The sequence below is a fragment of the Mesorhizobium sp. WSM4844 genome, assembly GCF_055811775.1.
The window spans coordinates 175,477-289,184 of record NZ_JBVVQB010000001.1; the positions used below are offsets into that span (position 1 = coordinate 175,477).

The 113,708-nt window shown below is 60.6% G+C and carries 101 protein-coding genes and 3 pseudogenes; 66 read left to right on the plus strand and 38 right to left on the minus strand.

Features of this window, described 5'->3' with window-relative positions:
* Positions 1–150 precede the first annotated feature (150 nt).
* The 8 genes from AC0L2A_RS00805 to AC0L2A_RS00840 are packed head-to-tail and all read left to right on the plus strand — an operon-like array spanning position 151 to position 10,431.
* Entirely contained in the window at positions 151–1,692 is a 1,542-nt protein-coding gene (locus tag AC0L2A_RS00805; RefSeq protein WP_473607146.1) for a sugar ABC transporter ATP-binding protein, read from the plus strand.
* A 19-nt stretch (positions 1,693–1,711) separates the two neighbouring features.
* Positions 1,712–2,701 carry an ABC transporter permease gene (locus AC0L2A_RS00810; protein WP_473607147.1) on the plus strand — a complete coding sequence of 330 codons (990 nt, stop codon included), beginning with the start codon at positions 1,712–1,714 and terminating at the stop codon, positions 2,699–2,701.
* A gap of 28 nt (positions 2,702–2,729) precedes the next feature.
* Complete coding sequence (locus AC0L2A_RS00815) at positions 2,730–3,710, plus strand: sugar-binding transcriptional regulator (RefSeq protein WP_128167893.1); 981 nt, start codon at positions 2,730–2,732, stop codon at positions 3,708–3,710.
* Complete coding sequence (locus AC0L2A_RS00820; protein WP_473607148.1) at positions 3,707–4,702, plus strand: aldo/keto reductase; 996 nt, start codon at positions 3,707–3,709, stop codon at positions 4,700–4,702. Before AC0L2A_RS00815 ends, AC0L2A_RS00820 begins: the two co-directional genes overlap by 4 nt.
* A gap of 18 nt (positions 4,703–4,720) precedes the next feature.
* A complete protein-coding gene (locus tag AC0L2A_RS00825) occupies positions 4,721–6,457 on the plus strand; it encodes a glycerol-3-phosphate dehydrogenase/oxidase (RefSeq protein ID WP_473607149.1) in 1,737 nt (578 codons plus the stop codon).
* Positions 6,430–7,272, plus strand: a complete 843-nt coding sequence (locus AC0L2A_RS00830; protein WP_473607150.1) for a class I fructose-bisphosphate aldolase — start codon at positions 6,430–6,432, stop codon at positions 7,270–7,272. Before AC0L2A_RS00825 ends, AC0L2A_RS00830 begins: the two co-directional genes overlap by 28 nt.
* 25 nt (positions 7,273–7,297) lie before the next feature.
* On the plus strand, positions 7,298–8,812 hold the full coding sequence (locus AC0L2A_RS00835) for an FGGY-family carbohydrate kinase (protein WP_473607151.1): 1,515 nt from the start codon (positions 7,298–7,300) through the stop codon (positions 8,810–8,812).
* On the plus strand, positions 8,776–10,431 hold the full coding sequence (locus tag AC0L2A_RS00840) for a GMC family oxidoreductase (RefSeq protein WP_473607152.1): 1,656 nt from the start codon (positions 8,776–8,778) through the stop codon (positions 10,429–10,431). The genes AC0L2A_RS00835 and AC0L2A_RS00840 overlap by 37 nt, the downstream gene beginning before the upstream one ends.
* 114 nt (positions 10,432–10,545) lie before the next feature.
* Here AC0L2A_RS00840 and AC0L2A_RS00845 read toward each other — a convergent pair whose 3' ends face one another.
* The 3 genes from AC0L2A_RS00845 to AC0L2A_RS00855 all read right to left on the minus strand — a co-directional run bounded on the left by AC0L2A_RS00845 (position 10,546) and on the right by AC0L2A_RS00855 (position 13,149).
* Positions 10,546–11,859: a type II toxin-antitoxin system HipA family toxin gene (locus AC0L2A_RS00845; protein WP_473607153.1), complete on the minus strand. Its 1,314-nt coding sequence runs from the start codon at positions 11,857–11,859 to the stop codon at positions 10,546–10,548.
* Entirely contained in the window at positions 11,859–12,113 is a 255-nt protein-coding gene (locus AC0L2A_RS00850) for a helix-turn-helix domain-containing protein (protein ID WP_091589911.1), read from the minus strand. Before AC0L2A_RS00850 ends, AC0L2A_RS00845 begins: the two co-directional genes overlap by 1 nt.
* 247 nt (positions 12,114–12,360) lie before the next feature.
* Positions 12,361–13,149, minus strand: coding sequence for a class I SAM-dependent methyltransferase (locus AC0L2A_RS00855; protein WP_473607154.1), 789 nt, complete (start codon positions 13,147–13,149; stop codon positions 12,361–12,363).
* Between the two features lie 113 nt (positions 13,150–13,262).
* On the opposite strand from AC0L2A_RS00855, the gene AC0L2A_RS00860 reads away from it, so the two are divergent.
* The 4 genes from AC0L2A_RS00860 (at position 13,263) to AC0L2A_RS00875 (ending at position 16,994) form a co-directional block, all read left to right on the plus strand.
* Positions 13,263–14,393 (plus strand): ABC transporter substrate-binding protein, encoded by a 1,131-nt coding sequence (locus AC0L2A_RS00860; RefSeq protein ID WP_473607155.1) that lies wholly within the window; start codon positions 13,263–13,265, stop codon positions 14,391–14,393.
* On the plus strand, positions 14,383–15,450 hold the full coding sequence (locus tag AC0L2A_RS00865; RefSeq protein WP_473607156.1) for a FecCD family ABC transporter permease: 1,068 nt from the start codon (positions 14,383–14,385) through the stop codon (positions 15,448–15,450). Before AC0L2A_RS00860 ends, AC0L2A_RS00865 begins: the two co-directional genes overlap by 11 nt.
* Positions 15,444–16,229 (plus strand): ABC transporter ATP-binding protein, encoded by a 786-nt coding sequence (locus tag AC0L2A_RS00870; protein WP_287341641.1) that lies wholly within the window; start codon positions 15,444–15,446, stop codon positions 16,227–16,229. Before AC0L2A_RS00865 ends, AC0L2A_RS00870 begins: the two co-directional genes overlap by 7 nt.
* A 510-nt stretch (positions 16,230–16,739) precedes the next feature.
* A complete protein-coding gene (locus tag AC0L2A_RS00875) occupies positions 16,740–16,994 on the plus strand; it encodes a hypothetical protein (protein ID WP_473607157.1) in 255 nt (84 codons plus the stop codon).
* A gap of 135 nt (positions 16,995–17,129) precedes the next feature.
* Here the strand turns inward: AC0L2A_RS00875 and AC0L2A_RS00880 are convergent, their stop codons facing one another.
* On the minus strand, positions 17,130–18,074 hold the full coding sequence (locus tag AC0L2A_RS00880) for a lipid kinase (RefSeq protein WP_473607310.1): 945 nt from the start codon (positions 18,072–18,074) through the stop codon (positions 17,130–17,132).
* A 152-nt stretch (positions 18,075–18,226) separates the two neighbouring features.
* On the opposite strand from AC0L2A_RS00880, the gene AC0L2A_RS00885 reads away from it, so the two are divergent.
* The 12 genes and pseudogenes from AC0L2A_RS00885 to AC0L2A_RS00940 all read left to right on the plus strand — a co-directional run bounded on the left by AC0L2A_RS00885 (position 18,227) and on the right by AC0L2A_RS00940 (position 29,769).
* Positions 18,227–18,460, plus strand: a complete 234-nt coding sequence (locus AC0L2A_RS00885) for an AbrB/MazE/SpoVT family DNA-binding domain-containing protein (RefSeq protein ID WP_027156398.1) — start codon at positions 18,227–18,229, stop codon at positions 18,458–18,460.
* Positions 18,457–18,612, plus strand: a pseudogene (locus AC0L2A_RS00890) (DNA-binding protein); the annotation flags it as partial. The gene AC0L2A_RS00885 and the pseudogene AC0L2A_RS00890, both read left to right, overlap by 4 nt.
* Before the next feature lie 160 nt (positions 18,613–18,772).
* Positions 18,773–19,855 (plus strand): P-loop NTPase family protein, encoded by a 1,083-nt coding sequence (locus AC0L2A_RS00895; RefSeq protein WP_473607158.1) that lies wholly within the window; start codon positions 18,773–18,775, stop codon positions 19,853–19,855.
* The gene (locus AC0L2A_RS00900; protein ID WP_473607159.1) at positions 19,834–21,411 is read left to right on the plus strand and encodes an ABC transporter transmembrane domain-containing protein; all 1,578 of its coding nucleotides are present in this window, start codon (positions 19,834–19,836) and stop codon (positions 21,409–21,411) included. Before AC0L2A_RS00895 ends, AC0L2A_RS00900 begins: the two co-directional genes overlap by 22 nt.
* 291 nt (positions 21,412–21,702) lie before the next feature.
* Complete coding sequence (locus tag AC0L2A_RS00905; protein WP_473607311.1) at positions 21,703–23,547, plus strand: TRAP transporter large permease subunit; 1,845 nt, start codon at positions 21,703–21,705, stop codon at positions 23,545–23,547.
* A gap of 29 nt (positions 23,548–23,576) precedes the next feature.
* Positions 23,577–24,593 carry a TRAP transporter substrate-binding protein gene (locus AC0L2A_RS00910; protein WP_473607160.1) on the plus strand — a complete coding sequence of 339 codons (1,017 nt, stop codon included), beginning with the start codon at positions 23,577–23,579 and terminating at the stop codon, positions 24,591–24,593.
* 80 nt (positions 24,594–24,673) lie between these two features.
* Positions 24,674–25,477: an SDR family NAD(P)-dependent oxidoreductase gene (locus AC0L2A_RS00915; protein WP_473607312.1), complete on the plus strand. Its 804-nt coding sequence runs from the start codon at positions 24,674–24,676 to the stop codon at positions 25,475–25,477.
* A 2-nt stretch (positions 25,478–25,479) separates the two neighbouring features.
* Complete coding sequence (locus AC0L2A_RS00920) at positions 25,480–26,337, plus strand: IclR family transcriptional regulator (RefSeq protein WP_473607161.1); 858 nt, start codon at positions 25,480–25,482, stop codon at positions 26,335–26,337.
* Positions 26,334–26,510 carry a hypothetical protein gene (locus AC0L2A_RS00925; protein ID WP_473607162.1) on the plus strand — a complete coding sequence of 59 codons (177 nt, stop codon included), beginning with the start codon at positions 26,334–26,336 and terminating at the stop codon, positions 26,508–26,510. Before AC0L2A_RS00920 ends, AC0L2A_RS00925 begins: the two co-directional genes overlap by 4 nt.
* Positions 26,510–28,135, plus strand: a complete 1,626-nt coding sequence (locus AC0L2A_RS00930; protein WP_473607163.1) for an acyl-CoA synthetase — start codon at positions 26,510–26,512, stop codon at positions 28,133–28,135. The genes AC0L2A_RS00925 and AC0L2A_RS00930 overlap by 1 nt, the downstream gene beginning before the upstream one ends.
* Before the next feature lie 10 nt (positions 28,136–28,145).
* The gene (locus tag AC0L2A_RS00935) at positions 28,146–28,904 is read left to right on the plus strand and encodes an SDR family NAD(P)-dependent oxidoreductase (RefSeq protein ID WP_473607164.1); all 759 of its coding nucleotides are present in this window, start codon (positions 28,146–28,148) and stop codon (positions 28,902–28,904) included.
* Between the two features lie 10 nt (positions 28,905–28,914).
* Positions 28,915–29,769, plus strand: a complete 855-nt coding sequence (locus tag AC0L2A_RS00940) for a PCC domain-containing protein (protein WP_473607165.1) — start codon at positions 28,915–28,917, stop codon at positions 29,767–29,769.
* A gap of 95 nt (positions 29,770–29,864) precedes the next feature.
* Here AC0L2A_RS00940 and AC0L2A_RS00945 read toward each other — a convergent pair whose 3' ends face one another.
* The 5 genes from AC0L2A_RS00945 to AC0L2A_RS00965 all read right to left on the minus strand — a co-directional run bounded on the left by AC0L2A_RS00945 (position 29,865) and on the right by AC0L2A_RS00965 (position 34,540).
* Positions 29,865–30,848, minus strand: coding sequence for a branched-chain amino acid ABC transporter permease (locus AC0L2A_RS00945; protein WP_473607166.1), 984 nt, complete (start codon positions 30,846–30,848; stop codon positions 29,865–29,867).
* Positions 30,848–31,735: a branched-chain amino acid ABC transporter permease gene (locus AC0L2A_RS00950; protein WP_027156409.1), complete on the minus strand. Its 888-nt coding sequence runs from the start codon at positions 31,733–31,735 to the stop codon at positions 30,848–30,850. The genes AC0L2A_RS00945 and AC0L2A_RS00950 overlap by 1 nt, the downstream gene beginning before the upstream one ends.
* A gap of 69 nt (positions 31,736–31,804) precedes the next feature.
* Entirely contained in the window at positions 31,805–32,992 is a 1,188-nt protein-coding gene (locus AC0L2A_RS00955; RefSeq protein WP_413468402.1) for an ABC transporter substrate-binding protein, read from the minus strand.
* 53 nt (positions 32,993–33,045) lie between these two features.
* Positions 33,046–33,792 (minus strand): ABC transporter ATP-binding protein, encoded by a 747-nt coding sequence (locus AC0L2A_RS00960; protein ID WP_473607167.1) that lies wholly within the window; start codon positions 33,790–33,792, stop codon positions 33,046–33,048.
* Positions 33,785–34,540, minus strand: coding sequence for an ABC transporter ATP-binding protein (locus AC0L2A_RS00965; protein ID WP_023799662.1), 756 nt, complete (start codon positions 34,538–34,540; stop codon positions 33,785–33,787). Before AC0L2A_RS00965 ends, AC0L2A_RS00960 begins: the two co-directional genes overlap by 8 nt.
* Positions 34,541–34,944: 404 nt before the next feature.
* Between AC0L2A_RS00965 and AC0L2A_RS00970 the strand changes: the two genes are divergently transcribed.
* Positions 34,945–37,113 carry an amylo-alpha-1,6-glucosidase gene (locus AC0L2A_RS00970; protein ID WP_473607168.1) on the plus strand — a complete coding sequence of 723 codons (2,169 nt, stop codon included), beginning with the start codon at positions 34,945–34,947 and terminating at the stop codon, positions 37,111–37,113.
* Positions 37,114–37,392: 279 nt separating this feature from the next.
* On the opposite strand, the gene AC0L2A_RS00975 is transcribed toward AC0L2A_RS00970, so the two are convergent.
* Genes AC0L2A_RS00975 through AC0L2A_RS00990 form a run of 4 tightly spaced genes read right to left on the minus strand, consistent with a single transcriptional unit; the run spans position 37,393 to position 39,540 of the window.
* On the minus strand, positions 37,393–37,566 hold the full coding sequence (locus AC0L2A_RS00975) for a hypothetical protein (RefSeq protein WP_167366274.1): 174 nt from the start codon (positions 37,564–37,566) through the stop codon (positions 37,393–37,395).
* 32 nt (positions 37,567–37,598) lie between these two features.
* Entirely contained in the window at positions 37,599–38,726 is a 1,128-nt protein-coding gene (locus tag AC0L2A_RS00980; protein WP_473607169.1) for a WD40 repeat domain-containing protein, read from the minus strand.
* A gap of 14 nt (positions 38,727–38,740) precedes the next feature.
* Positions 38,741–39,067: a hypothetical protein gene (locus AC0L2A_RS00985; RefSeq protein WP_473533805.1), complete on the minus strand. Its 327-nt coding sequence runs from the start codon at positions 39,065–39,067 to the stop codon at positions 38,741–38,743.
* The gene (locus tag AC0L2A_RS00990; RefSeq protein WP_473607170.1) at positions 39,064–39,540 is read right to left on the minus strand and encodes a hypothetical protein; all 477 of its coding nucleotides are present in this window, start codon (positions 39,538–39,540) and stop codon (positions 39,064–39,066) included. Before AC0L2A_RS00990 ends, AC0L2A_RS00985 begins: the two co-directional genes overlap by 4 nt.
* Positions 39,541–40,103: 563 nt before the next feature.
* Here AC0L2A_RS00990 and AC0L2A_RS00995 point away from each other — a divergent pair.
* From AC0L2A_RS00995 to AC0L2A_RS01030, 8 genes are all read left to right on the plus strand, one after another.
* Positions 40,104–41,777 (plus strand): aromatic/alkene/methane monooxygenase hydroxylase/oxygenase subunit alpha, encoded by a 1,674-nt coding sequence (locus AC0L2A_RS00995; protein WP_023799652.1) that lies wholly within the window; start codon positions 40,104–40,106, stop codon positions 41,775–41,777.
* Positions 41,778–41,831: 54 nt separating this feature from the next.
* Positions 41,832–42,893: a 2Fe-2S iron-sulfur cluster-binding protein gene (locus tag AC0L2A_RS01000; protein WP_473509461.1), complete on the plus strand. Its 1,062-nt coding sequence runs from the start codon at positions 41,832–41,834 to the stop codon at positions 42,891–42,893.
* Between the two features lie 50 nt (positions 42,894–42,943).
* Positions 42,944–44,002 carry an aromatic/alkene monooxygenase hydroxylase subunit beta gene (locus AC0L2A_RS01005; protein WP_023799650.1) on the plus strand — a complete coding sequence of 353 codons (1,059 nt, stop codon included), beginning with the start codon at positions 42,944–42,946 and terminating at the stop codon, positions 44,000–44,002.
* Positions 44,003–44,019: 17 nt separating this feature from the next.
* Positions 44,020–44,391, plus strand: coding sequence for an MmoB/DmpM family protein (locus AC0L2A_RS01010; protein WP_023799649.1), 372 nt, complete (start codon positions 44,020–44,022; stop codon positions 44,389–44,391).
* Between the two features lie 73 nt (positions 44,392–44,464).
* Positions 44,465–45,487, plus strand: coding sequence for an amidohydrolase family protein (locus AC0L2A_RS01015; protein ID WP_473607171.1), 1,023 nt, complete (start codon positions 44,465–44,467; stop codon positions 45,485–45,487).
* A gap of 5 nt (positions 45,488–45,492) precedes the next feature.
* Positions 45,493–46,293: an iron-sulfur cluster assembly protein gene (locus AC0L2A_RS01020; protein ID WP_473607172.1), complete on the plus strand. Its 801-nt coding sequence runs from the start codon at positions 45,493–45,495 to the stop codon at positions 46,291–46,293.
* Between the two features lie 77 nt (positions 46,294–46,370).
* Positions 46,371–48,002: a chaperonin GroEL gene (gene groEL / locus AC0L2A_RS01025; protein WP_473607173.1), complete on the plus strand. Its 1,632-nt coding sequence runs from the start codon at positions 46,371–46,373 to the stop codon at positions 48,000–48,002.
* 38 nt (positions 48,003–48,040) lie between these two features.
* Positions 48,041–49,084 (plus strand): NAD(P)-dependent alcohol dehydrogenase, encoded by a 1,044-nt coding sequence (locus tag AC0L2A_RS01030; RefSeq protein WP_473607174.1) that lies wholly within the window; start codon positions 48,041–48,043, stop codon positions 49,082–49,084.
* Between the two features lie 186 nt (positions 49,085–49,270).
* On the opposite strand, the gene AC0L2A_RS01035 is transcribed toward AC0L2A_RS01030, so the two are convergent.
* From AC0L2A_RS01035 to AC0L2A_RS01045, 3 genes are all read right to left on the minus strand, one after another.
* Positions 49,271–51,271 carry a sigma-54-dependent Fis family transcriptional regulator gene (locus AC0L2A_RS01035; RefSeq protein ID WP_473607175.1) on the minus strand — a complete coding sequence of 667 codons (2,001 nt, stop codon included), beginning with the start codon at positions 51,269–51,271 and terminating at the stop codon, positions 49,271–49,273.
* Between the two features lie 153 nt (positions 51,272–51,424).
* A complete protein-coding gene (locus AC0L2A_RS01040) occupies positions 51,425–51,898 on the minus strand; it encodes a hypothetical protein (RefSeq protein ID WP_473607176.1) in 474 nt (157 codons plus the stop codon).
* A 267-nt stretch (positions 51,899–52,165) separates the two neighbouring features.
* On the minus strand, positions 52,166–52,816 hold the full coding sequence (locus tag AC0L2A_RS01045) for a GntR family transcriptional regulator (RefSeq protein ID WP_027156426.1): 651 nt from the start codon (positions 52,814–52,816) through the stop codon (positions 52,166–52,168).
* Positions 52,817–53,014: 198 nt separating this feature from the next.
* Here AC0L2A_RS01045 and AC0L2A_RS01050 point away from each other — a divergent pair, with 198 nt between their 5' ends.
* From AC0L2A_RS01050 to AC0L2A_RS01060, 3 genes are all read left to right on the plus strand, one after another.
* Positions 53,015–54,409: a malonyl-CoA decarboxylase gene (locus AC0L2A_RS01050; RefSeq protein ID WP_128245231.1), complete on the plus strand. Its 1,395-nt coding sequence runs from the start codon at positions 53,015–53,017 to the stop codon at positions 54,407–54,409.
* A gap of 22 nt (positions 54,410–54,431) precedes the next feature.
* Entirely contained in the window at positions 54,432–55,952 is a 1,521-nt protein-coding gene (locus AC0L2A_RS01055) for a malonate--CoA ligase (RefSeq protein WP_473607177.1), read from the plus strand.
* 225 nt (positions 55,953–56,177) lie between these two features.
* Positions 56,178–57,527 carry an SLC13 family permease gene (locus AC0L2A_RS01060; protein ID WP_091589963.1) on the plus strand — a complete coding sequence of 450 codons (1,350 nt, stop codon included), beginning with the start codon at positions 56,178–56,180 and terminating at the stop codon, positions 57,525–57,527.
* A gap of 176 nt (positions 57,528–57,703) precedes the next feature.
* Here the strand turns inward: AC0L2A_RS01060 and hutC are convergent, their stop codons facing one another.
* The 8 genes from hutC to AC0L2A_RS01100 all read right to left on the minus strand — a co-directional run bounded on the left by hutC (position 57,704) and on the right by AC0L2A_RS01100 (position 65,870).
* Entirely contained in the window at positions 57,704–58,438 is a 735-nt protein-coding gene (hutC, locus tag AC0L2A_RS01065; RefSeq protein ID WP_023799637.1) for a histidine utilization repressor, read from the minus strand.
* A complete protein-coding gene (locus tag AC0L2A_RS01070) occupies positions 58,435–59,457 on the minus strand; it encodes a zinc-dependent alcohol dehydrogenase (protein WP_473607178.1) in 1,023 nt (340 codons plus the stop codon). Before AC0L2A_RS01070 ends, hutC begins: the two co-directional genes overlap by 4 nt.
* 6 nt (positions 59,458–59,463) lie before the next feature.
* The gene (gene hisD, locus AC0L2A_RS01075) at positions 59,464–60,786 is read right to left on the minus strand and encodes a histidinol dehydrogenase (protein WP_473607179.1); all 1,323 of its coding nucleotides are present in this window, start codon (positions 60,784–60,786) and stop codon (positions 59,464–59,466) included.
* A 35-nt stretch (positions 60,787–60,821) separates the two neighbouring features.
* Positions 60,822–61,622, minus strand: a complete 801-nt coding sequence (locus tag AC0L2A_RS01080) for an ABC transporter permease (RefSeq protein WP_473607180.1) — start codon at positions 61,620–61,622, stop codon at positions 60,822–60,824.
* Positions 61,619–62,563 (minus strand): ABC transporter permease, encoded by a 945-nt coding sequence (locus AC0L2A_RS01085; RefSeq protein WP_027156433.1) that lies wholly within the window; start codon positions 62,561–62,563, stop codon positions 61,619–61,621. Before AC0L2A_RS01085 ends, AC0L2A_RS01080 begins: the two co-directional genes overlap by 4 nt.
* Positions 62,564–62,692: 129 nt before the next feature.
* On the minus strand, positions 62,693–63,799 hold the full coding sequence (locus AC0L2A_RS01090) for an ABC transporter substrate-binding protein (RefSeq protein ID WP_473509484.1): 1,107 nt from the start codon (positions 63,797–63,799) through the stop codon (positions 62,693–62,695).
* Positions 63,800–63,834: 35 nt separating this feature from the next.
* Complete coding sequence (locus AC0L2A_RS01095; protein ID WP_473607181.1) at positions 63,835–64,980, minus strand: ABC transporter ATP-binding protein; 1,146 nt, start codon at positions 64,978–64,980, stop codon at positions 63,835–63,837.
* A 116-nt stretch (positions 64,981–65,096) separates the two neighbouring features.
* Positions 65,097–65,870: an SDR family NAD(P)-dependent oxidoreductase gene (locus AC0L2A_RS01100; protein ID WP_473607182.1), complete on the minus strand. Its 774-nt coding sequence runs from the start codon at positions 65,868–65,870 to the stop codon at positions 65,097–65,099.
* Between the two features lie 235 nt (positions 65,871–66,105).
* Between AC0L2A_RS01100 and AC0L2A_RS01105 the strand changes: the two genes are divergently transcribed.
* Positions 66,106–66,354, plus strand: a complete 249-nt coding sequence (locus tag AC0L2A_RS01105; protein ID WP_473607183.1) for a plasmid stabilization protein — start codon at positions 66,106–66,108, stop codon at positions 66,352–66,354.
* 212 nt (positions 66,355–66,566) lie between these two features.
* On the opposite strand, the gene AC0L2A_RS01110 is transcribed toward AC0L2A_RS01105, so the two are convergent.
* Positions 66,567–66,809 carry a hypothetical protein gene (locus AC0L2A_RS01110; protein WP_128172150.1) on the minus strand — a complete coding sequence of 81 codons (243 nt, stop codon included), beginning with the start codon at positions 66,807–66,809 and terminating at the stop codon, positions 66,567–66,569.
* 581 nt (positions 66,810–67,390) lie between these two features.
* Between AC0L2A_RS01110 and AC0L2A_RS01115 the strand changes: the two genes are divergently transcribed.
* Both AC0L2A_RS01115 and AC0L2A_RS01120 read left to right on the plus strand, forming a co-directional pair.
* Positions 67,391–67,963, plus strand: coding sequence for a transglutaminase-like cysteine peptidase (locus AC0L2A_RS01115; protein WP_473607184.1), 573 nt, complete (start codon positions 67,391–67,393; stop codon positions 67,961–67,963).
* Between the two features lie 301 nt (positions 67,964–68,264).
* Positions 68,265–69,002, plus strand: coding sequence for a TylF/MycF/NovP-related O-methyltransferase (locus tag AC0L2A_RS01120; protein ID WP_036264615.1), 738 nt, complete (start codon positions 68,265–68,267; stop codon positions 69,000–69,002).
* Between the two features lie 151 nt (positions 69,003–69,153).
* On the opposite strand, the gene AC0L2A_RS01125 is transcribed toward AC0L2A_RS01120, so the two are convergent.
* Positions 69,154–69,681, minus strand: a complete 528-nt coding sequence (locus AC0L2A_RS01125) for a class I SAM-dependent methyltransferase (protein ID WP_473475393.1) — start codon at positions 69,679–69,681, stop codon at positions 69,154–69,156.
* A gap of 173 nt (positions 69,682–69,854) precedes the next feature.
* Entirely contained in the window at positions 69,855–70,787 is a 933-nt protein-coding gene (locus AC0L2A_RS01130; protein WP_473533787.1) for a GSCFA domain-containing protein, read from the minus strand.
* Positions 70,788–71,205: 418 nt separating this feature from the next.
* Here AC0L2A_RS01130 and AC0L2A_RS01135 point away from each other — a divergent pair, with 418 nt between their 5' ends.
* From AC0L2A_RS01135 to AC0L2A_RS01165, 7 genes are all read left to right on the plus strand, one after another.
* Positions 71,206–71,853, plus strand: coding sequence for an FkbM family methyltransferase (locus AC0L2A_RS01135; RefSeq protein WP_473607313.1), 648 nt, complete (start codon positions 71,206–71,208; stop codon positions 71,851–71,853).
* 161 nt (positions 71,854–72,014) lie between these two features.
* Positions 72,015–72,995: a glycosyltransferase family 2 protein gene (locus AC0L2A_RS01140; protein ID WP_473607185.1), complete on the plus strand. Its 981-nt coding sequence runs from the start codon at positions 72,015–72,017 to the stop codon at positions 72,993–72,995.
* A 308-nt stretch (positions 72,996–73,303) separates the two neighbouring features.
* Positions 73,304–75,109, plus strand: coding sequence for an ABC transporter ATP-binding protein (locus AC0L2A_RS01145; RefSeq protein ID WP_473607186.1), 1,806 nt, complete (start codon positions 73,304–73,306; stop codon positions 75,107–75,109).
* Positions 75,110–75,115: 6 nt separating this feature from the next.
* Positions 75,116–76,294, plus strand: a complete 1,179-nt coding sequence (locus tag AC0L2A_RS01150; protein WP_473607187.1) for a glycosyltransferase family 9 protein — start codon at positions 75,116–75,118, stop codon at positions 76,292–76,294.
* Between the two features lie 8 nt (positions 76,295–76,302).
* Positions 76,303–77,487: a glycosyltransferase family 9 protein gene (locus AC0L2A_RS01155; RefSeq protein WP_023799619.1), complete on the plus strand. Its 1,185-nt coding sequence runs from the start codon at positions 76,303–76,305 to the stop codon at positions 77,485–77,487.
* On the plus strand, positions 77,477–78,649 hold the full coding sequence (locus AC0L2A_RS01160; RefSeq protein WP_473607188.1) for a glycosyltransferase family 9 protein: 1,173 nt from the start codon (positions 77,477–77,479) through the stop codon (positions 78,647–78,649). The genes AC0L2A_RS01155 and AC0L2A_RS01160 overlap by 11 nt, the downstream gene beginning before the upstream one ends.
* A gap of 153 nt (positions 78,650–78,802) precedes the next feature.
* Positions 78,803–79,876, plus strand: coding sequence for a hypothetical protein (locus tag AC0L2A_RS01165; RefSeq protein WP_473607189.1), 1,074 nt, complete (start codon positions 78,803–78,805; stop codon positions 79,874–79,876).
* 366 nt (positions 79,877–80,242) lie between these two features.
* Here the strand turns inward: AC0L2A_RS01165 and AC0L2A_RS01170 are convergent, their stop codons facing one another.
* Entirely contained in the window at positions 80,243–80,485 is a 243-nt protein-coding gene (locus AC0L2A_RS01170; RefSeq protein WP_473607327.1) for a hypothetical protein, read from the minus strand.
* Here AC0L2A_RS01170 and AC0L2A_RS01175 point away from each other — a divergent pair.
* Positions 80,459–80,956 carry a sulfotransferase family protein gene (locus tag AC0L2A_RS01175; protein WP_473607315.1) on the plus strand — a complete coding sequence of 166 codons (498 nt, stop codon included), beginning with the start codon at positions 80,459–80,461 and terminating at the stop codon, positions 80,954–80,956. The genes AC0L2A_RS01170 and AC0L2A_RS01175 overlap by 27 nt on opposite strands.
* 18 nt (positions 80,957–80,974) lie before the next feature.
* Here the strand turns inward: AC0L2A_RS01175 and AC0L2A_RS01180 are convergent, their stop codons facing one another.
* Positions 80,975–81,892: a sulfotransferase family protein gene (locus AC0L2A_RS01180; RefSeq protein ID WP_473607190.1), complete on the minus strand. Its 918-nt coding sequence runs from the start codon at positions 81,890–81,892 to the stop codon at positions 80,975–80,977.
* A 174-nt stretch (positions 81,893–82,066) separates the two neighbouring features.
* Between AC0L2A_RS01180 and AC0L2A_RS01185 the strand changes: the two genes are divergently transcribed.
* From AC0L2A_RS01185 to AC0L2A_RS01215, 7 genes are all read left to right on the plus strand, one after another.
* On the plus strand, positions 82,067–83,236 hold the full coding sequence (locus tag AC0L2A_RS01185; protein WP_473607191.1) for a glycosyltransferase family 4 protein: 1,170 nt from the start codon (positions 82,067–82,069) through the stop codon (positions 83,234–83,236).
* Between the two features lie 107 nt (positions 83,237–83,343).
* Positions 83,344–84,159 (plus strand): glycosyltransferase family 2 protein, encoded by an 816-nt coding sequence (locus AC0L2A_RS01190; protein ID WP_287327493.1) that lies wholly within the window; start codon positions 83,344–83,346, stop codon positions 84,157–84,159.
* A gap of 78 nt (positions 84,160–84,237) precedes the next feature.
* Positions 84,238–84,969: a glycosyltransferase gene (locus AC0L2A_RS01195; RefSeq protein ID WP_091589996.1), complete on the plus strand. Its 732-nt coding sequence runs from the start codon at positions 84,238–84,240 to the stop codon at positions 84,967–84,969.
* Positions 84,970–86,413: 1,444 nt separating this feature from the next.
* Entirely contained in the window at positions 86,414–87,133 is a 720-nt protein-coding gene (locus AC0L2A_RS01200; RefSeq protein WP_473607192.1) for a Crp/Fnr family transcriptional regulator, read from the plus strand.
* 411 nt (positions 87,134–87,544) lie between these two features.
* On the plus strand, positions 87,545–88,315 hold the full coding sequence (locus AC0L2A_RS01205) for a response regulator transcription factor (protein WP_473509512.1): 771 nt from the start codon (positions 87,545–87,547) through the stop codon (positions 88,313–88,315).
* Between the two features lie 59 nt (positions 88,316–88,374).
* Positions 88,375–90,315, plus strand: a complete 1,941-nt coding sequence (locus AC0L2A_RS01210; RefSeq protein ID WP_473607316.1) for a GNVR domain-containing protein — start codon at positions 88,375–88,377, stop codon at positions 90,313–90,315.
* Between the two features lie 637 nt (positions 90,316–90,952).
* Positions 90,953–91,615 (plus strand): sugar transferase, encoded by a 663-nt coding sequence (locus AC0L2A_RS01215; protein ID WP_473607193.1) that lies wholly within the window; start codon positions 90,953–90,955, stop codon positions 91,613–91,615.
* 86 nt (positions 91,616–91,701) lie between these two features.
* Here the strand turns inward: AC0L2A_RS01215 and AC0L2A_RS01220 are convergent, their stop codons facing one another.
* Positions 91,702–91,944, minus strand: a complete 243-nt coding sequence (locus AC0L2A_RS01220; protein WP_287209806.1) for a hypothetical protein — start codon at positions 91,942–91,944, stop codon at positions 91,702–91,704.
* Between the two features lie 439 nt (positions 91,945–92,383).
* The gene (locus tag AC0L2A_RS01225) at positions 92,384–92,602 is read right to left on the minus strand and encodes a hypothetical protein (RefSeq protein WP_091590003.1); all 219 of its coding nucleotides are present in this window, start codon (positions 92,600–92,602) and stop codon (positions 92,384–92,386) included.
* A gap of 278 nt (positions 92,603–92,880) precedes the next feature.
* Here AC0L2A_RS01225 and AC0L2A_RS01230 point away from each other — a divergent pair, with 278 nt between their 5' ends.
* The gene (locus tag AC0L2A_RS01230) at positions 92,881–94,617 is read left to right on the plus strand and encodes an FG-GAP repeat domain-containing protein (RefSeq protein WP_473607194.1); all 1,737 of its coding nucleotides are present in this window, start codon (positions 92,881–92,883) and stop codon (positions 94,615–94,617) included.
* A 35-nt stretch (positions 94,618–94,652) separates the two neighbouring features.
* Positions 94,653–94,979, plus strand: coding sequence for a hypothetical protein (locus AC0L2A_RS01235; RefSeq protein WP_473607195.1), 327 nt, complete (start codon positions 94,653–94,655; stop codon positions 94,977–94,979).
* Here the strand turns inward: AC0L2A_RS01235 and AC0L2A_RS01240 are convergent.
* Entirely contained in the window at positions 94,965–96,662 is a 1,698-nt protein-coding gene (locus tag AC0L2A_RS01240; RefSeq protein ID WP_473607196.1) for a glycosyltransferase family 39 protein, read from the minus strand. The two genes, AC0L2A_RS01235 and AC0L2A_RS01240, sit on opposite strands and share 15 nt — an antisense overlap.
* A 381-nt stretch (positions 96,663–97,043) precedes the next feature.
* On the opposite strand from AC0L2A_RS01240, the gene AC0L2A_RS01245 reads away from it, so the two are divergent.
* The 5 genes from AC0L2A_RS01245 to AC0L2A_RS01265 all read left to right on the plus strand — a co-directional run bounded on the left by AC0L2A_RS01245 (position 97,044) and on the right by AC0L2A_RS01265 (position 102,661).
* Positions 97,044–98,519: a UbiA family prenyltransferase gene (locus AC0L2A_RS01245; RefSeq protein ID WP_473607197.1), complete on the plus strand. Its 1,476-nt coding sequence runs from the start codon at positions 97,044–97,046 to the stop codon at positions 98,517–98,519.
* A 23-nt stretch (positions 98,520–98,542) separates the two neighbouring features.
* Positions 98,543–98,968 (plus strand): GtrA family protein, encoded by a 426-nt coding sequence (locus tag AC0L2A_RS01250; RefSeq protein ID WP_091590011.1) that lies wholly within the window; start codon positions 98,543–98,545, stop codon positions 98,966–98,968.
* Between the two features lie 68 nt (positions 98,969–99,036).
* The gene (locus AC0L2A_RS01255) at positions 99,037–100,281 is read left to right on the plus strand and encodes an FAD-binding oxidoreductase (RefSeq protein ID WP_236473090.1); all 1,245 of its coding nucleotides are present in this window, start codon (positions 99,037–99,039) and stop codon (positions 100,279–100,281) included.
* A complete protein-coding gene (locus AC0L2A_RS01260) occupies positions 100,278–101,024 on the plus strand; it encodes an SDR family oxidoreductase (protein WP_091590014.1) in 747 nt (248 codons plus the stop codon). The genes AC0L2A_RS01255 and AC0L2A_RS01260 overlap by 4 nt, the downstream gene beginning before the upstream one ends.
* Before the next feature lie 224 nt (positions 101,025–101,248).
* Entirely contained in the window at positions 101,249–102,661 is a 1,413-nt protein-coding gene (locus AC0L2A_RS01265; protein WP_473607198.1) for a hypothetical protein, read from the plus strand.
* A gap of 204 nt (positions 102,662–102,865) precedes the next feature.
* Here the strand turns inward: AC0L2A_RS01265 and AC0L2A_RS01270 are convergent, their stop codons facing one another.
* The 3 genes and pseudogenes from AC0L2A_RS01270 to AC0L2A_RS01280 all read right to left on the minus strand — a co-directional run.
* Positions 102,866–103,456, minus strand: a complete 591-nt coding sequence (locus AC0L2A_RS01270) for a flavodoxin family protein (RefSeq protein ID WP_006334414.1) — start codon at positions 103,454–103,456, stop codon at positions 102,866–102,868.
* Between the two features lie 212 nt (positions 103,457–103,668).
* On the minus strand, positions 103,669–103,995 hold the full coding sequence (locus AC0L2A_RS01275; RefSeq protein WP_473607199.1) for an ATP-binding protein: 327 nt from the start codon (positions 103,993–103,995) through the stop codon (positions 103,669–103,671).
* Between the two features lie 37 nt (positions 103,996–104,032).
* A pseudogene (locus AC0L2A_RS01280) lies at positions 104,033–104,861 on the minus strand (Mu transposase domain-containing protein); the annotation flags it as partial.
* A gap of 12 nt (positions 104,862–104,873) precedes the next feature.
* Here AC0L2A_RS01280 and AC0L2A_RS01285 point away from each other — a divergent pair.
* Positions 104,874–105,378: pseudogene (locus AC0L2A_RS01285) on the plus strand (IS3 family transposase); the annotation flags it as partial.
* A gap of 140 nt (positions 105,379–105,518) precedes the next feature.
* On the opposite strand, the gene AC0L2A_RS01290 reads toward AC0L2A_RS01285, so the two are convergent.
* Both AC0L2A_RS01290 and AC0L2A_RS01295 read right to left on the minus strand, forming a co-directional pair.
* Positions 105,519–106,715 (minus strand): acyltransferase family protein, encoded by a 1,197-nt coding sequence (locus AC0L2A_RS01290; protein WP_167366278.1) that lies wholly within the window; start codon positions 106,713–106,715, stop codon positions 105,519–105,521.
* Between the two features lie 121 nt (positions 106,716–106,836).
* On the minus strand, positions 106,837–108,273 hold the full coding sequence (locus AC0L2A_RS01295) for a polysaccharide biosynthesis/export family protein (protein ID WP_473607200.1): 1,437 nt from the start codon (positions 108,271–108,273) through the stop codon (positions 106,837–106,839).
* A gap of 465 nt (positions 108,274–108,738) precedes the next feature.
* On the opposite strand from AC0L2A_RS01295, the gene AC0L2A_RS01300 reads away from it, so the two are divergent.
* The 4 genes from AC0L2A_RS01300 to AC0L2A_RS01315 all read left to right on the plus strand — a co-directional run bounded on the left by AC0L2A_RS01300 (position 108,739) and on the right by AC0L2A_RS01315 (position 113,241).
* A complete protein-coding gene (locus AC0L2A_RS01300; RefSeq protein WP_473607317.1) occupies positions 108,739–110,022 on the plus strand; it encodes a glycosyltransferase in 1,284 nt (427 codons plus the stop codon).
* 233 nt (positions 110,023–110,255) lie between these two features.
* The gene (locus AC0L2A_RS01305) at positions 110,256–111,239 is read left to right on the plus strand and encodes a class I SAM-dependent methyltransferase (protein ID WP_287209819.1); all 984 of its coding nucleotides are present in this window, start codon (positions 110,256–110,258) and stop codon (positions 111,237–111,239) included.
* Between the two features lie 24 nt (positions 111,240–111,263).
* Complete coding sequence (locus tag AC0L2A_RS01310; protein ID WP_473584070.1) at positions 111,264–112,223, plus strand: glycosyltransferase family 2 protein; 960 nt, start codon at positions 111,264–111,266, stop codon at positions 112,221–112,223.
* Positions 112,224–112,251: 28 nt separating this feature from the next.
* Entirely contained in the window at positions 112,252–113,241 is a 990-nt protein-coding gene (locus tag AC0L2A_RS01315) for a DUF707 domain-containing protein (protein WP_473607201.1), read from the plus strand.
* Here the strand turns inward: AC0L2A_RS01315 and AC0L2A_RS01320 are convergent.
* A complete protein-coding gene (locus AC0L2A_RS01320; protein WP_473509736.1) occupies positions 113,228–113,476 on the minus strand; it encodes a hypothetical protein in 249 nt (82 codons plus the stop codon). The two genes, AC0L2A_RS01315 and AC0L2A_RS01320, sit on opposite strands and share 14 nt — an antisense overlap.
* Positions 113,477–113,708: the final 232 nt, after the last annotated feature.

A 113,708-nucleotide genomic window follows, 5' to 3' on the forward strand; every position in this document is an offset into this window, starting at 1 on the left:
CGCCTCAGCCGCGGGGGCGCACTATTTGTGTGTTTTTCGCCTGCCGCGCGTGGGGTGGGGGGGTTGGGTGTGGGGGGGGGGGGGGGGGGGGGGGCCGCCCCCCCCTCGACCCGGGCCATATCATCAATTTCAACGCTGAAGGGGGACGGAGTGACTGCCGCCGCCATTCTTGAAATCCGCGACATCTCGAAATCGTTCGGCGCCATCAAAGCGCTGACCGGGGTCGATTTCACGCTGCAGCGCGGCGAAATTCATGCGCTGTGCGGCGAGAACGGTGCGGGCAAGTCCACGCTGATGAATATCATCGCCGGCATTGTGCAACCCGACGAAGGCGCCATTCGTCTCGAAGGCAAGAACGTCACCATCACATCGCCATCCGCCGCGCAGCGGCTTGGCATAGGCCTCGTCCATCAGGAAATCGCGCTCTGCCAGGATGCCACGGTGGCCGAGAATATCCTCATGGCGGCCGTCAACAATCGGCGCGCGCCGCTGATGAATTTTCGCCGGCTCTACGCCGATGCGCAGAAGATAATGGACCTGCTGGCACCGATCCCGGTCGAGACGCCAGTCGCCGATCTTTCTATTTCCAACCAGCAACTTGTGGAAATCGCCAAGGCGCTGACACTCGAATGCCGGGTGCTGATGCTCGACGAGCCGACGGCCGCGCTGACCGAGACCGAGGCGCAGCGCCTTTTCGCAATCGTCCGCGATCTCAAGGCGCGCGGAATTTCAATCATCTACATCAGCCATCGCATGGCGGAGATCTTCAGCCTGTGCGACCGCGTCACGGTGTTTCGTGACGGCAGATACGTAGCGACCGATTCTATCGCTTCGGTCACTCCCAATGATGTCGTGCGCAAGATGGTCGGGCGCGAAATCACGCAGCTCTATCCGCAAAAGCTCTCGCCTGAACGGCGTACCGACCGCCCTGTGCTGTCGGTCGAAAATCTCTCCTATCGGCAGGGTTCCGCTGGCGTCAGTTTCACGCTTCGAGCAGGCGAAATTCTTGGCGTTGGCGGGTTGATTGGCGCCGGTCGCAGCGAGATGGTCCAGACCGTTTGCGGCTTGCGCCCGAAAGTGTCGGGATCGGTCGAACTCAATGGCGAGCCGGTCAGCATCAGGACCTACAGCGATGCGGTGCGCGCAGGCCTCGTCTACCTCTCGGAGGACCGCAAGGCGTCGGGCCTGTTCCTCGACCTGTCGGTTGCATCCAATATCTCCGCGCTCGACCTTCGGAAGCTGACCACGCCGCTTGGGCTTCTCGATCGCCGCGCCGAGGCAAAGCAAGCCACCGACCTGGTCGTGCGCCACGGTGTGCGCATGGGCGGCATCGAGACACAGGTGTCGACGCTCAGCGGTGGCAACCAGCAGAAAGTCGCCATCGCCAGGCTTCTGTCGGTCGGCCCCAAAGTGGTCATTCTGGACGAACCCACACGCGGGGTCGATGTCGGCGCCAAAGTGGAAATTCATCGCCTGCTGCGCGATCTCGCCGAGCGGGGCGTCGGCGTCATCGTGATTTCATCCGAGCTTCCGGAATTGATCGGACTGAGCGACCGGGTGCTTGTCATACACGAAGGTGCCATCGTCGGCGAACTGGGGGCTGACGAATTGACCGAAGAGGCAATCATGCTGCTGGCTTCGGGTCTCCGGCAGCAACGATCAAACGCAAGGCAGGTTCAGAATGTCGCTTAGACAGACCGGAGGAACCCTCATGGACGCTGAAGTCAAGGCGAGCGCCCCCGGGCTTGGCGGGCGCAACTGGCTGCGTCTTGGGTCGATGCGCGAGGCGGGGCTGATCGCTATCATGCTGGCGCTGTGCATCGCCATGACATTCGCTTCGCCGCATTTCCTGACTTGGGGAAATTTCCGCGCCATGCTGATGAGCTTCTCCATTGAAGGCATCGTCGTGGTCGGCATGACGATACTCCTCATTGTCGGCGGCATCGACCTTTCCGTCGGGTCGGTGGTCTGCTTCTCCATGGTCGTGTCAGGCGCTCTGTTCCTGATGGGTCTGGACCCGTGGACCGCGAGCCTCATCGGCATAGGCGCCAGCGCGCTGATCGGCGCGGTGATGGGCTTCTTCGTGACCGTTATCGGGCTCAATCACTTCATCACATCGCTGGCGGCGATGGTGATCGTGCGCGGTCTCTGTCTTGTCATCACCAAGGGAACCCCGCTGTCGCTGTTCACCCTGCCGCCCGGGTTCAAGGCGATCGGCCAGGGCAGCTTCGGCAATGTGCCTTATGTCATCGTCATCTTTGTTGTGGTCGTGGCCATATTCGATTTTCTGCTTCGGCGTGCCACGGCCTTCCGCAAGGTCTTTTATACCGGCAGCAACGAGAAGGCGGCCCAATTTTCAGGCATCAAGACCAAGCAGGTCAAATTCTGGGTCACGGTTCTCTGCTCCACCCTCGCGGGCTTTGCCGGCATCATCTATATGTCACGCTTTGGCGCTGCGACCCCGACCTTCGGCGCTGGCATGGAGCTCAACATCATCGCCGCGGCGGTGATTGGCGGAGCATCGCTCAATGGCGGCTCGGGCACCATCTTCGGCGCCATACTGGGCATGGCGCTGCTCTCGGTCGTCACAAGCTCGCTGATCCTGCTCGACGTTTCCGTCTATTGGCAGGACATGATCAAGGGATGCATCCTGCTCGCGGCGGTATCGATCGACCACTTCCTGCACCGCAGGAAGTCCTGAGCAGCAGCGCGAGAGTTGAGCATCCATCATGTCACCACCCAATTCGCGGGACGACGTCACGATCGTCCGCCAGATGTATCAGGCGCTTGTGCTTCATTACATGGAAGCCAAGACGCAGGCGGAAATCGCCAAGGAGCTCGGCATCTCGCATGCGACCGTCAACCGCCTCATCAAGCGCGGTCATCAACTCGGGCTTGTCGAGATCAAGATCAAGTCGCCGGTCGAGCAACTGATCGACATCGAGGCGCGACTTGTCGCGATCGGTGGACTCCAAAGGGCCGTCGTCGTCCCCTCCGTTTCGGACAATCCGCAGACTGCGCTTCAGCGTGTCGGTGAGGCCGCAGCCAGGCTGGTGCTCGAGACGATCAAGGACGGCGACACGATTTCCATTACCGGGGGCAAGGGGGTGAGTGCCGTCGTCGCCGGCCTCAAGCCGAGCCGCAGCTACGACGTCGAGGTAGTTCCCGCGACCGGCCTGGTCCAGGGCAAGCATTACACCGACGTCAATCATGTCGCGTCTCTGATGGCCGACAAGCTCGGCGGGCGCGCCTATCAGATTCACGCGCCGCTGTTTGCCGACAGCCCGGCCCAACGTGACATGCTGATGGGCGTCCGGGCGGTTTCGGACGTCTTCAACAAGGCGCGCGAAGCAACGCTTGCGGTCGTCGGCATCGGCTCCATCCTGGCCGACGATTCGAGCTACTACGATCTGCACCCATCCTCGAGCGCCGACCGGCTGGCCATCGAGCGCTCGGGCGCGGCGGGCGAACTGCTCGCCCATCTCATAGACGGCGACGGCAAGCTCGCCGACTACAGCCTCAACCGCTCACTGGTCTCGCTGACGCTCGAGGAATTCGCGACCATTCCGCAGTCGATCGGGGTCGCAAGCGGCGCCAGCAAGGTGGTCCCGATCCTCAGTGCCATGCGCGGCTCTCACCTCGACACTCTCGTCACCGACGAAACCACCGGCTTGAAGATCCTCGAGCTCGCCGAAGGAAATGCTGCATGAATACTCGACAAATCACCCGCTCAATCGGCAAGTCCGGCGTTGTAGCTTCGGCGGTGGGCCTAGGCACCTGGGCCATCGGCGGCTGGATGTGGGGTGGCACGGATGAAGCAGAATCGATCGCCGCCATCCAGGCGTCCTTCGATGCCGGCGTTTCGCTGATCGACACCGCGCCGGCTTACGGTCTTGGCCGCAGCGAAGAGATCGTCGGCAAGGCCATCAAGGGCCGGCGCGACCGCGCGGTCATCGCCAGCAAATGCGGCCTCAACTGGCATTCGAAAAAGGGCAACCACTTCTTCGATCAGGATGGAACGCCGGTGAACCGATATCTGGGCGCCGACGGCATCGCTTATGAAGTGGAACAGAGCCTGCGGCGGCTCGGCACCGACTATATCGATCTCTACATCACCCACTGGCAGGACCCGACGACACCCATTGCCGAAACAATGGAAGCGCTCGAACGCCTCAAATCCGCTGGCAAAATCCGCGCCATCGGCGCCAGCAATCTCAATGCTGCCGAGCTGCAGCAGTATGTCGCCGCTGGCCAGCTCGACGCGATCCAGGAAAGATATTCGATGCTGGATCGCGACATCGAGCAGACATTGCTGCCGATCGCGCGCCAGCATCAAGTTGCAGCACTCAGTTATTCGTCGCTTGCACTCGGCCTGCTCTCGGGCGCCATCGATCCGGCGCGTGAGTTCAGCGGCGACGACCAGCGCAAAGACAATCCGCGCTTCTCTCAGGCTAACCGGCGCAAGGTAGCCGCGTTGAAACATGCCCTGGCCCCGGTCGCTGAGATCCACCAGGCAAGCATGGCGCAGATCGTCATCGCCTGGACGCTGGCGCAACCCGGCATCACCTTCGCGTTGTGTGGAGCGCGAAAGGCCACGCAGGCGCTCGACAACGCCAGGGCAGGGGAGATTTTACTGAGCGCGGCGGAACTGGGGACGATCGATGCGGCGGTGGCCGGGCATCTCGTAGCGATAGACGCGTGATCGAAAGCGCGTCCTGAGATGAATCGCATCCAGACGATCGCCGGCTTGCGCGGGAACCCCGATGTTGACGTCCTCGTGATAGGCGGCGGCATCAACGGCATCAGCGTGTTTCGCGAGCTCGCTTTGCAGGGCGTCGATGTCCTGCTCGCCGAAAAGGGCGATTATTGCTGCGGCGCCAGCGCAGCCCTCTCGCGCATGGTTCATGGCGGCTTGCGCTACCTTGAAAACGGCGAGTTCAAGCTGGTCCGCGAATCCCTGCTCGAACGCGATCGGCTATTGAAGAACGCGCCGCATTGCGTTGCGCCATTGCCAACCACAGTGCCTATCTTCGACCTGTTCTCAGGTATCGCAAATGGCGCATTCCGCTTCCTTGGGCTAAGCCGTCGTCCGGGTCGGCGTGGCGCATTGGTCATCAAGACCGGCCTGGCGATGTATGACTTCTTCACCGCCGCACGGCGTATCGTCCCGACGCACAAGTTCAGGAGCCGTGCTGAAACACTCAAGGTCTGGCCTGCAATCAATCCTGCTATCCGCAATTCGGCGACATACTATGACGCCTGGGTCAGCCACCCCGAGCGGCTGGGTACCGAGATGCTGCGCGACACCATGAACGAAAGGCCATCGGCTCGAGCGCTCAACTATGCATGCGTATCGCTCGGTGACGCGGGCCTTGCGCTTAACGACGGACTGTCTGGCGAAACAGTTGCCGTGAAGCCGCGGCTCGTCGTCAACGCCACAGGCGGCTGGATCGACCTGACCAATTCGGCTATCGGAGCCGTTGCGCCCAAGTTTATGGGTGGCACCAAAGGATCGCATCTGATCGTCGATAATCGCGAGCTTCACGACGCGCTCGACGGCCACATGATCTATTACGAGAACGAGGACGGCCGGATCTGCATCCTGTTCCCCTATCTCGGCAATGTGCTGGTCGGCTCGACGGATATCCGTGCCGACGATCCCGACCAAGCGCGCTGCGAGGGCGACGAGCGGCAATACATCCGGCAGTCCGTGTCCTTCGTGTTTCCCGGGATCGAGATCACTGATACCGACATCGTCTTTCAGTTCACCGGGGTGAGGCCGCTACCGATAAGCCGGGATAGTTTTACCGGGCGCATTCCCCGCGATCATTTCTGCGAGCTCATCGAGGGCGCCGGTATGGTGCCGCCGACGCTGTGCATGATCGGCGGGAAATGGACAACCTTCCGGTCGTTCGGCGAACTGGCAGCGGATATCGTGCTCGAGCGATTGTGCCGACAGCGCATCGTCGGCACCGAAAACATGCCGATCGGCGGCGGCCGGCATTTTCCCATGGCCCCCGAAAAATGGTGCGCAGAACGCGCGGCGGCGCATGGCCTGTCGCTTGACCGCATGCGCAGCCTGTTCGAGCGCTACGGCACCGTGGCGGATGCCGTCGCCGCTTTTTTGGCAGCGGGACAGGACGAGCTCTTGCCTGGCAGCCACTACTCGGTCCGGGAGATTCAGTATCTCATCGCCAATGAATATGTCGAGCAGTTGGAGGACCTGCTGCTCCGCCGCACGACAATCGCCATCACCGGTGCTCTCTCTTGCGACCTTCTCGACGCAGTTCTCGATATTCTCGCTGTCGAAAAGAGCTGGGACGCTGCGCGCAAGGCATTCGAGCGCACCGATTTCCTCGCCCTGCTGCAGCGCCAGCACGGCGTCGATCTCGACCAGCTATCGCAAAAAGACCAAGGAAGGAGCGCCGAATGCGCATCAACAAGAAAGTCCGCATGAACCGGCTGTTCGGCGGGGCGCGCTGTCTCGACGTCGCAATCGACCATGGCGTATGCAACGAGCCGTCGTTCCTGGAAGGGCTGGAGGATATGGCTGGCGTCGTCGCCCAGCTGGTCGCCGCGGGGCCGGACGCCATTCAGATGAATTATGGCCAGGCCGATTTGCTGCAGACCCTGCCCGGCAAGGACAAGCCGGCATTGGTCATGCGCATAGACATGGGTAATCCATACAACAAAACCCGCCATCGCTCGATGTGGGCCGTCCTGCAGAACGAAGCCGAGCCGCTGATCGGCGCGCTGGAGATGGACGCGGCCTGCGTGGTCGTCAATTTATTCATGCTGCCCGACGAGCCGGACCTGTTTCGGCAATGCGTCCACAACATTGCCAGGGTTCGCGCCGACTGTGAAAGATATGGCTTGCCACTGATGATCGAGCCTCTGGCAATGCTGCCCAATTCGGAGCGCGGAGGATACATGGTCGACGGCGACCCCGAAAAGATCGTCACCCTGACCCGGCTCGCCAGCGAGATGGGCGCCGACATCATCAAGGCGGATCCGACGACCGATCCGAACGACTTCCACCGGGTGGTGGCTGCGGCACGCTGTCCTGTCCTTGTGCGCGGTGGGGGCAGGGAGGATTTGCGCGCCGTCTTCGACAAGTCGGCGGCGCTGATGGCACAAGGCGCGGCAGGCATGGTCTATGGCCGCAACATATACCAGCATTCCAACCCTCGCGCCGTCGTGAGGGGACTGATGGCGATCATCCATGAGAATGCCGACGGTGCGGCCGCCTGGGAGCTCTACCAGCAACAATAATCTTTGCAGCTTGGGAGGAGCTTCAATGCAGCGATACATTCTTGGTCTTGATGCGGGCAATACCGTCATCAAGGCCATCATCTTCGACACCGCAGGTCGCGAACTCGCACTTGCCGCTCGCGACGGCCGCTCCTGCATGCCAGAGCCCGGCCATGTCGAGCGGGACCTCGGCGAATTGTGGCGCAACGCCGTCGAGGTCATCCGCCAGTGCCTCGACCAGTCGGGCATCGACCCCCGCGAGATCGCGGTGATCGGCTGCGCCGGCCACGGCAACGGGCTCTATGCGCTGGACCGCGGCGGCGACCCGCTGCTCGGCATCCAGTCGCTCGACACGCGCGGCGTCGGCATCGTCAGCGAATGGGCGGCCGCAGGCGTTGGCGACCGGACCTATATCCACTGCCTGCAACGGCCCTGGGCGGCGCAGACGCCGACTCTGCTGGCGTGGCTCAAGCGCCATGATCCGGCACTTTTTGCCAAAATAGGCACCGTCTTCCTGTGCAAGGATTTTATCGTCAACCGCCTCACCGGCGCGCGCTCGACCGAGACCTCGGATATGTCGGGCTGCGGGCTTTTGCACATGCCCGGCCGGCGCTACGAGCGAGAGTTGCTGGCCGCCTATGGTCTCGACGATTGCATGGAACTGCTGCCGAACGTGCTGGAAGCCTCCGCCATCGCCGGCCATGTCACGCGCGATGTCGCCGCTGCCACCGGCCTTCTTGCGGGCACGCCTGTGGTGGCGGGCCTGTTCGACGTCGTCGCCAGCGCCATCGGTTCGGGCGTCACCAGCACCGGCGCCGCCTCGATCATTGCCGGCACCTGGAGCATCAACCAGGTTATCACCCAAGAGCCGATCCGCGATCCGTCTATCTTCATGCTGTCGACCTTCGATCCGCTGCGCTATCTCGCCATCGAATCGAGCGCCACTTCGGCCGCAAATCTCGAGTGGATCGTGCGTGAGTTCTTCGAGCATGCGCCGCCGGCAGGCGCATCGCCATTCGAGATCTGCAGCGAGCTTGTTGCTTCCGTCGATCCCGCGGGAGACATGCCGATCTACCACCCATTCCTTTACGGCTCGCAGCAGAATGGCAAGGCGCGTGCCGGTTTCTACGGCATCGCCGGCTGGCACACGCGGGCTCATATGCTGCGCGCACTGTTCGAGGGCGTCGTCTTCGAGCACCGGCGCCATGTCGAGACGTTGCGTCGAGCGGGAGCCGTTGTCAGCCAGGCGGTTCTTTCGGGCGGCGGCTCGCGCAGCGCCGTTTGGCCGCAGATATTCGCAGATGTGCTGGACGTGCCGGTGACCGTGGCGCGCAGCCGTGAGACAGGTGCGCTGGGAGCTGCGATTGCAGCCGGGACAGGCGTCGGCTTGTTTGCCGACTTCTCTGCGGGCGCCGCCGCGATGACCGCGCCCGACCGCTGCTACCAGCCCAATTGCGCGATCGCACCGGTCTATGAGCGGCGCTATCGTCTCTATGGTGAGATCAACAAGGCCATGGGTCCGCTATGGGACAGGATGGCAAGCGAACGGACGTCCAATTGACACAGACCGCTGCCGATTTTGGACAGTACGACTTCATCATCGTCGGCGCGGGTTCAGCCGGCTGCGTGCTGGCCAACAGACTGTCGGCCAATCCAGGCATGCGCGTGCTGCTTCTGGAAGCCGGCGGCAGCGATCGCTATCATTGGGTCAACATTCCCATCGGCTATCTCTACTGCATGGGCAACCCGCGCACCGATTGGCTGATGAAGACCGAGCCGGAGCCCGGGCTGAACGGTCGTGCGCTCAACTATCCGCGCGGCAAGCTTCTGGGCGGCTGCTCGTCGATCAACGGCATGATCTACATGCGTGGCCAGGCGGCCGACTATGATGGCTGGCGGCAAGCCGGGAATCTCGGTTGGGGCTGGGATGACGTGCTTCCGTATTTCCGCAAGTCCGAGGACCATTTTGGTGGCGCCAACGACCTTCACGGCGCCGGTGGCGAATGGCGCGTCGAGCGCCAGCGCCTGTCGTGGCCAATCCTGGATGCCTTCCGCGATGCTGCCGAGGAACTCGGCATCCCCCGGACCGAGGATTTCAACGGCGGGACCATCGAAGGGTCGGGCTATTTCGAGGTCAACCAGAGGAAAGGCGTGCGCTGGAATACCTCGAAGGCGTTCCTGCGCAGCGTCCTGCGACGGCCGAATTTGCGCGTCGTCACCGGCGCCGAGGCCGAGACGCTGGATTTCGACGGGGCTTGCGTCACCGGCGTCGTCTTCCGCATGGGCGGCCAACTGCATCGTGCACGGGCAGGCGAGACGATCCTTGCCGCCGGCGCGATCAATTCGCCGAAGCTGCTCGAGCTTTCCGGCGTCGGCCGACCCGACGTGCTTGGCGCAGCAGGAATCCCGGTTCGCCACGCGCTGGAAGGCGTCGGCGAGAACTTGCAGGATCATCTGCAGATCCGCACGGTCTTCAAGGTCGCCAACGCCTCGACGCTAAACCAGCGCTACCACAATATGTTCAGCCTTGCGGCCATGGGCGTCGAATATGCTATCCGTCGCAGCGGACCGCTGTCGATGGCGCCGAGCCAGCTTGGTATCTTCGCCAGGAGCGACCCACGCCTGGAGACGCCAGATCTCGAATACCATGTCCAGCCGTTGAGCACTGACCGGCTGGGCGAGCCGCTGCATCGCTTCCCCGCGGTCACGGTTTCGGTCTGCAATCTCAGACCGGAAAGCCGCGGCACCGTCCACATGGAGGCGTCCGATCCGCAGGCGGCTCCGAAGATCCGGCCGAACTATTTGTCTACCGAGGGAGACAGGACCGTGGCTGTGGCATCGCTCCGCCACGTCCGCCGCTTGATGAAGGCGCGCGCCATTGCCCGTTACGCGCCTGAGGAAATGCTGCCCGGCGCACATTATGAGAGCGACGAAGAACTCGTCCGCAAGGCCGGCGATATCGGCACGACGATTTTCCACCCGGTCGGCACCTGCAAGATGGGCGCAGGCTCGACGGCAGTGGTCGACGGCCGGCTGCGGGTGCACGGCATTTCTGGCCTGCGCGTCGTCGACGCTTCGATCATGCCGACGATCGTTTCCGGCAACACCAACTCTCCAGTGGTGATGATCGCGGAGAAGGCATCGGAAATGATCCTGCAGGACGCCAGCCACGAAAAATAACACTCGGTGGCGCATCTGAGCTGACGCGACCGGCCTGTCGTGCCTCCTGTGAGGCGACAGAAGGCTTCAGCCGAAGCAGGCTGGTAGGAAGGTCGGTCCTGCCAACGCATGGCGTCAGGATTTCACATCGGCGAGAAGGCGGGCTCTGTCGGCAATGGCGGTCACCACCGATTTGACGAGCGGGTCCGGGAAGCTTTTGGGGAGTTTGTCGACAACCGCTGCGGCCGCGCGTTCTGCATTTGCCGCCAGATCGTCGCATAACGACAGCATTGCCGGTTTTCCAACGCCGGCAAGGTCGGCCGTCTGCAGGAAATGGCGCGGTACAACTTCGTGCAAGGCGTAGTGGTTGCTCTTGCCGACAGACATTGCGAGCTTGAATTTCTTTCGTGGGATTTGGTGCAAATCCAGGCTCGGCTGTGCGCTCAACACATCATAGAGGGGCGCCATGCGGTAGCCACCGCCGGGCGACAGAAAAATGCTGAAGTTCTTGGCGTGTCCGTCCGTTGCACCCAGCAGCCAGAAAATTATGCTGGCCCGCATAAATGTCAGGATATCAGCGTCTGGCGTATCGCTGCCTTTGAGCAGGTTGATGATCTCGCGCATGCCCGGCCCACCTTCTGATTGGTATTTTCTGGTCGGCGGCACGGAGAGGGCCTGACAGCAATCCTCCTGCGGCTGGCGCAGCAAGCGTTCGTCTCTTGTCCAGATGCGGTCGAAGCGCTCGACGATCAACGTTCGCCGTTTACCGAAATCAGCGATCTCGACGCGGGCGACGGGAACGCCCATTCCCTCCACCAGCTTGAGGCACAGATATTCGTTTTCGACGCTGTTCGACAGGTCGATGCCGTTCGGCAGGCGGCCGATCTGCGGTTTGAGAATATGGGTGGTGGCTGTCGTGCCGATCGGTTTGAACCATTGACCGTCTTTGCGCAGCAGCGCCGTTTTCTCCTGGACGCCGGCAATCGAGATACGGAAATCTTCGTCTTCGCCCATGCCGAGCGGAGTGGAAGCGAGATTTTTGACGATGTCGGCGATCTCGGCGTCGGTCACCGGCTTGCCGTTGACTTCTCCGGCGAGGCCGGCATCGACGCCGTCCGGCAGGAACTGGAGTGCGCCGACGCAGTCATGGCCAAGTGCGGCTAGCATGCTGTAGGCATCGGTACCGGCTGCGCCGACTCTTTCAGCAACGCGCTTGCGGATATCGCTGCTGTCCGGAAGCAAGTTGTCGAAGACGTTGATGACCGGCTCGCCGATGTAGCGGTCCTCCCGCAGCGGCAGCGATAGAGATACAGGGAAGGTGCCGCGGAATGCCAGCCACTCGTCGGCATATTTGAAATCGACCGCGCCTGTCGCCTCACGCCGCATGACGCCGACAAGGCGGCCGTTCAGGAAAACGTTGAGCGGAGCGTGGGCGCGCGGGCGTCCCATCAGAACAGGTCCTCGATGTCGGCGGCGCTGCCCTTGGTGCGTGGTCGGATGACGAGTTCCAAGTCGAGCGCCGAGAGCGCAGCCATCAGCGTCCGCAGCTGGACCGCGGGCTCTCCGGCTTCGAGGCGTGACACTGTCCCCTGGCGCAGGTGAATGCGATCACCCAGTCCGCCTTGGGTAAGGCCGGCCTGTTTGCGGACGCGGCGTAAAATGGCGCCGAGTTGTTTTTCTGTTCGGGCGATTTGCTCGGTCATGGAGCACCTCCAATAAACAATATACGCGAAGACGTATAGATCGGCAATATACGTGATTGCGTATATTTCGATTTTATACGCATCCTCGACTAAAAGAAAAAAAGGCGCGAACGCGTATAATGGATCGACTTTGGTGGCGCGTCGGACATCGTCGTCGAGCGCGGCACCGCTCCGTTCGCGGGGAGAGCGACGGCGGCGGTGGCAGTTAAGGTGGCATGGAACGACCGATGCGGCAACGCCGAGTCGTTTACTGCGGCTTTGTCGCGCAGATCGCGAAGCGATGTTGAGTAGCGCGTTCGAGCGCCTTGGGCCAACTCATCCGTCGAGCCTGGGCGCGATGGATCGCGCCCAGTTTCCAGTCCACGACCGGCTGCTCGAACCCGGCTTCGGCCAGCAGGCGAACTATCTCTTCCGCCCGTGCTCCGCCTGAGAAATAGACACGGGCAAGAATGTTCTGGTGACGTCTGGCCATGGCGGCGCCGTCATCGTCCGAGACCTGGGACTTGCCGGCCGTGAGCTTCTCCCAAAGTTCCCGCATACGCGTCGCCCAGTTGCGGCTGACAAAATCGCCGTCGATGACCAGCAGCCTGCCGCCGGGCTTCAGCAGCGAGAACCATTCGGCAAAGGCCGCCTTCGGATCCAGCAGCGTCCAGACCAGGTGACGGGTGACGATGACATCGTAGCTCGCCCTGTCCTCGAGCGTCCGTTCGGCATCCCTCACGATGAAGCGGATATCGGCGCCGCGTTTTTGTGCCTTGGCGCGCGCCTTGGCAAGCATGGCTTCCGACCAGTCGAGGCCTGTCACCACAAAGCCCAGATCGTGCATCAGATGCGAAATGACGCCAGTCCCGCAAGCGAGATCCAGAGACGCCCGCCCGGCGCCTGGCCCAATGTGCCTAGTTATGACCGCGTGCCAGGCGGCACGCTCCTGCTCGGAAAAAATCTCGTGGCCGACCTGCAGGTCGAATGTCTCGGCGCGGTCGGACCAATAGTCCCGAATCTCGTCGCGCAGCGAATAGTTTGCGTGAGCCGTCATTGCCCGAAACGCACTCCCCAAAGCGGCTACATTGGAATTGCTCTAAAAGAAAATTCTTGATTATACAATTCATGTTTCTTAAGCGGGGCCGGCAACTGAATTGCGAGAGCCCAATGATTTTGAAATCGATATTTGCGGCCGCGGTCGCGCTCGCGGCCTTGGTGCCGCTTACCCCAGGCGCGCGCGCCGAGACCGTCACCGACATTGCCGGCCGCAAGGTCGAGGTGAAGACGCCGGTCGAGAAGGTCATCCTCGGCGAAGGCCGGCAGATCTACCTGATCGCCGCGCTCGATACCGACAACCCTTTCAAGCGCATCGTTGGCTGGCGCGAGGACTTCTCCCAGGCCGATCCGGACAATTACGCCGTCTATCTGGAAAAATTCCCGTTGATGGCGGCGATACCGACCTTCGGCGGTTTCAAGGACGGCACCTTCGACATCGAGCAGGCCATCGCACTTGACCCGGACGTGATGATCATGAACATCGAGTCCAAGCAGGCAACCGAGGACGCGCAATACATCGAGAAGCTCGCCGCCGTCGGCATTCCGGTGGTCTATGTCGATTTCCGCGAGCAACCCTTCACCAACACCGAGCCGAGCATGCGCCTGATCGGCAAGCTGCTTGGCCAAGAACAGCGGGCCGAGGCGTTCATCGCCTACCGCGCGGCCCAGATCGCGCGCGTCACCGATGTGATCGCAGAGAAGAATCCCAAGCGCCCGACCGTGTTCATCGATCGCGCCGGGGGCTATTCCGATGATTGCTGCATGAGCTTCGGCAACGACAATTTTGGCAAGTTCGTCGACATGGCCGGCGGGGCTAATATCGCGGCCGACCTGATCCCGGGCACGTTTGGCACGCTCAATCCCGAACAGATCATCGCCAGCGATCCCGACCAGGTGATTGTGACGGGCGGCAATTGGGAGGCCTATGTGCCGGGCGGCAAATGGGTCGGCGTCGGTCCCGGCGCCGACGAAGCGGCGGCACTGAAGAAACTCAAGGGCCTGACCGAGCGGCCCGCGCTAACCGGCATCAAGGCGGTGGAGAACGGGCAGGTCCACGCCATCTGGCACCAGTTCTACAACAGCCCCTATCAGTTCGTCGCCATACAGCAGATGGCCAAATGGCTGCATCCCGACCTGTTCGCCGATCTCGACGCCGAGGCCACCTTCAAGGAGTTGCACGAGAAGTTCCTGCCGGTCGGGTACAGGCCTGGCCATTGGGTCTCACTCTCCGATGAGCAGTGAACCGGCCGCACTGTCAGCCAAACAAGGGCGCGGGCTCTACCGCGCCCTTGTCCTGCGCAAGCAGCTGATCCTGGCGGGGCTCGCCCTGGCGCTGCTGCTGAGCCTCTGCATCGACCTCGCGCTCGGGCCCGCAAGCTATAGCCTCGACCAGGTGGTGCTCGGCCTGGTTTCTCCCGGCAGTGTGCCGCTTCAGGTGCGCGTCGTGTTGTGGGACATCCGGCTTCCCATCGCGCTCATGGCAGTAGTCGTCGGCGCAGCACTGTCGGTCGCCGGTGCGCAGATGCAGACCATCCTCAACAATCCGCTCGCCAGCCCGTTCACGCTCGGCATTTCGGCGGCGGCCAGCTTTGGCGCAGCACTCGCGCTCGCCTTCGGCGTCGCGATGATCCCGGCCGCGATCGAATATATCGTGCCGCTGAACGCCTTCGTGGTGGCGATGCTGACCGCGCTCGTCATCCACCTTCTGAGCCTCAAGCGCGGCGTGACGGTCGAAACCATCGTGCTTCTCGGCATCGCGCTCGTATTCACCTTCAATGCGCTGCTGTCGCTCGTCCAGTATCTTTCCTCCGAGCAGGCGCTCGCCGCGGTCGTGTTCTGGACGATGGGAAGCCTCACCAAAGCCACCTGGCCCAAGCTCATCATTACCAGCCTCATCCTACTCGCAACACTTCCGATATTCGTGCGCCGCGCCTGGGCGCTGACGGCGCTGCGGCTAGGCGAAGACAAGGCCGCGAGCTTTGGCGTCAAGGTCGCACGCCTCAGGCTCGAAACCATGATGATGGTGAGCCTCCTTGCTGCCATTCCCGTCGCCTTCGTCGGCACGATCGGCTTCATCGGGCTTGTCGGTCCGCACATCGCCCGCATGCTGATCGGAGAAGATCAGCGCTTCTTCCTGCCCGCCTCGGCGCTTTCGGGGGCGCTCATCCTTTCGGCGAGTTCGGTTGCCAGCAAGTCGCTCGTTCCAGGCACGATCTTCCCGATCGGCATCGTCACCTCGCTTATCGGCATTCCCTTCTTCATCTCGCTGATCCTCTCGAATGTGAGGCGCTCATGGTAACGATCAGGCTCGATGGTCTCGGAGCCTTCCACGGGGCGCGGCTCGTCCTTTCGGATGTTTCAACTCCCATTTTCCGGGGTGGCGAGGTTGTCGCCGTGATCGGACCCAACGCAGCGGGCAAGTCGACGCTGTTCAAGCGCATCGCAGGACTTCTGAAGGGCCCGGGACGCGTCTGCCTCGAGGGCGCGGTCAAGGGGCCGGACGGCATCTGCTATATGCCGCAGGATACGGCAGCCAACGCGGTGCTGACCGTCTATGAATCGATTCTGCTCGCCCGCAAGCAGGGCTCGGCATGGTCGGTCAGCGACGGCGACCTCGCACTCATAGACGGCATCCTGGCCGCGCTCAGCATTTCGGATCTTGCCTTTCGCAACGTCGGAGAATTGAGCGGCGGGCAAAGGCAGGTGGTAAGCATCGCCCAGACCCTGGCTCGCGAACCTGAAATCCTGCTGATGGACGAGCCGACGTCCGCGCTTGACCTGCACCGGCAGGTCGAGGTGCTGACCTTTATGCGCGGGCTTGCGCGCAAGCACGGGATTGCGGTGCTGATCGCAATTCACGACCTCAATCAGGCCCTGCGCTTCGCCGACAAATGCATCGTCATCGCCGAGGGGCGGATGGTCGCCTGCGGCACGCCGGAAGATGTCGTTACGCCGGCGCTATTGCGTGATGTGTACCGCGTCGAGGCGAGGATCGAGCGCTGCTCGCGGGGCATCGGTCATGTCATGGTGGACGGCGTTGCCGCCGAAACGGCAGCGACTGCATCGATAGCAGCTTAGAGCGTCTGTGGTCGAAAGCCAAAAGCCTGGAAAATAGATCAAAATTCTAGCGTAAATAATTGAATTAAAAATATTTTCAGACGCCAAGGCGGTTACTTTGGCGACGAATGGAAGCGTTCGCTTTCGACCGCTGCACGTCCCTCGACGAGCTGCTGTTCTACGAGACATCTTGGGTAGACAGAGGTCGTGAAAACGCGCGATAAGGTTAGCCTGCGCTAGATTCAGAGATGGCCGGGGCACCAGATGATGGCACGCCGAATGTGCAACGCAATGCTTGGCTTCGCGGCGCTTGCCATAACCGCGTGCCAATCGGCTCCTGAAACGCCGCGACCCACTCTCGAACCTGCGTTAGGACCTGGACCCATTCCTGCCCAAACCGCCTCGGATCCTGCCGCTGTTCCTTCCGGCTCGGCAATTATTGATCAATCCGTGGCGGTCACTCCCCCTGCCAAGACCGTCCCGACAAAATATGCTGCTTTTTCGGGCCTATGGGCCGGACGATTGGAGGGGATGTATGACGCCAAACTTGCTGTTCAGACGATTTCTTCCAATGGCAAGGTGACGGTCACCTATGCGTGGGGAACTCTGGGCGACAACCATCCGGGAGAGGCCGCCGGCGTTGGAAGAATTGTGGGGACTGCGTTGAAGCTCGAGCGCCTGCCGAGTGGCGCAGACGTCAGTTTTGTCATGCGGCCCGACAGAACCCTGGCGGGAACCGTCAGGCTTGCCGGTCAGACCTACACGGGCGCGTTCGTCAAGCAATGATCGAAGACATGCCCGGAAGGCTATGTTGCTGTTGCCAGATCAGCCCGCGTCCTTCTTCCAGAGCGCCGACTCCTGATCGAGAGATGACCGCGGGCGATTGGGTTTGTTCGACGCGCGCTTGATTTGATCGCCAGTCTAGCCGCTGTTTGCGCTGACCGCGTCACCGAGCACCTTTGTGCGGGCCTGTATGCGCGCGGCGACAGGCGCGAACACCGAAATTGCCTTTGGGTGGACCTTGAAATGCGCCGGGGTCGAGGTGACGATCTCACCGTCAGTGTTCACCGGCATCGGCCTTTTCGTCTCGATGTCGAACTCGACGCATCTGGCCGTGCGAACCTCGCTCCAGGCGCCGTGCGTGCCGGAGCGGAACGAGCGCAACAAGAGCGCCATCTTCCAGAGATTCGTCATTTCCAGGCTGTAAAGGTCGAGATGGCCGTCATCGATCTCCGCTGTCTCCTCGACGACGTTGCCGCCGCCATAGTGGCGGCCGTTGCCGACCGCTATCTGGTAGGTCTCGACTTCGGTCGTTGCGCCCTTTTCGGTAATCCTTGCTTCAAAGTGGCGGGCCTTGGTCAACACTTTCATGGCCGCCAAGGCATAGCCAAACCTGCCGAAACGCTTCTTCAGCGCCGGATCCAGCCCCTGGGCAAGATCGGTGCTGAGGCCGATGCTCGCGACGTTGAAGAAAGCGTGGCCATTGACGGTCCCGATATCGATCAGACGTCGTCCGCCCTCTACTATCACGTCAGCCGCCTTCCCAAGATCCAACGGTATCTCGAGGGTACGCGCCAGATCGTTCGCCGTCCCCATCGGAATGATGCCCATCGGCAGCCCGCTTTCCATGACCGCGACCGCCGCCGAGGACACCGAGCCATCGCCGCCGCACACGATCACAAGATCGGCCCTATGGCGAAGGCGCACGATGTCGCGTGCTATCTCGGGCAGTGCCTCAAATGTCTCGACGCTGACGCGGAGCCCTCCGGCTTCCAGCCGCTCGACGACCGGTGCGAGAGATTCCTGCCCGCGTCGTGCTTTTGGATTGATGAGTAGAAGTGCGCGTCTGTTCGTAATGTCATTCATGCGGCGTAGATAGGGTGCGTGGCTGCGGATTACGACGTCGACAGGCGCGCCCGGGGAAACAAGCCACAAAATCACGGCTTCGGCAGCCGCTTGTGAGGTTGAAATTCGGTCCACATAATAATACCGAAAATGGGCACTACCAAGGTGCGGACATGACCAACACAGTCACAGCCAAAGGACAGGTGACCATCCCGAAGCCGGTCCGGGACCTGCTCGGAATCGTTCCGGGCAGCAAGGTTGATTTCCGCCGCACCGATGACGGCAATGTGGTGATTGTGCGTAGTGACAAGAAGCAGCCCGCGAGCCGCTTCGCGAAATTGCGCGGCCATGCCGGCAAGGGACTCGACACCGACGCGATCATGGCACTGACGCGTGGCGACGCGTGACGCTGGTCGACACCAACGTTTTGCTCGATCCTGTAACGGACGATGCGAACTGGGCGGATTGGTCGATCGACCGGCTTGAGGCGGCAAGCCTCAATGGGCCGTTGCTGATCAACGATGAGGTCTATGCCGAACTTGCCGTCCGCTATGACCGCACGCCTGTTTCTCGTCCGCTGCTTCGCGCGGCGTGTGCGTAGGCCCCTCGGCTTGGGTCTACGCCATCATGGCGAAAAGAATCGCAACACCGAGAATAATCCTGGTTCGACCGCGTTCTCCCCCAGGTAACAGCGCCCCTTGGTGATCGGAGAGACCACAATGGAAATTCTTGACTGCGAACGCATCGCGAAGGCCAAGCGGGCTTTCACGACCCGCCGAATTCCCACTGAGCGCATGCGGATGTTGCTTGCGCCTCCCGCCGAACCGAAGGCAGGGGACCTGGTGCTCGCGCGGATCGAAGCGCTCGGACACCACAAGTCGGTCGAACTGCCCTCGGGACGCAAGGCGGCACTTGCCGCGACGGACGAAGTCGTCCTGGCCTACGGCAACCGCTACGCCCCTGATCAGTTCGAGGCGATCGTGCCGGCAGATCTCGGACCGTGCCATATGGTGGCGGCAGGCGGAGTGGCATCGCGGGCGTTGGCATGGCACGACAAGACCATGTCTCCGACTGCGATCGTGCCGCTCGGCCTCGTCACCAACTCATGCGGCCGCGTTCTGAACGTTGCAGACTTTGCGGTCGCGCCGCAGCCGGCGCGGCTCACCCAGCCGACAATCGTTGTCTTCGGAACGTCGATGAATTCGGGCAAGACGACAACAGCTGCAAGCCTCGTGCGTGGTTTGACCAGGGCAGGTTTCGCAGTTGGTGCGGCAAAGGTGACCGGAACCGGAGCCGGCAATGATCTCTGGTCGATGATGGATGCCGGAGCATGCGCCGCTCTTGATTTTACTGATGCCGGCTTTGCCACGACCTATCTTGCCCCAATCGATGCCATCGTCGAGGGCGCGCAGCATTTGCTGCATTCTCTTGCCGCCACCGGGGCGGAGATCGCGGTTCTGGAGGTCGCGGATGGGCTATTCCAGTCCGAGACGGCCGCGCTGGCAAAGTCCCCGAAATTCCGCGAGCTGACCGGCGGCGTGCTGTTTGCCGCAGGCGATGCGATGGGGGCGGTGGCGGGCTGCGAAAGGCTGCGCGAGCTTGGATACGACGTGCTCGGGCTCAGCGGGCTCCTGACCTGCTCGCCGCTGGCGCGCCGGGAAGCAGGCGCTGCCAACGTCCCAGTCTATGGCGTCAAGGAACTCACCGATCCGGCGACCGCGGCAAGCATAGTCTCAGGGGTATTGAACCCGCGCCTGATGGTGATCGCTGGAGGTGCACAATGCCTCTACCAGGAATCCTGATCGGCACGCGACTGGTCGCCCTTGCGGTTCTTGTCGCCATCGGCTTTGCCAAGGCCGCCACGTCGCTCGCTCTTGTCGCCATCGTCGGTGCGGCGGTTTCCGGGGAACCGCAGCCGCTCGGGCAGGGCAGGCTGATCGTGGCCAGCCTTTCGCTCGGCATCGCGCTCTTCGCACTCGGGGTGATGCAGCGCCGACAGGGGGCAGCTTTTGCACTGGACTATGTGCGCGAGGTCCGCAGACTGCTGGTCGAGCAACTCTTCGCGTTGCCGCCTGGCGCCGGCCGGACCGGTCTCGGCCTGGTAATGACCCGCCTCGTCACCGACCTCTCCGCCATCAGATCCTGGCTGGCCGACGGCGTGGCTTCCCTCTTTGTTGCGGGTCCTTCCGTCGTTCTCATCGTGGTTGGCGCCTTCTGGCTTGCCCCGGGGGTTGCGCCGCTCCTGCTTTGCGGCGTTCTTGCCTGGTCGATCGTCTGTCTTGTTGCCCTGCCGTTTCTTCACCGGGCCATCCGCGAAAGCCGGCGGAGGCGGGGACGGCTTGCCGGCCGTCTCGGCGACATCGTTGCCGCCCGGGCGGCGTTTGCCCATTTCGGCAAAAGCGGAACGTCCACACGCAAGATCGACCGGATGTCGGAAGCGCTCAACATGTGGCTCGTCCGCCGGGCGGGGTGGTCGGGGGCTGCGCGCGCGTCCAGCGACTTCGTCATGCCCGTGATCGTCGTCATCCTCGTGGCCTATGCGTTTTCGGGCCGCCCGGCGATGCTGGTTGGCGATCTCAGCACGCTATTGCTCCTCGCCGGACTGACGGTTGGCCAGCTTTCCGACCTCGCTCGCGCCGCCGACTATCGGCTTGCCTATGTCGAGTCCCGCCGCCGGATTGCCTCCATCCTGGCAAGGCCGGTGCTTGCGGATCCTGTGAATCCAGTTCCCCTGCCGCGCTCGACGTCAGGCCGGCGGCTGCGCATCGAATTTCATTGCCGAAACGGCACGCCGTCAAAAGTGCTGGATGCCGCGCCCGGCGCCTCGATCCTGCTTGGCGGTGATACGCCTGAAGCACGCAGCGCGCTTTTTTCCAGCATCGCAGGTTTTGAGGAAAACAGCGGCCTGGCGATTTTCCTCGATGACATTCCTGTCGACAAGATTTCGCAGCGCGACCGGCGCCGGGCAATCACCCTTTTGTCGCCGGCGATCCCGTTGGTGCGGGCTACAATGGTCGACAATATAGCCCTGGGAGCGCCCTCAGCGACCCCGCAGGAAGAGATAATCGCCACGGCCTCGCTGTGCGGCCTGGCAGTCGATGGACCGCCAGACAGCGGCCAGAGACTGGAGCCCCCTCAAATCAGTGCCATGCAGGCCGCCCGGATCCGTGCCGCACGAGCGCTGGTTCGATCAGCAGCCGTGCTCCTTATCGACGACATCGATGTCTGCAAGGACCGGGACTTGCTTGCGGCCGTTCTTGCACACGCGCGTGCCGCGCAAACGACAGTGATCGTCTCGTGCGAAGCAGCCACTGTGGGCATGGAATTCGATGATACCTGGCTTCTCGATTGCGAGTGATCGGGAGATTGCCTCGGCGCTGCCACATGCCTTGTTGCAACCACAAATAGTCGCGACTAGCGACATCGATCCACAATATGGATCGCATTTTCGCCGCAAGTCGCTGATATATGGCCGATTGCATGGCAAAAATCGCTTATGCGAAATAACTGGTCCATGATATAGACCTGTATGCGAAAATCTGGAATGAGCGGGAGGAGATCGCTTCGTTCCCGATTTCGGCGTGAGCAGGCGTTGTTGCCTGGTCCGAGCGGAGGAGCTTGAAGCATGGCAGCCGCCAGCAACAACACGATGATCGTCGATACGCCGGCCGAGGTGCTGGATGCGCGGCCAGGGTCGCGGCTGATGTGGCCGGTCGAGGCGGTGGCCTCGATCCTGCTCGTCTTCGTCATCGGTCTGCTGCTCGCCGGCGTCATCTCGCGCTACGTGCTATCGCTGCCGATCGTCTGGATCGATGAGGCCGCCTCCATCTCCTTTCTCTGGCTCGCCATGCTCGGCTCGGCGATCGCCATCGACCGCAACGAGCATCTGCGTCTTACCATCTTCCTCAACCTGATCCCCGAGCGCGGCCGCAACTTCGTGGACGCCCTCGCTTTGCTCGTCGTGGCGACGGTGCTGCTCGCGCTGATCGTGCCGGCAAGCCAGTATGTACAGGAAGAGTGGTACGTCACCTCGGCGGCGCTCAACATTCCGATGAGCTTCCGCGCCTCGGCAATTGTCGCCGGGCTGGCATTGATGTCGGTTATCGCCGTGGGCCACGCGATCCGCGCAGCGACGCTCGCCAACCTGGCCGCCGCTGTCGCAGTGATTGCCGCACTGGCCGTGTTCGGCTGGCTGCTTTCGCCATTGTTCCTCACGCTTGGCTACGCCAACATCGTCATCTTTCTCGTCGGCGTGGTGGCGGTCTGCCTTCTGCTCGGCGTGCCGATCGCTTTCTGTTTCGGCGTCGGCACGATCGCCTTCATCGCCTTCAGCACGCACGTGCCGATGATCGTGCTTGTCGGCCGCATCGACGAGGGGATGTCGAGCCTCATCCTGCTGTCGGTGCCGATCTTCGTTCTGCTCGGTTGTGTGCTCGACGCGACAGGCATGGGCAAGGCGATCGTCGAGTTCATGGCGTCGCTGTTCGGCCATGTGAAGGCCGGCATGTCCTACGTGCTGCTGGGCTCGATGTTCCTCGTCTCGGGCATTTCCGGTTCGAAGGTTTCCGACATGGCGACTGTCGCTCCGGCACTTTTCCCCGAAATGAAGCGTCGCGGCCACAAGCCCAAGGAGATGATCGCGTTGCTCGCAACCGGCGCTGCGATGGCCGATACGGTGCCGCCGTCGATCGTGCTGATTGTGCTCGGCTCGGTCGCCGGCGTTTCGATCGCCGCGCTTTTCACCAGCGGCTTCGTCATCGCCGTGGTTCTGTTGCTCGTCCTTGCGGTGCTCGCTCGCTGGAAGGCTTCGGGCGAAAGCATGGAAGGCGTACATCGCGCTCCGTTCTCGCTCGTCTGGAAGACGCTGCTCGTCTCCGCCCCCGCACTGGTGCTTCCCTTCCTGATCCGCGGCGCCGTCGGCGGCGGCGTCGCCACCGCCACCGAGGTTTCCACAATCGCCGTGCTCTATGCGCTGGTCATCGGCGCCTTGTTTTATGGCGGCATCGGCGCGAAGAAATTCTACGCCATGCTGGTCGAGACGGCGGCGCTGTCCGGCGCCATCCTGCTCATTCTCGGCACCGCCTCGGCAATGGCCTGGGCGCTGACGCAAACCGGCTTCGCCAACCAACTGGCCATCTACATGACCGACCTGCCGGGAGGCTGGTTCTCCTTCATGCTCGTCACCATCGCCGTCTTCATGGTTCTCGGCTGCGTCCTTGAAGGTCTGCCAGCGATCGTTCTGATGGCGCCGATCATGTTTCCGATCGCCGCTCGGCTGGGCATCAACGACGTGCACTATTCGATGGTCGTCGTGACGGCGATGAACATCGGGCTCATGGCCCCGCCTATCGGCATCGGCTTCTACATCGCCTGCAAGATCGGCGACGTCTCGCCCGACGAGGCCATGAGCGCCATCTGGCCCTACCTCGGTGCGTTGCTTGCCGGCCTGTTGCTGATCGCCGCCGTCCCGGCGCTGTCGGTAGCCTATCTCTAGCCACTCGGATTCAACCAGGAGGAAACACGATGACCATCACCCGCCGCAGCTTGATGATTGGCGCAGCCGCATCCATCCCGCTCGTGAGCACCATCCGCTACGCCGGGGCGCAGGCGGCGGAGTTCAACTACAAATACGCCAACAACCTGCCGCTCACCCACCCGATGAACCTGCGCGCGCAGGAATCCGTCGAGAAAATCCGCGAGGAGACCGGCGGCCGCGTCGCCATCCAGATATTCCCCAGCAACCAGCTCGGCGCCGACACCGACATGCTGAGCCAGGTTCGCTCGGGCGGCGTCGAATTCTTCACGCTGTCGCCGCTGATCCTTTCCACGCTCGTCGCCAATGCCTCGATCAGCGGCATCGGCTTTGCCTTCTCGAACTACGACGCGGTGTGGGCGGCGTTGGATGGCGACCTCGGCAAATATGTGCGCGGCGAGATCGAGAAATCGAACCTGGTCGTCATGGAGAAGATCTGGGACAACGGCTTTCGCCAGATCACCAGTTCCGTCGGCCCGATCGAGACGCCCGCGAACCTCGAAGGCTTCAAGATTCGCGTCCCGGTCAGCCCGCTCTGGACCTCGATGTTCACCGCCTTCAAGTCGGCGCCGGCCAGCATCAACTTCGCCGAAGTGTATTCGGCGCTGCAGACGAAGATCGTCGACGGGCAGGAAAACCCGTTCGCCATCATCTCCACGGCCAAGCTCTACGAGGTGCAGCAGTTCTGCTCGGTCACCAACCACATGTGGGACGGCTTCTGGTTCCTCGCCAACAAGCGGGCCTGGGAGGCGATGCCGCAGGACATGCGCGAGATCGTCGCCAGGAACCTCAACGAGGCCGGCGTGAAGGAGCGCGAGGACGTCGCCAAGCTCAATGCCACGCTTGAGCAGGAGCTCGCCGCCAAGGGCATGAAGATCAACCATCCGGATGCGGCCCCGTTCCGGCAGACGCTGAAGGACGCCGGCTTCTACTCCGAGTGGAAGGGCAAGTACGGCGACGAAGCCTGGGCCATCCTGGAAAAGGCTGTTGGCGCCAGCCTGACCTGAGCGCAGGGCAGTTCCCGGGCGGGCAGGGCATGTGGCTCAACCGCCCGATAACAGCCGCGATTTTTGTAAGGAATTCGATGGTGGTCGACCGGCTCAGGGGAAAATCCGCAATCGTCTTTGGCGCCGGGTCGTCCGGACCCGGCTGGGGCAACGGCAAGGCAGCCGCGGTCGCCTTCGCGCGCGAAGGCGCGCGCGTCGCCTGCGTCGATCTCGCTGCGGCGGCCGCCGCTGAAACCGCTGAAATCATCCGCGACGAAGGCAACCAGGCGATCGCGTTGTCGGCCGACGTGACCAATCTGGCCTCAGTCGAACTGGCAGCAGCGGCGGCAATGGAGGCGTTCGGCGCCATCGACATCCTGCACAACAACGTCGGCGTGACCCATATGGGCGGTCCCGTTGAACTCGATGAGGACGCGTTCCAGGCCGCCCTCGATCTCAATATCGGACCGGTCTACCGCACCGCCAAGGCGGTGTTGCCGCATATGCTCAAGGGCGGCGGCGGTGCGATCGTCAATATCTCGTCACTCGCCGCGATACGCTACGTCGGTTATCCTTATTTCGCCTATTATGCGGCCAAGGCCGCGGTGAACCAGGCCACCGTGGCCCTGGCCATGCAATATGCCCGGCAAGGTATTCGCGCCAACTGCGTCATGCCGGGCCTGATCGATACGCCGATGATCTACAAGCAGATTTCCGGCCAGTATGGTTCGGCCGACGAGATGGTGGCCGCCCGCAACGCCATGGTGCCGATGGGGCGGATGGGAACAGCGTGGGACGTCGCTGCGGCGGCCGTGTTTCTTGCCTCCGAGGAAGCGCGTTTCGTCACCGGCGTTTGCCTGCCTGTCGACGGCGGCCAAAGCTGCGCCGTCTGCGAGCTCCGCTGACCATGGACATCGCACTGCCCCCAGAACGCGATCAGACCGGCTCGCAGAGCGTCGACCGGGCGCTCAGCCTTCTTTCGATGGTCGGCCGGCACGCCGACCGCGGCGTTTCGCTCTCCGATATCGTCGAGGAGAGTGGGCTGAACAAGCCGACAACGCGCCGCCTGCTGCTGGCGCTGATGCGCGCGGGAATGATCGAGCAGGACGAGACGACGCGGCGCTATTATCTCGGCGAGGAGGCCTACGTGCTGGGCAGCCTCGCCTCGCGACGTTTCGGCCTGCTTCAGGTCTCGATGGAAAGCCTGCTGCGCCTTTCCAGAAAGACCGAGGATGCCAGCTTCCTCTCAGTTCGCCGCGACACATACTCGGTCTGCCTCTATCGCGAGGAAGGCACATACCCGGTCAGGACTCACGCGCTGCAGGCCGGCTTCGAGCACCCACTGGGCGTTGGCGCCGGCTCGCTCGCCATGCTCGCTGCACTCCCCGACGAGGAAGTGGAAGCGGTGCTGGCGGCCAATGACGCGGTGCTCAAATCCGACTACCCAATGCTCCCGGTCGAGCAGATCCGGCGCGACGTCGAAACGACGCGCGCCAACGGCTATTCGCTCAATCCCGGCCGGATCGTCACCAATTCCTGGGGCGTCGGGGTTGTGCTTCGCAGCGCCGACGCGCGGCCAGTCGGCGCACTGTCGATCGCGGCGATCGACAGCCGGATGCAGCCGGCAAGACAGGTCGAGCTCGTCGGATATCTCATGCAGGAGGCAAGGCGCGTCGAGGAACGGCTTGCCCAGATGTTCGCCTCGCGCGCGCATGTGCGCGAGCACCCCACTTTAAAGCCGCGCACCAGGAGGTTGTCACAATGACGAAGGCTCACACCGACGGACGGGCGCATTCCGCGTTAGGAAAGTCGGAATTGGAAAACACCGGGCAGTTGATGGCGGCGGCAGCGGCGCCCACGCTTGCTCATGCCGGTGTCGAGCCCGGCGACGTCGCCGCCATCTTCGTCTACGTGTCGTCGCTGGAGCGCGCGAAGTGATGACCATGGCTGCAGGCGGCGTGACGCCTCCCTCCACGCGCGTCATGAACCTCTCGCATTTTTTGACCCAGGCGGCACGCCGCAACCCGCACGACATCGGCTTCGTCTGGCGCGAGCGGCAGTGGACATGGCGCGAGATGGAAGCGCGCGTCAACGCGATGGCCGCTGCACTCCGCGACGCGTTCGGCGTGACAAAGGGCGACCGTATCCTGATCCAGTCGGCCAATTGCAACCAGATGTTCGAATCAATGTTCGCCTGCTTCCGGCTCGGGGCCGTCTGGGTGCCGGCGAACTACCGCCAGTCGCCGGACGAAGTCGCCTACCTCGCCAAGGCGAGCGGCGCGCGTGGCCTGATCTGCGGCGCGGTCTTCCCGGCTCATGCTGCTGCCTGCCGGGAAACAGCCCCCGGGATCGACTTCGTCCTGTCGATCGGCGCGGCCGAATTCGGCGATGACTACGACGCCGTCGCCGCCCGTTTTGCCGGCCGGACCGTTGCCAGCGTCGCCGTCGATCGCGACGATCCCTGCTGGTTCTTCTTCACCTCCGGCACGACCGGCCGGCCAAAGGCCGCCGTGCTCACGCATGGCCAGATGGGCTTTGTCATCACCAATCATTTGTGCGACCTGATGCCCGCCACGACGCGCGACGACGCCTCGATCGTGGTGGCGCCGCTGTCGCATGGGGCCGGCATTCACCAACTCGTGCAGGTGGCGCACGGCGCCAAGTCTATCCTGCTGCCAACCGACAAGCTCGACGTGCCGACGGTCTGGGCGCTGGTCGAAGAATGGCGGGTGACCAACGCCTTCACCGTGCCGACCATCCTCAAGATGCTGGTCGAGGACGACAGCGTCGACCGGTTCGACCATTCCTCGTTGCGCTATGTCATTTATGCCGGTGCGCCGATGTACCGCGCCGACCAGAAGCGGGCGCTCGAGAAACTGGGGCCGGTTCTGGTCCAGTATTTTGGCCTGGGGGAAGTCACGGGCAATATCACTGTGCAGCCTCCTTCTGATCATTCCGTCGAGGATGGCCCGCAAGCGCGCATCGGAACCTGCGGTTTCGAGCGCACAGCCATGCAGGTCGAGATCCAGGACGACGCCGGCAATGCCGTCTCGCCCGGCGAAACCGGCGAAATCTGCGTGATCGGGCCGGCAGTCTTCGCCGGCTATTACGACAACCCGCAAGCCAACGCCGCAGCGTTCCGCAACGGCTGGTTCCGCACCGGCGATCTCGGCCACATGGCCGAGGACGGCTTCGTCTACATCACCGGCCGCTCGTCCGACATGTATATCTCAGGCGGCTCCAACATCTATCCGCGCGAGATCGAGGAGAAGATCCTGCTCCATCCCGACATCAGCGAAGCCGCCGTTCTCGGCATTTCCGATCCCGTCTGGGGCGAGGTCGGCGTCGCGGTTTGCGTCGCACGCGCCGGCGTTGTGCGCGAAACGATCGCGATCGAGCGCTGGCTGGAAGGCAAGCTCGCCCGCTACAAGATGCCCAAGCGCTTCGTGTGGTGGGAGACGATGCCCAAATCGGCCTATGGCAAGATCGCCAAGAAGTTAATTCGCGAAGAGCTGGAGCGCCGCGGCGAGTTGGGACCGTCCGAGCCGAAGCTCCCGGCATGAGGAGCAGGCGATGAACAGCAGCCACCAAAGCCGCGCCGTGGCGATCACCGGCGGCGCATCGGGCATCGGCCTTGAGACGGCGCGCCTGCTGACCGAGCGCGGCTTCGAGGTCTTCCTCCTCGACCTCGCCGCGCCAGCGCTGGGTTCGGCCTGCACGGATCTCGGCCTGCGCGAGGAACGCGGCATCGTCTGCAACGTGGTCGACGAAGCGGCTGTCGACGAGGCCATCGGCCGGATCACCGCCGCGCACAGCCTCGCCGCGGTCGTGAACTGCGCCGGCATAGCGATGGACCGGCCGTCGGTCGAGACCAGCGTCGAGGATTTCCGCCGCATTGTCGACGTGAACCTCACCGGAACGTTCATCGTCTCGCGGGCTGCGGCGCGCTACTGGCTTGAACGGAAGCTGCCGGGAGCGATTGTCAATATCACCTCTGTTTCTGGACTTTGCGGCAACAAGGGCCGCAGCGCCTACGGCGCATCGAAGGGCGGCCAGAATCTGCTCACGCTCGTCATGGCCAATGAGCTCGGCGTCGATGGCATCCGCGTCAACGCCGTCGCACCCGGGCCGATCGAAACGCCGCTGACGCAGGCCGTCCACACCGAGGACGTCCGCCGGCAGTGGTTGGATCGCGTGCCGCAGCGCCGCTACGGCACGCCGCGCGAGATCGCGGGAGCGGTGGCTTTCCTGATTTCAGACGAGGCCAGCTACATCAACGGCCAGATTCTCGCCGTCGATGGCGGCTTCATCCATGCCGGCCTTGTGGCCTGAGATGGCTCCGATGCGCAGCATCCGCCATCCCGGTCCGATCGCGTCGGAACGTTTCGCAGCGATGCCCTGCGCCGCAGAGCCGCTGACGCTGCGGCTTGAAGCCGGCAGCACGATCAATGACGCCGTGGCGCAGGCCCTCGCGGTCGCCGGGTTCAGCAGCGGATATATCCGCCTGCGCAACGCGCGGGTTGACCCAATGCGCTACGTCGTCCCCGCCGCCTCTCCCGATGGCACGCACGCCGCGTGGTACAGCGATACATTCGCACCGGAAGGCATAACGGTCATCGAGGATGCGGGCCTCGTCGCCGGCCGGCGCGACGAGCGGGCATTTTTTCATTGCCATGGCATCTGGCGCACCCCCGACGGCGTGCGCCGCATGGGCCATCTCCTGCCGCTCGACTCGCACCTGGCGGAGCCGGTTGAGGTCACCGCCTGGGGTATCGAGGGCGCGCTGTTCGACGTGCGCGACGACGCCGAGACGAATTTTCGCCTTTTCGCGCCGATCGGGGCTCCGCTCCTGGGTGAGCGCCGCGGCCGCCGCGCCGCCATCTGCACGGTAAGGCCCAACGAGGATATCGGCCAGGCGATCGAAGCCCTTTGCCGACGGCACGGCTTTGACCACGCCTCGATCCAGGGCATCGGCAGCCTGGTCGGCGCGGATTTCGACGACGGCTCGGCGGTCTCCTCCTATGCGACGGAAGTTCTCGTCACGAACGGCGCCGTGCGCTCCGGTCGTTGCACGCTCGACATCGCGCTGGTCGGCATGGACGGTGTGATATCAGCAGGTCGCCTTCGCCGCGACGCTAACCCCGTCTGCGTGACATTCGAACTGCTGGTTGTCGCATCCGATGAGAAATCTGCATAGTTGAGGATGCTGACCACGCTGTGTGCCGTGTCGCTGCGGCCCCACTTGGTCGACCGTGGATCAGGATCATCCGAAATTTAGGTTTCACGACCCGGTCAGAGCGGTTTTCGGATCCATTTTGCCACGACGCCAACGATGCCTTCCCGGAACGACAGCACCGCGACAACGAAGATGATGCCCTGGCCGATCGTGACCCAGTCGCCGAATGTCGCGAGGTAGTTCTGCATCGTGACGATGACTGCCGCGCCGACGATCGGTCCGAACACCGTGCCCATGCCGCCCAACAGCGTCATCAGCACGACTTCGCCGGACATCGTCCAGTAGACGTCGGTAAGCGACGCCAACTGGAACACGATGGCCTTGGTTGCGCCGGCGACGCCGGCGAGCGTGGCCGACAGCACGAATACGGCGAGCTTGTAGCGGTTGACCCGATAGCCCAGCGAGATCGCGCGCGGCTCGTTCTCGCGGATCGCCTTCAACACCTGGCCAAACGGCGAATGGATGATCCGATAGATCAGCAATATGCCGGCGAAGAAGATGGCGAGCACGAAGAAATAGAGAACTTCGCTCGAACGCAGGTCGATCAGCCCGAACAGATGGCCGCGCGGCACGGCCTGGATGCCGTCCTCGCCGCCGGTAAACGCCGCCTGCAGCGAGAAGAAATAGATCATCTGCGCAAAAGCCAGCGTCACCATGGCGAAATAGATGCCGTGGCGGCGAATGGCGAGGGAGCCGATGGCGAGACCGAGCACGGCTGCCACCAGCGTGCCCGCGATAATGGCAAGTTCAGGCGTCAGGCCCCACACCTTTGCCGCATGGGCCGAGACGTAGCTCGCCATGCCGAAATAGGCTGCGTGGCCGAAGGACAGGAGACCGCCAAAGCCGAGCAACAGGTTGAAGGCGCAGGCAAACAGCGCGAAGCACAGCACCTTCATGACAAAGATCGGATAGAGCAGAAATGGCGCGGCGATGAGGAAGACGAACAGCGCGGCGAAGATTGCAAGGTGATGACGGGGCATGCCCGCGGCGCCGACGGACGTTATGGCCGCCATAGCGATCGGGTTGGTGTCGGTTGTCATCACACACTCCGTCCAAACAGACCCGCGGGCTTGACCAGCAGCACGAGCGCCATGATGACAAAGATCACCACCGCCGAGCCTTCCGGATAGAATACGCGGGTCAAGCCCTCGATCAGCCCAAGCCCGAAGCCGGTGAGGATCGAGCCCAGTATCGAGCCCATGCCGCCGATGACGACGACGGCAAAGACGACAATGATCAGGTCTGCCCCCATGTTCGGATTGACAGCATATATCGGCGCGGCGAGCACGCCGGCGAAACCCGCGAGTGCGACGCCGAAACCATAGGTGAGTGTGACCAGCAGCGGCACGTTGATGCCGAACGCGCCGACCATGGTCGGGTTCTCGGTCGCAGCCCTGAGATAGGCGCCAAGCCGGGTCTTTTCGATGATGAACCAGGTCGCGAGGCACACGATGAGGGAAGCCACGATCACCCAGGCGCGCGAATTGGGCAGGTACATGAAGCCAAGATTGTACCCGCCGTTCAGAAGCGGCGGCGGCGGGTACGGCAAGCCGGATACGCCGAAAAACTGGCGGAAGAAGCCGACGATGATCAGTGCCAGGCCAAATGTGAGAAGCAGCCCGTAGAGATGGTCGAGGTGATAGAGCCGTCGGATCAGGACGCGCTCAAGCACGATGCCGGTGACGCCGACAATCGGCGGGACGATGAACACAGCCCACCAGTAACCGACGCCAAGATAGTTGAGCAGCATCCAGGCGCCGAAGGCGCCCAGCATGTACTGGGCGCCATGCGTGAAATTGATGATGTTCAGGAGACCGAAGATGACCGCCAGCCCGAGGCTCAGAACCGCATAGAAGGAGCCATTGATCAGCCCGAGCAGCAATTGCCCGAACAGGACCTGAGGCGGAATTCCAAGCAGTTCGAACATGGTCGCTCCAGCTGACTTATCGACAAAACGACGCGCCGAGCTGTTCGGCGCATCGTTGGCGAGGCTCGCTTACTTGACGAGCGAACAGCCGCCTTCGGCGAGCGGGCGGAACGCCTTGTCGGCCGGAATGGTGGCCACCGTCTCGAAATAGTCCCATGGAGCCTTCGATTGGTCCGGCTTCTTGACGCGGAACAGATACATGTCGTGCAGCTTGCGCCCGTCGGCGCGGATGGTGCCCTTGCCGAACAGCGGATCCTCGGTCGGCATTTCCTTCATTTTGGCCATCACCTTGGCCGCATCCTTGTCGCCGACGGCCTCGACGGCCTTAAGGTAATGCAGGACAGAAGCGTAGACTCCGGCCTCGATCATCGAAGGCTTTTGTCCGGCATTCCGCTCCTGGAAACGGGCAGAGAACTCCCGCGTTTGATCGTTCTTGTCCCAGTAGAACGCGCTGGTGAGCACGAGGCCTTGCGCCACTTCGAGGCCAAGCGCATGCACGTCGTTGATGAACATCAGCAGGGCGGCGAGCGCCTGGCCGCCCTGGGTGATGCCAAATTCCGACGCCTGCTTGACCGCGTTGATCGTGTCGCCGCCGGCATTGGCGAGGCCGACGACCTTGGCGCCCGACCCTTGCGCCTGCAGCAGGAAGGACGAAAAATCCTGGCCGGGGAAAGGATGACGGACGGCGCCGAGAACCTTGCCGCCCGATGCTTCGACGACCGCCGTCGTATCGCGCTCGAGCGCGTGGCCGAAGGCGTAGTCGGCTGTGACGAAGAACCAGCTATCGCCGCCCTGTGCGACCATGGCCGAGCCCGTGCCGTTGGCAAGCGCCCAGGTGTCGTAGGTCCAGTGGACGGTGTTGGGCGAACAGGCTTTGCCGGTGAGGTCGGACGAGGCCGGACCCGAGGCGAGGAAGATCTTGTTCTTCTCCTTGGTGATCTCGTTGACGGCGAGCGCCACCGACGAGGTTGGCACATCGGCGATTACATCGACATTTTCGGTGTCGTACCACTGGCGGGCGATGTTCGAGCCGACGTCCGGCTTGTTCTGGTGGTCGGCGGAGACGATCGACACATTGATGCCCTTGTCCGTCGCCTTGAAGTCTTCGACCGCCATCTGGGCCGCGATGACCGAGCCTTCGCCAGCGATGTCTGCATAGATGCCGGAACGGTCATTCAGAACGCCGATCTTGACATCTGTGGCATAGGCCGCGCCGGCCATCAGCAGGCTCGCCGTCGAAGCCAGGACAAATCCCATTTTTTTCATCGCTACTTCCCTCCGATTGCGGCGCAACGCGCCGTTGATGATGTCTAGACGCCGAGATAGGCGTGCAGCTTGTCGATGTTGGCGTCGAGTTCGTGGTTGGGGATGGTGTCGATCACGCGCCCCTGTTCCACCACGTAGTGACGGTCCGCGACCAACGCGGCGAAATGAAAATTCTGTTCGACGAGCACGATCGTGAATCCCTCGTCCTTGAGCCGGGCAATAGTGCGGCCGATCTGCTGCACGATGACCGGCGCAAGCCCTTCGGTCGGCTCGTCGAGCAGCAAGAGCTTGGCGCCCGTCCGCAAGATCCGGCCGATGGCGAGCATCTGCTGTTCGCCGCCCGAGAGCTTGGTGCCTTGGCTCGAAAGCCGTTCCTTCAGGTTCGGGAAGAGCTCGAAAATCTGCTCGACGGTGAGCCCACCGGGCCGCACCTGCGGCGGCAGCATCAAATTCTCCTCGACAGAGAGGCTGGAAAAGATCGCCCGTTCCTCGGGGCAGTAGGCGATGCCCATCTGTGCGATCAACCGCGACGGCAGCTTGATCGTTTCCCGACCTTCATAGGTGATCGAGCCCGAGCGCCTGGAAAGAATTCCCATGATCGCCTTCAGCGTCGTCGTCTTGCCGGCGCCATTGCGGCCGAGCAGCGTCACCACTTCACCTTCGCCAACCTCGAAACTGACGCCGTGAAGCACATGGCTCTCGCCGTACCAGCCCTGCAGGCCATCGACGCGAAGCAGGGGTCTCGTCGAGGGGCCAGCAGCCGGCCTGCTTGCAAGTTCAACCTCAGGCATGTCCGGCCCCGATATAGGCTTCGATAACGCGCGGATCCTTGGAAACCGCAGCATAGTCGCCTTCGGCGAGGACTTTGCCGCGAGCGAGCACAGTGATGCGGTTCGACAGCGAGGCGACGACCGACAGATTGTGCTCAACCATCAAAATGGTGCGGTTCTTGGAGATGCGCCGGATCAGCGCCGAGATGCGCTCGATGTCTTCCTGCGCCATGCCGGCCATGGGCTCGTCGAGAAGCAGCATTTCAGGGTTCAGCGCCAGCGTCGTCGCGATTTCAAGCGCGCGCTTGCGGCCGTAGGACAGATCGCTGGCGCGGATGTCTGAAAACGCGGTCAGGCCGACATCGGCGAGAAGCGCCGCACCCTCGCCATCGAACTTGGAGAGCACTTTTTCGGAGCGCCAGAAATCGAAACTGTCGCCGCGCCGGCGCTGCAGCGCGATGCGGACATTCTCGAGTGCCGTCATGTGCGGAAACACCGCCGATATCTGAAAGGAGCGCACAAGGCCCAGCCGCGCGATGTCGGCCGGCTGCATCCTGGTGATGTCGCGGCCTTGGTAGCGGATCGCGCCGCGCGTTGGCTGGAGGAATTTGGTCAGCAGGTTGAAGAGGGTCGTCTTGCCTGCGCCGTTGGGGCCGATCAGCGCGTGGACCGATCCTCGCTCCACCGTCAGGTTGACATTGTTGACAGCGACAAAGCCCCCAAATTCCTTAGTCAATCCCGCTGCTTCGAGGATCGCTCCGGAACTCATGCGCGAAAGCCTTCGCCCATCATCGGCGTGAAAACGTGGAAACGGCTGCGAGGCTGCCCGCCCCCAGGGTGACTTCCATGGTTCCTCCCGTGGCTTTCCCGCCCCGCAACAAACGACCTAATGCACATCGCGTCAAGGCGGCAATTTTTCAGATGCGTCGGTTCGACAAACTTTTGAAGAGCGGTTCACGGTCGAGCGCATGTGCAGCGATTGCTTGGCGATCTATCGTTCGCTCTCGGAGGGCATAACGAAAGCACTTGGCTCTCGAAACAGGCGCGCTAAAAACACCGCAATAATGACTATATCTAGCTAACGGAGCAGGGAGATGGCTCGGCTGCCTGGCGTTAGCCGGCAGGGATCAGCGCCTGAGCCACTTGGCCGCTTCTGAACAGGAGAGGTTGACCATGACCAGTCAACTGGAAGACCGCAAGCTTGATCCAGCCGTGGCGCTCCCGGCGATCGACGAGATGGCGCCGCGCGAGCCGCATCGGCAATTTGCGCTGAAGCACGAGGACTGCTTCGTCGTCTCAGACAGCTACGGCGACATACGCGGCACCGGCGACGGGCTCTTCCGCGACGACACGCGTGTGCTGTCGCGCTTCCGTCTGTTCATTGGCGGCCGGATGCCGTCGCTGCTCGGCGCCTCGCTGTCGCAAGACAACATCCTGTTTACCGCCAATCTCACCAATCTGGCCACTATCGGGCCGAATGGCAGCGAAGCGTTGCCGGGCGTCGTCCACATCGACCGGACGCGGTTCATCTGGCAGGACCGCATGTTCGAACGCATCACCTTCACCAACTACTCCGCGCGCGAGGTGGTCCTGCCGGTTCGGCTCGACTTCGACGCCGATTTCCGTGACATGTTCGAGGTGCGCGGCACCACACGCAGCCGCCGCGGTCGCGCCCATGACGCGCTGGTCGGCGCGGCGAGCGTCACCTTCCGGTATGAAGGCCTCGACAATGTGGCCCGTCAATCGGTCATCGCATTCTCGTTCAAGCCCGATCAACTGCATCCCAACCACGCCGATTTCCTCATTCGCGTGGCAAGGCGTGACAGCAGGGCACTGTACCTGGAGGTCGGTCACAGCGAAGCTGTCCCCTCCAGTGATCGCTTCCGCGCGGCCGCCGCGCGCGCCCGCTTTGCCATGCGCTCAAAGCGCCGGCAGGGCGCCACCGTGTTCAGCTCTGGCCGCGTGTTCAATGACTGGCTGACACGCACGCGCGCCGACATCGCGCTGCTGACGACGGATCTGGAGACGGGGCCATACCCCTATGCCGGCATCCCGTGGTTTTCGACGGCTTTCGGCCGCGATGGCGTCATTTCCGCCTTGCAGATGCTCTGGCTCAATCCCGAGCTTGCCCGTGGGGTACTGGCCTATCTTGCCCACTATCAGTCGACCGACACCTCTGTGTTCGATGATGCCGAACCTGGCAAGATCATGCATGAGACCCGCAAGGGAGAAATGGCGGTGCTGCGTGAGCTACCGTTCGGCCGCTACTATGGCGGCGTCGACACCACGCCACTCTATGTCTACCTGGCTTCGTCCTACGCCGAACGCACAGGAGACGAGGCGTTTGTCGATCGCATGTGGGACTCGCTGGGCGCTGCCACCGCGTGGATGGAAGAGGTCGGAGCCCGCAATGGGGAAGGCTTTGTCACCTACAACAGGGCGGCCGACACGGGTCTGTTCAACCAAGGCTGGAAGGACAGTTCCGATGCCGTCTTCCATGCCGACGGCACCATCCCCAAAGGGCCGATCGCATTGGTCGAGGTGCAAGGTTATGCCTTCGCCGCATATCGAGGGATGGCGGCGCTAGCCGTCAGGCGCGGCGACGACGCCAAGGCGGCGCACTGGAGCGCCCTGGCAGAGAGGATCCGTCAGGCGGTCGAGACGCATTTCTGGATGCCGGACCGCGATTTCTATGCTTTGGCGATCGACGGGGAAGGCAAGCAATGCGCGGTCCGCACGTCCAACGCCGGTCACCTGCTTTATGTCGGGCTGCCGTCGGCGGAACGGGCGCAGGCACTTGCCAGCCAGTTGCTCTCTGCTCATCTTCATAGTGGCTGGGGCGTTCGCACACTGGCCGACGACGAGATCCCGTTCAACCCGATGTCATATCATAATGGCTCGATCTGGCCGCACGACACCGCGCTCTGCGCCTCCGGGCTCGCCCGCTATCACGAACGCGACAGCGTCGTGAAGCTGATGAGCGGTATGTTCGAGGCGGCGGTCCGTTTCAACATGCGGCTGCCAGAGCTGTTCTGCGGCTTTACGCGTGCGGCCAGCGATTCACCGGTGGCCTACCCGGTCGCCTGCCTGCCGCAAGCCTGGTCGGCTGGCTCCGCTTTCATGATGCTGCAGGCCTGTCTCGGCATCCGGGTTGACGGCTGGAAGCGCGAGATCACCGTCGAACGCCCGCGGCTGCCGATCGGCATCGACAACATCGTTATCCGCCACCTGGCCATCGGCGAGGCGAAAGTCGATCTCATCTTCGAGCGCATTGGCGACCGTGTTGCGTGTTATCTCGACCACCGCCATGAGGGTCTGGTGCCTCTGGTGGTGCGCTCATAACGCAGGCCGGCTCCCCATGCGCTCCGTGATGGACACTGCCATCAATGACTACGGCGCAACTGAAACCTGCGCCGATCGCCAGCGCACCGACTGTAGGGTGGTACCTGCGGCATCTGCGAGCGCTGGATTGAGTTGCGCCTGGGTGAGCCCTCGAACAGGGTAAGTCGCAATCTGAAGGAATGGCATACACAGCCAGCCCAGCGCAAAACCTGTACGGCGAATCCGCCTGAAAGCTCCTTCGGAGCTTTGGCTTTTCGAGCGCATTGATTGGTCGTGAGTTTAGTTGGTCTTCAACTGGCCGACGCGGTTTTCGGCAATCCAGCGGGCGGCAAGCACCAATGCGCCCATACTGAAATCCTTGCCGTGTTTGGCCACCATTTCTTCCGACAGCTTGGCGAGCCGTTCGAAAAACTCGTCCTTGCTCTCGTCCTCGGGGGTGGGTTCGGTTTGCATTTTGTGCTCCTTTTGCATGCGGCCTGCCTTTGCTATTTGAACATCTGTGCGGGAAAGGTGACGATCGCGGCGGTGCCGTCGGCTGAGCCCACTGCCAGGTGGCGTCCGTCGCCGGACCAGGCAAGCGCGGTTACCGCGCTGCCCAGCGGCCTGACGAGGAGTTCGTCTCGCGCGCCGATCTGGGCGATGGTGATCCGGCCGTTGGCATAGCCGGCCGCAATCAGTTTTTTCTCCGGGTGCGCAGCCACTGTCTCGACCGGAACCAGCCCGGCTCGGCCAGTCTCCAGCGCGCCCGAGGTGTCGCCGTCAAGTGGCGGAGCGGTCATCGACCAGCCGGCGATCCGGAAGGCGCCCGACGCAAACAGCGCATGCTCCGGCCGGCTCCAGCACAGTGTCCTGACCGGCGATGGAAACCCCTCGACGATGCCGTAGCGATCATCGGTCATGCTGACCAGGGCAAAGCCGCCTGTTTCGAGCCGACAGGCCAGCCATGTGCCATCGCCACTCCAGCGAATCGACACCGGGCGCGCCGAAAAAGACACCTCGCGTATCGGGGTAGCGTCGCCGTCGACCGCCCAGATCGACAATCCGTCGCCTAGGCCATGGGCGAGGCGCCTTCCGCCTGGCGAAAAGGCAAGCGCACCCGTGGACGGTGTCGCATCGTGTCGCAGTCGTACTGCATCGCCTTGGCCGCGTGCCAGGAAGACATCCTGGCCGTTGCTGACGGCTGTGATGGCCGTCCGGGGGTTGTGGTCGACGGCGACGACCGGCCCGTCGATCTTGACCAGCGTGTCCATCACATTGCCGTCCGCGGCCAGATGCACCGCTTCGCCAGCCGCCGTTCCAACGAGGAAGCCGAAGGAAAAATAGCTGGCGAGCGGGACGTCTCCATCCCCCAATGCAGCGGTGGCGATCAATGGTGCCGGTGGCTTCTCCCGCGGGCGGATCGTCGTCTGGCCGAGATCGCCGCTCACCCTGATCCGCGATTCCGGCGGCTCCTGGTCCGCGACTGCGGCTATGGCGACCGTTCCGTCGACGCTGGTGTATGCGACAGCCGAGCCATCGGCGCTGAAGCGCAGGTCGGCGATCGCCGACGGGCGACGCCAGCTTCGCGCCAGCAGGTCGAACAAGGTCAGGTTCTGTATCGCGTGCTGGTTCATGACCATTCCCTTCGTCAGTTACCCACCGTCGCCGCGAGGCTGCGGTCGACGTCCTCGACGTCGGCTTCCGCGGCGGCGATGCATTGCTCGCACCTCGCGCCTTCCTGCATGACCGCCGCGGCTCTCTCCTCCGCCTCATGCAAATCCTGCACCAGTTGCGCGCTGGCGCCGCTCCTGCCGATTTCGAGTTCCAGGCGCAGCACATCCATCTCGATACCGGCGCGTATCTGATTGAGCCGCAGCGCCTCGGCAGTCAGCGCGGAGACGTTGGCGACAAGATCGAGCCGGCGGGCGAGCAACATGTCACGCCTGGTAGTTTGCCCCATCGGATCCTCCATCATTTTTCGGTCCCAGCCGTCGGTCCGGGTAGTTTTTCGAAAGCCGACAGCAATTTGGGCAATGTGCCGGCCTGCGACTGGAACTGTTTTTCGGCCGTTTCGATGTGGCTCTTGAGCTGATCCCAGATGTCGACGCGGATCATCGATGTCGTATCGCCGGTAAGGCGCTCGATCTCCTCGACGCGGAACTGCCGCGACAGCGAAACGCCGGAAAACACGAAGTCGCGCAACAGGATCGCATGGTTCTCGATGAACAGATGGATCATCGGATGCGTTTCCGTGGTGACGCCGCCGGCGGCAAGCTCGGCCCGGATGAAGTCCTGGAAGTGGCTCTGGAGGCGATGTTGGCTCTCGCCCATGAAGCGCATGACAAAGACCAGGTCACTGGGCATCAGCCTGACAAGATCGCCTGTGACGCCGTCAGCCTGGCTGGACATTGGCTCGGGCTGCCTCCGGCTGTCTTTGTCGTTCGCCACGGTTTTTCTCCAGTGCGAGGCCCGTCAGTGAGCCATCGCCCTCAAATAGTAGAGAAAGGAGAAGAATAAAATAGATGATGCGTGTTTTTCAAATTTGCTGCGAATGCTAACTTGATATATCGCAATTGCGAATAGATATTAAATATTACATGCGTACGTTACAACTGTAAAAGAACGTTACAGTTGCCGTTCCTCTTCATGTGCCGAAAGGGCGGCGATTTGTTTTTAGCGTCAGGCACGGGCGCCATTTTCAAATTGGCACGGCGCTTGCTTTATACATTTCCATAAGAAGCCCATCGCGCTTTTGACGCGGTGCCAAAAGAACGAAGGAACGGAGGAAGCAGGTCACGTCGCTTCGATACGCCCATCGCATATGCGGTTGGCGCCGCGGTCCCTGCCAGACGCCTCGAGAACCTTTGCCACGATCCACTTGAATGGCCGGACCATGAGTCGCGCCTGAATGCGCAACCCTTTGTCGTGCCGTTCGCACTCTCACTAGCGGTGCCGTGCGCCGCTCCATGCCGGGGGTCAAGGGACCTGCGGCTCAAACCTGGTGGAGGCTTATGACCATGACGTCTCTGACGCTCAACAAAATTACCTCGCAACGCGGAATTTCCGTCGGCGAGGCAACCAAGAAGATTGCCGATCTCGGCTGGAATCCTTCCTACGTCCAGGAAGCGATGACGTTTCCGACGGACTATAAGATCAACAAGACGCCGCGCGACCCGATGAAACAGGTCCTGCGGTCCTACTTCCCGATGCAGGAAGAGAAGGACAACCGGGTTTACGGCGCGCTGGATGCGGCATTGCGCGGCGACATGTTCCGCAATGTGGAACCGCGCTGGGTCGAGTGGATGAAACTCTTTCTGGCGATCATTCCCTTCCCGGAAATCTCGGCTGCCCGCTCGATGGCGATGGTCGCCCGTATCGCTCCTGGCGAGGAACTCAGGACCGGCTTCACGATGCAGATGATCGACGAGTTCCGGCACTCGACGATCCAGATGAACCTGAAGAAATGGTACATGGAGAACTACATCGATCCGGCTGGCTTCGACATCACCGAGGAAGCCTTCGGAAAATGCTACGCCACGACCATCGGCCGGCAGTTCGCTGAAGGCTTCATCACCGGCGACACCATGACTGCCGCCTGCATGTACCTGACCGTGGTGGCCGAAACCGCCTTTACCAACACGCTCTTTGTCGCCATGCCTTCGGAAGCCGCCCGCAACGGTGACTATGCGCTGCCGACCGTCTTCCTGTCGGTGCAGTCCGACGAGAGCCGGCATATCGGTAATGGCCACTCACTGCTGATGGCGGCGCTCAAGGAGCCGGAAAATCACCTCTTGCTCGAGCGCGACCTGCGCTATGCCTTCTGGCAGAACCACGCGATCGTCGATGCGGCCATCGGCACCTTCATCGAATACGGCACCACCAACCGCGACAAGAACAAGGAGTCTTACGCGGAAATGTGGCACCGCTGGATCTATGAGGATTACTACCGCACCTACATGCTGCCGCTCGAGAAATACGGCATCAAGGTCCATCACGACGACGTCCAGGCGGCCTGGGAACGCATCACCAAGAAGAACTATGTCCACAAGGTCGGACAGTTCTTCGCGGTCGGCTGGCCGGTCAACTTCTGGCGCATCGAAGCCCAGACCGACAAGGACTTCGAGTGGTTCGAGCACAAATATCCGGGCTGGTACGCCGAATTCGGCGACTTCTGGAAATGGTACGCCAAGCTCAGCCACAAGGGCGAGAAGGTACTGCTGTTCAACAGCGACGTCGGCTACGTCTATCCACATCGCTGTTGGTCCTGCCTTGTTCCCTGCCTGATCCGCGAGGATATGGTGGTCGGCGAGATCGACGGCCAGTTGCACACCTTCGCCCACGAACTCGACAAGTGGACTGCCACCGTGGCGTTCGCCGACGAATATCAGGGCCGTCCGACACCCGCGATGGGCCGCTTCAGCGGCAAGCGCGAATGGGAGACGCTCTATGACGGCTGGGATCTGGCCGATGCCATCAAGGACCTGAACTTCGTCCGCTCCGACGGCAAGACGCTGGTCCCGCAGCCGCATATGCGTTTCGCCGACAAGGAGATGTGGACGCTGGACGACGTGCGAGGCAACAAGCTCGGGTCGCCGCTCAACGCGCTGCGTGCCATGTCACCCGCGGACCGTGAGAAGCACCTGGCGGAATACCGGGCCGGCTTCACGATCACCCCCTGCAACTGATCAGGCCAAAGGGGGGCGGGTTCGTCCCGCCCCTTCCTTTCACTGGAGGTCCGTATGTCGGAAACCCACACGGTCAGGCTCAGCCCGGTCGGCGTCGAATTTGATGTCGAAAATGGCGAAACGGTACTCAACGCCGCTTTCCGCCAGGGCATCGCCCTGCCGCACGGCTGCAAGGAAGGGCAATGCTCGGCCTGCAAGAGCGTGTTGCTCGAAGGCGAAGTCGACATGCTGAAATACTCGACTTTCGCGCTGAACGACATGGAGAAGGAGAGCGGCCACGTCCTTTTGTGCCGCTGCATCGCCTACTCCGATCTGGAAGTCGAGCTTCTCAACTACGACGAGGAGATTTTGGCGAAAGCGATCGCCGTGAAGACGTTCAACGGCCGGATTGCTCTGATCGAGCACCTGACCCACGACATTCGCGGCATCGAGATCGAACTCGGCTCGCCGATAAAGTTCTGGGCGGGGCAATATGTCGACATCACGGTTACCACGGAAAAAGGGGAGACGATTACGCGCTCGTTCTCCATGGCAAATACGCCGGACCAAACCGAAAAACTCTGCTTCATCATCAAAAAATACCCTGAGGGAAAGTTCTCTGGAGAACTCGATTCCGGAGGAATCAAGGTTGGAGCTGAAGTCACCGTCGTCGGACCCTACGGAACCTGTTTCCGTCGGGAAGAACGGCAAGGACCCCTAGTCCTGGTCGGCGCCGGCTCGGGCATGTCGCCGATCTGGTCGATCCTCAACGACCATCTGAAGAGCGGCGAGAAACGTCCGGTCTATTTCTTCTACGGTGCCAGGACCCGCAACGACCTGTTCTATCTCGACAGGATCGCCGAGCTGATCGGCCAGCATTCGGATGTCACTTTCATTCCCGTGCTGTCGCACGCGACTGAGGACGCCGAATGGGAAGGCGAACGCGGTTTCGTACACCAGAGTGTCGACGCCAAGCTCAAGCAACTTGCGGTCGACGGGCAGGGCGATGTCCATGCCTGTGGCCCGCCACCGATGATTGATGCGCTTCAGCCGGTTTTATTCATGAACGGGTTCGAGACGGAGCGGATCTTCTTCGACAAGTTCACCACATCGACAGGTGCTACGCCGACCCACTGAGGGGACGGCCACGCAACTGCAACCACAACTGCAACAAGGGAGTGAAGACTATGCCAGCTATCTCGAGTTCAGTCGGATCCGGAGCCGCCGGCGCGGCGATCTTTGCCGATTCCGACAGCCGGAAGTACCGGTATTTCGACCCGAAGGGCCAGCGCGCCACGCACTACGAAGACATGACGGTCGACGTACAGCCTGACCCGGAGCGTTACCTGATCCAGGACTGGATCATCTCCTTTGCCGACGGCAAGGGCGCTTATGTCAAGCAGAACACTGCTGCGCAGAGCTCCAACTGGCATGCCTTTCGCGCCCCCGATCAGGAGTGGGAACGCACGCACTACCAGCGCCAGTCGAAAATCGAGACGATGGTGCAGAGCGTCATCAACAACGCCCGCAAGTCGGGGGCGCCCAAGACCTTCGACAAGGCCTGGGTCAAGATTCTGCAGACGCAGCTCGGCGCCTGGAAGCACTCCGAATTCGGGCTCGGCACCTCGCTGATGCAGGCGCAGCGTTACGGCTACACCCAGATGATCAACAACGCGACGCTGACCAACTCGTCCTACAAGCTGCGGCTTGCCCAGGACATCACGCTCTACCTTGCCGAGATCGGCATGGACCTTCCCGGCTGGGACGACGAACTTGGCAAGAAGGCCTGGCTCGAGGACAACAACTGGCAAGGTACCCGCGAGGCGGTCGAAACCATCATGGGCGCGACCGACTATCTCGAACAGTATTTCGCCATCAACATCGTCTTCGAGCCGCTGGTCGGGGAGGCATTCCGCTCAGGCTTCCTGATGCAGATCGCTGCCGCCAACCACGACTTCATAACGCCTGCGGTGATCTCGGCAGCCGAGGCCGACTACGAACGCAACCTCGCCAACACGATCGACCTCATGCACATGCTCGCCAACGACGAGAAGCACGGCGCGGCGAACAAGAAGCTCTTCCAGGGCTGGGTCGAGAAACACGGCGCGCTCGCCGACAAGGCAGCCACCGGCCTGCAGCCGATCTGGTCGATGCCGCATTCCAAGCCGGTCGCCTTTGCGGATGTCCGTGCCAAATCCGAGGAACGGATTGGTCAGATACTCCGCGAACTTGGCCTCAAGCGCTGACACAGGGAGAAACCGTCATGTCAACTGCAGCACGCGACGCATCGCAATCCAACATCTTCAGGGCGATGAAGGACATCACCTTCGAACAGACGATTTCGCATCAGTGCGGCGTCACCATGAACGACTCGGTGGAAGCCAGGGCCATCGCTGAATTCATGGGCCTGAAGCCGAACGTAACCGTAACCTACCAACCGGCGATGATCCGGATCGATGGCACCGGCAAGCTGATCTTCAAGATGGATGAAATCAGCGAATATCTCGGCCGCGAGATGACGGCGGAGACCTTCGAGGTCAACAGCTCCACCCACTACGGGCGGATGGTGCGCATCGACGACAACACCGTGATCTTGTTCGGCAACATGGACGAGATGTTCGAATACATCGAATAGCCGGCAAAAAATCAGGCGTGCCGCCTGATTGCGGCACGCCGAACCGATCAACAGGCATCTTGCGGAGGAAAGAATGTTTAGGACACCGGCAGGTAAGGACATTTTCGTGGTCGACGGCCACACCCATTTCTGGGACGGCAGCCCGGAGAACCAGAAGAATATTCACGGCAAGCAGTTCATCGATTGCTTCTACGCCTATCACACGGGGATGAGTCCCAAGGACCAGCTGTGGGAGAAGAGCAAGTTCGAGAAATACAGTGCCGACGATCTCTATCGCGACCTGTTCATTGACGGTCCAGACGATATGGCGATCGTCCAGTCGACCTATCTCAAGGACTTCTACAAGAACGGCTTCAACACGATCGAACGCAACGCCGAGGTGGCCAAGCGTTATCCGGAGCGTTTCATCGTCAACGGCGCCTTCGATCCGCGCGACGGTGAGAAGGCGCTTGAGTACATCCATTTCCTCAAGGAGACCTACGACGTCAAGGGCGTGAAGATGTACACGGCCGAATGGAACGGCGCCTCCAAGGGCTGGAAGCTCACCGATCCCGATGCCTACAAATGCTTCGAACTCTGCGACAAGCTCGGCATCAGGAACATCCACGTCCACAAGGGCCCGACGATCCTGCCGCTCAGCAAGGATGCGTTCGACGTGCATGACGTCGATCATGCGGCGACGGATTTCCAGGGCCTCAACTGGATCATCGAGCATTGCGGCCTGCCGCGTCTTGACGATTTCTGCTGGATCGCGACGCAGGAAACCAACGTCTATGGCGGGCTTGCGGTGGCGCTGCCCTTCATCCATGCTCGCCCGCGCTATTTCGGCGAGGTCATCGCCGAACTGTTGTTCTGGATCGGGCCGGAGAAAATCCTGTTCGGTTCCGACTACGCGATCTGGACGCCACGCTGGCTGGTCGAGAAATTCTGGGCCTACCAGATCCCCGACGACATCGCCGCAGAACGCGGCGTGCAGCTGACCGACGAGATCAAGGAGAAGATCCTCGGTCTTAATGCCGCGCGTCTCTACGACATCGACATCGCAGCCAAGAAGAAGGCGCTCGCCAGTTCGCCCTTCAGCATCGCGGCGGAGTAGGGGCCATGGCAACCGCCGCCAGCGTTTCCGGCAACCGCGAGAAGGAGCTCTGGCGGTGCCTTGGTGAGGTCAATGACCCCGAGCTCGACGAACCGATTACCGAGATGGGCTTCGTCGAGCGAGCCGTGATGACGGGCGATGGCAGCGTGGAGATAGATTTCCGCCTGCCGACCTACTGGTGCTCGCCCAACTTCGCGTTCCTGATGCTGGACGGCGTCCGCAAGGCGCTCGACCAACTCTCATGGTCGCCGGCCTATCGCGTCGAGCTGCACGACCACATGTTCGCGGAAGAGGTCAATCGCGGCATGGCAGCCGGCAAGACTTTCGGCGATATTTTCGCTGAACTTGCCGAGGATCAGGATCTCGGCGCCTTGCGCGAAACGTTCAGGATGAAGGCATTCAAGCGGCGCCAGGAGGCCGTTTTGCGGGGCCTTCGGCAGCATGGTCTGACGGATCGGGAAATCCTCGGCATGGACCTGCCGGCATACGACGTCGCGCGGCTCGAGGCGGGCGAAGCGGCCAAACAGAAGCCGAGATACCGGGCGGCTCTGATCGAGCGTTTTCCCGGCCGCCGGGCGGATGATCCTGTCTTCGTGACCTGGGAAGGGCAACGCATACCGACTGCCGCACTCGGCGCCCATCTCGCTGAACTGCGCGGTGTGCGCGTCAATATGGAGTTCAACGGCGCGCTTTGCCGTGGGCTCAAGCAGACCAGATACAAGGAACTGGATGTGGTCGACGGCGAACCGACACTGGTCGATTTCATCATGGATCGCGTGCCGGCACGAGCCACGCCGACCGCCTGAAGCAGAGCCGAAAACAACGGCCTCCCTCGCACGAGGCCCCTAACCAACAACCCGCCCGTAAGGCGGAAGGAGGAATCATGCCCAAAATAATGCTTCACAACTCCGACGCCCGCCGCGCTCTCGCCCGTGGCGTCTTTCGGCTGGCCGCTGCCGTCGAGCCGACGCTCGGCCCCAAAGGCATGAACGCCATGATCGATCGGCCGATCGGCACGCCGATGGTGACCCGTGACGGCGTCAGCATCGCCTCCGAGATCGAATTGCACGACCGTTTCGAAAACATGGGCGCGCAGGTCGTTCGCGAAGTGTCGATGCAAACCAACGAGGTCGCCGGCGACGGCACCACGACTGCCATCGTGCTCGCCAACGCTCTCATCCAGGGCGGTGTGGAGGCGAATGAACGCGGCGTGAAATCCGTCGATCTGTGCAAGGGCATCGACCTTGCCGTGGCGGCGGTGGTGGCGGCGCTCAAGGCTTCGGCCAAGCCGGCTAAGGGCAACGGCATTCTCGCCTCGGTCGCCAACATCGCGGCGACCAATCCCAAGCTTGGCGCGCTGGTGGCGGAAGCCCATCAGCGCGTGGGTGCCGAAGGTGTCATCACCACGGACTTCAGCGTCACCACCGAGACCACGCTCGATGTGGTCGAGGGCATGTCCTTCGACCGCGGCTATCTCTCTCATCACATGGTGACTGACCAGGAGAAGATGGAGGCTGTTCTCGAACGGCCCTACATCCTGATGACCGATCTCAAGATCAAGGAACCCGGGCAGCTCGATGCGGCTCGCCGCATTGCCGCCGAGGATGGTCGGCCGCTGCTGATCGTGTCCGAGGAAATGTCGCCGGAAGTCGTGGTGACGCTGCTCGGCAAGCAGGGACCTGGAAAATACCTCGTTGTCCATCCGCCGGAATATGGCCATTGGCGCAAGGCGATGATGGAGGATCTGGCGATCATCACCGGCGGCAAGGTGATCGCGCGCGACCTCGGCGGTCGGCTGGAGGACATCACCGCCGACGATCTCGGAACGGCTGACCGGGTGAAGACCAGTTCGTCCTACACCTCGATCATCCGCGGCGGCGGCGACCACGCGGCAATCGCGTCGCGTCGCGCTCAGGTGCAGCGGCAGTATGAAGCTTCGCCGCCGAATATCGATCAGGACAAGCTGCGCGAACGCCTGGCCAAGCTTTCTGGCGGCACCGCGATTCTCTATGCCGGCGGTGTCACGCCGGTCGAGCAAAAGCGAACCATTCAGCTCATCGAGGATTCGCTGAATGCGGTGCGCGCCGCATCCGAAGAAGGCGTGGTCGCCGGAGGTGGCTCGGCGCTTGCCCAGATCGCGCCGCTGCTCGACAAGGTGGCGGCAGACGTCGACGGCGATGTCGCCGAAGGCGTGCGGCTGGTGCGATCGGTGCTGTCGCGGCCGCTCTGGCGCATAGCCGTCAATGCCGGCGCCGATCCCGAAGCGGTCGTGGCGGAAGTCACGCGCATCAACGGCGGCTACGGCTACAACGCGTCTGCCGGCAGCTACCAGAACATGTTCGAGGCAGGGATCATTGATCCGGTCCGCGTCACCTACACAGCGCTCGCCAACGCAGCTTCGGTGGCGACGCTGATCCTGACCACCGAAACGCTGATCGGCCATCTCGCCGAGGACGAGGACCCGACGGCCGGACCGGCTCGCGGTGGTGGCTCTGAAAAGCTCGGCCGCGCCTGAAGCAATCCGAACAATCTCGACGTTGAAAGGATACGACGATGAAAGCTGCCAGACTTTACGAATACGACCCGCATATGAACGTCCAGCTCAGGGTCGAGGAGGTCAAGGCGCCGACCATTACCGCTCCCGACGATGTCATAGTGCGGGTAGGTGCTGCCGGCCTCTGCCGCACCGACCTCCACATCATCGAGGGTGTGTGGAAGCCGACCATGGATCCAGAGGGGACGCTGCTGCCTTACATCATGGGCCATGAAAATGCAGGCTGGGTCGAGGAGGTCGGCAGCGGCGTCAGGTCGGTCAAGCGCGGTGACGCCGTGATCTGCCACCCCTTCCGCTCATGCGGCATCTGCCTCAACTGCCGGCATGGCGAGGACATGTACTGCGACAACGGCCAGTTTCCCGGTCTTGGCATGAATGGCGGTTTCGCCGAGTATTTCATTGCCGGCGAGCGTTCGCTGATCAAGCTGAACGCCAATGTCACGCCGATCGAAGTGGCGCCGTTGGCCGACGCCGGCATCACTGCCTATCGCGCCGCCAAGCGGGCGGCCAAGCTGCTAAGACCAGGGAGCTATTGTGTGCTGCTCGGCATAGGCGGGCTCGGCCATATCGCGCTGCAATCGCTGCACGCGATCTCGGGTTGCCGCATCATCGCCGTCGATCGCGAACCGGCGGCGCGTGTGCTGGCCAAGGATCTCGGCGCCGATTTCGTCCTCGACGGCGGGCCGAATGTCGTCGAGGAGGTCAGCCAGATCACCGGCGGCGGCGCCCATGTGGTCATCGATTTCGTCGGCGAACTCGGCGTCGAGAACATCTGCTGGAAGATGGTGCGCAAGGGCGGGCAACTGTTCGTCGTCGGCTATGGCGGCAACATCAACGTGCCGACCGCGCATCTCGTCATCGAGGAGATCAACATCGGCGGCAGCCTGGTCGGCAATTTCACCGAGCTTGTCGAACTGATGGAGCTCAACGCCGACGGCAAGGTGAAGATGCACTACACCGAATACAACCTTGCCAGCATCAACACCGCGCTCGACGATTTCAAGAACCGTCGGTTCACCGGCCGCGGCGTCATCGTGCCCTGAAATATATGGACCGGATTTCGCGCGGGCGGGTGCGGTGTCCGGTCACATCTAGGGGAGAGAAAGGGTCCAGGCGTCATATCCAAGTTCGGCGCTGCTGTGGTGATTTCGCTGACCGTTGGCATGGCTTTCCCCAGCCAGTGGCGCGAATGCCGCGGAGCGCTTTTGTGCCGGTGACGGGTTCTGATCCTAGAGGAAACCGCGCCGGATGTCGTATTGGTCGAGTTTGCGATAGAGCGTCGGCCGGGAAATGCCGAGCCGCCGCGCGACCCGACTGAGATTGCCGCCCTCGGCTGCCAATGCGTTCTTCATCGCCTGGCGTTCCGCCTCGACGAGTGTGCCTCCAGGCGACTCGGCCGACAGGATCTTGCCATCATCGGACGTGGCGCTGGGCGCCGCGATTTCACCGGGGAGATCGTGGAGCCCGATATCTCGGCCCCGCGCCAGGACATGCAACCGCCCGATGAGGTTCTTCAGTTCGCGTACATTGCCCGGCCATTGATAGGCGAGCAGGGCATCGAGCGCTTCTCGCGAAAATTCCAGCGGGTCCTCGCCCGCTGCGGTGGCGATCTGCCGGTTGAAATGTTCGACCAGCAGCAGCACATCCTCGCCACGCTCGCGCAGCGGTGGAACAGTGATCGAAACCGCGCCAATTCGATAGTAGAGATCGCGGCGGAATCGGCCTGCGGCAATTTCGTGCTTGAGATCGCGATTGGTCGAGGCGACCAGGCGCACATCCACCGGGCGGCCCCGGCTGTCGCCAATGCGGTTGACCACGCGCTCTTCCAGGACACGCAGTAGGAACGGCTGGATCTCGAGCGGCAATTCGCCGATCTCGTCGAGACTGAGGACGCCGCCATGGGCGAGCTCGAAAACCCCCGGTTTGCCTTCACGCGAGGCGCCGGTAAAGGCGCCGGCGACATGGCCGAACAACTCGCTGCCGAACAGGTCCCTGGTGATCGCCCCGCAATTCATGGCGATGAACGGGTCGTTCGCCGTGCGCCGGCTGCCGGCATGGACAAGCCGCGCAAACAGCTCTTTCCCGACCCCTGTTTCACCCTCGACCAACAGCGATGTTACGCTGCTCGACCGGGCGACGCGGCAGGCGACGTCGATGGCGGCATGCAGCGCTTCGCTTTCGCCGACGATCATGGCGACAGCATCCTGAAGATGCTTGTTCACTTCCCGCTGGACCACCGCCGCACTGGAGACTGCCGGCACGGAGGGGAACACCAGCGCCGCGCCGCGGAGGTCGCCATCGAGCTTGAGCGGGGTGATATGGCAGGATCGCAGATGGGCCGGCAGCGCCCTGGCAAGGTCGGCTTCGGAGCCGGAGGACGGAAGGTTCATCAGCCAGCGGCCACGGCCTGGCTCCATCGGGCCGTCCATCATCTCAGTGGCCTCGCCATCAGGCACATTGTTGCAGAAGATGGCACGACCGCGGTGGTCGACGATTACCAGCCCGTCCTTTCGGCGGTAGCCGGGAGCCGATGAAATGAAAGCTTCGAGCAGGCGCGTGCGCTGTTCCTGCTGCTGTTCGGCCAATGCCTTTTCGATCTGCCGGGCTGTCGCGGCGACGAGCGCGGTGTTGTGCGGCCTGAAGATCGGCGAATAGCCTGACAGGTCGACCACACCGATGATCTTGCCGTCCAGCGGGTCGCGAATCGGCGCGCCGGCGCAGGTCCAGGATTTGATGCCGGCACAGAAATGCTCGGCCGCATGCACGAAAGTCGGCTCGCCGGTCCACAGCGCCGTACCGATGCCGTTCGTCCCGACGGCATCCTCGTTCCATTTGCCACCGATGGCAAGGTGGATATCCATGCCGTCATGCAGCGTCTTCTTGTCGCCGATGGCGTCGATCAGCACGCCGTCGCTGTCGGCCAGAACCAGCATCGCGCCGGTCCCGTCCAGTAACTGGCCAAGCGAGGCGAACGACCGCCGCGCCGCCGAAAGCAGTTCTGCGTTGGCCCGGGTAAGATATTCGATTGCGTCGCGATCACTGCTCAGCGGTGCTTCAATGCCTTGAGCGTTGATGCCGCCGGTGACACTGCGGTACCAGGAATCGTGAATGAGGGAGCGGACGTGGCTTGGGTGGACTGGATCGCCGGCGCATTTGGGCTCGTCAGCCAGAAAACTTTCCCAGGCGCGCATGGTGGCACGCTCGTCATAGTCGATGTTGCTCAGAGCCATTTGGCCGGCGGCCAGCGACCTACGCGCCGGAAGGGCATCGATCTTCATTTGATTGGGGGCTATCTCGCGTTTCATTCAGTCATCACAGAACCTTTGAGGTATGCCATTTCTGTATGCTGTCGCGTTCGTAGGAAGCACGCCCATGCCTGTCGCTCAGTCGATGCCGAGTTTCGCGCCGATGTCGGCGGCAAGCTGCTCTTCGGTGTAGGTGGTGGCGAGGCGGGATCCGTCCAACTCGGCAAGCGCTTCGGCGACGGTTTCGTCGACCGGCGAGAAGAAGCCATTCTGCTTCGTCGCCAGAACGAAGATCTGGTCCCCGCCGCGGTTTCGGATATCGCCGATGTGATGAAGTTGACGGCCGGTGTTCCGATCCTTCGAAATGACGCGGCCGTTCATGGTGACTTGGATGGACGGCTTGGCCTCGGCAACCGGTGCCGCGCCGCCTCCAACATGGATGATGAGACCTTCCGCCTTTGGTTGCTGTCGTGGCTTCCTGGAAGCTGAATAGCCGCCACCGCTGATCTGGTCGGCAAGGCGGACGATGGTCGAGCGGTTCTGCTCGATCAGTCTTTTGACTTGTGCGTCCTCGCGCCGCGGGCCATCCCGCTTGGAGATAATCTCGACCATGAATCCTCCCAGATTCGCTCCGCGTCGCCGTTTCTAAGGCTCAATTCTTCTTTTGCGGTGAACCCTACACCGCCTCGGCGAAGTTCGCCATTCATATCAAGATAGCGCCAAAATTTGCTTTGCTGGTAGCAGGCGGCTGCTACACGGGATTTCAGATAATCGGAACGCCCGCTTGCTCAGATGCACGCCCGCTGCCATGCCGGCCTCGGCATGCGGCTTGGCTTCATTGAGGCGGCGGTGAAGGCGAGAGGCTCGACTTGCGACGGACTATCTGCTCGCCATCGTCGCTACAAGATCGCTGAAACGCTCGCCCTGGATGCTGACATGCTGGCGCAGGAGCGTGCGCGCCTGCTCCGCGTCGCCGGCGAGGATTGCTTCCACGATCGCGCCATGCTCGGCGAACGACGTGGCAACGCGGTTGCGTACGCGCAGTTGGAGACGCCTGTAGGGCTGCAGACGGCGATGCAGTGCGACGCACTGCTCGGCCAGAAAACCGCTGTGGCTGGCAGTGTAGATAGCTTTGTGAAAGCGTTCGTTATCGTAATAATAGGCGTCGCTGTCGCCGGCCGAAGACGAACGCTCGCAATCTGCATGCGCGGCCAGGATGGTTGTGCGATCGGCATCGGTGAACCGTCTCGCGGCCAACGAACCGGCCAAGCCTTCAAGTTCCGCCATCACCTCGAACATTTCGAAAATGCGGTGCGGTCCCGGATCGATCACCACGGCACCCCGGCGCGGCCGGATCTCCACCAGCCCGATTGCGTTCAACTGCATCAGCGCCTCGCGCACCGGCGTCCTCGAGACGCCGAAGCGTGTTGCCAATTGCACCTCGTCCAGTCGTGCACCGGGGGCGAAGTCGTTCGAGATTATGCCGTTTTCAATCTCGTCACGTAGGCGCTGAACGACATTCTCCGACATTTTCTGGGCCTTCCAATGCAGAATGATAAATCTTGTATGCAAGAACGTTGACTTTGCGTACAGGAACGTTTAAGAACAATACCACAAAAGGCAAGTCGCACACAAATGGGTGGACGCATCCGAGCACCGGCACGCGTCGAGGCCGCGCGGCGGGTCTGCTTGCGCCGATTTCGATTTTTTGCCAGGAGGGACTCCGACATGGCAGGCATCTCGTTCTTTAGCGATATGGTGCAAAGCATTACCGATCGCGGCCGCAGGCTGGTTGCGGCAGGGGCGCGCAGCGAACCGGTCCAAGCCGAGACGAATATCGAAACACTCTGCGACATGCTGTTGTCGAGCCGGGGCGAGGCCTCGGGCATGGCATTGGCCGCCGAGGTCCTTCAGCGCTGGGCCCAACTGGACGCGGCCGGTCAGCAAGACTTCGTGCGTATGCTGCACGAACAGTTCGGCCCAGACATCGCCAAGCTTGACAAAGCCATCGAGCGCTACCGCAGCGACAGGAGCTCGGACGCCGTCATCGAACTGCACCAGGCCGCCGAGCCGCGTCGCCAGGAACTGGTGCGCAGACTTAACCTGGCCCCCAAAGGCACGGCAAGGCTGGTAGAGATGCGCGAGCGCCTATTGGCCATGAAGGATGCGACGGAACCGTTTCGCGCTGTCGATGCCGACTTCGCCCACCTGTTCGGCTCATGGTTCAACCGCGGTTTTCTGACCCTGCGTCCGATCGACTGGTCCACGCCAGCTGACATCCTGGAGAAGATCATCAGATACGAGGCGGTGCATGAAATCGCCGGCTGGGAGGAGCTGCGGCGGAGGCTAGCTCCAGCCGACCGCAGATGCTTTGCGTTCTTCCACCCGCGTCTCGCAGACGATCCGCTGATCTTCGTCGAGGTTGCGCTGACCAGGGCGATTCCCTCTGCCATCGCTGATGTGCTCGATGTAAACCGTTCGCCGATCACGGCCCAGGACGCCACCACCGCTGTCTTCTATTCTATCTCCAACTGCCAGGACGGACTGCGTGGCATCTCTTTCGGGAATTTTCTGATCAAGCAGGTGGTGGAGGATCTGCGCCGCGACCTGCCTGGCTTGAAGACCTTCGTGACGCTGTCGCCGGTTCCGGGTTTCGCTGGCTGGCTGGCAAGACTGCGCAAGGCGGCCGATGCCAGCCTCGATGATCGGACCCTCAAGACGCTCGAGCTGCTGGACGATCCGGGCTGGGCGGACAATCCGCAGAAGGCACAGGCCGTTGAAGCGGTGCTTCTCCCGCTCGCCGCACGCTATTTCATTAGGGAACGGGCCACCGGCAGACGGCCGGTCGATCCTGTGGCGCGTTTTCATTTGGGCAACGGCGCTCGCCTTGAACGGCTGAACTTTCTGGCCGATCGCTCCGCCAAGGCGATGCGGCAGTCCCACGGCTTGATGGTCAACTACTTTTACAAGTTGGACGACATCGAGGCGAACCACGAAGCCTTGGCGCAGCATGGCGAAATAGCCGCTTCGCCGGAGGTGAGAAAACTGGCGGCAACCGCTTCGACCGACACCGATATCGCGGCCCCGGTTCGTCGACGCCGCACCGAAATGCAGAAAACCTAATAAGCAGATTGGGAGGAGTTCAATGAGCAATCATCTGTTCGACGCCATGCGAGCATCCGCCAAGTCAGGCGAGTCAATTTTCATCGAGACCATTGATGGTCAGCGTTGGACCTATGCAGATGCGCTGCGGCTCTCCGGACAGATCGCCAGCGCAATTGATGTGCTCGGCGTTCGCCCGGGCGACCGCGTCGCGGTCCAGGTGGACAAGAGCCCGCAGGCTCTGATGCTCTATCTCGCATGCGTGCGCTGCGGGGCGATCTATCTGCCGCTGAATACCGCCTATACGCTGACTGAACTCGACTATTTTATCGGTGACGCCGAACCGCGGCTCGTCATCGTCTCCTCGAAGTCGCGAACTGATGTCGAGAGGATCGCGCACGGCTACGGCGCGATTGTCGAAACGCTCGATGCGGACGGCGCCGGGTCGCTCATGGAGTTGGCCCGGGACGAGTCTGATGATTTTCTCGACGCGGCGCGCGCGCCTGACGATCTCGCCGCGATCCTGTACACATCTGGAACCACCGGCCGTTCCAAGGGCGCAATGCTGACGCACGACAATCTTTTGTCCAATGCAATAGCACTGCGCGAATGCTGGCAGGTGACGGCAGCCGACCGGCTGATCCACGCGCTGCCGATTTTTCACACGCATGGGCTCTTCGTGGCGACCAATGTCACGCTCATCGCCGGCGCCTCGATGTTTCTGCTGCCAAAGTTCGATCCGGAGGAAATCCTTTCTCTGATGCCGCGGGCGACGCTGATGATGGGCGTGCCAACCTTCTATGTCCGGTTGCTGCAGCATGAGGGCCTGAACCGGGAGACGGTCGCCAACATCAGGCTGTTCATCTCCGGCTCGGCGCCGTTGCTCGCTGAAACCCACGCCGCATTCAAGCAGCGCACCGGTCACGCCATTCTCGAACGCTACGGCATGACCGAAACCAACATGAACACCTCAAACCCCTATGACGGCGAGCGAAGGGCAGGGACAGTAGGTTTCCCACTCCCGGGCGTGTCGGTGAGGGTCACCGATCCGGCCACCGGCGAGACGCTCGGACCAGGCAAAACCGGCATGATCGAGATCAAGGGCCCGAACGTTTTCCGGGGTTATTGGCGGATGCCTGAAAAGACCGAGGCGGAGTTCACCAAGGACGGCTATTTCATCAGCGGCGACCTCGGCAAGATCGATGAGGCGGGCTATCTCCACATCGTCGGCCGCGACAAGGACCTGGTGATCTCCGGCGGCTACAACATCTACCCGAAGGAGGTCGAGGGTGAGATCGATCAACTCGACGGCGTCGCCGAGAGCGCGGTCATCGGCATTGCACATCCGGATTTCGGCGAGGGGGTGACGGCCATCGTGGTGCTCAAGCCCGGTGCCACAATGGACGAAAAAGCGGTGCTCAAAGCGCTGCGCGACCGCCTCGCGCGTTACAAGCAGCCGAAACGGGTGATCTTCGCCGAGGACCTTCCGCGCAACACGATGGGAAAGGTGCAGAAGAACCTTTTGCGCGACCGGTTCAGCAATCTTTATATGCCCGCCTCCTAGAGCATGATGCCGAAAAGTGTGAAGCGGTTTTCGGACGACATCATGCTCTATCTCTTTGATTTAGAACCGGATTCAGATTTCAGGTCGACTTGACCTGAAATCATCCGGCTCTAGGAGGCGCTGACGACCCTGCGTTGGGGCTTGGGAGCGAGACCAAAGCAGGCTGATCTACCACCGATGGAAATGAGAACGGGCGCCTGAAGGCGTTTCCCGAGGGAGGAAGCTATGAACATCCAGATTCTGTCGATCGCGCTGCTGGTCGGCATGTTCGTGATCGCCACCATGCAGCCGATCAATATGGGCGCACTCGCCTTCGCATGCGCCTTTCTGGTCGGCTCGCTCGTCATGGCTATGAAGCCGGCGGAAATATTTGCTGGCTTCCCGAGCGACCTCTTCCTGACACTGGTCGGCATTACCTACCTGTTCGCCATCGCCCAGATCAACGGCACTATCGATTGGCTGGTCGAGGGCGCGGTCAAACTGGTGCGCGGACATGTGGCGTGGATTCCCTGGGTCATGTTCCTGGTCGCGGCCGTCATCACCGGCTTCGGTGCGCTCGGACCTGCGGCGGTCGCCATCCTGGCCCCGGTGGCGCTGGGTTTTGCGTTCCAGTACCGCATCAATCCGGTCATGATGGGATTGATGGTTATTCACGGTGCACAGGCGGGCGGCTTTTCGCCGATCAGCGTCTATGGCGGCATCACCAACCAGATCGTCGAAAAGGCGGGGTTGCCGTTCGCGCCGACATCACTGTTTCTCTCCAGCTTCTTCTTCAACCTGGCCATCGCCGTCCTCGTATTCTTCGTCTTCGGCGGCTCGAAGGTGCTGCGTAAGTATTCGGTCGCGTCGGGACCGCTGCCTGACCTCCACCCCGAAGGCGTCACGCAGTCAATCGTCGGCCACGGCGGCACGCCGGCTACTCCGATCAGCCATCACGTCTTTGAGGAGCAGACAAAAAATGTGTCGGCGCTTTCCGGCCTGACTACGGAAAGGCTGACGACATTAGTCGGCCTAACCGCGCTCGCGGTCGGCGCACTCGTCTTCAAGTTCAATGTCGGCCTGGTGGCGATCACCGTCGCGGTCGCGCTCGCGCTCCTCTCGCCGAAGACCCAAAAGGCAGCGATCGACAAGGTCAGCTGGTCGACGGTGCTCCTGATCGCCGGCATCATCACCTATGTCGGCGTCATGGAGAAGATCGGCACGATAGACTACGTCGCCCAAGGCATTTCAAGCCTGGGCATGCCGCTACTGGTTGCACTCCTCCTCTGCTTCACCGGCGCCATTGTATCGGCATTCGCCTCGTCCACGGCATTGCTGGGAGCCATCATTCCACTGGCCGTGCCCTTCCTCCTGCAGGGACAGATCAGTGCCATAGGTGTGGTTGCGGCGATCGCGATCTCCACCACCATCGTCGACACCAGCCCGTTTTCGACCAACGGTGCGCTGGTCGTCGCCAATGCCCGGGAAGCAGAGCGCGAGGGCGTGCTGAAGACGTTGCTGATCTACAGCGCGCTTATCGCCATCATCGGCCCTGTCATCGCCTGGCTGGTTTTCGTGGTCCCCGGTTTGGTTTGAACGGTCGGCCAATCAGTCTGGCCGCTCCGGTGCAATTTGACCGGCGGCCAGACTTGACCCGAAATGATCTGATCGGCGTTAACAAGAAAAACGGCGGCGCAGGCGGAGCTGATTGCCTATCAAGGCAGCCGTTTGGCCGACAGCGCCGCCCGCCCTGCCTGGCGGGCTGTCGCTGCTCATGCGGCGGGTGAGGGCGCGTAGCGGCTGCCCAGCGAATAGCGGCTGCCGACATAGGTGAGCTTGTTGACGGTGGCGACCGCCGCGCCCGACCAGGTCCGCCGATGCAGGAGCAGGCAGGGGTCGCCGGGTCGGATCTTCAAATGGCGGGCCGCCATCTCTTCTGCGGCGACGGCCGAGATCACATGCTCCACTTCCGTCAGCGGCGTCGCCCGCTGCAGGTAGTCGTAGGTGGTGGTCGCCACGAAATCTTGCCGATGGTAGTCCGGTGCGAGCGCCGGATTGACAAAGCGCTCCTCGAGCTGGACCGGCACATCGTCTTCGAAATGCACGATGATCGAATGGGCGACCGGTCTGCGGCGCGTGAACTCGAAGGCGACGACGAGGTCCAGCGCCGGGTTGCGGATCTTCTCGAGGACGATGACCTCGGCCCTGTGGCGTGCGCCGCGCGCGGCGATCTCGCCGGCGATGTTCCTGATTTCGATGAGGGCCGATTGCGGTTTCGGCGGCGCCACAAAGGTGCCTACGCCTTGGATGCGCAGCAGGTGGCCTTCCGAGGTCAGTTCCCTCAGCGCCCGGTGCACCGTCATCCTCGAGACGCCGAGCGTGCTGACCAGCTCGTTTTCGGAAGGCAGCCTGCGGTCCTTCGGCCAGTTGCCGCTGCCGATGTTGCCGAGCACGTAGTCCTTGACCTTTTCGTAGAGCGGCCCGGCGGTTTCGGTAAGCCTGATCATCGTCCGCTCTCCATTCGGACGATGGTCTTCAACCCGTCGCTCGCGCCGTCGATCAGGCGCTGGTAGGCGGCAGGAATTTCGCCGATCGCGATCTCGTCGGACACGAAGCGCGACAGCGCGGGCGCGAGATCGCCAAGCATCGAGACGGCCGGCGCAAGCTCGTCGGCGAAGGCGTGGCAGCCGACAAGCGCGATCTCGCGCTCGACCAGCAAGTTGGGGTCGAGGTCGAGGCGGCCATGCGAAATGCCGACCAGCGCCAGCGTGCCGCCGCCGGCCAAGACATCGAGCAGCCGCGCCATCACCGCCACGCTGCCCGTCGCGTCGATGGCATGGCGTAGATCGGGGGCATGGCGCAGATTGGGATCACAGGGCAGGGCGTCCAGGTCGACGACGGTCGCGCCGCTCACCTCGGCCACAAGATCCGCACGCGCTGCATTGCGGTCGGCGACGAGCACCGGTCTCTCGCTGCGCCGCGACAGGAGCAGCGCCGCCAGCCCGCCGATCGGGCCGCAACCAGCGATAAGCACCGGCGCCCCGGCCGGCGCCGACAGCCGCCGCACTGCGTGCAGGGCGACCGCCAGCGGCTCCGCCATGGCGGCGATTGCGGGATCGAGCGCCGGGTCATGGCGCAGGAGCAGCCGCGCCGGCAGCTGCGTCTTTTCCGCGAAGCCGCCGTCGCAGACCTCGCCTACAAAGCCCAGTGTGGCACAGACATTATGCCGGCCGGCGCGGCAAGCAGGACATTCGCCGCACCAGAAGCGCGAATCGGCCACAACCCGGTCTCCGAGCGCAAACTGGGACACGCCGGCCCCCACGGCAGTCACCTCGCCGGCAAACTCATGTCCAACGACGCTCGGCGCGCGGCTGATCCACTGACCGGTGCGGAAGTTGTGGAGATCGGAGCCGCAAATGCCGGCGGCCGTCACCTTGAGTCGCACCCAGCCAGGCGCTGGTTCGCCGGGAGATGGCACGTCCTCAACCCGCAAATCACCCGCCGCATGGAGTCTGGCCGCCTTCATCCTCCGCTACCGCGCCAGATATCGGTCGCGCACGCTGGAGACGGCGTGTTCATGCGAGGAGAAGCCTTCATAGCGGGCAAGTGTGCGGGCATGGCGCGCGAATTCCGGATAGGCCGCGGCCGTCACGTAGCCGATCGAAGAGCGCTTGACGAAATCCGTGACCGAGAGCGGTCCACAAGTACGCGCCCAGCGACTGGTCGGCAGCACGGCGTTGGGGCCCAGCCCGAAATTGCCGATCGAGACCGGCGTGTGCGGTCCCATCAGGATCTCGGCAGCTTCGGTGATGTGGCCAAGATGCGCGAAGGGATCGGTGGAGAGGATCTCCAGGTGCTCCGGTGCGTAGTCGTTGATGAAGCGGTAGCTCTCCTCGATCGAGGCCGTCAGCACGATGCCGCCACAGGCGCCGGTCAGCACCGCGGTGGAGAACGCGACCCGTTGCTCGCTCATGCGCGCCCAGTGCTCCGGCAGCGCGGCCAGTGCCTCCTCCGCCACGCGGCGGCTGTGGGTCACCAGATAGGCAGACGAGTCCGGTCCGTGCTCCGCCTCGATGAGGAGGTCGAGCGCGGCCAGCCCGCCATGCACGCTGTCGTCGGCGAGGATGATCGCTTCAGACGGGCCGGCGGGAAGGCCAGGATCGATGACGCCGGCAAGCAGCCGCTTGGCCGCAACCACCCAAGGGCTGCCCGGACCGACGATCTTGAGCGCGGCCTTGATCGTCTCTGTGCCGTAGGCGACCGCGGCCACCGCCTGCGCGCCGCCGCATTTGTAGACCGTTTCGACGCCGGCGAGGCGCGCCGCAACCAGCGTCGCTGCGTCCACCGAACCATCGGGCGCCGGCGGCGTGACGATGGCAAGCTCCGGGACGCCCGCCACCACTGCGGGCACTGCGGTCATCATTGTCACCGAAGGGAACGCCCCTTTGCCGCGCGGGACATAGAGCGCCACCGAGCGGATCGGCGTGAAGCGGTCGCCGGCAAAGGCGCCGGGCCGCATTTCCTTGAGCCACATCGCTTCCGGTTTCTGCTCTTCGTGGAAATGCCGGATGTTGTCGATGCCGAAGCGAATGGCGGCGATCACGTCCTCGTCGACCATGCCGAAGGCGGCGTCGAACTCGGTGGGGCTGACCTTCAGTCGCGTGGCATCGAGATCTGCCTTGTCAAAGTCGCGGGCGAAGCGAACGAGCGCGGCGTCGCCTTCTGTTCGGACCGCCTCGATGATCGGTGCGGCCTTCTCCATAAAGCCAGAGAGATCGGTCTCTGAGCGCCGCATCAATGCCGAACGAGCGGCGGCGTCGAGTTGGCTCAAATCGTGGAATGATACGTTTGGCATAGGATTTCCTTTGCGGCCCGACGAGCCGGCTTTCCTCATTTCGATTTCAGGAAGATGTCGAGCCCGACCAGCCTGTCGAGCAGGAAAACGGCGACGGCCGAGCAGGCGATGAAGACCACGGAGATCGCGGCGAGATCCGGCGTGATGATCGAGCGGATGGAGTTGTAGATCAGCACCGGCAGCGTCACGATTCGCGCATCCACGAGCAGCAGGCTGACCAGGAATTCGTTGAGCGCAAGAATGAACATCAGCAGCGAGCCGGTGATCACCCCCGGCATGACCGCCGGCAAGGTGACGGAGAAGAACACCTGGAGCGGCGGCGCGCCGCAATTGGCGGCGGCCAGTTCAAGGTCCGGGTCAAGCCCGGTGGCGCTCGCCGTCACCGCCCAGATCATGAAGGGCAGGTTGATAACGCAGCAGGCGATGCCGACCGGCCAGAGCTGGCCGAGAATGCCGGCGTTGCCGAAGATCAGCATGAGGCCGATGCCCGATCCGATCAGCGGGATGGTGAATGGCAGCAGCAGATAAATCTGGATCGTCTTCTCAAAACGCACCGCATATTTCGCCAGCGCGATGCCGGCCAGCGTGCCCACTGGAATGGCAACGATCGTACAGACCGTCGCGACCTGGAGCGTGCGCATGAAAGCATTGCGCAGGTCGGAGGCCTGCGAAATACGCGCGTACCACCGCAGCGACAGTCCATCCGGCGGAAACGTGATGATGTTGCCGTCGGTAAAGGAAGCGCCGAGCACCACGATCGTCGGCGCCGAAAGGGTCACCAGGGCGATCGTCACCAGGGTCCACAGGACAATCGATTTGCTGCGCGAGCCGCTCACGCCCGCGACCTCCCCATGGCGAGCGTTCCGGCTCCAAACAGCGCGAACACCAAGCCGACAAGGATTGACCCGAGCGCGACCAGCATAAGCGCCAGCATCGCGCCGAGACCCTGGTCGGAGGTGCGGAAGAACTGGTCGTAGATGGCGTTGGCGATGAAATCCTGCGAGCCGCCGCCAAGGATCGCGGGGACTGCGAAATCGGTGAGCGAAAGCGTCAGCACCACCACGCCGGCGCCGACGAAGCCTGGACGAGCGAGTGGCAGCACGACGTGGATGAACGTGCGAACCCAGTTCGCGCCGAGCGATCCAGCGGCTGCCTCCAGCTCTTCGGGAATGGCGGTGAGCGCCGGCGCCAGCATCAGTACGGCAAACGGCAGCATGTACTGGACGAGGCCGAACAGCACGGCGGGGTAGTTATAGATGAGCCGCATCGGGGCCACCCCGACAAGGCCGAGCGCCTCGTTCACCATGCCCTGGTTGCCGAGGATGATCAGCCAGCCATAGGCACGCACCACCTGGCCGATGAAGAACGGCAGGAACAGCGCGATCAGCAGGAATTTGCGCAATCCTGGCGAACGCGTGCGCACCATCAGATAGGCGTAGGGAAAGGCGAAGACGAGCGTCACCGCGGTGACGATCAGGGCGGCAACGAGGCTGCGCTGCGCGACGACCAGGAACAGTGGCTCGGTCAGCGCGCGGCGGAAATTGGCGATGGAATAGTCGTCGGAGAACTGGAAGGTGGTGGTGTCGAGCGTGCGCAGGCTGGCATCCGCGATCTGGATGAGACCAAGCACGAGCAGCCCGACAAGCAGCACCGCCGGAAGCAGCATCAGATAGGGCGTAGCGCGCCTGAACCGCGCCGGCCAGATAGCGGCGGCAACGCCTTCCAACGCATCCATGATGCGCCATGTCAGGGGATAGGCTGTCCTGGCTGCCCGCATGAAAAATCCGTATCCGACGTCGTGAAGGAACCGGTGCCGCGCTAGAGCAATTCCAGGAAAAGTGTATAGCGGTTTTCCGTCCGGAATTGCGTAAAAACAAAGAGTTAGCGCAGCACCGGCCGACCGGCGTCAGCCCTGCATGATCGCCTTGAACTTGGAAAACCACTCGCTCTCGTTCTCGACCTGGATCTTCGACGAGATGCGGATAAGGCGCTGGAAATCCGCTTCAGTGGTCGGATAGGACGGATCGCCCACCAGATCCTTGGGCGGGGTGAGGCCCGGCACCACGCCCGGCAAGCCAAGCCCGTCCAGCCAGATCTGCTGGGCTTCCTTGGTCAAGGCGTGATTGATGTACTGCTTGGCCCAGTAGAGTTCGTTTTCCGGCAGGCCCTTGGGGATCCACAGACCGTCAGTGTCAAATTTTGCACCCTCTTCCGGCACCACCCATTCGATTTTGACGCCGTTCTTGCGCGCCTCCCGGGCGTTGGTCGAGATGGTGCAGGCGGCGTCGATCTCGCCGTTCTGGAACCAGGTGGTGAAGTCGGGATCTTCGCCCAGCAGCGGCTGCTGTGCCTTCATCTTGGTGATGAAATCCCATGCCGGCTGCATGTTGCCGGGAATGTCCTCCAGCTTACCACCACCGGCGACCTGGGCCGGGAAATGGAAGCCGATGCCGTCATTGTAGAAGGCAAGCCGACCCTTGAACTTCGGGTCGAGCAGATCTTTCCAGGACTTGGGCGGTCCGTCCGGGAATGCCGCAGGCCGATAGGCAAGCACATAGACATAACCGTAGGTATTGACGATCGGGAAACCTTCCAGGCCGGCCGGCTTGGCAAGGTCCGTCACATTGGCGAGGTTCGGCAGGTCGGAGAGGTCTTCCGTCACGCCGCGCAGTGCCGATTTCGTGGCATTGGTGGTGGTGTCCCAGTTGATATGGATCGGCGGGACGCGTTTCTGCGCCACGGCCGCCCAGACCTTGGGCTGAATCTCGTTGTCTTCGGTCAGGTCGTGACGGACAGCAATCCCCGTCATCTTGGTGAAGCTGTCGGACACCCCGGCCTTCAGGCTATCCACCCAGCTGCCGCCCCAGGCGCGCACGATGATCTCCGCCGGCTTTTCCGGTTCCTGCGCATAGGCGCCGCGCAGGCCGAGCGCTGAGGCGCCGCCGAGCGCAGCGGTGGCCTGAAGGAAGGTTCTGCGGGAAAGATGGGATATCTTCGGCTTGAAGCGCTTCATCTGCATTCTCCTCTGGGTTTGACCGGTCTCCGGTTCTATCGAAAAACAAGCATGTCCCTGGCATTCCACCCCAGGAACACGCTTTCGCCTATGTCGAACTGCGTGTGCGCGGCGGGATCATGGTCGAAAACGCGAATGACCTCGTCGCCAATTGCGGCGCAGGCTACCTCGTAGACCATGCGCTCGCCTTCGAAGATGGTGTCGGTCACAGTCCCGGCCAGCATGCAATCAAGCTTCGACAGCTGCGCAGCATCGCCGGCGAGACGGATCTGTTCGGCACGGATCGCTCCCGATGCCTTGTCGCCCTCGGCAGGCGGATTGACCGGATCGCCGACCTTTCCGGCAAGCATCAGGTCACCCCGAACGATGGAAACATCGCCCATTTCCGATACGGCCCGTACCGTGCCGGCAATGAAGTTGGTGACGCCGATGAAATTGGCGACGAAGGCGTTGCGTGGCTGGCGGTAGGTGTGGATCGGCCGTGCCTTCTGCTGGATCTCGCCCTGATCCATGACGACGATATCGTCGGAAACTACCAGCGCCTCGCGCTGGTCGTGGGTGACATTGATCGTGGTGACGCCGAGCTCACGCTGGATGCGGCGGAATTCGAGCTGCATTTCCTCGCGCAGCTTGCGGTCGAGTGCGGCGAGCGGCTCGTCGAGAAGCAGCAGGTCGGGCTCAAACACCAGCGCGCGCGCAATCGCGACGCGCTGCTGCTGCCCGCCGGACAGTTCGTGAACGCGCCTGCTGCCATAGCCTCCGAGCCGCACCAGAGCGAGATATCGCTCGACGCGGTCGGGAATGGTGCGTGCGTCGCGCCGACGCATCTTCAGCGGGAAGGCGACATTCTCGGCCGCCGTCATATGAGGAAACAAGGCAAGTCTCTGAAAGACCATGCCGATCGACCGCTTGTGCGGTGGCACCGCGCTCACCGCTTCACCGTTGATGAAGATCTCGCCGCTGCTCGGGGTCTGGAACCCGGCGATCATGCGCAGGAGGGTTGTCTTGCCGGACCCAGACGGCCCGAGAATGGTGAGAAACCGGCCCTTCGGCAGATCGAAGGACGCGTTCTTGACGGCTTGAACCCCATCGAAGTCCATCCCGACGTTGCGGACCGTGACGGCGATTTCCCCGTCGCCTTCCGCTACGTGCGAAGCTGCGGCCCGAAAACGCTCCTGCATTGTGGTTCCCCTTTTTGTCGCCGGTCGCATGCAAGAACGCCCAGCGTGTCAGGTGGTATATACAACCATATACAAGCTCGGTCTACACAGTCCTCGTTGCGCCGCATCTCAGTCGCTCAGATGGATGCGAGATAGCCGCCGTCGATCGGGAGGCAATGCCCGGTGACATAGGCGGATGCCCCGCTCGCCAAAAACACGACAGCGCCGGCCAGATCCTGCATCGTGCCGAAGCGCCGCTGCGGGATCTTGGCCAGCATCGCCGTCTGCCAGTCGGGATCCTGATAAAAGGCGTCCGTCATCGCCGTATGGAAATACCCCGGAGCGATGGCGTTGACGCGGATGCCGAGCGATGCCCATTCCGCGGCGAGTGCGCGGGTCATGCCCAGAAGCCCGGACTTGGACGAGCCGTAGGGTACCGCGGTCGGAATGCCGACATAGGAGGTCAGCGAGCAAAGATTGATGATCGCGCCACCGCTGTTGTCGTCAGCCATCCGCCGCGCCGCAGCCTGCGCGCAGAAGAAGGCGCCCTTCAGATTGGTCGATACGATGCGGTCCCATACCGCCTCGTCCACGTCGAGCGAGGGCTGGACTTTTTCGTAGCCGGCGTTGTTGACCAGAATGTCGAGCCCACCAAAGGCATCCGCCACCTCGTCGACCACCACGCGGATGCGAACGGTGTCGAGCACATCGAGAGACCGGCAAAGCGACCTTCGCCCATGTGCGCTAATTCGGTCCGCCGTTTCACGAAGGGAATTTTCGTCGCGGGCGGTCACCGCCACATCGGCACCGGCCGCCGAGAGCGCCTCCGCCATGGCCTGGCCGATGCCGCGGCTGGCGCCCGTCACCAGCGCCTTTTTTCCCGTCAGGTCGAACAGGCGAGCGGCGTCCATGGCGGTTTCCTGCATTCCCGAAAAAAAACGTGCGGTCGAATTGGAAACGAACACCAGTTGCGGCCGGTTGTCTATACATGTTGCGCTATGGCGGGGGTGCCACCAAACGGCGCGGCGCCGGTTTGCGGCGATCGCTTGAACGACGGCATCCCGGATGGCCCCCCATCAGAACGCCATCAACTGGCGTCTCGCTAGCAAAGCCATTAAGCTCTATCAACGGCAAAGGGAGTCCCACATGGTCGAACCGCGGCTTTCCGTGCGCAGCGCAAAGGCGCGTGATCTTGCGCACCGGCTGGCTCGGCGCGAGAACCGCTCGATCGCCGACGTGGTTGAGCGCGCGCTGGAATCCTATGAGGTCCGGCACGCCGGTCGTGAGCCGGCGTCGACGTTCTACGCGCGTATCGCTAGCGCTTATGGCGTCGAAATCGACCTTGAAGCGACGATCCGGGGCGCTCGGCAAGTTGATTCGGGACCTGAGCTTTGATCTTCCCCTGCTGCCAGGGTCATTTCCGAGACGCTGAAGAAGTCGCCCGAGCCTGCCTTGTCGCATGGTTGTTCGCCATGGCGCCTCGACACGCTCGCCTGAGACATTGAATTCACCCTATCGGCGCGATTTTCCCGGGCGCCCTTGTCCAACCACCCCCGCTGAATGCGGGGTGATTGGACAATTTTGCATGGGAGGAAAAGTTCAGCGTATCAACGGCTGCCCGCCCATGGCGCGCGACCCCTAAGGACCTTGCCGGGCTGTGGCTGTTCTTCTTTCGGAGCGACCACCGGTTGAGGCAAGGAAGCCGTGTGACTGGTATCCAAGGTCATTCCGCTGTTGTCGACGCCAGTAGGGAAGCCGCGGGTCGGGTCGCGGTCCGGGTTTTGATTGGCCGCGAGCGAGACTCCTGTCGACAAGGCGAGGAGGGCAATAGCGGTTACAAGTTTGTTCATCGTACTATTCCTTTCAATAATGAGCAGACCCGCCGACGGCGGCTCGCGCGGAATTGAATCCTGCTTTGCGAAATCCCGTCGGCTCTCTGTCTCGCCATCATGACGAGGCTTCCTGCTCACGGATGAAACTACGCTGGGCCTGTCGCAGAGGTTTGCCCGAGTGCTATCGAAGTGTATCCGAATGTATGAGAATCCATGCGAGGTCCCGCAGCCCTTGGACTTCGACAAATTTGGCTACAATTTTTTTGGCCGCCTGTCGGCGTTTGCGCGGCCAGATACCTGTCGGGCGCCGGTCATCAGGTCCAGGTAAGCGGAGCTGCCGAAGAACGCCGATGACGTAAAAGCGGGACAATTCCCCTGATCGGGTGAACGCATAATTTGCTGATCGGGCGACCGCGCGGCGCCCACCATCAGGTGGTTCGCGACCGTCGCTTTAAATTGTGCGGCGGCTGTGTTGATGCGCTTATGAAAAGATGGTAACGCGGTATTAAAGATTGTTTCGGGTTGTTACCTCTGGGGCGGGGCGAATGGGATTGGTGGTACCGCGGGCATGGCTGTGTGCCGGCCTACTGATAGGCTTGATGATGTCCGCGACGCCGATGGAGAAGGCTTCGGCCGACGTCGTGCCTGGCGCCATGGCCACCGGGCAGCCAACCTCCGTCCCTGTCGGCTACATCGAATTCTGCAGACGGCGGGCCGCGGAGTGCGCAATACGATCAGGCAAGAGCGCTCCAGTCCTTCTGTCCGCGGGCATGGAAGGCAAGCTCGCCTCCGTCAACAAGCTGGTGAACAGATCGGTCAGGCCCGCGAGCGATCTGGACGTTCACGGCATGATGGAATTCTGGTCATATCCTGACCACGCGCTCGGCGACTGCGAGGATTATGTCCTGCTCAAGCGCCAGTTGCTCAGGCAGCAGGGCATATCGCTGTCAAACCTTCTGATCACCGTCGTCAGGAAGCAGGACGGCGAGGGGCACGCGGTGCTGACCGTCAAGACCGACAAAGGCGACTATGTGCTCGACAACCTCAACGACGATGTGAAGCCTTGGTCGGTAACTGGATATCGATTCATAAAAAGGCAGTCGTCTACGCATACCGGGCGCTGGGTCGCGATAATCGAACACCCCGATGTACTGGTCGGGGCAGTCGACTGAACCTCCCGAATTAGCGGATCGACAATGCCTGGCGCTGGCGCTCATGCCGGAGAACGGCCAGATGCCCGGCTCCGCGTTTGTTTCCGCACCGGCCCAGGCACATGACCCGTGATCTTGAGTCGCACTGCATGGGCGTTCCATTCCAGGCATAGGCTTATTACGAGCACCGGGAAGCGCTTCCTTGCGGCGCTCGATAAGCCAATGTCCCTCAGCCGGAACTCGATTTCATTCCGCGCCTGATGCCGGTAGGGCTTTCTCTTCTGCCCGTGTTATGGACATGTCGAATGCTGGAGGATACAGGATGAAATTGAGAGACGCGGCACTTGCTGTCATTTCGAAAAAACGCAGAGGCGTGGCCTGGTATAAGGTCTCTCAGAAGAAGGCCGACAAATACGGCTTCTATGTTTATTCCAGTCATATGGTCTGGAAAGACCAGCCGTTTTTCCGAAAGGCGCTGCAGCGGGTCAAAAACATCCGTGGGATTCCAGATCCCCGGGCTTTCGTCCTGCAAAGCTGCTTGCGATCGATCGAGCGTATCGACGGCGATGTGGCCGAATGCGGCGTAAGGCAAGGCCGGTCGACGATATTCATGCTGATGAGCGATCTTCGGCCACGGCACTACCACCTTTTTGACTCGTTCGCTGGCCTCTCGGAACCGACCGCAGAGGATCGCAAGCCAAACGGCCGAACACCATGGAAGTCCGGCGATCTCAGCACCGACGAGAAGGTAGCCAGAGAGAATATTTCCGACTTCAGCAACACCACTTTTCATGTCGGATGGATACCGGAAACTCTTTCCAACGTATCTGACCGGCGTTTCGCCCTGGTCCATATTGACGTCGATCTTTACGAGCCGACACGTGACGCGCTCGCCTTCTTCTACGATCGGGTGTGCGCGAATGGCATGATCATATGTGACGACTACGGCTCTGCGCTCTGTCCTGGAGCCCGAAAGGCCTTTGATCAATTTTTCGAAAACCGCCCGGAAGGCATCATCGAACTTCCAACGGGGCAGGCGATTGTCGTAAAGGCAAGCTAGTGCGCGGCATTCCGCGTCAACCAGCCGCAGGTTCGCGATCGGACCTCGCGGTCACGGTCGACATAGGAACGGTCAGTCTGTGGCGAAATATATCGGGCGCCAAAGCGCAAGATGTCGCTGCGCGACAAGGCGGGACTGAACGCAACAAGCCCTAGTGGCGATGATAAGCCTGAACCGTGCAACCGCGCGGCGACTGGTGGCGATGAGATAAGCTGAATCCAGCGCCCTCGATTAAAGACTGAAGACGAGTATCTTTTTCTTTTGGAACCCGCGCCACAACGGTCTGTGCGCGGTTGACGATGTCGGCAAAGATGCGATCAGCCTTATCCTGGCCCAATCCCCTGCGGACATGCTGGTAAACAGCGAGGAGCAGAACGACATCATAGCTGTCCTTGAGAACGGATGGGAGCTTTCGGCTCCCCAAGCTCATGGCATCAAATCGGCTTTCGACGCCAGATCCCAGAAAGATCGAGCGAGCCACGCCGATATGCGGTTTCAGGATGTCGATGCCGTGGATGTAAGCCGGCCTATGCTTGGCGATTTCATAAGCGACGATGCCCATATTGCAGCCGACGTCGAGGATCGTCTTGCCGGCGTAGTCTACCCCGCACGAAAACAGCCCGTCGAGGCGATCCTCCCACGTTCCTGCGAATTTCTTGCGGGTGTTCCAAAACAGCATCAATTAGCCTCTCGTGGCTGGATAGGTCGGCGGCGTTATATCGGTCAAGAGCGCGCTGTGCTAGTCTAGTTTCCGTCCACAAACGTCTAGCGCTGAATGGCTGCGGCTACTCTCCATCGACACGAAGAGACGATGTCACGGCGGCAAGGCACGGGGTGTCTGTACGATGACGCCTACGACGGAGCAAAGTACGCGTTGAAGAACTGTTCAACGATGTCGTCGACGACCGATCTCTTTACGTGCCGTAAGTCCTCTTCGTAGCTATGAGTGAGGCCTCCATAGGTGACAAGCTCGAATGAGGGAAGGTAATGGACATTGTCCCGTTCCCGGCAGACTTGACCAAGCACAGCCCGAAGAACGGATTTGCCTTCAGTGTTCGCCGTGACGACATCCGCGTCTTGAAACGTCCGAGCCAATGCAACCGGTGAGACTGTGAGAATTATCGGTGCATCGGGTTTGTGTTGACGGACCATGTCCACGGTAGCCATCACGTTGGCATAATTTTCCTGAAAGCTGCTGACGTGAAGCGTCGTTTCCTGCATTCCGCCTCCGCCACGATAAAGCGGTTTCTGTGCTGCTACCTTGCCACTGGCCCTGTTGATGAAGACCTCAGTCATTCCGAAGGTAAATATGAATGCCGTGGCCGCATCGAAGCCAACCCGCATCTCCCTGTTCATGCTCTCGATCACCTCTTTGAGAACTTCCGGAGATTTGGCGAGGATGAGACGGCGGTAGGGGTCCTGAAAGCAGATCGGACCCCAAGGCGCAGGTTTTTTGATCTGCCACCAGTCGTCATTGGCTTGATCCCACAAGCCGAGCATTTGCTCAATCTGAAGGCGAACAGTGAACGTGTTATAGAAGTTCATATGCTCTCGCCCGGGCAGCTCATCTACAATGGCTTGCGCTGGGTCGAAACTGATATTTCTGTAAGACGGAACGCAGGCGACCTGCTTGCTTGTTAACGCAAGACGAATTTCCTCCGCAAAGCAACTTCCCATCGTGAAGAATATATCTTTTCGAGTGAATACTGCATTTTTACGGATTGTAATGACGCCTGAACTGGAAAAATCGCCATACTTGTTATTCAGTTTGTCCGCAGCCGCCAAATGGATAGGTTGATTGTACCCCAGTCGCTTGCGGAGCCGAAGATACTTTCGTCGAACTCGCTCTAGCAATGTCACATCGCTCCATGATCGTCATAGTTGGCCGCTGACAGCAATGCCCGACGTTTAGCCCGCTTCCCCGCTGGCCGCAATCCGGCCGGCACGCCGCCAAAGCTCGCAATCACTGCCGTCGTGCGGAAGCCCATTATCGTCGCAAACGCTCTCTTCAAAGCCAACCGAAAATAGGCCCTAAGCCCCGATCATTAAAGCGACTGCTCTAAGACACGCCAAGAATCGCGGCGACGCTGTTGCAGAGCAGCACCAAAATTGGCATAGAACGTCTCCCTCTCATCTGGATTTTGCGCATAGAGGATTTTGGTGCCGACGTTCAGTGGAGTCGACAGGATCTTTTTGTGTGACTATGAACGTTAAATTGCTAAAATATCACGCTTACAGCCGTTGGTTCGGGCGTCCCTCATGGAATGCTTCGTATCTGTTCGGACGGGCCTGCCGGCGGCTGAAGCCAGGCGATATTGTCATAGATGCCGGCGCGAATCTGGGTGAGATCACCTCGGCCTTGGCTAAGACGGGCTCGACGGTTCATGCCTTCGAGCCAGACCCCTACACCTTCGAACGGCTGCGCAAGAACGTTGGAGCATTCAAAAATGTCCATCTCTATCAGCAGGCGCTTGCCGACCAATCCGGGACTGCGAAGCTCTACCGGTCACGTAAATTCAGTTCTGACCCAGACTTTTGGTCGCAATCCTCTTCCTTGTATGCAGACAAATCTAACATCTCGAAAGACGACTACACTGAGGTTGAGCAGTTAAGCATAGTTGATTTCGTTAGAGGGCTTGGATCTCCAGTGCGGATACTGAAGATTGATGTAGAGGGCGCGGAAGTGCCAATTCTCGAATCGATATTATCCTGCGGATTGATGAACAAGATCGATATGATCTTTGCTGAAACCCACGAGAAAAAAATCCCACAGCTTGCAGAACGTACGCGCGCGCTCCGCGAAGCAATCAAACGAGATTGGGCCAATAAAATCAACTTGGACTGGCACTAGTCATCTCCACTGGATGTTGACGAGTTGGATCGCGCCTTCATAGCACCTTTGCCATCACCTATAACAAGTCGAGTGATGAGCGACGTTCGAAAAAAACATGGCGATCCGAACATGGCCGCTGCGACCTTGTGCGGACAGCCCCTTGAAATTTGTGAGCTCAAATGAAGAAAAGAAGCCAGTTTCATATTTTCCGTAGATCGATTGCCGACACAATTCAGTATAGATTTCGCAATTCGCTGAGGAAAGACGATTTAGAAGCGCGTGGAAATCTATCTCCAGTTTCTCAAAAAGAAATCTTGCTTGTGGCAGTCGTCAGGAACGAATACCCTGAGATAATTCCATTCCTTGATCACTATCGATCGATCGGCGTTTCCAGATTTGCCATTGTCGATGACCGTTCTGAGGACGGGACACGGGAATTTCTGTTGAGCCAGCCAGATGTGGACGTATTCATCTCACGAAAGACCTATGGAGAAGCAGGGCGCGGAACTTTCTGGCGACAGGATATAATCCGCAGATACGGGTTCAACCGGTGGTACGTGATCGTGGATGCGGATGAATACCTGGTTTATGATGGCATGGATCGCCACAACCTGCATGACCTCGCCGGTTGGATCCAAAAAAGAGGCATGAAGCACCTGCTGGCGCCGATGATCGACATGTATCCGGCAGGAGACTTAAGGGACTTTCCGTTTGACCCAAAACGCGCTCCTTGGGAGATAGCCGATCATTTCGATGCTTCAGGATACGATTACTCGACGAGCCCGCAAAATATCAAAATCCGAGGTGGCCCGAGAAGCCGGGCGTTTGGTACGCACACCCTAACCAAATATCCGTTCGTATACGGAGATAGATTGACGATCTTAAATTCAATTCACGCTCCGCTACCCTATTGGCGTAACCACGTGGAGAGTTATGGCGCTCTTCTTCATTTTAAGTTTTTCTCTAATTTCACGACGAAGGCTCAGGTCGCGGTCGATGAAGGCCAATATTGGAACGGTGCGTCAAAATACAAGGAATACCTTTCCGCCACTATCGGCAAGCCGGACTTCAATGTGATGAGCGAAATTTCGCAAAGGTATTCGGGTATTCAGGATATAATCGGTGCGGGCCTGACCCAAGCTATTTCCTGGAATGATTAGATCGACAACCCGGTCCTTGGCTGCTCACCAATTCTCGCGGTTGGGAGCCCGATTTTGCTAGAGACTCTATTCCAAAGCCCAGGCGATCATTCCTCTTGGACCCTTCGGAGAGTTGTGTATGCTCCCATAGTCGCCGATCCCGTCAACGCGGGCTGGCATCCGGATTCGGCATTGACTGCGGGTCCGAACAAAGTCACAGACAAGCAATCCGACATAGATTTAAAGCAGATGTGCGAGCGGTGTCGCGAAAGTCGCATGGATCGGCAAAGGCCAACTGACACCGACGACACATCGCAGCAGGAAACCGAATGAGCGCAAAGAGACGAATTTCAGCGGCCTTGGCGTACCCGCTGGTCAAGCGCCTGATCCTCGAGAACCTGCCGCCGCACATAAAGCTGTATCTCGCCGGTTTGCTGTGCACGATTGCCGGTGCGGCGGCGACGTCCGGATTTGCCTGGATCATGCGTGACATGATCAACAGCATCTATATCGACAGGAACGCCGCCGCCGTTTGGGGTATCAGCGCGGCAATCATCGGACTTTCCGCTGTCAAGGGCATCGCGGCATACGGTCAAACCATTACGACCGGAAACGTCCGCAGGGCCATCGTGTCGGACCTCCAACACCGGCAGTTTTCCCGGCTGATGCGCCTCGACATTGGCCATTTCGTCAATCAGCATCCGGCCAAATTCATTTCCAAGATAATGTTCAATGCACGCGCCGGTGCGTCCGTCATCATCACGCTGACGAGCAACACGGCCTCTGACGTTTTGACCCTGGTCGGACTGGCAAGTGTCATGGTCGTGCAGGACCCGACCATGTCGCTTATATCGGCGGCGGCTTTGCCGGTGATCTTCCTCTCGGTGAGCACGATCACGCGAAAGATCAAGTCGCTGGCAAGGGGCGAAACAGAGCTGGCGGCACAGGTTCAGTCGATCGGCACGGAAGCCATAGACGGCATTCGCACCATCAAATCGTTCCAGCTCGAGGACAAGGCGATCGCCAGTTTCGCTAAGGCTGTCCGCAAGATGGAAAGGCGCGGCGTCCAGATCAACCGGACATCGGCGTTGATGAGTCCATTGATGGAGACGGGCGGCGGCTTCATCATCGGCCTTTTCCTCATTTATGCCAGTTGGCAGACCCTCGGAAACGGCAAGACACCAGGCGAATTCATGGCCTTCATAACCGCCTTTCTGCTTGCCTATGAGCCCGCCAAACGGCTGGCCCGGGTCAATGTGGATATCCAGAAGCTAATGGTTGCCGTCGAGCAGATGTATGATTTGATCGACACGCCCGAACAGCGACAACTCGCAACCGCAGGCGAGCGACTGACCGGCGTCGAGGGCGGTATCCGTTTTGAAGATGTGGCCTTCTCCTATGGAGGCAACAGCCCGGCGCTGCACGGTGTTTCCTTCGAGGTCCGACCTCGTGAGAAGCTGGCGATCGTTGGCCGCTCCGGCGCTGGCAAGACCACCATCGTCAATCTGATCTTGCGCCTGATGGAGCCGGACAGGGGCAGGATCTTCATCGACGACAAGGACATTGCCAAGATCAGCCTGGCCGACGTTCGCGACAATATCGCACTGGTGTCACAGGATATCTTCCTGTTCGAAGGTTCTATCCGTGACAATATTCGCGACGGACGCCCGAACGCCGCGGATCAAGAAATCGATTCCGCGGCGGAACTCGCCCGGGTCACAAGTTTTGCATCGAACCTTGAAAACGGGCTCGACACGCTTGTCGGGCCGGGCGGCGCCAACCTGTCGGGCGGGCAGAAACAACGCGTTGCCATCGCGCGCGCCCTGCTCAAAAACGCTCCGGTGATTGTCTACGATGAAGCAACATCCGCGCTCGACGGCGAAAACGAACGGGCGGTCATGGAGGCTGCCTTCGACGATGCATTTCAGCGCACTGTGATCTGCATTGCGCACAGGCTTTCAACCATCAAGGCGGCCGATCGCATTCTCGTATTCGACGCTGGCATCCTCGCGGACTCCGGGACTCATGAAGAGCTTGCCAGGCGCAGCGAAATCTATCGCTCGATCTTCCATCTGGAGACGTCCGCTCCGCTCGTCGAAAGCGGCAAAAAGCTGCGGCAGAGCGTATTGCGCTGAAGGCCGATGACCAGTTTTTACCACGGTTCCTACATCCGGTATGTGATTGGTGGATTGGGCCTGCGGTTGCGCAGATACACAAAGGCCGTGCGGACGCTGTTTACCGGCTCCAGGCCTCGTTCCGTTCTTGAGCAGCAGGCCAAGGTCGACGCGCTGATCGCGCGCAGGGACTGGACAGGGCTTGAAGCAAGTACCAATGAAATGGCCATCATGGCCGATCGTGCCCGCGACCCTGAGATGATGCAGAAGGCAGGCCAGGCGTTCGAACGGCTGGGCAACTTCGCGCGGGCGGCCGAGCTTCGGCTTTCCGCTCGCCGGCAACGAAAAGGGAAAGGCGCCAATGAGTGGACTGGAGAAGACCTCGGTTCGGATAGGCTGCTGATCGATCTTGTGGAGGATGACCCTCGCAGTCTTGGCCGGGTTATCCGCCATGCGCGACTGGCCGGCGCCGCCGCTGCATGTGCGCAAAGTGCGACGATTCGGGTCGAGCCGCGCCTCGTATCGCTTGTGCAGCGGACGTTCCCCAACGCGACCGTGGTCCCAGCGCAGCAGAATGTCGTTGGTGACAAATTTGCGACCTTCGAAAATCTTGCCTGGATTTTCGGCCGCGATGCCGAAAGACTAGCCGCCGACTTCGTGCCGCTGCGGGCAGATCCTGAGCTCGTCGAGACATTTCGCAGGCGCTATCGCTCGATGACGGATCAACCATTGGTCGGCCTCTCCTGGGGCAGCAAATCCCATAGCAAGGACGTGCCTGATTTCCCCGAATGGGCACGGTTCATCGCCCGGACACAGGCGACGTTCGTTTCCCTCCAATACGGACAGATCAAGCCGGCGCTGCGGCGCCTGCGCAACGGCAATGACGCACGGCTTATCTATGACGACAGTGTCGACCAGATGCTTGATATGGACCGTTTCGCCGCGCAGATCGCCGCGCTCGATGCCGTGGTGACGATCAGCAATACGGCGGCCCATCTGTCCGGAGCACTCGGCGTGCCGACCATTTTCCTGATCGATGACAAGTTTGAAACAGCGTGGCCGGTGACTGGCAATCGAACGCCCTGGTATCCGAACGGCGTCGTCATGCGCAAGGAAGGTCGTCCGTGGCCGGTGGTACTCGACGACGTCGGCCGGCGGCTCTCGTCGATTCTGACGGCGCGTTCGACGCTGTCTAGCGATAGTTGAGGGTCGCTGTGCCGAGCAGACGGTCCATCCTTGAAAAGGCAAAAGCCGCCGACCTGCGCCCGCAAGGTGTTGACGGCAAGCGGCTGCAGAAGGTTCTCGATCGGGCAAAGAAGTTTTTTAAGCGCCCCTCGCGCCATGCTGACGAAAGCGTCAAACGGCATGCGAGCCTGATGGCGCAGAGTGTCGAACGGCGTGACTGGCAGGCGGCCCGGGAACATGCGCTGGCACTCGGCCTGCTCGGTGAGCAGCTTGGCGATCGCGGGCTTGTCAAAAAAGCCGGGCGTGGACTGAGACGCCTCCGCGGCGGCAATCGTGCCTGGCAGTTGATTGCGTCGAGCAAGCAAGTGCCCGGCCGGCCCGAATGGGATGGCAGTGATCTTGCGGGTCGCAGGCTTGCCGTCGAGCGGCGCGAAGGCGATCTCGCAATCTTCCTCCAGTTCGCGTCGCTGCTTGGCCCGGTGGTCGCGGCCGCCGACCGGTGCACCGTCCTGATCGAGCCGCGACTGGCGCCACTTTATCGCAGAACATATCCCGCGCTCGATGTCAGACCAGAGGCGGAAGCGGCGGCGGCGGTCGACGCCGATGTCTTCGCCTGCTTCGAGACACTGGCGAGACACTTTTGGCCGGATGAGCCGACAGCGCGCGCGCCCTTCGTTCCGTTGGAGCCGGACCGCCGGCTTGTCGCCGAGTTGCGCGGCGCCTATCTCGATCATGGCCCGGGGCCCCTGATCGGCTTTGCCTGGGGAAGTCTGAACAAAAGCAAGGACCTGCCGGTTCTGGATGACTGGCGGGCGCTGCTCGGCGGTCTGCCGGGCCATTTCGTCAGCATGCAATATGGCGACGTCGGGCCGGCGCTCTCCGAATTCGAGCGCTGGGCGCCGGGCCGCATCATCCATGACGCGTCCGTGGACCAATTGTCGGATATGGACCGCTTCGCCGCGCAAATCGCCGCCCTCGACGCGGTGGTGACGATCAGCAATACCGGTGCCAATCTGGCGGGAGCGCTCGGCGTGCCGACCGTTGTCCTGCTCGACGATGGGTTTCGGCTGTCGTGGCCTGCCTTCGGCGAGACCGTCGCCACATATCCAAGCGTTCGACTGGTGCGAAAGGGCGGCCGGGCGTGGGCGTCCGCGATGCGGGAAGCAGGTGGACGGGTTGCGCAAATCATCGGTGGAGTTGGTGATGGAAGCTAGTCAACTGCTTCGCCGGGTCCGCCGCGTTGTCGCGCTCGCAGGCTACAATTACAAGGTCTGGTTCCGTCGTCACCGGCGGCAGCTTTTCCTGCGCTGGCGCGATGGCGACATTGCCGATCAGATGGCGGATTATAGGCGAAGCATCGAGGCGCGCGACTGGTCGGCGGCGCTGCCGAAAGCCCTGGCGCTGGGATCGATCGCGAAGTCGAGGCGCGAGGTCCACCTGCTGGACGAGCTCAGCAAGGCGCTGATGCGCATGGGCGCCTACGGCCCGGCGGCCGAACTCAAGATCGCGCGGCGCCACATCGTCGAGGGTCGCGCCGACGGCGAATGGCTGGGCCAGGACATCTCGGGCCAGACCCTGCTCGTCGATCTGATGGAGACCGAAAAGCAGGGTCTGGCCACCGCGATCCACCATGCGAGTTCCGTCGGCCGCGCGCTCGCTCGCGCCGCTCGTCTGATCGTCCTGGTCGAGCACCGCTTGGTGCCGCTGTTTCAGCGGACATTTCCCGCCGCCGATGTGCGGGCCGTCGGTCAGGGGAGCAAGGCAGCCTATGGCGAGGCCCAGCTCTTTGCCGGCGTCCAGCATCTGACTGCCGTGTTCGAGACGGATGAAACCACGATCCGGGAGCATTTTGTTCCCCTGAAGCCGGATCCGGCGCGGGTCGCTGACCTTCGCGCCCGCTATCGCAGGAACGGGCGGCCGTTGGTCGGCGTCGCGTGGGGCAGCTCCAATCCCGGCAAGGACCTGCCGCCACTCACGGCATGGCGCGGCCTGCTCGGTCGACAGGACCTGCAGTTCGTTTCGCTGCAATATGGCCGGATCGAGCCCGACCTGAAAATCCTGACCGATGGTGATCCCGCGCGCATCTTGCACGACGTCTTGGTGGATCAACTCGTCGACATGGATCTTTTCGCCGCGCAGGTCGCGGCGATGGACGCCGTCGTAACCATCAGCAACACCGGGGCGCATCTGGCCGGCGCACTCGGCATCCCTTCGGTCTTCATCCTTGGTGACGGCTTCAAACGTTCCTGGCCGGTCGAGGGCGACCGCACGCCTTACTATCCTTCCGCCGTGCTGGTCTCGAAGCGGGAACGACCCTGGGCTGCGGTGATGGAAGACGCACAAAACCAGATGGGCTCACTCATCAGCACTGTTTGAATCCACCACCCAAGGCATCGCGAGTGTCCCAGGCAGGTTACAACCAGCGGACAGTCAAGCGCCTTCTTGACGGCGAGACCAGTGTAAACTAACCGGCGGGCGGCCGTTCTGAATTTCACGGGCAAGAGGCGATGCATATCTTTGGGTAGTAGTTTGGAAAACGAGGCGTCTTCTCCTGTCAGCGATGGCTTTGTGCAGCGGCTCCTCGCGGCGTACCGGCTTGTGCATCCAGGAAATCTGTTCAAGCGCGGGCGTATCTACGCTCGCGGCAGGGCAGCGACGAGGACGGTCTACTTCGTCCCACACAACCGCAACAATGTTCGGCTGCTGGCTGACGCGGCAGAAATTCTGGGTGACCGCGGCATCCGCTGCGTGTTCGCGCATCTCGATGGATTGAAACGCGGCGGCGTAGCGCGACCTGAACTCAACGCCCGAGGAATATCGCATATCGGCTTTGCTGACCTCGAGCGGATGATCAGGCCCGGTGACATGCTGGTGACTGGAAGTGACTTTGCGCCGCAATTTTTTAGGCGATTCATCGACTCCATCAACTTCGGCATGGTCCGTGTGGTCGGCCTCATCGGAGGTGCGCGAGAGCTGCGGCCGCATCGATTTGTGAGAGCTGACTACATCCTGTCGATGGGACCAGCGGCGCTGCAGCAAAGGCGACAGCCGACATATGTTGTCGGCTCCCCGGTCATTGAGCGTGCCGCCGCAAGCGCTGGCGCCAGGCACGACGAAGGGCTTTTTGTGCTGGTGAACTTCAAGGGGAATATCGAGGACCCCGCAGATCGCCAGGCGATTGAAGCCGTGGCAGCCGCATGTGCGAAACTCGGCCTTGCCCATGTCGTTAGCGTCCACCCCACGATGTTCGCAAAAGTCGATATGCCGAACAAATCGCCGCTGGATTTCGCACAGCTGCTCCCGGACGCTCTGGCGCTCGTAACGCGCCCAAGCACCACTGTTTACGAAGCAATCGCCTGCGGCATTCCGGTGGTGCTGTTTCCGCCGGTTTCGCCCATGGTCGAGTTCGACAGGCCCATGGGCGCCTTCAAACCAACATTGTCGGAGCATGACCTCGTCGAGGATATCCGCGCTGCGGTCAGGTCAAGACCGACCTATTTTGAGCAAAGCCGGGATTTCCTCAATGCCAATCTGTCGATTGATCCAAAGGTGCCGGCTTCGCAACGGATCGCCGAAGCCTTAATCGATATTTACAATCGCTGATCCGCTCGATCAAAGTGCCGCAATCGGAGTCCATAAGTTGAGTTTGTTGTCCGCCTTTTTGCAAGGAAGCCGCCCCTCCTTGTCGTTTCGTTTCCCAAATCCGGGCGGACATGGCTGCGAGTAGTGCTTGACGATCTGGGCGTCGCCGAACAGAAAAGCCTGAGGGACATTGCGCAAATCGACCCGACAAATCTCGCTGCAAACGGCTCCTAGCGCGACACTGCGGTGTCTGATATTTCAGGCGCAAGTCACGTGCGAAAGATTGCGCTTCTGCGCTATGAAGATGTGCGGCGGGATACAAACGATGCTTGCGCGGCTCGATTACTGGAAATGGCTCGATGAAGCCTTTCAGCGGCATGGCATATCTCATGCCGACGACAGGGCAGGTGTGAATTGATCCGATGCAAAGGCTTTGTCTGCGGCTGCGGGCATAGCGGCACCACGCTGATAGCGACGATCCTTGCCTCGCATGCCGATGTCTTTTTGCCATTCGAAGAAACCAACGTGTTTTTCAAATGGACCCCACTTGCGCTGTATCGCTACTCGAAGCTGAAACAGGCGGCCATTGGGGCGGGCAAGTCGGTGCTGCTTGAAAAGACACCGCGTCATATCAGGCGTGTCGATCGGATACGACGTCTGGTGCCGGGCGCGAAGTTCGTGATGCCGGTACGCGATGGGCGCGATACCGTTGCTTCGCTGACCAAGCGGCTTGGCGATGCGACCGAGAGCCTGGACCGCTGGATTTCGGACAACACAATAGTGCTTGCCGAGCGCGGCAGCACGGACGTCCTGATTTACCGCTACGAAGATCTTGTCAATGACCCGGAAGCGACCATCGAAAAGATCTGCACCTTCCTGGGATTGTCGTTCGACCAGAGTTTGCTCGACTATCATCGGAACCCGCAACGATGGTTCACACTCGATGCGCAACCCCAACATGCCGCGCTCCGCAACCAGCAGGTCAACAAGCCGATCTATGATGGCCGCGGCCGCTGGAAGACCGAACTGGGTCAAATGGAATTGAAGGAGCTTACCGAGGGACGCGGCAAACCGCTGATGCAGGCGTTCGGGTATGTTTGAGGGTTCCGCCCCGATCGTTTACTCTGGAAGCGCGCGCGGATAGCCAAACTGATCGAAGTCGCGCTCATAGGCGCGGTAGATCGTATCGGCCAGTTCTGGCGTGAAATAGTCGGCAAGCCTGCGGCGCGAGGAGGTGTGCAGAGGTGGCATCGCCGCGCGTCGCATTACCTCGCTTGCACCGACATGATCGAGAACCCGTTCGAAATCCCGCGCGAAAGTCTCGGTTTTGCCGATGAGGTCGAACACAACGCCTGGAAGGTCGACGATGTCGCTTTGCCTCTGCCAATGCTTGTCGATGCGCCATGTCGAGGTCGTGCAGGCAAAGGCGACGAAATCAGCAAACGACAGGCTCTTGTCAGCACCGACAGGCAGCGACGGATCTGCCCTTTCGCGATGGGCCAGATAGACCTCCACCCTGCCATAGCCAGGCACAAGCGGGCGGTCGCGATATTGGTCGGCCCAGCACGACAACAGCCTTGTATAGGGATTGCGAACGAAGGTGAACCGCAAGGCTTCGGGACTTGTGGCCATGCGATGGAACTGCACGATGCCATGGCGAGGCGCCTGCAAGCTCGACGCCTTTCGGTTGTGCACCTTCCAGTTCTGGTCGCTGCGCCACTCCGACACGGTGTCATTGCCGATCATGGCTGCAAGGTTGCTGCGAATGCGGCTGCTCGCCGCCTTCGGCGTGGCGAGATACAGGATCTTGAGTTGCGGGACGACGTCGATCAGGTCGTCCGGCAGATAAGCGGTTTTCATCGCTCTGCGGTAGAAAGCCAGAGCTTCCGGATGCGCCCAGGCTAGAAACGGCTCCTTGACCAGACCGCGGAGATTTCGCAGCCCCGGTCGCAACGAGCGCTCCAGGCGGCGGACCACGCCGACTTTGCGTTTGCCCGAGACGGCCTTGTCGGCGGGCGAGACATGGCTGGTGGTCATCGGCAAAAACCCTCGCCTTGAAAGCAGTCTACCGTCGTGGCATAGCCGCAACCACGCGGAACTATACGCCAGCGCCCCTATCCAGGACCGGCTTGCCACGCTTAATAGACTGCGAGCAAAGTCCCGCCAAGTTCGAAAGCTTGATCGGGGTGCGAAAGGGCGTAGCGAGGTCGCATGGATTTGTCACGGCATGATCAACTGGTTCAAGCTGACCCGAAAAAGCCTATCCTGTTCGTGCGCCAGCGTTACGCGCCCTTTGGCGGAGGCGAGATCATGCTGGAAAACATCATGGCGGCGTTCGCCGCGCGTCAACGGCCGGTGGCCGTGCTGTCAGGCGACTGGCCGCGACACGAAGGCATAGAGTTCATCCAGTGCGCCGGCCGCCGCTTTCCCCGCTCCCTGCGGGCGACGTCCTTTGCTCGAGCCGCCTGCCGCAAGATCGCCGAAATGCCGCCGGCCCTGGTGCAGAGCAACGATCGCCTTCCGTGCTGCGACGTCTTCCGGGCCGGGGAAGGCGTTCATGCCGCCTATCTTGCCGAGCGACGGCGTTTCGGGACGCGGCTTGGCACGGCAGCGATGGCGCTGAGCCCGTTTCACCGCCAGACGCTGCGCCTCGAGCGCGCGACCTATGGCAGCCCACGGCTTAAAGCGGTGATTGCCATTTCGAAAATGGTGGCGGAGGACATTGTCCGTCACTACGACTATCCGGCCGAACGCGTGCACCATATTCCCAACGGCGTCGACCTGGAGCGCTTCAACCCTAAGTTGCGACGACAGCATCGGGCCGTGGTCCGCTCACGGCTTGGCGTCAACGATGACAGGCCGGTCGTTCTCTTCGTAGGCTCGGGTTTTGCGCGAAAAGGACTTCTTGCCTTGATGAAGTCTGTCGCAATGCTCGATGGTGAGCCGGAGTTATGGGTCATTGGCCACGATTCGCGCGCCGATACCTTCCAGCGGGCCGGTGACAGGCTTGGTCTTGGTGCAAGGCTCCGCATGCTGGGGCCGCAAAAAGATACGCTGCCATGGTACGGCGCCGCCGACATTGCGGTGCTGCCTTCCATCTATGATCCATTCGGCACAGTGGTGATCGAAGCCATGGCCAGCGGCTTGCCCGCCGTCGTCAGCACCGGGTGTGGGGCGCGCGAGCTTGTCGATCGCTTCGAGCCGACGCTTGTTTGCGACGCAGCCAGCGTAAACGACCTCGCCGCCGGGCTTGCTCGCGCCTTGCTGCTGTCGTCACGGCCCGAGACTGCGGCTAGGGTCAGGGCGGCAGCCGAACACTACGATTTCAACGTCATGATCAGGAGAATGATAGCGCTGTACGAAAATCTCGACCTGAAATAATTTTCGACATATTTTTTGAATCCGTTAGGATCACCGGGGTGCCAACCGGCCGGGGGACAGTTTCATTTGAACAACAGTCGCAGTTTTGATGCCGGAACCGTCTGACCGTGCCGGCGCTCTCAGTCGTCATAATCAGCCGCAATGAGGAAGCGTGCATTGCACGTTGCCTTCGCTCGGTACTTTTTGCCGACGAAATCGTCGTCCTCGACAATAACAGTACTGATCAGACCAGGGACATCGCCAGCGGGCTCGGGGCCAAGGTGCTGATCACCCTCGATTGGCCGGGTTTCGGCGCGCAAAAAAACCGCGCCCTCGCCGCGGCGACAGGCGATTGGGTCCTTTCGCTCGATGCCGACGAATGGGTCGAGCCGCCGCTGGCCGCGGAAATCAGGGCCGCCATCGCCAACCCGAAAGGCTGTGACGGTTTCGAAATACCAAGACGATCGCGCTTTTGCGGGCGCATTGTCCGCCATGGCGGCTGGTCGCCCGATCTGGTGCTTAGGCTTTTCCGTCGCCAGTCCGGCCGCTTCAGCAACGACACCGTGCATGAGAAGGTGGTGGTGAATGGCAAGGTCTCGCGATTGTCCCATCCCATGGAGCATGACTCCATCGCCGACCTGGCGGACGCGCATGACAAGATCGGCAGATACGCGCAAGCGTCCGCCGCGCGGATGCTTGCCGAGGGGAAAAAAAGCTCGATCAGCAAGGCGGTTTTGCGCTCGGTCTGGGCTTATATGAACAGCTATGTCTTCAGGCTGGGGTTTCTGGACGGTTCGACCGGTGCGATGGTCGCCGCTTATTCAGCCGGCTACACCTATCAGAAATGGGCGCTTGTCGCGTTGGGTGGCAAGTCGAGGTGCGCCGAGGAAAGCCGGGCCGGGGTGAACGGCAAATCCGCGGGTTTCAGAAATCGCCCTGGCTAATTTCCGCGCCATTGTTGCCGAGTTGTTGCCAGACAGTTAGTGTGTGCCCGTTTTGAAATTGGAGCCAAGGTACTGAATATGACTGATGCGTTTAGGGTATTCGTTGGATGGGACAGCCGTGAGCCGATCGCCTACGACGTGGCGCGGCACTCTTTGCTCAAAAACGCTTCGGTGCCCGTCTCCGTCATTCCAATCAAGCAGGACGAGCTGCGTGCCCGTGAACTGTATTGGAGGGAGAAAGATCCGCTCGCGTCAACAGAGTTCACTTATACGCGGTTTCTTACGCCTTTTCTCGCCGACTATACGGGCTGGGCTTTGTTCTGCGATTGCGACTTCCTGTGGCTCGGTGACGTTGCAGGTCTGCTGGAATACACGAAGTCGAACAAGGCGGTCTATTGTGTCCAGCACGACTACACGCCGAAGGCCACCACCAAGATGGATGGCGTTGTCCAGACATCCTACCCTCGAAAAAACTGGTCCTCGCTGATGCTGTTCAATTGCGCGCATCCTGCGGTTAAATCGCTTACGCCGGAGGTCGTGAACCGCGAAAGCGGCGCCTACCTCCACCGAATGCAGTGGGTCGCCGATGAGGATCTGGGCTCGCTGCCGGTCGAGTGGAACTGGCTTGAAGGTTGGAACGAAAAGCCGGCGCATGGCACACCCAAGGCGGTCCACTATACAAGTGGCGGTCCGTGGTTTGCCGAGTGGCAGAATGTCGACTATGCGGATCTGTGGATAGCCGAACGCGACGAATTCCTGAGCAGTGCCGATCAAGCAGAGGCTGCTCTTTCGCGCTCGGCGAGCCGGTAGCCCAGCCAAAAAGCCCCAGCGGCTGGCGGTGGCGATGCCTAACGCCGCTTGGGGTTCCCGCGCAGACGGCCGGTCTTCGCGCCGTGCTGCGGCACGACCTCGCCGAACACCGGGTTGGGCGCGCTCTTCGCGGGCGCCGGGACGGCCCGTATCGTTTCGACCAGGGTCGGGCGCTGCTTCGCCCCGGCACAAGCGCCCTCTACATCTGCCCGTCCAGCCATTCCCGCAAATCGCGGTCCTGCTTGTTTTCGGCAACGGGCAGCGAGGGCCGCCTCCAGACATACCAGATGGCGGCAAGCACCCCGGCAGACCACGTGCCGGCGAAAACATTCGCAATGAGGTCGATTGGAACCTCCCAAGCCGGCTAGAACATTAGCACGGCATCATTTAGGAGGGCGACACCAATTAGGAGTAGAGCAGAGCGGGTGGAGCCGTAGGAGCCTCACCGCCATCCACCGTCTCAACCAGCTGTCCCTTGCGAGGTCGCGGCCAAGAAGGCGATGAGCAACAGCCATGCGGTCACCTTGAAGACGGCGCGTAGCATTCTTCGTCAATGGCAACGATCGGACGCAACGCTGCTCAACATGTCAAGGCGCCGAGCAATCCAGTGCGGTTGAAGCGGCCGCTCGCAGCGTCAGACATACCCCCTCTTCAGGGTACGTGGCGAGTGGTCTCTTCGCAGTTGCGAGGCAAGCGGGGGGCGAAGCTAACGCGAATGGAGTATACCTCGCGCCTGTGTCGCGGCTGAACCCGGAGACAATTTGGCTCGAAGGAGGGACTGTCAATCGACCTGTTCCGGTCCTGGAACTGCAGCGAAGGTTACTCATCGAGTCGCCGAACCTGTGAACGAACGCTCTTGTCCGTTCAAACCTCGTCACCGCAATGAGGAAATCTCGAACCGGGCCCAGCGCGACCTGCCGGTTTTGTGACGCATCTGGCCTGCGGCGGTTGCACTTGAGTGACCCGGTGTTGCTCGATCTGGCGGAACCCCGAGGTGCAATCTGCGAGTGAAATCAGAACGTTGCATGGATGGGGTAGCGGCACGTTCCGCCCGATGTTGAACGACCGCCGGTTCGCCCCCGACAACGTCAGCGCGACCGCAAGTCAGCAGCAATGCCTGGCATTGCTGTCGGTAGGGCGAGCCAGTCACGCCGAAAGCCGTAAGCGATCCGGAAGGGTGGCGTGTTCGAAAGTTGCACGGTGCCACCAATCGCATCGGACCGCCGGAGGCCATGCCATTCGAATGGATGGTGCAGAAAGTCGGTCGAATTCTATGATGAATTCGGGTCGTACTGCGCTCGACCAGGCGTGATCCTTGCTTTTTTGTGAGAGTGCAGTGCAACATCACCCAATGGTTGTAGCCCGTGCAGGGTACTCAACACGTCAAAGCTGGAGTACGTTTTTGCCCAGGGAGGTATCTAGGGGAGGATTGGCGGGGTTTCGAATGACGTATGCTACAAGCCTTTCATTGAGTGAGAATGAAAACCGTCCGACGTCAGTCGCAGTCAAAAGCGACGATAAGGCGTATATCAAGGCGCTAGGCTTCGTGCCGAAGCGATATGCGGCGGAGACCGCTATCGTCAATCAGGGGGAGGACGGCGATCGCGTCTTCATGATCGAGTCTGGCTGGGGTTGCATTTCTCATGACCTTGCCGGTGGACAGCGACAGATTTTGGACTTTGCCCTGAAGGGCGACATTGTCCTGCCACAGACCTACACGGGCGCTGCTCTTCAGACATTTGTGGCTCAAACCGACCTTGCGGTGCTGGAAGCCTCGGCCAAGACGCTTGCTCTTGGAGCAGCGAAGTCGCCACACATAGCCTCGCTTTTTCTTGAAACGCTCGCGCGCCAGCGAGCGCTTGTTGCCCAACACCTCACCAATATAGGCCGACGCAGCGCCCTGGCGCGTACAGCGCACTTGCTGCTCGAACTGAGAGCGCGCTTGGAGCGCGTCGGCGCTGCCAGCCGCACTGGCTTTGCATGCCCTCTCACCCAGTACGACCTCGCGGACGCGCTCGGCCTGACGCCGGTCCATGTCAATCGAATGCTGCGGGAATTACGGGAACGCGGTTTTTTGGAGTTCCGCCAAGGTCATGTCCGCGTGCTGGATCGGCCGGGCGTAACGAAGTTTGCCGAGTTCGACGACAGGTATATCGATGGTTGACACTTGTTTTGGCGCACGATGCAAACGCGGCGCGACGCGCCTTGAAGCCGCACTGGCTATCGGCGACGACGACTGTCTTTACCGACGGGCTACCCGCGCCTGGCAAACAACGCGAGGCCCAGGTTCCAGTCGGTGTGCTCTCTGGCTACCCTCTCTCCTAGACCAAATTGCTAGGGCCAAGTGAAGGAGTAAAAATTTTTTACGTTTTGTTAACCTAAATTAGTGAAGGCACAGCTTTTAGGCGATAAACATTAGTGACGGGGTAGTGCTGTCCAAGGTGGGGCTTTGGGAAATCCCGCAGTTATAGTGAAGGCGACGCGAACAGAACATTGTTCGCGGGAAATAGTATTTGCCTGAAGTATATCTCGTACTGGATCTCGAAACGTTGGGTAGAGTTTGGGGAGTAAGTTCATGGTTCCGACAATTCAACTGGATAACAAATCACCCGGTGCACTGGAATTCGTATCGCGCAAGGCCGGGAATGGAATACATCTGCATAGACACGGCTTGACCGAATCCTGCCTGGCTCTGCTGGACGAGCGAGTGCTTGACCGACAATGTCTTGCGCAATGCCTGACCGCCTATGGCATCGGGAAGGAAATCCTGTCGTTCGGTTCGATCGAAGAGTGGCGGCATCAAGAGAATGCACTGTCGATATCGGCCATTCTGCTGAACGTGGGCAGCCGAAAGGTGACAGATGCAAGGACCGGCAGCGAAATTGCCGATCTTGTGAATGAGGCCCACCCGGTTCCGGTGGTGATTTTGGCCGATACCGACGATCTGGAGCAGATTCTGAAGGCGTTGAATTATGGCGCAAAAGCCTACATCCCTTCATCGATCCGGTTCGAGATCTGTGTTGAAGCCGTAAATCTTGTCCTTGCCGGTGGCACATTTGTCCCTGCAAGCAGCGTGCTTGCCCAGCACAAGGCAATCGACACGTCAGTCGAAATGACAAGGCCCATGGCGAGTGTGTTCACGGAGCGGCAAGAAGAGGTCGTCCAGGCTCTCAGGCGTGGGAAGGCGAACAAGATAATCGCTCATGAGCTCAACCTCCGCGAGAGCACGGTCAAGGTCCATATCCGCAACATCATGAAGAAGCTGAAGGCGACGAACAGGACGGAGGTCGTCTACAAGCTCAATGAGATGTTTCCTGGCGCCCACCTGTTGGGCCGATCGAGCTAAACGGTTGTCATCATAACAGTGGCGCGGCTGCATGCTCGAACCGGGACCCATCGGTGGCGATGCTGCTCGACCGTTGCAGTTCGCCGCTCTTTTTGTTGCAGATATGGATTGAAGCCATGCTAGACCGGCCGTCGGCGGCAATTGCTCACAAGCCATGGCTCGGGGCGGACGCACCGCAGGACTTTATCAGCCTCGCTGACGTCGTCTCGTTTGCTCGGCAGTATCTTTTCTCGATTCTGGCGTTCGTCGTCGCCGGAATCGTTTTCGCCACGTTCTACTTTGCAACCTCGGATCCGATTTATTCGGCGCGCACCCAGATCCTAATCGAACCGAAGATACCCAAAAACCTTCAGCAGCAACCCGCCGAAGTGAACCTGTCGCTCGATACCGCTCAGGTCGAGAGCCAACTTGCAGTTCTGCGCTCCCAGAAGATCGCGATGATGGTGATCGATGACCTTGGACTCATGGACAATCCAACTTTCGGAGATCTGGACGGTCCGACCATAGGCGAGAGGTTTCGCAGAGCCTGGACGAGCATCGTCGATGCCGGCGGGCTCCATGCCGGCAATGCTGCGCTGACGGATTTCTTCCATCGCGTGCTTCCCTGGCCGGATCGAATGGAGGCGAACAGCCCGCAGCTGGAATCCGAGCGTCGGCGTCAGGCGGTGGAGATGTTCAGCGATGGCCTGGATATCCAGCGTGTCGGTGTCTCCTATGCAATGGACATCACATTCCAGTCTCAGGATCCGGCATTGGCGGCACGCATCGCGAACGCCACGGCGGAAGCGTTCGTGCGCGAGCAAGTGCAAACGACAACGGCAACGGCTAGCGAAGGCATCGCATGGTTGGAAAGGCGGATGCGGGAGGTCGGTGATCAGATGAACCGGGCGACCCGGGTCGCCCAGCAGTTTCGCGCAAAACACGACTACAGCATCGGTCAGGACGAGACGTCCGTCGCCGGACAGGACCTCGCACACAGCGAAGGACAGCCAACACACCAGATTACGCTGGAGCAGTTGGAGGTTACCGCCGACACCTATCGAAAGATGTATGAGAGCCTGCTCGCGGCGTATACAAACTCGGTCGACCAACAGCCTTATCTGATCGCCAATGCTCGCGTCATCACGTCCGCGACGAGCCCCAAGACGGCAAGTCGGCCGCGCAAGACGCTGATCCTCGCCTTTGGCACACTTGCCGGGATGGTAGCTGGCATCGGGTTCGCCGTGGCGCGACGCGGGCTCGATCGGAACGTGAGGACCCCGCGTCAGATCCGTCGCGAACTGGGCCTGGCCTGTGTTGGAGAATTGCCGCCGGTCAGCTTCAGGCGGGGTGGTTTTGGCCGGCTTGACGAGGTGCTCAGGAACCCGGACTCTTCATTCAGCGGCAGCCTCAGGAGCGTCAAGGCGATCATGGGCCTGGCCGGGGCCAACCCTTCAAGGCGTCGCATCGGAATTACATCCGTGTCCCCCGGCGACGGAAAGAGCACCATTGTAAGCAATCTGGCGGCGCTGTGTGGGAGAGCGGGCACAGCGACCCTCGTGATCAACGCCGACGATAAGTCGGCACTGGCCAACGAACGTCTCTTTTCCGCCGATTTCAATATGATCGATCGGGATTCCGGCAGCCCCAAAGACATCGGCAAGCAAATCCGATACATTGAAAAGGCATCGTTTTATTACTTGAAGAACGATGCGTCGAATTCGGCGAATTTGCTTGTTCCCGATAATATGGAGAAATTGCTGAACGAAGTTGGTAGTTACAATATCGTCATTGTTGAACTCCCGCCGTTTAGTTCAGGAGCCGAAGGCCTTGCTCTCTGCCCGCTTCTTGATGGCGTGATTGTGGTGGCGCAGTGGGGCGTGACGTCGCTTGATCAACTGGAAGACCTGACGCAGTCACTCAAAAGCACCAATTCTTCCGTCCTTGGCGTGTTGATGACACGTGTTCGTACTGTTTCGGCTCGGCGTTACCGGAAGCGCGCAAGTCAGGCGCCGCGCTGACATCCTGTCCTCCTCGCGGTGGCGTCGAGCTAATGCATGTCGCGCAAAAGCATGCCCTCCGGCTCGAACCGAGGGTGCGCAGCGGTCTCGCGCGACGACGACATGCATCAGACAAGAACTTAAAGCGCGTCGCATGAATCCGTTCAAACGCGACGCGCTTTAGAGCCCAGCGGCAAGTCTCGACGCCGCCCCGTCAATCCGGCACCTGTCAAAGTGAATCCGCGCCCCTTCAGGGCGTCGCGAGCCGAACAATCGATTCCGAAATCATGCCAGGCATTGGACGGAGCAGCCATTCGTCCGTACCCGGCCTAGCAACTAAGCGGTAGGCCACGCTGCCAAACACCCCCGATCTACCACCTTTTCCCTGCTTGCCGGAGATCAACCGTCGTCGCCAAAATGCAAACGAAAAGTTGAAATCGAGCGCAAGCGGAAAATGTCCAACGTGATCGAAAGTAACCTGCGGCAGTGCGAAGACCTGGCTATTGAAGGCTGGGTTATACTGAGCGGAGCCAGGCCTGCCGCGACTTCGCTTCTTCGGCGCGAAAGCGACGCGGCCGCGAGATCGAATACGCCGGACCTTTCTTCGCCTCAAATCAACGCAAGCCATGACCATGGCGCCGTTCCGTTTGAGCCGGATATGCGCACGGCAAGCATTGAGGACGATGCGCGGAGCGAAAGCCGACAGCCGCTCGGCGGTTGGGCCAAGAGGCTGCTGGATCTGATGGTAGCCTCGACAGCGCTCATCCTAGCCGGTCCGATCCTGATTGTGATCCCGCTTCTGATCAAGGCGACCACCGGCGGTCCGGTGCTGTTCGTTCACCAGCGCATTGGTTTCGATGGAAAGGCCTTCGACTGCTACAAGTTCCGCACCATGGTGCGAAATGCCGAGGAGGTGCTCGAACAGCATCTGAGTTGCAATCCACAAGCCGCCCAGGAGTGGGCGGCCAATCAGAAGCTGAGCTGCGATCCGCGTATCCTGTTTTTCGGAAGGATGCTTCGCAAATCGAGCCTGGATGAGCTGCCGCAGTTGTTCAACATCTTGCGGGGCGACATGAGTTGCGTCGGCCCGCGTCCTGTCGTTGCCGACGAATTGCAACGCTATGGCGCAGCATCGCATGAATATTTGAAGACGCGGCCAGGACTGACCGGCCTCTGGCAGATAAACGGGAGAAACACGACCGAGTATTCGCATCGCGTATTGCTGGACACGCAGTACGTTCGGACATGGTCTCTACGCCGCGATCTTTCGATCCTGATGCGGACGATACCGGCCATGATGAAGTTCGATCAGACCTCCTGACCTTGGCTATGTAAGGGGGGCTATGTCAGGGGGCGCGGCAGAAACGGCCTCAAGCGATCGTCGCCCACAAGCGATTGTCGCCCACTCTATTGTCGCCTTGGGCGATGCCGCAGCACGGCAATTGCAAGGCCGACCAGATAGGCAATTTGGGTGACGACAACAAGATAGAACGTCGAGCGGATGGTGTTTGGAACAGACAGGTGAAGAAAGCTGCCTGCAGCGACGCTGCCGACGATCACCACCAGGGTCGCCACGATCAGCGCCGGCGCGCGCAGCGTAAACCCTATTGCCAGGGCAAGACCGGCAACGCCGACAATGGCAAGCAACACGGCGATCTCCTCCCAGGGTCAATCGACGCCGCGCAGACGAACCCTGTCCCAAGGAAATCAGAGTCGCTCGTTTTTGTGAAGCCCAACCTTTTAGCTCGGCGGTTCCGGCGGCGCAGTCAGGGTCTGGACCATTGATCGTCGGAGTGTGAAATGCAGGTTTCTGTCGTCGTGGCATTGATTTGCACGGGAATCCTGGCCCTCGTCGTCTATATGCGCTGGTCGATGATCACTGCGCTCATAGCCTCTCTGGCGTTTGCTGCGACGGCAATCGGGACAATAGCCTCGAGCCTCGCTTGGCGGCTCTTCTGTTGGCAATACCGGTGGGGGGCGGGGTGGTCGCGGAGGTCGACGCGATCGCGTCGAGTGTCCGCGCTTGATCCGCAGCCGAACCCTCATCAGGCCAACGATCTGGCTTTTTTGGCGGGCAAACGCAGCCACTTCAGTCTGCTCTGTACGGAACCTCGTCGAACATGAAGCCGGCGAGTTTAATGATGCGTAGGGCTTCCATCACCTGACGATCATCTATCGTGCCTTCCCAACTGGAGAGTATGGTGTCGACTTCGAAGTCGAAGCCGTGCAATCCCATGACATCGGCCAGGTTCCTGCGGATTTCGGCCCTGATGGCCCCGTCCAAAGAAATGATGTTGTCCTTGCTCATCGCCGAACAACATTAGCGGATCTTAATATTTCCGGTACTTGACCGAAAGGGGGAACCCTTCATTAGCCAACTCACGAAGGAGCCGATCGCCTTCACCTCAACCACGGTTCCGGCTTTGCCAGGACCGCGCCCTCAAACGTGGTACACATACTCCCTTTGGGCCTCTAACGGCCGCCTAGCCTCACGTGCTTTGCTCGGGCGACTTGGAGGCCGGATCATTCTCGGAGAAACGGTGGCCAAAAAGGTCTAGTCGAGGTTTTCCTATTCGAGCCGATGTCGTGAGCATTGAGGTCTTTCAGATGCTGTTGAGCACATTGGAATGGCGGAGACGGCACTGTGCCGCTTGGTGGACCTGCTTGCTGGCAATGGCCGTGATAGTGGGGTGCACGAAGTTCACGGCCAGCGAGCCGGTGCCGCTGTCGTCGGCTGCGCTGTGGGATGGCCTCGAATTTCGAATGCAAGTCGTCGACGATCGATCCGGCGACGTAAAGATGGTTGGTGACATTGACGGCGACGGCCTCTTCGACCTCGTGATCGGAGGCGAAGTCAAGGAAGCGTTGGTCTGGTATCGTGCACCGGGTTGGCGTCCATATCTGATCGGACGGCCCAAAAACCAGTTTACGACCGACGGTGCGTTGGGCGACATCGACAGTGACGGCGATCTTGACATAGTCGTTCCCGATGGGCCGGAAGGTGCCAATCTAGTGGGGTTCCAGAATCCACTGCCAAGCGGAGACCCTACCGATGGCGCACAATGGCTCCGTCGCGAGATCGGAGAGATCGGAGGTTGGGGCAAGGATGTCAAACTCGCCGATTTCGATGGTGACCGACGTCTAGATATTGCAACGCGGTCGCAAGATAGCGTCATCATCTTTTTCCAGAATGCTGACGGATCATGGATGGGCCGCCCTTTGACGAGCCGCGACTTTGGTCAGGAAGGGTTGGGTATAGGGGACATAGATGCTGACGGCATACAGGACATCGTCGTAAGTGGAGCCTGGCTAAAAAATCCAGGATATGCACAAGCACGAGTGGACAAATGGGAGAGTTATTCGATAGGGCCGGCACCTGAAAACTTCAAAACGGTCGTTGCGGATATCGATCAAGACGGCCAACCCGACGTCTTGTATTCATCCTCGGAGGACGTTGCAGACATCGTGTGGTACAAAGCCAAGGATGGAAATCCCCGAGGAGATTGGAAAAGCAACAAAATATTGCCTCTCGTCGAGAAGGCGCACACCCTGGCCGTCGGCGATCTGGACGGAGATGGCGATCCAGACCTCATGGTGGGTCAGATGCATACGTCCAGCGACCGATTGATCGCCGCTGTCTACAATATCGACGGGCGTGGTGAGATGTGGAGGGTCCAGGTCATCGGTCAGGGTGGAGTCCACAATGGCGTTCTCGCTGATCTCGACGCTGATGGTGATCTTGATGTTTACGGCTCCAATTGGGTGACGAATCCGCCAGTTCACATCTGGGTCAATGCGCTCGATTTGCCCCGCGACCGGTTGCCTCTGGACCGATGGGAACTCGCGGCTTCAATAGACACAGGGCAGCAAACATGCACCCTCTCAACAGACGACGTCGATGGAGATGGTGTGACCGATGTGGCTTGCGGCGCATTGGCATGGCGCAACACTGGAGGCGATCTTGCAGAGGGCTGGCCACGAGCAATCAACGCCAAGATCAAAAACTCCGCAAACGATGAATCGAATGGGCCGCGGCTAGTGTCACCCGATCTTGCGCCTCTGTCGGCTGCTGACCTCAACAGCGACAATGCGCCGGATGTGATCGCGGCGGGTACTACTGGGTTGGGCGGCCTTTATATCCTCGCCGACCATGGCAACGGTCGTCGAGGCCTGCAGTATATTAGCTCCGGCAGTTTTGTGGCCGCGCGAGCCGTTGACCTCGATGTCGACGGCGATCTCGATATTGTCGCCCTCTCCAATGGCGAATTTCCGTCGCTTTGCATTCTGCGCAATCTTGCGATTTCTCGCGATCGTCGGGGCTAAGAGAGTGCCGTCCACAAAACGGCTGGAGGCACTTTTTGAACAGCCTGCCGCGAACTGCGGGTAGACATCGCAACAAAAAGAAAATGCCGGGATCCGGCGACAGCAAGGAGCGGTCGCGCTTCACCGTAGAATGCGGCCCGTGGCTCCGCCTGCGGCATGCGCGTCGGCTTCGACAGATCGAAGCTGACGCAAAAAAGCAATGTCATATTTCGGTCGACCTGCCCCATGCTTCGGAGCTGCACTCAGGAGAATGTCCGCTTGCTTCGAAACTGCAAAGGATTAACAGGCGCCGTTCGGGCACGCGCAAGCCGCCTGCTGCGTTGGTATGGCACGCCGAAGGTCAAACCTTAATCATCGCGTAGTTCACCCTGTGCCGTCGGATCGTGAGCGGAGTAGCAGGTATACTTTGACCAGGGTCCGGTTTGTGTCGCGTGGCAATCAACGCCCTCAATATCCTCCATGACGGTATGATCATATACTGCCGAGAATCCGCGCTCGCGAATTCGCCTGATCTTGCCTTCGAGGTCAGACGGTATGGGGTCGGGAGAGGGCCCCGGAAAAATGCTCCAGATGAGACCACGTCCAGGCTTCTCACTGAGAAAGCTGATGAGATGCGGCCTCGGATCGGAGTATCCCTGATAATCGGGAACGAACTCCCGGACCCTTACGTCGGCTCCGGCGCGGGAAAAATAAAAGCCGAACACTTTGGGATGCAAAAATTCGGGGTAGGGAGTTGGGAAGCCCTGATCGAGGATGAAAAGGACTTCCGAGACTCCAGCGTCCTTCAAGATCGCGCTTTCGTGCTCCCATGTCAGGTGTTTGTTAATTTCTGTAGAGCTTTGGACCCCCCAGATCAAGGCACCTGCAAAGAACACGGCAACTGTCGCGTAGCGTGCGCATAAGCGAGTGCTCGGCATTGCGTCGATGAACCATATCAAGCCGAGGAAAAGGCCAGGTGCAAAGGGGAACAGGAAGCGAGGCATGAAAGTAGGTCGAAGTACTGCAATGCCGAGAAAAAGGCATAACCCAAGGAAGCTTACCAAGGCGGTCAGGAATAGCGGGGATGATCGGATGGAGTTGCGCAGGCGCGCTATCCACAACAACGCGACGTTGGTCACGCGATAGCGGCGCAGCGTGCCTTCATCAGCCGCGTTTTTGGCATCGATGAGAAGCGCCGCACCAATAATGCAGACCAGGAGGAGGGCGACATAGATTTCGCCTGCCAGGAACTTCAACGCACGTCCGAGATCGAAGAGCGACAACGGCTTGAGCCAGAAGTTCTGAGAAGTGGTTATGTGCAAAATGGCTTCGTAGTGGCTCAGGAAGACCGCGGCAACTGGCGTGTAGGCAAAACCTGCAAAGGCAATCGCGAGGGGCCGCGTTCGCCAAAAAAGAAGAAGAAGCGACACCCCCTGGACTGCTGACATGACCAAGGTCGTGTAATGGTTCAGTCCGAGAAACAGCCCCGACAGCGCCCACCCGGTGATGTCCCCGGTCTCGTCTTTGCCCCGTAGCGCACGAAAGAAGAAAACGGTTTGCAACACGGAACCGAGCACCGTGAAGGCGTAGCTTCTCGCCTCTTCGGCGTAATACAAGCTGGGAATCCACAGCGCGATGATGATCGTGAACAAGGCCCTTTGATGCAGTGGCATCCGTCCGCGCAGCAGCATCCATGCCATTAATGGCGCAGCGGCGGTGGCAATCATGCCAGGCGCACGAATTGCAACGTTAGACACGCCGAAGAGTTGCCCCCACCCCCAGACAGTCAGGTAGTAGAGGGGTGCGTTTACATCGATCCCCAGAATCTCACGTGCCCCGCGCCAGTCCTGCAGTGCAATCGTCGCGGTCCACACCTCGTCATACCAAAACGCCTCGTCTGAGTTGACGAGCCAACGCAACATTGCCCCCATTGCAATGGCGGCAAAGACGCAAAATAGGGTGAACTTCCTGTCAATTCCGTCCTTGGGCTCTGAAGCGACACTGTTACCATCGATGGAATTGTTCTGAATGTTATTACCTGGCTCGACTTTGAGAACACTCACCATTGCCCCTGATCCCGCCATCGTTATTCAGGACGCATTTGTAATATTGGCAAACATAGAGATTTATCGCCGTTATGGATGCAATTTTGAACGCGGTCTAAACGTCTGGAGCTCCCGCGGTGCGCTACCAAGTTTTTGAACATCGCTGTGGCCAGTTCGAGACGAATTTCCATATGTGCCAAAGCTTTGTGCGGCCCAGCCGCCCCCGCTGCAACGCATCATAATTCGTCGAAACTCACACGATGGTGGTATCGTTTACTTCGTTTTGCGCGCTACGCTTCGTCAATGAGCGCAAAACTCACACGATGGTGGTATCGTTTACTCCGTTTTGCGCACTACGCTTCGTCATGCGCGCGTGATCTGCTCAGCTCTGCAAACTGCAGAGTGGGCGAAGCGCAAATGGCGCAAGAATGGATACATGTCGAAGTTGCGGCGCCGCAGCCGGCTTGCCGTCGCCCGCTCGTTGTTGATATGGACGGGACACTGGTTCGTTCAGACCTGTTGATAGAAACCGCCCTGTCGGAGTTTGCACGCCGACCTCAATCTGCGGTCGACATGTTAAAAGCACTGAGGCTTGGCAAGGCTGCGTTAAAACAGTGCGCTGCTTCCTCGGTAGAGTTCGACGCGTCTGCGCTTCCATACGACGAAGCTGTGCTCAAAGAGATTGAGGCGGCGCAGAAGGACGGGCGGCAAGTCTACCTTGCATCCGCCGCTTCCGAACGCATCGTCAGAGCTGTTGCAGATCACTTGGGCGTTTTTGATGGGTACATCGGGTCGGATGCGACCACGAACTGCTCGGGCAAGACGAAAGCAGCCAAGCTGGTCGCAGTGTTCGGCGAGGGAAGGTTCGACTACATTGGCAACGATGCCGACGACCTGGCTGTCTGGTCAAAATGCGGAACGGCAATTGCAATCCGCACATCTGGACGGGTTTCCAGAAGGCTTGCGGCAATGCCTGTCGAAAAGGAATACCTGCCCCACCAGAAACCAAGCTGGCGGACATGGGCGCGCCTTTTGAGGGTGCACCAATACACGAAGAACCTTCTGCTGCTGGTTCCGTTGCTGGCTTCCCACCAGTTCACTGCCGAGAACCTGATCGAGCTCGCAATCGCATTCCTCAGCTTTTGCCTTTGCGCTTCGAGTGTCTACATTATCAACGACCTCGTTGACCTTCAGGCCGACAGGGCGCACCCGACCAAGCGGCATCGACCGCTGGCGGAGGGCAGAATCCAACTGATCCACGCGTTGCTCGCCGCGCCGCTGCTTTTAATCGCGTCATTCATCCTCGCTACTGTTGTGTCTCCTGCCTTCTTTGCCGTCCTCTTTGGGTACTTCGTCCTTACCACGGCCTATTCGTTCTACCTCAAGCGCAAGATGCTCATCGACGTCGTTACGCTCGCGATGCTCTACACGGTGCGCATCATTGCCGGGGCTATCGCGATCGGAGTGCACGTCTCTCCGTGGCTTCTGACCTTCGCCATCTTCATTTTCTTGGCGCTGGCCCTGGTCAAGAGATATGCCGAACTTGCCACACGCCTAGATCTCCAACTGTCCGAGCCTTCGAACCGGAACTACAAGTTCGAGGATCTCGGCGTGGTTGCCGCGTTTGCAGCGGCCGCGGGCTACAATTCCGTCACCGTGTTCGCGCTGTACATATCCTCGCCGGACGTGAACGTGCTCTACCAACGGCCGCAAATGCTCTGGTTCGTCTGCCCCGTGCTCATCTACTGGACCAGCCGTCTGGTGATGATTGCTCACAGGCGCAGCATGACCGAGGATCCGATTGTGTTTGCGATGACCGACCGCAACAGCCTGCTGTCATTCCTCATTGCCGGGCTAGCTGTCGTGGCGGCGGTCTAGGCAACGCGAAATGGTGTAACGATATGCGTTCCCTTCAATTCACAACATACGCGACCCGCTATGCGGCTTTCGCAGTCATCGCGACGGCAGCCAACCTCCTGTTGCAGGAGGCAACAGTTCGCGCCGCACCGTTTTTCACTCTCTTCGTTTCAATCACGGTCGGCACCGTCGGGGGATTTGTCGTCAAATATGTTCTCGACAAAAACTACATCTTCTTTGATCCGTTTGAAGGCAGGTACCAGGAAGCCCGCAAGGTAACGCTCTACGGGGTGTTCAGCGTACTAACGACGATTATCTCCTGGGCCTTCGAAATAGGATTCTGGCACATTTGGGGGACGTCTCTTGCCAAATATTCGGGCGCGATTCTCGGACTTGCCATCGGCTATGCAACCAAGTTCGCCCTCGACAGCAGATATACCTTCCGTTCCGGGAGGCCACAGTGGAGCTAAGCGGGTGGGGACGGTATCCGAGGCACAGCAGCAACGTCGTCAGCCCGGGATCTCCTCGCGAACTGGCGATGCTGCAGCGGCACATACCGACCTACGTGGCGCGAGGCAACGGACGCTCATATGGCGACGCCGGTATCGGTGCAGGAGTGACGCTCGATATGCGTCGCTTCGACCGAATGAAGGGTTTCGACGAAACCTCGGGCTTACTGACAGTCGAAGCTGGTGTGTTACTAGCTGACCTAATCGACAGGTTCCTGCCTCGAGGGTTCTTCCCTGCCGTGGTACCGGGCACGCGCTTTGTCACGATCGGCGGCATGATTGCTGCGGACGTTCACGGCAAAAACCATCATTGGGTCGGGGGCTTCGGCGATCATGTAGAAGCGCTGAAACTGATGTTTCCCTCGGGACAGACGGTCCGATGCTCCCGGGATGATAATTCTGACCTCTTCAAAGCTACGATTGGGGGGATGGGCCTGACTGGAACGATTGTCGAGGCTACGATCCGGTTGATCAAGGTCGAAACAGGATGGATGAGGCAGAACACTGTACGAGCCGAGAATATATTATCGGCCGTGCAGCTACTGACAGCTAATGAAGGCGCCAGCTATGCCGTAGCTTGGGTCGATTGCCTTTCCAGGGGAAACGCGCTTGGCCGCTCGCTGGTTTACCTCGGCGAACATGTCAGCCTTGACGCTCTCCAGGAAAGAAACCCGGGTGCACCGATCTACCCGAATACCCGTGGTCGCGGGATTGCCGTGCCATTGGATGCCCCGGGCTTTCTTCTCAACAGGCACTCCATCCGAGCCTTTAATGCGCTCCGTTACGCCCGCGCCCGCACCAAGGATGAACTGGTGACGTGGCAATCCTATTTCTTCCCCCTGGACGGCCTTGACCAATGGAACCGGCTCTACGGCCGCCGCGGGTTCCTGCAATACCAATTCGTTCTCCCCCATCAGACAGCGTCACGCGTCTTGCCTGAAATCATGGGAGAAATTGCCACAACGAGGGACCCGTCGTTCCTTGCCGTCCTCAAGACGTTGGGCAAGGGTGGCGGCCAGCTTTCATTTCCTATGCCGGGAGTCACGCTGGCTCTCGATTTTCCCGTATCCGACAGCATCTTCTCACTTCTGGATAGATTGGACCGCTTGGTCGTCGAAGGGGGAGGGCGGCTCTATCTGGCTAAGGACGCCCGCCAGCGGCCCGAAACGTTCGAGGCGGGCTATCCGAACCTTTCTGTATTTCGTCAGCAGCGCCGCGCGATTGGGGCCGAAGGACGGCTCGCATCGATGTTGTCGAAAAGGATCGCAGTATGACGACACAACCGGGAACCGCCTTGATCATAGGCGGCACTTCGGACATAGGGAGGGCAACGGCCCTCGTCTATGCCGAGCATGGCTGGAAAGTGATCCTTACGGCCCGAAACGACGAAGAAGGCCTGCGGGAGGTCAACCACCTTCTCACCGCCTCGCAGGCCAAGGCCGAACTTTGCCGCCTCGACATCTTGGATACGGAGTCGTTCGGGCCGTTCATCAATTCACTCGGCACATTGCCCAATACAGTCGTCTGCGTGGTGGGAATGCTTCCAACCCAGTCGAGAGCGGTTGCCGACACGGCATACGCCTCACTGTCACTCCGTACGAATTTTGAGGGACCCGCAATTCTCCTTGGCATGCTGGCGGACCGATTCGAGAAGCGGGGCACCGGCACCATCGTTGGTGTCAGTTCGGTCGCCGGAAACCGCGGCCGCGCCTCCAACTATGTCTACGGCTCCGCCAAAGCCGGATTGACTGCTTTCCTGTCGGGGCTTCGAGGTCGATTGTGGCACTCAGGCGTGAGGGTGGTGACGGTCATGCCGGGTTTCGTCCGGACCCGAATGACAGACGGGATGAAACTGTCACCATTTTTAACGGCAGAACCTGATGAAGTAGCCGAAGCCATCTACGAGGCTGCGGAATCGCGGCACCGCGACATCATCTACGTGAGAAGAAGCTGGCGTCTTGTCATGGGGGTAATCGCCGCGATGCCTGAGGGCGTTTTTAAGCGGGTCAAGTTCTAGGGGCATTGTGCAGATGAAGCCATTGCGCGCCGCTGCTGGCGAGATAGCTTCGGCAAAAGGGTTCGAAGCCTGCAACGATATTGCCGCCCCAGCGCTCGAATTTTGCGTACAGACTATCTGGATTTCTTATCCTGAACGATGTCCCGCGTCGCTGCAATGTTCGTACTATCCAAACGCAAGTCAAAGCGATCGGTTCACGCCGCCGCTGGGTTGGACCTAGCGTCATGCAGGTCTCGTTCATCGGTCTCTTAGTTTGCACTGGAATATTGCTTCTAGGATGCTATTTCCGGGCTCCATTAATCATCGGGCTCATTGTGTCGCTGACATTCGGTGCAACTGCCGTTGTTACGCTAAGTTCGCTTGGGGGATCGTCGCCACTCATCTTCACGTTCTTCGCTGCGCTTCTGGTGACTGCCGTCGCCTTCAGGCGACGAATTTGGCGGCACCTCGGCGATGTATTCGGCGAAATCCGACCGATCTGGGCCCTCTGCGGGCTGATGCTCTATGCCATGGTCGGCGCCTGGTTGTTCCCGCGCTTCTTCGCGGGAGATACTATTGTCTTTGTACAATCGACAATGCGACGCGGAGTCGTGGAGGCTCCGCTTGCACCCGTGTCGGGCAATATCTCACAAACCGGATATTTCGTTTTGGGGGGCCTCACTGCTATCGCCCTGTGCGTTCTGCTTCTGCACAAGGATAGAATGGACCAAATTCGGCGCGCATTCCTTCTCTCATGCGGTCTCCACTGCGGGATGGGATTGATCGACCTAATCGGCAAGCTAGCAGGAGCAGGAGATGTCCTTCGGCCGATCCGCACAGCCAACTACGCGATGCTCTCAGAAGTTAAGACGGGTGGTTTTTGGCGCATTACGGGTGCCGCCTCCGAGGCATCGGCCTTCGGCGGCGGATCACTCGCCTGCTTAGCATTCTGTTATGTTTACTGGCGCAAAACTAAGTCGCGGCTGGCGGGGGGGCTGGCAGTTCTGGTGCTTGTCCTTTTGGCCCTTTCCACGTCTTCGGTGGCCTATGTGGGACTAGCCATACTGAGCATTCCTGTTGCGATCTCTATCTTGCGCTCATTCCTTTCCGGCCGCTTCGACAAGACCGAAATCTTGATCCTCACCGTCGTTTCGCTTGGTGTTTGCATGGCCTTGGCGATCGGCCTTTATGATGAGGGTTTCTTCACTCCATACGTCCAACTACTTGATTCTATGGTTATAAATAAGGGAAATTCCTCCTCTGGCCAGGAGCGAGCCTACTGGAATGCTAAAAGTATGGAGGCGTTCTTCGAGACGAGCGGTCTCGGTGTAGGCTTGGGCAGTTCGCGTGCATCTAGCTGGCCGATTGCAGTTGCGTCACAGCTTGGCTTGGTCGGCGGCCTGATGATGGCAGTGCTCTTGGCGGTGGTTTTTCGGGGCATGGGAAGCCTCAAACAGTATATCGATCCAGAAACCAACGCAGTGGTGTCAAGCGTACGAGCTTGTGCTCTGGCTTCCATTGTTGCCGGCTCTCTTGCCGGTGGGAGCGCCGATCCGGGTATCGGCTTTTTCATTGCTGTTGCGGTCATCTGCGCAACCAGGGTCCGTGCTCTAGGCGCAAGTACGCCCGACACGCGGCTCCCGACGCAGGACTCCTAGTTCGGCCCGCGACCGGCGGGTCGGATCGCCTGAAGGCTCCTGATACGGAGATCCCTGTCAAACGGCGTTGAAGATTGACCCCTTATCGGCGTGCAATATTGACCCCTAAGGTCGGTGAGCTGATCCGATCCGTCGAGGCTGCTCGGGGTTGCGCACCTGGGCGGTCGTGTCTCACCACGCGAGGAGGCAAGAGATGTGCCGGTATCACCTGCTCCCGACCCACTGCCGGATCTCGTCAGCCAATTGCTCGAGAACGCCCATCGTCCCGGCGGGGAGCGGGTCCGGAAACCGTTGCTCGGGATACGCGAGCGTTCCCCCCAGATGGACCGGCTGAACGCAGGGCATCTCGTGCTGTTCGAAAAACTTGATCATGTTGTCCGCGCATAGGCGCACACTCGGATCGTCCGCGGGATCGGTGGCGCCGTTGACGATGACCGCTCCGAGTTTTCCTTTGAGCTGTTGTCCGTCGCGCCACAGGGGATCCGATCTGTCAAGCAAGACGACGCCCAGGGCCGGCGGCATTCCGAAGCAGGTGGGAGTAGCCATCAGAATCACGTCCGATTCTTTCATGAGTGACAGAACACGATCGATCCCGTCGCCGTGGTATCCGAACGTTTGATAACACTGCTCGCACCCGAGACAGTCGATACGCTCATCGGCCAGACGCACCTGTTCCACGACCTTCACCCGCCGATCTCTCTCGAGCGAGCGAAGAACCTCGCCGAGCATCCGCGCTGAGTTACTGGACGCGCGTGGGCTGCAGTCTATTCCAATGATGGTCGTCGCTTTGTCCATGTGAGGATCCCTAGTAAGGCGTGACAGCTCGATACCGAATGGCACGGTGCGACGTTTTGAGTATCCCCACCGATGGCTTCAAAGTCGACGATACTCGCTCTTTACCTTTGAATTTTCCGGATCACAATATTGACCCCCTAAGGTCGGTGAGCTGATCTGATCCGTCGAGGCTGCTCGGGGTTGCGCACCTGGGCGGTTCAGCGGGTTGGGGTTCAGGCGCGGTTCTTGAAGCGCCAGCTCTCGTTGCCGGTCTCGACGATATCGCAGTGGTGAGCGAGCCGGTCGAGGAGCGCGATGGTCATCTTGGCGTCACCGAAGACCAACGGCCATTCCCGAAAGGTCAGGTTGGTAGTGACGATGACCGAGGTCTGCTCGTAGAGGCGGCTGACCAGGTGGAATAGCAATTGGCCACCTTGGTACTTGATCGAGCGAGCCTGCTTCTCGGCGATCTCGGAGGTGAGCAGGTCGGCCACGACGCGTTGGGGATCGTGCTGGCGCTTGATGGCGGTGGCTATGATCTCGTCGTAGGCATTCTTCATGCCGTAGAGCTTGTGGTCAGGATCTTGGACCGTTCCATCATATTGCCCTCCTCAGGCTGTCGTAGCGGGCACAATCGGCCACTGGTTCACTGCGCAACCGTAGGGCTTGTGGCGTCGTCATGATGGTCACTGGCGCGGTGGGTTCACGCTGCCGGGCCAGGATGTTGAGGATGACGTCGGCCGAGCAGACTCCTTCCCGCAGGGCTTCGGCGCAGGCGGCTTCGACCGCCTGCAACCCATCCTGCAGCACCGCCGTGAGGATCGAGACCATCTGCCGATTGCCATCATCGAGAGCGGCGAGACGACGCCTGATCTTGTCGATGCCGGCAGGCAGCACCCAGTCCTTGAAGGGAGCGCCATTACGCAAAGCCCCGGGCTTGCGGGCCAGCACCGGCACGTAGTGCGAACGGATCGAAGGTCGTCTGGTCGCGACCGAAAGAGCGGGGATGCTCGCCGACCATCCTGCCGTCCTGGCGCAGCTTGATGTGATCGGCATAGGCCCTGATCTCGACCGGTCGGCCGACTGCACTTGCCATAACCGAGTATCGGCTGTTGTCGAAGCGCACCAGGCAGGTCTTGGACACCGATGCCGTCACGCCGTGGAAGCCATCGAAGCGGCCGACATATGGCACCAGGTTCGGCCGCTCGGTCTCGAACACCTCCCAGATCGTCCGGTCTCGGAGTTCGGGATGCCGATGCGCCCGGGCATAAGCCATGGCTTTATCGAGCAGCACAACGTTCAACTCGTCATAGCTCTTGACCCGCCGACGCGGCGTGAAGAAGCGCTCGCGCACCAACCCCACCAGGTTCTCGACCTGGCCCTTCTCCCAGCCCGAGGCCGGAGTGCAGGGGACTGGGTCGACAAGATTTGCCCGCAGGTCTCCGACTTCACCTACGTCGCGACCTGGACGGGCTTCGTCTATGTCGCCTTTGTCATCGACACCTTTGCGCGAAGGACCGTTGGCTGGCGGGTGAGCCGGACGGCGCATGCCAGCTTCGTTCTGGACGCTCTGGAACAAGGCTCTCCAGGATCGGCGGCCCGTGCAGGGAGGCGGGCTCATCCATCACAGCGATAGAGGCAGCCAATACGTCTCTATCAGATACACCGAGCGCCTGGCGGAGGCCGGCGTCGAGCCTTCGGTGGGCAGTGTCGGCGACTCTTACGACAATGCTCTCGCCGAAACGATCAACGGTCTTTACAAGGCCGAAGTGATACATCGACGCGGACCCTGGCGCTCATTCGAGGCCGTCGAGTTCGCCACGCTCGAATGGGTCGACTGGTTCAACAATCGCCGGCTGCTGGAGCCCATCGGCAACATGCCGCCGGCCGAAGCCGAGGAACGCTACGACGCCATGTTGGATGAACCAGCCATAGCCGCGTGACTCAAACGAAACAGCTCCGATCAACTCGGGGCGGTTCACATTTACGGGCGCCGGCTCTTTGCAAAGGTGTTGCTCCCGCGCCGCGCTGGCAGAGTTGGCAAACAAAAGCGAGAGGAAAGCAAGAGCAATACGCACTGTTGTCATGTCGGCATCTCGGAAATTTGCCCGGTGGGAGATCGCAGATTGTGGATACCCAGGAAGCGGCGTTCGAAAAATCGGAATGAAAGTTCTGCGGCGACAATCGTCAGAAGGTATGCCAACAAGAACAACGCGATCCACGTATGGATTGGCCTCGGGTTCGCCGAAAAGTCCATTATCGGAGAGAGGGCCAACTTGGCCGCGACGACCGCAATCGCATGGTAAATGTATGCGCCATATGAAATCTCTCCAATATGTTGGAGAGATTTCAGTCTCAAAAGCCAGTGAACGGAACGGTGCTCCACAGCGGCAAGGCTTACAAGGCCGCCAGAGGCAGCGGCTAGCGCACTGTAAAGGAATACTTCGCGATACTGCCCCCACAGGATTCCGGAGAGGACGTTTTTTAGGATGTCGATGCCCCGCGCTTGCACGACATAGTAGTTAATGCTTGTGTAAAGTATTACATAGATGAAAAGTAAGCAGATTCCAACTATTGCAACAAATGGAGCTTTTCTTTGGAGCATTCCATATTTACTTAAAAAAGCTAGCAAACAGCCCGTCGCAAAGGCGTCGGTATGAAGAAAAGATCCAGCGTAGACCGCGTACGCGCTGGTTTCGGCACCCCATCCGATTCTGGTTAGGCCAATCGATACGGCTAGGCGCAGCACAGGCGCCAAGATGAGCATAGAAAGTAGCAGCAAGACTACGGTGCGGCGGGACATCAGGAACAGCGCAAAGCCGTAGATGACGTAGAACTGCATCTCCACTGAGATAGTCCACAGGTGCCCGACGGGCCAAGAACCAAGCTCACCTCGCCCAAGCGTCATGGCCAGATTGTTGATAAACCCCAGTAGCGAGCCAAGAGCGATCAGGTCGAGGCTACTCCCACTCACAAGGATGGTCACGACACCTGCGCAGATGTAGGCGAAATAGACAGGGACGATCCTAAGTGCGCGCCTGCGAAAAAACCCTACCAACCTCTCTAGCGCCGGTTGATCGCTTTCCCGGCTTATCACCGTAAGGGTAACAACGTATCCGGAGATCACGAAAAAGAGCCACACACCCGTCCATCCAAATGGTAACAATCCGCAATGCTGTGCCACGACCGCCGTCATGGCTAAGCCTCTCAATGCGTCAACTGGGCCAACTCGCTGGCTGTTTTTCGGCATGTACGGAGACATCATCGACTGCGTTGGCATGCTCATATTCCTTCGGTCCGAGCTTCTCCCTCCTGCTCAGGTGGCTGAAGGCGCTTTTGTGGCTTCTCCTCGTCGCCTCTCAAAGTCGTCTGCCTCATCCTGCCAAAAATCCGCCGGGAGGCTACGGAATGCCTACAGTGTCGCCGGCGGTCTCTGCCTTGAGTTCTATTCCCGGCGCCTCATGCCGCTCGGTCGATGTCAGGTCCAGCGCGCCCGTTTCATCCTCAGCCAGTGGTATTTCAACCTTGATCGTGTCTCCGGGCTCGACGGCACTCGTTTCGTCAGCTTGGATTTGCACTGTCGCACCGTCCGCCGACGGCCGGAAAATCGTGTAGATCGGCGCAGCCAGCTCCGCGTCGGCTCGGCGGGCAAGAAGGCTCGGGGCAGATACCGCGGACTCGTACAATAGCCGCCTTGTCGTCTCTGTCTTGCTTTCGAGAGCATCGAGCTCAGCTTGCGTTTGACGCAGATCGACCGTTATCTCATTTTCGCGCCCATCCTGGAGCTGGAGAATTGATATGTCAGTTTTACTGATTTCCTGGCGCCCGCGCAGCAGACTGGTTTCCGCCGACAACCTCTCGCTCTGCGCCTGGGCAAGGGCCCGCTCCAGAGAAAACTCGCGCGGCGCCGCCGCAAGACCTTTGGCGACAAGCGCCGAAACCGCTGTCAATTCTTTCTGGATTGAGCCGATCTGCTTGTCGAGGAAAACGAGTTGCGCTTCCAGCGAGGCAAGTTCCTTCTGGAGGAACTCGCGGAGACCAAGAAGCGCCTTGACCTGAGTGTCCAATCCCTCGCTGCGCGCCTGGAAGATCAAGCGTTCCTGCTTCAAGAGCACGGCAAAGACGTCGTCCTGAATACGCGACGTCAACTGGGCCGGAAACTGAATGTCGCTGGCATGCGAGAGTTCCGCCTCGAGCCGTGCCTTGCGAGCGAGGAGACTGGCCTCGCTCAGTCTAAGCAGGCTCACATCCCCTTGGCCCTGGATCACTTCGCGCTCGAACCTGGCGTCCCTGTCCTCTCGAGTCCGCAATCCGCCCGCGATGCTCAATGCCTGCAAGACGGTCAGCCCGGGCCGGTATGCGAATTCTCCCGACTGCGTCACCTTGCCGACCACGTAGAACGGTCGGAACTGGACGATTTCAACAGCGGTGTTCGGTTTTCGCGAGAGGCCGACACTTTTCATGAGGCTGTCGCCGATCGAGTTCGCGATCTCACCGGTGGTGAGTCCGGCAGCCTTGATTTCGCCGACCAGCGGTAGCGAAACGGAGCCATTGGGACCGACTATGTATTCGTCATTGAGAGCATCCCAGCCAAAAATCTTGTCGCGTGACGCACGCCATTCGTAGACCTTGACGCGGAGCTTGTCCTGCGGGCCGAGCACATAGTCTGTGGGGTTTGCAGCCGAGGCACCCAACATGCAGGCCAGGGACATCCCCGCATACACCACGACGTGGAGAATGCGCCAACCGTCGCGCCGAGCCGACAGGTTGCCCAGGCGCCGAACTCGATGATTTGAACGAGCGCCGCTGCCGACGGAAAAAGGCAGTTCCTGGAGCATCTCTTACCTCTGCACTAGATCTTCAGATTCTACTCGGGCTCCACCCAGCCCCTTGCGACTGTGAAAGAAGCCGAGTCACTTGTTCCTTGCGACCAAACGTTGCGACGATCACGACCACTATCATCGACGATCAACTCTCCTCGCGGGCAATGGGTACAGATACGGCGCGCGACCACTGCTTGCGAAGTGAGCGCGCCATGATCCTAATCCGCCGGTCGCGCCGATACAGCCTGCGCATAAGGTTAGCGTTGATGCGTGCTTAGGCCCATCGAAGTAGGAGGCGTACCTCGTTGGAGTACATCGGGCCTCGGGAGGGTGCGGCGCTTAACCCGATAGGCAGCTTGTTTGGACGGGGCGGACGACACACAGTCGCTGAGCATCCGGGCAACAAAGAATTCCGGAAAAGGTGCCAACATTCCGGGAGGGCAATGCATGCGCCATGTGCGACAGCCGAAAGCAACCACCATGGTGGGCCGGGATACCAAACATTTGCGATCGATCAGCAAGACGCCATTTGCCGGCATCGACCGCAACGCGCGCATCGCCGTCGTGCATGATTGGTGCCCGAACTTTCGGGGAGGGGAGCAGGTCCTTGCCCGGATCTGCAAGATTTTTCCGAGAGCCGAGGTTTTCACCCTGTTTGATTTTCTCCCGAAGGAGATCAAGGAAGAGTATTTTCCAGGCGTAATTTTCCACGTTTCCGGCATGAATCGACTTCCCTTCGTGGAAAAGTACTACAGGTCACTATTCTTTCTCTGCCCGTTTATGATCGAACAATTTGATGTCACGGGTTATGACGCGGTAATTTCCTCTTCGGCCGCATTCTCTCGAGGCGTTCTGACCCGCCCGGACCAACTACATTTGTGCTATGTGCACAGTCCGGTGCGATATGCGTGGGACGAGCAATTCTCCTATTTGCAGCAGGCCCGCTTGGGATTTGGGCCGAAGGGTCTCGTCTTTCGCTACATGCTTCACAGGCTGCGGACCTGGGACACGAGAACGGCGCACGGTCCTGACCTGATGCTGGCAAACTCGAATTATGTCCGCTCTCGAATCGAACGGATTTACGGCCGCGACGCGCGGGTCGTCCATCCGCCCGTCGCCACCGAGGATCTTAAACTCGTCGTCAACAAGGATGACTACTACGTCACGGCCGCGTTCCACGCCCCGTATAAACGAACGGATCTGATAATCGAGGCGTTCAGCAAAACGCCGTCGCGTCGCTTGGTTGTTGTCGGCGACGAAGTACAATCCAAACATCTGCGATCGCTTGCCGGCCCCAACATAGTCTTCACCGGCTATCTGCCGCGGCATGAATACATCGAAAAAATCGCCAAGGCTCGTGCGATGGTGTTCGCCGGATGCGAGGACTTCGGGATAACGCTTGCCGAGGCCCAGGCGTGCGGCACGCCATTGATCGCTTTCGGCCGCGGCGGCGCGCGCGACATTGTCCGGCCGCTTGGCGAGAGCGCCCATCCGACAGGTGTGCTCTTCGACCGTCAGGCCATCGATTCCGTAGCTGGGGCCATTGATCTATTCGAGAAAAATGCGCTGTCCATTACGCCGCACGCCTGTCGCGTGAACGCGACCCGGTTCTCCGAGGAAAGGTTCGACCTGGCGATACTCGACGCCCTTGGCCTGGCCCGGTCTGTCCAACTCGCTCGCGCGACCGAGTACAATGAACTCTTCGGAGCCGAGAGCTCGACGCGCGATATAACCGGTTCACTTGTCGAGCCAATTTTACAATGAATTCAGTTGACCTTCACATGGCAAGCAACAGAAAAGCGCTTCGACCGGCCGCGTGCCCGTGCTGCTCGGCGCCGGTCAGCCGGTCAATCTACCGGGTCGAATCCATCCCGGTGCATAGTTGTGTCCTGCTGAACTCGGCCCGAGACGCCCACGCCTTTCCGCGCCGCGACCTTGACCTCGCATTCTGCGACGCATGCGGTTTCATATTCAACAGGGCCTTTGACGAGACGATCATGGGTTACTCGACCAATTTCGAGGAATCCCAGCATTTTTCCAGCACCTTCAACAGTTTCGCGAAAGGACTTGCACGCGAGATTGCACAAAAATGTGCGATAGCCGGCAAGCACGTGTTGGAGATCGGCTGCGGCAAGGGTGAATTTCTCCGCGAACTTTGCATATCGGGCGGCGCCACCGGGCTCGGTATTGATCCAGCCTATCGAGCCGACAAAGGCCGCAATGATGAGTACGGCGACGTCAAGATCATCGTCGACTATTTCGGACCGGACTACCAGCATCTCCAGGCGGATACGGTCCTCTGCCGCCACACGCTCGAACACGTCAGCTCGGTGTCGAGTTTCGTGCGGCTGATCCGCAAGATGATCGGCAAAAGGACCCAGGATTGGGCGGTCTTCGAGACGCCTGATGCAAAACGTGTGCTCGTGGAGAGCGCGTTCTGGGACATTTACTATGAGCATTGCTCCTATTTCAGTCCTGGCGCGCACGCACGCCTGTTTCGCCAGGAAGGTTTCGACGTTACTGATCTGGAGCTCGTCTATGACAACCAGTACATCGTTCAGTACGCCCGGCCGTCAGCCGGCCGGACGATGCCGAGACTACCGCTCGAGCACGATCTGGAAGTGATGCACCGTTTGGCGGAAACCTTTCCCGCACGCGTGCGTGCGGTTCAGGATTTCTGGCAGGAGCGTATCCGCGCCGCATACGCCGCCGGCCGGCGGGTCGTCCTGTGGGGCGGCGGCTCCAAGGCAGTGTCGTTCCTGACGACCTTGCAGCTTGGAGACGAAGTCTGGGCAGCAGTCGACATCAACCCCTACAAGCAAGGCAAGTTTACGCCCGGGACCGGTCATCCGGTCATCGCGCCAAGCGACCTCTTGGACACTCCGCCTGATCTCGTCATCGTCATGAACCCGATATACCTCAACGAAGTGGCGCAATCCTTGATTGCGCTGGACCTGCGACCGGAAGTCGTCGCGGTCTGACGTCCACCCAGAAGGAGCCTGGAAATGGAACATTCCAAGTCGCCAAAGGTATCCCTTGGTTTACCCGTCTACAACGGCGAGAATTTCCTGTCCGATGCGATTCAATCGATCCTCGATCAGGATTTCGGCGATTTCGAACTTGTCATCACCGATAATGCTTCGACGGACAGGACAGCGGATATATGCTTGGAATTTGCGCAGCGGGACAGGCGCATACGCTATGTCCGAAACGTTCGCAACCTGGGAGCCGGTGCCAATTTCAATCGAGCTTTCCAACTGAGCACAGGGGAATATTTCAAATGGTGCGCGCACGATGACCGCTTGAGCAGTGGTTTCTTGACAGACTGCGTGCGTGCGCTTGACGCGAATGCCCGCCACGTCATTGCCTACCCGCGACTGCTGGGGATCGACGAGACCGGTCAGCTAACTTCCTATGTCGAAAGGGTGCTGCCGGATATGGGAGGATCGACGCCCGCATCCCGCTTCCGGTTGATGGTTGCTGCGCACGGTTGGGACGCTGCGATGTTCGGCCTCTGGCGCCGGGCGTCGTTAGCTAGAACGACACTGCACGAGCCCTACTACGGCTCGGATTGTGCGCTTCTGGCCGAGATGGCCCTTCTCGGGACGTTTGTTCATGCGCCCAACGCGATACTATACAGCCGTGACCATCCGACGCGCTCGGTGCGATTGCCAAGCTCCGAGCGATTGGCTTGGCAAAATCCTGATGGCTCCACGGCGAATGCCTTTGAATTGTCAAGGCGGCTAAAACACCTCGTCGCAATTGCCTATCGGCACAGGCGCACAGCACCGTTGGGCATGACACTGCTTCATCTGGTTGCGTGGATCTTGGATCCGCTGCTTATCGCGAGATTGTTCCTGGAACTTGTAGGCGCTGTTTCTCCGCAGCTTCGTGCCAAGCTCCGCGGCGCCGGCTTGGGAGCTCTGAAACGCATTCATGCCGGTTCAAACCGATCGCCTGCCTAGAAACGAGTGGTCCGCCGGGAGGCTTTGTATGAACCTTCGCCAAGTCACGCCCGCGGCCGCAGCAGTGTCAGCCTTCCGAAAATTGCCAGAGAGCTCGGGCAAGAGAAATCTGGTGATCGTCCGGGCGGGGCGTAGCTCTTTGCATGCCGGCTGGACTGAGGGGGCGGGCGACGCCGACTTCGATCTTCTCGTCGCCGCCTACGAGGCTGGCGTCTCCCATGGACAGAACGATTTCAGCGTATTTCTCCCGGGGCGCAAGATCGCCGGCTATCATGCCTTGTTTCAATGCTACCCTGAAATTGTGACGCGATATGATCTCATTGCACTGATCGACGATGACATCGAGACGACGAAGCTGGACTTGAATCGTCTCTTCGCTATCGGCCGCCGCTATAAACTTGATCTGTTTCAGCCAGCACTGTCTTGGGACAGCTATTTCTCCTACGCAGCGACGCTTGTCAGCGGCAAGCGATACGTGTTGCGATATACCAACACGGTCGAGATGATGTGCCCGGTGTTCAGCGCCAGGTGCCTGCAATCGGCGTTGAATTTGTTCGGGCTCGGCTACGAGACGGGAATAGACCTTCTTTGGACCCGCCTGACTGACATGCCTTGGTTGCGGTACGCCATCGTTGACGATGTCGTTGTAAGACACACGCGGCCGGTCGGGACAACAAAGTCGCTTCAAGGTTTCGCCGCCAACGAGCCTTATGACGTGCAGATGGATGCTGTGCTCAAGAGGTTCGGCGCTGCGTTTCGCGGGTTCGTAACCTATGCAGCGGTGGACCGGCGCGGGCAGCTCATCCGGTCTCGCTTTCTGATCGGCCTTAACTCCCTGTCCCTTTGGCGGGCGCTGTCCAAGACGCCACTTAGATGGCCGCAGTTTATGCGCCGCTCGACCGACTATACGCGACACTGCTGGCTGAGGCCGGTCAACCTGCAACGGATCGACGTCGATGGAGTGATAAAGTCAGGCCATCAGCCGCAAATGGTGGATCGCAGGATCAGGCAACGATGATATCGGGGGCAAGACCAAGCTCGTGTGCCGCCTGGGCAACTTCGTCTCGATACAGCGGGTTCATCACGATGATTGACCGCACGGGTCGGCCGCGCAGGCTCTCCGGCCCAACCACAGCTGTGCCTGTGCCTGGAGCAAAGCGCCCTTGCTTGTGCGGGTTGACGTCGACGAGAGCGCTTATCCGCGCTCGGGAACGACGTTGACGAAAGTGATGCCCTTTGATCCCGCACCCCAGACAAGGTAATGGGTAATCGCGCCACCAGGGGCGACTTTGTCGCGATAGTTTTGGTCGAAGCGGCGGACCAAGGTATCAATCCTTCCAGGGCTTGAAAGACCAGCGGTCATCCCGGTTTCGGGAGGCTTGCTTCGATGAAGAGATACTGGTCACGGTCGCGTCCCCACAGGTGGTGTAGCTCGGCGGTAGCGAAGCCGCTCGCGAGCGCGCCCTCGATAGCGCTGGAGCGAGC

What these genes read in the sequence shown, in the direction of transcription:
- AC0L2A_RS00810 (WP_473607147.1), top strand. Translation starts at nt 1,712, where the DNA reads ATGGACGCTGAAGTCAAGGCGAGCGCCCCCGGGCTTGGCGGGCGCAAC.
- AC0L2A_RS00815 (WP_128167893.1), top strand. Translation starts at nt 2,730, where the DNA reads ATGTCACCACCCAATTCGCGGGACGACGTCACGATCGTCCGCCAGATG.
- AC0L2A_RS00820 (WP_473607148.1), top strand. Translation starts at nt 3,707, where the DNA reads ATGAATACTCGACAAATCACCCGCTCAATCGGCAAGTCCGGCGTTGTA.
- AC0L2A_RS00825 (WP_473607149.1), top strand. Translation starts at nt 4,721, where the DNA reads ATGAATCGCATCCAGACGATCGCCGGCTTGCGCGGGAACCCCGATGTT.
- AC0L2A_RS00830 (WP_473607150.1), top strand. Translation starts at nt 6,430, where the DNA reads ATGCGCATCAACAAGAAAGTCCGCATGAACCGGCTGTTCGGCGGGGCG.
- AC0L2A_RS00835 (WP_473607151.1), top strand. Translation starts at nt 7,298, where the DNA reads ATGCAGCGATACATTCTTGGTCTTGATGCGGGCAATACCGTCATCAAG.
- AC0L2A_RS00840 (WP_473607152.1), top strand. Translation starts at nt 8,776, where the DNA reads ATGGGACAGGATGGCAAGCGAACGGACGTCCAATTGACACAGACCGCT.
- AC0L2A_RS00845 (WP_473607153.1), bottom strand. Translation starts at nt 11,859, where the DNA reads ATGGGACGCCCGCGCGCCCACGCTCCGCTCAACGTTTTCCTGAACGGC.
- AC0L2A_RS00850 (WP_091589911.1), bottom strand. Translation starts at nt 12,113, where the DNA reads ATGACCGAGCAAATCGCCCGAACAGAAAAACAACTCGGCGCCATTTTA.
- AC0L2A_RS00855 (WP_473607154.1), bottom strand. Translation starts at nt 13,149, where the DNA reads ATGACGGCTCACGCAAACTATTCGCTGCGCGACGAGATTCGGGACTAT.
- AC0L2A_RS00860 (WP_473607155.1), top strand. Translation starts at nt 13,263, where the DNA reads ATGATTTTGAAATCGATATTTGCGGCCGCGGTCGCGCTCGCGGCCTTG.
- AC0L2A_RS00865 (WP_473607156.1), top strand. Translation starts at nt 14,383, where the DNA reads ATGAGCAGTGAACCGGCCGCACTGTCAGCCAAACAAGGGCGCGGGCTC.
- AC0L2A_RS00870 (WP_287341641.1), top strand. Translation starts at nt 15,444, where the DNA reads ATGGTAACGATCAGGCTCGATGGTCTCGGAGCCTTCCACGGGGCGCGG.
- AC0L2A_RS00875 (WP_473607157.1), top strand. Translation starts at nt 16,740, where the DNA reads ATGTATGACGCCAAACTTGCTGTTCAGACGATTTCTTCCAATGGCAAG.
- AC0L2A_RS00880 (WP_473607310.1), bottom strand. Translation starts at nt 18,074, where the DNA reads ATGAATGACATTACGAACAGACGCGCACTTCTACTCATCAATCCAAAA.
- AC0L2A_RS00885 (WP_027156398.1), top strand. Translation starts at nt 18,227, where the DNA reads ATGACCAACACAGTCACAGCCAAAGGACAGGTGACCATCCCGAAGCCG.
- AC0L2A_RS00895 (WP_473607158.1), top strand. Translation starts at nt 18,773, where the DNA reads ATGGAAATTCTTGACTGCGAACGCATCGCGAAGGCCAAGCGGGCTTTC.
- AC0L2A_RS00900 (WP_473607159.1), top strand. Translation starts at nt 19,834, where the DNA reads ATGCCTCTACCAGGAATCCTGATCGGCACGCGACTGGTCGCCCTTGCG.
- AC0L2A_RS00905 (WP_473607311.1), top strand. Translation starts at nt 21,703, where the DNA reads ATGATCGTCGATACGCCGGCCGAGGTGCTGGATGCGCGGCCAGGGTCG.
- AC0L2A_RS00910 (WP_473607160.1), top strand. Translation starts at nt 23,577, where the DNA reads ATGACCATCACCCGCCGCAGCTTGATGATTGGCGCAGCCGCATCCATC.
- AC0L2A_RS00920 (WP_473607161.1), top strand. Translation starts at nt 25,480, where the DNA reads ATGGACATCGCACTGCCCCCAGAACGCGATCAGACCGGCTCGCAGAGC.
- AC0L2A_RS00925 (WP_473607162.1), top strand. Translation starts at nt 26,334, where the DNA reads ATGACGAAGGCTCACACCGACGGACGGGCGCATTCCGCGTTAGGAAAG.
- AC0L2A_RS00930 (WP_473607163.1), top strand. Translation starts at nt 26,510, where the DNA reads ATGACCATGGCTGCAGGCGGCGTGACGCCTCCCTCCACGCGCGTCATG.
- AC0L2A_RS00935 (WP_473607164.1), top strand. Translation starts at nt 28,146, where the DNA reads ATGAACAGCAGCCACCAAAGCCGCGCCGTGGCGATCACCGGCGGCGCA.
- AC0L2A_RS00940 (WP_473607165.1), top strand. Translation starts at nt 28,915, where the DNA reads ATGCGCAGCATCCGCCATCCCGGTCCGATCGCGTCGGAACGTTTCGCA.
- AC0L2A_RS00945 (WP_473607166.1), bottom strand. Translation starts at nt 30,848, where the DNA reads ATGACAACCGACACCAACCCGATCGCTATGGCGGCCATAACGTCCGTC.
- AC0L2A_RS00950 (WP_027156409.1), bottom strand. Translation starts at nt 31,735, where the DNA reads ATGTTCGAACTGCTTGGAATTCCGCCTCAGGTCCTGTTCGGGCAATTG.
- AC0L2A_RS00955 (WP_413468402.1), bottom strand. Translation starts at nt 32,992, where the DNA reads ATGGGATTTGTCCTGGCTTCGACGGCGAGCCTGCTGATGGCCGGCGCG.
- AC0L2A_RS00960 (WP_473607167.1), bottom strand. Translation starts at nt 33,792, where the DNA reads ATGCCTGAGGTTGAACTTGCAAGCAGGCCGGCTGCTGGCCCCTCGACG.
- AC0L2A_RS00965 (WP_023799662.1), bottom strand. Translation starts at nt 34,540, where the DNA reads ATGAGTTCCGGAGCGATCCTCGAAGCAGCGGGATTGACTAAGGAATTT.
- AC0L2A_RS00970 (WP_473607168.1), top strand. Translation starts at nt 34,945, where the DNA reads ATGACCAGTCAACTGGAAGACCGCAAGCTTGATCCAGCCGTGGCGCTC.
- AC0L2A_RS00975 (WP_167366274.1), bottom strand. Translation starts at nt 37,566, where the DNA reads ATGCAAACCGAACCCACCCCCGAGGACGAGAGCAAGGACGAGTTTTTC.
- AC0L2A_RS00980 (WP_473607169.1), bottom strand. Translation starts at nt 38,726, where the DNA reads ATGAACCAGCACGCGATACAGAACCTGACCTTGTTCGACCTGCTGGCG.
- AC0L2A_RS00985 (WP_473533805.1), bottom strand. Translation starts at nt 39,067, where the DNA reads ATGATGGAGGATCCGATGGGGCAAACTACCAGGCGTGACATGTTGCTC.
- AC0L2A_RS00995 (WP_023799652.1), top strand. Translation starts at nt 40,104, where the DNA reads ATGACCATGACGTCTCTGACGCTCAACAAAATTACCTCGCAACGCGGA.
- AC0L2A_RS01000 (WP_473509461.1), top strand. Translation starts at nt 41,832, where the DNA reads ATGTCGGAAACCCACACGGTCAGGCTCAGCCCGGTCGGCGTCGAATTT.
- AC0L2A_RS01005 (WP_023799650.1), top strand. Translation starts at nt 42,944, where the DNA reads ATGCCAGCTATCTCGAGTTCAGTCGGATCCGGAGCCGCCGGCGCGGCG.
- AC0L2A_RS01010 (WP_023799649.1), top strand. Translation starts at nt 44,020, where the DNA reads ATGTCAACTGCAGCACGCGACGCATCGCAATCCAACATCTTCAGGGCG.
- AC0L2A_RS01015 (WP_473607171.1), top strand. Translation starts at nt 44,465, where the DNA reads ATGTTTAGGACACCGGCAGGTAAGGACATTTTCGTGGTCGACGGCCAC.
- AC0L2A_RS01020 (WP_473607172.1), top strand. Translation starts at nt 45,493, where the DNA reads ATGGCAACCGCCGCCAGCGTTTCCGGCAACCGCGAGAAGGAGCTCTGG.
- groEL (WP_473607173.1), top strand. Translation starts at nt 46,371, where the DNA reads ATGCCCAAAATAATGCTTCACAACTCCGACGCCCGCCGCGCTCTCGCC.
- AC0L2A_RS01030 (WP_473607174.1), top strand. Translation starts at nt 48,041, where the DNA reads ATGAAAGCTGCCAGACTTTACGAATACGACCCGCATATGAACGTCCAG.
- AC0L2A_RS01035 (WP_473607175.1), bottom strand. Translation starts at nt 51,271, where the DNA reads ATGGCTCTGAGCAACATCGACTATGACGAGCGTGCCACCATGCGCGCC.
- AC0L2A_RS01040 (WP_473607176.1), bottom strand. Translation starts at nt 51,898, where the DNA reads ATGGTCGAGATTATCTCCAAGCGGGATGGCCCGCGGCGCGAGGACGCA.
- AC0L2A_RS01045 (WP_027156426.1), bottom strand. Translation starts at nt 52,816, where the DNA reads ATGTCGGAGAATGTCGTTCAGCGCCTACGTGACGAGATTGAAAACGGC.
- AC0L2A_RS01050 (WP_128245231.1), top strand. Translation starts at nt 53,015, where the DNA reads ATGGCAGGCATCTCGTTCTTTAGCGATATGGTGCAAAGCATTACCGAT.
- AC0L2A_RS01055 (WP_473607177.1), top strand. Translation starts at nt 54,432, where the DNA reads ATGAGCAATCATCTGTTCGACGCCATGCGAGCATCCGCCAAGTCAGGC.
- AC0L2A_RS01060 (WP_091589963.1), top strand. Translation starts at nt 56,178, where the DNA reads ATGAACATCCAGATTCTGTCGATCGCGCTGCTGGTCGGCATGTTCGTG.
- hutC (WP_023799637.1), bottom strand. Translation starts at nt 58,438, where the DNA reads ATGATCAGGCTTACCGAAACCGCCGGGCCGCTCTACGAAAAGGTCAAG.
- AC0L2A_RS01070 (WP_473607178.1), bottom strand. Translation starts at nt 59,457, where the DNA reads ATGAAGGCGGCCAGACTCCATGCGGCGGGTGATTTGCGGGTTGAGGAC.
- hisD (WP_473607179.1), bottom strand. Translation starts at nt 60,786, where the DNA reads ATGCCAAACGTATCATTCCACGATTTGAGCCAACTCGACGCCGCCGCT.
- AC0L2A_RS01085 (WP_027156433.1), bottom strand. Translation starts at nt 62,563, where the DNA reads ATGCGGGCAGCCAGGACAGCCTATCCCCTGACATGGCGCATCATGGAT.
- AC0L2A_RS01090 (WP_473509484.1), bottom strand. Translation starts at nt 63,799, where the DNA reads ATGAAGCGCTTCAAGCCGAAGATATCCCATCTTTCCCGCAGAACCTTC.
- AC0L2A_RS01095 (WP_473607181.1), bottom strand. Translation starts at nt 64,980, where the DNA reads ATGCAGGAGCGTTTTCGGGCCGCAGCTTCGCACGTAGCGGAAGGCGAC.
- AC0L2A_RS01100 (WP_473607182.1), bottom strand. Translation starts at nt 65,870, where the DNA reads ATGGACGCCGCTCGCCTGTTCGACCTGACGGGAAAAAAGGCGCTGGTG.
- AC0L2A_RS01105 (WP_473607183.1), top strand. Translation starts at nt 66,106, where the DNA reads ATGGTCGAACCGCGGCTTTCCGTGCGCAGCGCAAAGGCGCGTGATCTT.
- AC0L2A_RS01110 (WP_128172150.1), bottom strand. Translation starts at nt 66,809, where the DNA reads ATGAACAAACTTGTAACCGCTATTGCCCTCCTCGCCTTGTCGACAGGA.
- AC0L2A_RS01115 (WP_473607184.1), top strand. Translation starts at nt 67,391, where the DNA reads ATGATGTCCGCGACGCCGATGGAGAAGGCTTCGGCCGACGTCGTGCCT.
- AC0L2A_RS01120 (WP_036264615.1), top strand. Translation starts at nt 68,265, where the DNA reads ATGAAATTGAGAGACGCGGCACTTGCTGTCATTTCGAAAAAACGCAGA.
- AC0L2A_RS01125 (WP_473475393.1), bottom strand. Translation starts at nt 69,681, where the DNA reads ATGCTGTTTTGGAACACCCGCAAGAAATTCGCAGGAACGTGGGAGGAT.
- AC0L2A_RS01135 (WP_473607313.1), top strand. Translation starts at nt 71,206, where the DNA reads ATGAACGTTAAATTGCTAAAATATCACGCTTACAGCCGTTGGTTCGGG.
- AC0L2A_RS01140 (WP_473607185.1), top strand. Translation starts at nt 72,015, where the DNA reads ATGAAGAAAAGAAGCCAGTTTCATATTTTCCGTAGATCGATTGCCGAC.
- AC0L2A_RS01145 (WP_473607186.1), top strand. Translation starts at nt 73,304, where the DNA reads ATGAGCGCAAAGAGACGAATTTCAGCGGCCTTGGCGTACCCGCTGGTC.
- AC0L2A_RS01150 (WP_473607187.1), top strand. Translation starts at nt 75,116, where the DNA reads ATGACCAGTTTTTACCACGGTTCCTACATCCGGTATGTGATTGGTGGA.
- AC0L2A_RS01160 (WP_473607188.1), top strand. Translation starts at nt 77,477, where the DNA reads ATGGAAGCTAGTCAACTGCTTCGCCGGGTCCGCCGCGTTGTCGCGCTC.
- AC0L2A_RS01170 (WP_473607327.1), bottom strand. Translation starts at nt 80,485, where the DNA reads ATGACGCGGTGTCTTTTCAAGCAGCACCGACTTGCCCGCCCCAATGGC.
- AC0L2A_RS01180 (WP_473607190.1), bottom strand. Translation starts at nt 81,892, where the DNA reads ATGACCACCAGCCATGTCTCGCCCGCCGACAAGGCCGTCTCGGGCAAA.
- AC0L2A_RS01185 (WP_473607191.1), top strand. Translation starts at nt 82,067, where the DNA reads ATGGATTTGTCACGGCATGATCAACTGGTTCAAGCTGACCCGAAAAAG.
- AC0L2A_RS01195 (WP_091589996.1), top strand. Translation starts at nt 84,238, where the DNA reads ATGACTGATGCGTTTAGGGTATTCGTTGGATGGGACAGCCGTGAGCCG.
- AC0L2A_RS01200 (WP_473607192.1), top strand. Translation starts at nt 86,414, where the DNA reads ATGACGTATGCTACAAGCCTTTCATTGAGTGAGAATGAAAACCGTCCG.
- AC0L2A_RS01205 (WP_473509512.1), top strand. Translation starts at nt 87,545, where the DNA reads ATGGTTCCGACAATTCAACTGGATAACAAATCACCCGGTGCACTGGAA.
- AC0L2A_RS01210 (WP_473607316.1), top strand. Translation starts at nt 88,375, where the DNA reads ATGCTGCTCGACCGTTGCAGTTCGCCGCTCTTTTTGTTGCAGATATGG.
- AC0L2A_RS01215 (WP_473607193.1), top strand. Translation starts at nt 90,953, where the DNA reads ATGCGCACGGCAAGCATTGAGGACGATGCGCGGAGCGAAAGCCGACAG.
- AC0L2A_RS01225 (WP_091590003.1), bottom strand. Translation starts at nt 92,602, where the DNA reads ATGAGCAAGGACAACATCATTTCTTTGGACGGGGCCATCAGGGCCGAA.
- AC0L2A_RS01240 (WP_473607196.1), bottom strand. Translation starts at nt 96,662, where the DNA reads ATGGTGAGTGTTCTCAAAGTCGAGCCAGGTAATAACATTCAGAACAAT.
- AC0L2A_RS01250 (WP_091590011.1), top strand. Translation starts at nt 98,543, where the DNA reads ATGCGTTCCCTTCAATTCACAACATACGCGACCCGCTATGCGGCTTTC.
- AC0L2A_RS01255 (WP_236473090.1), top strand. Translation starts at nt 99,037, where the DNA reads ATGCTGCAGCGGCACATACCGACCTACGTGGCGCGAGGCAACGGACGC.
- AC0L2A_RS01260 (WP_091590014.1), top strand. Translation starts at nt 100,278, where the DNA reads ATGACGACACAACCGGGAACCGCCTTGATCATAGGCGGCACTTCGGAC.
- AC0L2A_RS01265 (WP_473607198.1), top strand. Translation starts at nt 101,249, where the DNA reads ATGCAGGTCTCGTTCATCGGTCTCTTAGTTTGCACTGGAATATTGCTT.
- AC0L2A_RS01270 (WP_006334414.1), bottom strand. Translation starts at nt 103,456, where the DNA reads ATGGACAAAGCGACGACCATCATTGGAATAGACTGCAGCCCACGCGCG.
- AC0L2A_RS01275 (WP_473607199.1), bottom strand. Translation starts at nt 103,995, where the DNA reads ATGAAGAATGCCTACGACGAGATCATAGCCACCGCCATCAAGCGCCAG.
- AC0L2A_RS01290 (WP_167366278.1), bottom strand. Translation starts at nt 106,715, where the DNA reads ATGCCAACGCAGTCGATGATGTCTCCGTACATGCCGAAAAACAGCCAG.
- AC0L2A_RS01295 (WP_473607200.1), bottom strand. Translation starts at nt 108,273, where the DNA reads ATGCTCCAGGAACTGCCTTTTTCCGTCGGCAGCGGCGCTCGTTCAAAT.
- AC0L2A_RS01300 (WP_473607317.1), top strand. Translation starts at nt 108,739, where the DNA reads ATGGTGGGCCGGGATACCAAACATTTGCGATCGATCAGCAAGACGCCA.
- AC0L2A_RS01305 (WP_287209819.1), top strand. Translation starts at nt 110,256, where the DNA reads ATGGGTTACTCGACCAATTTCGAGGAATCCCAGCATTTTTCCAGCACC.
- AC0L2A_RS01310 (WP_473584070.1), top strand. Translation starts at nt 111,264, where the DNA reads ATGGAACATTCCAAGTCGCCAAAGGTATCCCTTGGTTTACCCGTCTAC.
- AC0L2A_RS01315 (WP_473607201.1), top strand. Translation starts at nt 112,252, where the DNA reads ATGAACCTTCGCCAAGTCACGCCCGCGGCCGCAGCAGTGTCAGCCTTC.